The sequence below is a fragment of the Roseobacter sp. MH60115 genome (assembly GCF_015644665.1).
Lineage (GTDB): Bacteria > Pseudomonadota > Alphaproteobacteria > Rhodobacterales > Rhodobacteraceae > Roseobacter.
Genome location: NZ_JADOBQ010000001.1, coordinates 509,952 through 624,387, shown reverse-complemented (window position 1 = coordinate 624,387; position 114,436 = coordinate 509,952). Strand labels below are relative to the sequence as shown.

The 114,436-nt window shown below is 60.4% G+C and carries 109 protein-coding genes and 2 tRNA genes (2 of these 111 only partly in view); 39 read left to right on the top strand and 72 right to left on the bottom strand.

Translation table 11 applies throughout. From position 1 onward, the window contains the following. Together ISX84_RS02945 and ISX84_RS02940 are read right to left on the bottom strand one after the other, a co-directional pair. Positions 1-54, bottom strand: partial view of an alpha/beta hydrolase family protein gene (locus ISX84_RS02945; RefSeq protein ID WP_195818817.1) — the beginning only. Its footprint begins 945 nt before the window's first position; only the first 54 of its 999 coding nucleotides appear in the window; its start codon is at positions 52-54; the stop codon falls past the left edge of the window. A 196-nt stretch (positions 55-250) separates the two neighbouring features. Beyond that, positions 251-1,705, bottom strand: a complete 1,455-nt coding sequence (locus ISX84_RS02940; RefSeq protein ID WP_195818816.1) for an aldehyde dehydrogenase family protein — start codon at positions 1,703-1,705, stop codon at positions 251-253. Positions 1,706-1,849: 144 nt separating this feature from the next. On the opposite strand from ISX84_RS02940, the gene ISX84_RS02935 reads away from it, so the two are divergent. Both ISX84_RS02935 and ISX84_RS02930 read left to right on the top strand, forming a co-directional pair. Beyond that, positions 1,850-2,209, top strand: coding sequence for a hypothetical protein (locus ISX84_RS02935; RefSeq protein WP_195818815.1), 360 nt, complete (start codon positions 1,850-1,852; stop codon positions 2,207-2,209). 58 nt (positions 2,210-2,267) lie between these two features. Continuing rightward, a complete protein-coding gene (locus ISX84_RS02930; RefSeq protein WP_195818814.1) occupies positions 2,268-2,753 on the top strand; it encodes a copper chaperone PCu(A)C in 486 nt (161 codons plus the stop codon). 72 nt (positions 2,754-2,825) lie between these two features. On the opposite strand, the gene ISX84_RS02925 is transcribed toward ISX84_RS02930, so the two are convergent. Both ISX84_RS02925 and ISX84_RS02920 read right to left on the bottom strand, forming a co-directional pair. After that, positions 2,826-6,047 carry a 2Fe-2S iron-sulfur cluster-binding protein gene (locus tag ISX84_RS02925; RefSeq protein ID WP_195818813.1) on the bottom strand — a complete coding sequence of 1,074 codons (3,222 nt, stop codon included), beginning with the start codon at positions 6,045-6,047 and terminating at the stop codon, positions 2,826-2,828. Positions 6,048-6,701: 654 nt separating this feature from the next. Further along, positions 6,702-8,096: a PQQ-dependent sugar dehydrogenase gene (locus ISX84_RS02920; RefSeq protein ID WP_195818812.1), complete on the bottom strand. Its 1,395-nt coding sequence runs from the start codon at positions 8,094-8,096 to the stop codon at positions 6,702-6,704. Positions 8,097-8,706: 610 nt separating this feature from the next. Between ISX84_RS02920 and ISX84_RS02915 the strand changes: the two genes are divergently transcribed. Next, entirely contained in the window at positions 8,707-9,501 is a 795-nt protein-coding gene (locus ISX84_RS02915; RefSeq protein ID WP_326838707.1) for an integrase core domain-containing protein, read from the top strand. A gap of 18 nt (positions 9,502-9,519) precedes the next feature. Further along, on the top strand, positions 9,520-9,942 hold the full coding sequence (locus ISX84_RS02910) for a hypothetical protein (RefSeq protein ID WP_195818810.1): 423 nt from the start codon (positions 9,520-9,522) through the stop codon (positions 9,940-9,942). A 257-nt stretch (positions 9,943-10,199) separates the two neighbouring features. On the opposite strand, the gene ISX84_RS02905 is transcribed toward ISX84_RS02910, so the two are convergent. The 3 genes from ISX84_RS02905 to ISX84_RS02895 all read right to left on the bottom strand — a co-directional run bounded on the left by ISX84_RS02905 (position 10,200) and on the right by ISX84_RS02895 (position 11,870). Beyond that, on the bottom strand, positions 10,200-10,526 hold the full coding sequence (locus ISX84_RS02905) for a hypothetical protein (RefSeq protein ID WP_195818809.1): 327 nt from the start codon (positions 10,524-10,526) through the stop codon (positions 10,200-10,202). A 182-nt stretch (positions 10,527-10,708) separates the two neighbouring features. Beyond that, positions 10,709-11,023 carry a hypothetical protein gene (locus tag ISX84_RS02900; protein ID WP_195818808.1) on the bottom strand — a complete coding sequence of 105 codons (315 nt, stop codon included), beginning with the start codon at positions 11,021-11,023 and terminating at the stop codon, positions 10,709-10,711. Between the two features lies 1 nt (position 11,024). Beyond that, positions 11,025-11,870, bottom strand: coding sequence for a hypothetical protein (locus ISX84_RS02895; protein ID WP_195818807.1), 846 nt, complete (start codon positions 11,868-11,870; stop codon positions 11,025-11,027). Between the two features lie 1,130 nt (positions 11,871-13,000). Between ISX84_RS02895 and ISX84_RS02890 the strand changes: the two genes are divergently transcribed. After that, positions 13,001-13,537, top strand: a complete 537-nt coding sequence (locus ISX84_RS02890) for a hypothetical protein (RefSeq protein ID WP_195818806.1) — start codon at positions 13,001-13,003, stop codon at positions 13,535-13,537. 174 nt (positions 13,538-13,711) lie between these two features. Here ISX84_RS02890 and ISX84_RS02885 read toward each other — a convergent pair whose 3' ends face one another. The 4 genes from ISX84_RS02885 to ISX84_RS02870 all read right to left on the bottom strand — a co-directional run bounded on the left by ISX84_RS02885 (position 13,712) and on the right by ISX84_RS02870 (position 16,620). Next, positions 13,712-14,218 carry a hypothetical protein gene (locus ISX84_RS02885; RefSeq protein WP_195818805.1) on the bottom strand — a complete coding sequence of 169 codons (507 nt, stop codon included), beginning with the start codon at positions 14,216-14,218 and terminating at the stop codon, positions 13,712-13,714. After that, a complete protein-coding gene (locus ISX84_RS02880) occupies positions 14,211-14,669 on the bottom strand; it encodes a hypothetical protein (RefSeq protein WP_195818804.1) in 459 nt (152 codons plus the stop codon). The genes ISX84_RS02885 and ISX84_RS02880 overlap by 8 nt, the downstream gene beginning before the upstream one ends. Further along, on the bottom strand, positions 14,666-15,871 hold the full coding sequence (locus ISX84_RS02875) for a hypothetical protein (RefSeq protein ID WP_195818803.1): 1,206 nt from the start codon (positions 15,869-15,871) through the stop codon (positions 14,666-14,668). The genes ISX84_RS02880 and ISX84_RS02875 overlap by 4 nt, the downstream gene beginning before the upstream one ends. A 455-nt stretch (positions 15,872-16,326) precedes the next feature. After that, positions 16,327-16,620 (bottom strand): hypothetical protein, encoded by a 294-nt coding sequence (locus tag ISX84_RS02870; protein ID WP_195818802.1) that lies wholly within the window; start codon positions 16,618-16,620, stop codon positions 16,327-16,329. Positions 16,621-16,778: 158 nt separating this feature from the next. Between ISX84_RS02870 and ISX84_RS02865 the strand changes: the two genes are divergently transcribed. Both ISX84_RS02865 and ISX84_RS02860 read left to right on the top strand, forming a co-directional pair. Continuing rightward, positions 16,779-16,991, top strand: a complete 213-nt coding sequence (locus ISX84_RS02865) for a hypothetical protein (RefSeq protein WP_195818801.1) — start codon at positions 16,779-16,781, stop codon at positions 16,989-16,991. Beyond that, entirely contained in the window at positions 16,978-17,424 is a 447-nt protein-coding gene (locus ISX84_RS02860) for a hypothetical protein (protein ID WP_195818800.1), read from the top strand. The genes ISX84_RS02865 and ISX84_RS02860 overlap by 14 nt, the downstream gene beginning before the upstream one ends. A gap of 138 nt (positions 17,425-17,562) precedes the next feature. Here ISX84_RS02860 and ISX84_RS02855 read toward each other — a convergent pair. Both ISX84_RS02855 and ISX84_RS02850 read right to left on the bottom strand, forming a co-directional pair. Next, a tRNA-His gene (locus ISX84_RS02855) sits at positions 17,563-17,639 on the bottom strand. 43 nt (positions 17,640-17,682) lie between these two features. After that, positions 17,683-18,165 carry a GNAT family N-acetyltransferase gene (locus ISX84_RS02850; protein ID WP_195818799.1) on the bottom strand — a complete coding sequence of 161 codons (483 nt, stop codon included), beginning with the start codon at positions 18,163-18,165 and terminating at the stop codon, positions 17,683-17,685. An 81-nt stretch (positions 18,166-18,246) separates the two neighbouring features. On the opposite strand from ISX84_RS02850, the gene ISX84_RS02845 reads away from it, so the two are divergent. Continuing rightward, on the top strand, positions 18,247-18,444 hold the full coding sequence (locus tag ISX84_RS02845; protein ID WP_195818798.1) for a DUF6324 family protein: 198 nt from the start codon (positions 18,247-18,249) through the stop codon (positions 18,442-18,444). Here ISX84_RS02845 and ISX84_RS02840 read toward each other — a convergent pair. The 6 genes from ISX84_RS02840 to ISX84_RS02815 form a co-directional block, all read right to left on the bottom strand. After that, positions 18,441-18,899 carry an MmcB family DNA repair protein gene (locus tag ISX84_RS02840; protein ID WP_195818797.1) on the bottom strand — a complete coding sequence of 153 codons (459 nt, stop codon included), beginning with the start codon at positions 18,897-18,899 and terminating at the stop codon, positions 18,441-18,443. The genes ISX84_RS02845 and ISX84_RS02840 overlap by 4 nt on opposite strands. Before the next feature lie 496 nt (positions 18,900-19,395). Beyond that, the gene (locus ISX84_RS02835; protein ID WP_195818796.1) at positions 19,396-19,704 is read right to left on the bottom strand and encodes a hypothetical protein; all 309 of its coding nucleotides are present in this window, start codon (positions 19,702-19,704) and stop codon (positions 19,396-19,398) included. Positions 19,705-19,747: 43 nt separating this feature from the next. Further along, a complete protein-coding gene (gene nusB, locus ISX84_RS02830) occupies positions 19,748-20,230 on the bottom strand; it encodes a transcription antitermination factor NusB (protein ID WP_195818795.1) in 483 nt (160 codons plus the stop codon). Continuing rightward, positions 20,227-20,778 carry a 6,7-dimethyl-8-ribityllumazine synthase gene (locus ISX84_RS02825; RefSeq protein WP_195818794.1) on the bottom strand — a complete coding sequence of 184 codons (552 nt, stop codon included), beginning with the start codon at positions 20,776-20,778 and terminating at the stop codon, positions 20,227-20,229. The genes nusB and ISX84_RS02825 overlap by 4 nt, the downstream gene beginning before the upstream one ends. Positions 20,779-20,781: 3 nt before the next feature. Continuing rightward, a complete protein-coding gene (gene ribB, locus ISX84_RS02820) occupies positions 20,782-21,906 on the bottom strand; it encodes a 3,4-dihydroxy-2-butanone-4-phosphate synthase (RefSeq protein WP_195819352.1) in 1,125 nt (374 codons plus the stop codon). Between the two features lie 74 nt (positions 21,907-21,980). Beyond that, positions 21,981-22,580, bottom strand: coding sequence for a riboflavin synthase (locus tag ISX84_RS02815; RefSeq protein ID WP_195818793.1), 600 nt, complete (start codon positions 22,578-22,580; stop codon positions 21,981-21,983). Between the two features lie 150 nt (positions 22,581-22,730). Between ISX84_RS02815 and ISX84_RS02810 the strand changes: the two genes are divergently transcribed. From ISX84_RS02810 to ISX84_RS02800, 3 genes are all read left to right on the top strand, one after another. Then, positions 22,731-24,026 (top strand): capsule biosynthesis protein, encoded by a 1,296-nt coding sequence (locus tag ISX84_RS02810; protein WP_195818792.1) that lies wholly within the window; start codon positions 22,731-22,733, stop codon positions 24,024-24,026. 116 nt (positions 24,027-24,142) lie between these two features. Then, complete coding sequence (locus ISX84_RS02805) at positions 24,143-25,276, top strand: polysaccharide biosynthesis/export family protein (protein ID WP_195818791.1); 1,134 nt, start codon at positions 24,143-24,145, stop codon at positions 25,274-25,276. An 8-nt stretch (positions 25,277-25,284) separates the two neighbouring features. Next, positions 25,285-27,303, top strand: a complete 2,019-nt coding sequence (locus ISX84_RS02800; RefSeq protein ID WP_229884045.1) for a capsular polysaccharide biosynthesis protein — start codon at positions 25,285-25,287, stop codon at positions 27,301-27,303. A 1-nt stretch (position 27,304) separates the two neighbouring features. On the opposite strand, the gene ribD is transcribed toward ISX84_RS02800, so the two are convergent. The 14 genes from ribD to ISX84_RS02730 form a co-directional block, all read right to left on the bottom strand. Next, entirely contained in the window at positions 27,305-28,381 is a 1,077-nt protein-coding gene (gene ribD, locus ISX84_RS02795; protein ID WP_195819350.1) for a bifunctional diaminohydroxyphosphoribosylaminopyrimidine deaminase/5-amino-6-(5-phosphoribosylamino)uracil reductase RibD, read from the bottom strand. Positions 28,382-28,398: 17 nt separating this feature from the next. Continuing rightward, entirely contained in the window at positions 28,399-28,866 is a 468-nt protein-coding gene (gene nrdR / locus ISX84_RS02790) for a transcriptional regulator NrdR (RefSeq protein ID WP_195818790.1), read from the bottom strand. 134 nt (positions 28,867-29,000) lie between these two features. After that, positions 29,001-29,423, bottom strand: a complete 423-nt coding sequence (locus tag ISX84_RS02785; protein WP_326838691.1) for a secondary thiamine-phosphate synthase enzyme YjbQ — start codon at positions 29,421-29,423, stop codon at positions 29,001-29,003. Beyond that, complete coding sequence (locus ISX84_RS02780; RefSeq protein WP_195818789.1) at positions 29,420-29,698, bottom strand: HlyU family transcriptional regulator; 279 nt, start codon at positions 29,696-29,698, stop codon at positions 29,420-29,422. Before ISX84_RS02780 ends, ISX84_RS02785 begins: the two co-directional genes overlap by 4 nt. A gap of 109 nt (positions 29,699-29,807) precedes the next feature. Beyond that, positions 29,808-30,254: a hypothetical protein gene (locus ISX84_RS02775; protein WP_195818788.1), complete on the bottom strand. Its 447-nt coding sequence runs from the start codon at positions 30,252-30,254 to the stop codon at positions 29,808-29,810. Positions 30,255-30,378: 124 nt separating this feature from the next. Then, the gene (rpoD, locus tag ISX84_RS02770) at positions 30,379-32,361 is read right to left on the bottom strand and encodes an RNA polymerase sigma factor RpoD (RefSeq protein ID WP_195818787.1); all 1,983 of its coding nucleotides are present in this window, start codon (positions 32,359-32,361) and stop codon (positions 30,379-30,381) included. 123 nt (positions 32,362-32,484) lie between these two features. Then, on the bottom strand, positions 32,485-34,443 hold the full coding sequence (gene dnaG, locus ISX84_RS02765; RefSeq protein ID WP_195818786.1) for a DNA primase: 1,959 nt from the start codon (positions 34,441-34,443) through the stop codon (positions 32,485-32,487). 71 nt (positions 34,444-34,514) lie between these two features. Continuing rightward, positions 34,515-34,817: a hypothetical protein gene (locus ISX84_RS02760; protein ID WP_195818785.1), complete on the bottom strand. Its 303-nt coding sequence runs from the start codon at positions 34,815-34,817 to the stop codon at positions 34,515-34,517. A gap of 34 nt (positions 34,818-34,851) precedes the next feature. Continuing rightward, positions 34,852-35,397, bottom strand: coding sequence for a sarcosine oxidase subunit gamma (locus ISX84_RS02755; RefSeq protein WP_195818784.1), 546 nt, complete (start codon positions 35,395-35,397; stop codon positions 34,852-34,854). Beyond that, positions 35,390-38,326, bottom strand: coding sequence for a sarcosine oxidase subunit alpha family protein (locus ISX84_RS02750; protein WP_195818783.1), 2,937 nt, complete (start codon positions 38,324-38,326; stop codon positions 35,390-35,392). Before ISX84_RS02750 ends, ISX84_RS02755 begins: the two co-directional genes overlap by 8 nt. Continuing rightward, a complete protein-coding gene (locus ISX84_RS02745) occupies positions 38,323-38,583 on the bottom strand; it encodes a sarcosine oxidase subunit delta (RefSeq protein WP_195818782.1) in 261 nt (86 codons plus the stop codon). The genes ISX84_RS02750 and ISX84_RS02745 overlap by 4 nt, the downstream gene beginning before the upstream one ends. Positions 38,584-38,648: 65 nt before the next feature. Continuing rightward, entirely contained in the window at positions 38,649-39,902 is a 1,254-nt protein-coding gene (locus ISX84_RS02740) for a sarcosine oxidase subunit beta family protein (protein ID WP_195818781.1), read from the bottom strand. Positions 39,903-39,999: 97 nt separating this feature from the next. After that, complete coding sequence (locus tag ISX84_RS02735) at positions 40,000-40,581, bottom strand: DUF6151 family protein (RefSeq protein ID WP_195818780.1); 582 nt, start codon at positions 40,579-40,581, stop codon at positions 40,000-40,002. A 95-nt stretch (positions 40,582-40,676) separates the two neighbouring features. Further along, complete coding sequence (locus ISX84_RS02730) at positions 40,677-42,095, bottom strand: Glu/Leu/Phe/Val family dehydrogenase (RefSeq protein ID WP_195819348.1); 1,419 nt, start codon at positions 42,093-42,095, stop codon at positions 40,677-40,679. A gap of 346 nt (positions 42,096-42,441) precedes the next feature. Between ISX84_RS02730 and ISX84_RS02725 the strand changes: the two genes are divergently transcribed. From ISX84_RS02725 to ISX84_RS02715, 3 genes are read left to right on the top strand one after another with little or no spacing between them, the layout of a single operon-like run. Further along, positions 42,442-44,016: a TadE/TadG family type IV pilus assembly protein gene (locus tag ISX84_RS02725; protein WP_195818779.1), complete on the top strand. Its 1,575-nt coding sequence runs from the start codon at positions 42,442-42,444 to the stop codon at positions 44,014-44,016. Further along, positions 44,013-44,588, top strand: a complete 576-nt coding sequence (locus ISX84_RS02720; protein WP_195818778.1) for a TadE/TadG family type IV pilus assembly protein — start codon at positions 44,013-44,015, stop codon at positions 44,586-44,588. The genes ISX84_RS02725 and ISX84_RS02720 overlap by 4 nt, the downstream gene beginning before the upstream one ends. Then, complete coding sequence (locus ISX84_RS02715; RefSeq protein ID WP_195818777.1) at positions 44,588-45,166, top strand: TadE/TadG family type IV pilus assembly protein; 579 nt, start codon at positions 44,588-44,590, stop codon at positions 45,164-45,166. The genes ISX84_RS02720 and ISX84_RS02715 overlap by 1 nt, the downstream gene beginning before the upstream one ends. Here ISX84_RS02715 and ISX84_RS02710 read toward each other — a convergent pair whose 3' ends face one another. Both ISX84_RS02710 and ISX84_RS02705 read right to left on the bottom strand, forming a co-directional pair. Continuing rightward, positions 45,167-45,655, bottom strand: coding sequence for a hypothetical protein (locus tag ISX84_RS02710; protein ID WP_195818776.1), 489 nt, complete (start codon positions 45,653-45,655; stop codon positions 45,167-45,169). A gap of 32 nt (positions 45,656-45,687) precedes the next feature. After that, on the bottom strand, positions 45,688-46,836 hold the full coding sequence (locus tag ISX84_RS02705) for a DUF2235 domain-containing protein (protein WP_195818775.1): 1,149 nt from the start codon (positions 46,834-46,836) through the stop codon (positions 45,688-45,690). 101 nt (positions 46,837-46,937) lie between these two features. On the opposite strand from ISX84_RS02705, the gene ISX84_RS02700 reads away from it, so the two are divergent. Further along, complete coding sequence (locus ISX84_RS02700; protein ID WP_195818774.1) at positions 46,938-47,666, top strand: TspO/MBR family protein; 729 nt, start codon at positions 46,938-46,940, stop codon at positions 47,664-47,666. A 22-nt stretch (positions 47,667-47,688) separates the two neighbouring features. On the opposite strand, the gene der is transcribed toward ISX84_RS02700, so the two are convergent. Genes der through ISX84_RS02685 form a run of 3 tightly spaced genes read right to left on the bottom strand, consistent with a single transcriptional unit; the run spans position 47,689 to position 51,298 of the window. Next, positions 47,689-49,167, bottom strand: a complete 1,479-nt coding sequence (gene der, locus ISX84_RS02695) for a ribosome biogenesis GTPase Der (protein ID WP_195818773.1) — start codon at positions 49,165-49,167, stop codon at positions 47,689-47,691. Between the two features lie 50 nt (positions 49,168-49,217). After that, positions 49,218-50,567: a PQQ-like beta-propeller repeat protein gene (locus tag ISX84_RS02690; RefSeq protein ID WP_229884044.1), complete on the bottom strand. Its 1,350-nt coding sequence runs from the start codon at positions 50,565-50,567 to the stop codon at positions 49,218-49,220. Positions 50,568-50,620: 53 nt separating this feature from the next. Beyond that, positions 50,621-51,298 carry a hypothetical protein gene (locus tag ISX84_RS02685; protein WP_195818772.1) on the bottom strand — a complete coding sequence of 226 codons (678 nt, stop codon included), beginning with the start codon at positions 51,296-51,298 and terminating at the stop codon, positions 50,621-50,623. Between the two features lie 217 nt (positions 51,299-51,515). On the opposite strand from ISX84_RS02685, the gene ISX84_RS02680 reads away from it, so the two are divergent. The 3 genes from ISX84_RS02680 (at position 51,516) to ISX84_RS02670 (ending at position 57,125) form a co-directional block, all read left to right on the top strand. After that, on the top strand, positions 51,516-52,784 hold the full coding sequence (locus tag ISX84_RS02680; RefSeq protein ID WP_195818771.1) for an efflux RND transporter periplasmic adaptor subunit: 1,269 nt from the start codon (positions 51,516-51,518) through the stop codon (positions 52,782-52,784). After that, positions 52,781-56,590, top strand: a complete 3,810-nt coding sequence (locus ISX84_RS02675) for an efflux RND transporter permease subunit (protein WP_195818770.1) — start codon at positions 52,781-52,783, stop codon at positions 56,588-56,590. Before ISX84_RS02680 ends, ISX84_RS02675 begins: the two co-directional genes overlap by 4 nt. Before the next feature lie 79 nt (positions 56,591-56,669). After that, on the top strand, positions 56,670-57,125 hold the full coding sequence (locus tag ISX84_RS02670) for a DUF302 domain-containing protein (RefSeq protein WP_195818769.1): 456 nt from the start codon (positions 56,670-56,672) through the stop codon (positions 57,123-57,125). A gap of 94 nt (positions 57,126-57,219) precedes the next feature. On the opposite strand, the gene ISX84_RS02665 is transcribed toward ISX84_RS02670, so the two are convergent. Beyond that, on the bottom strand, positions 57,220-59,061 hold the full coding sequence (locus ISX84_RS02665) for an ABCB family ABC transporter ATP-binding protein/permease (protein WP_195818768.1): 1,842 nt from the start codon (positions 59,059-59,061) through the stop codon (positions 57,220-57,222). Between the two features lie 129 nt (positions 59,062-59,190). Then, complete coding sequence (locus ISX84_RS02660) at positions 59,191-60,711, bottom strand: LysM peptidoglycan-binding domain-containing protein (RefSeq protein ID WP_195818767.1); 1,521 nt, start codon at positions 60,709-60,711, stop codon at positions 59,191-59,193. Positions 60,712-60,847: 136 nt separating this feature from the next. On the opposite strand from ISX84_RS02660, the gene ISX84_RS02655 reads away from it, so the two are divergent. Beyond that, complete coding sequence (locus ISX84_RS02655) at positions 60,848-61,399, top strand: TIGR00730 family Rossman fold protein (RefSeq protein WP_195818766.1); 552 nt, start codon at positions 60,848-60,850, stop codon at positions 61,397-61,399. Here ISX84_RS02655 and rarD read toward each other — a convergent pair. The 8 genes from rarD to ISX84_RS02615 form a co-directional block, all read right to left on the bottom strand. Further along, positions 61,339-62,256, bottom strand: coding sequence for an EamA family transporter RarD (gene rarD, locus ISX84_RS02650; RefSeq protein ID WP_195818765.1), 918 nt, complete (start codon positions 62,254-62,256; stop codon positions 61,339-61,341). The two genes, ISX84_RS02655 and rarD, sit on opposite strands and share 61 nt — an antisense overlap. A gap of 167 nt (positions 62,257-62,423) precedes the next feature. Continuing rightward, complete coding sequence (locus ISX84_RS02645; protein WP_195818764.1) at positions 62,424-63,023, bottom strand: superoxide dismutase; 600 nt, start codon at positions 63,021-63,023, stop codon at positions 62,424-62,426. A gap of 144 nt (positions 63,024-63,167) precedes the next feature. After that, positions 63,168-63,578 carry a hypothetical protein gene (locus ISX84_RS02640; RefSeq protein WP_195818763.1) on the bottom strand — a complete coding sequence of 137 codons (411 nt, stop codon included), beginning with the start codon at positions 63,576-63,578 and terminating at the stop codon, positions 63,168-63,170. A gap of 145 nt (positions 63,579-63,723) precedes the next feature. Next, positions 63,724-64,299, bottom strand: a complete 576-nt coding sequence (locus ISX84_RS02635; protein ID WP_195818762.1) for a sarcosine oxidase subunit gamma — start codon at positions 64,297-64,299, stop codon at positions 63,724-63,726. Beyond that, a complete protein-coding gene (locus ISX84_RS02630) occupies positions 64,292-67,306 on the bottom strand; it encodes a sarcosine oxidase subunit alpha family protein (RefSeq protein ID WP_195818761.1) in 3,015 nt (1,004 codons plus the stop codon). Before ISX84_RS02630 ends, ISX84_RS02635 begins: the two co-directional genes overlap by 8 nt. Positions 67,307-67,367: 61 nt before the next feature. Continuing rightward, the gene (locus ISX84_RS02625) at positions 67,368-67,697 is read right to left on the bottom strand and encodes a sarcosine oxidase subunit delta (protein WP_195818760.1); all 330 of its coding nucleotides are present in this window, start codon (positions 67,695-67,697) and stop codon (positions 67,368-67,370) included. 90 nt (positions 67,698-67,787) lie between these two features. Then, positions 67,788-67,991, bottom strand: coding sequence for a hypothetical protein (locus ISX84_RS02620; protein WP_195818759.1), 204 nt, complete (start codon positions 67,989-67,991; stop codon positions 67,788-67,790). Between the two features lie 207 nt (positions 67,992-68,198). Then, a complete protein-coding gene (locus tag ISX84_RS02615; RefSeq protein WP_195818758.1) occupies positions 68,199-68,375 on the bottom strand; it encodes a hypothetical protein in 177 nt (58 codons plus the stop codon). Positions 68,376-68,518: 143 nt separating this feature from the next. Here ISX84_RS02615 and ISX84_RS02610 point away from each other — a divergent pair, with 143 nt between their 5' ends. After that, positions 68,519-68,707: a hypothetical protein gene (locus tag ISX84_RS02610; RefSeq protein ID WP_195818757.1), complete on the top strand. Its 189-nt coding sequence runs from the start codon at positions 68,519-68,521 to the stop codon at positions 68,705-68,707. 158 nt (positions 68,708-68,865) lie between these two features. Here the strand turns inward: ISX84_RS02610 and ISX84_RS02605 are convergent, their stop codons facing one another. Continuing rightward, positions 68,866-70,110: a sarcosine oxidase subunit beta family protein gene (locus ISX84_RS02605; RefSeq protein WP_195818756.1), complete on the bottom strand. Its 1,245-nt coding sequence runs from the start codon at positions 70,108-70,110 to the stop codon at positions 68,866-68,868. 220 nt (positions 70,111-70,330) lie between these two features. Between ISX84_RS02605 and ccmI the strand changes: the two genes are divergently transcribed. Genes ccmI through bluB form a run of 4 tightly spaced genes read left to right on the top strand, consistent with a single transcriptional unit; the run spans position 70,331 to position 72,920 of the window. After that, positions 70,331-71,563, top strand: coding sequence for a c-type cytochrome biogenesis protein CcmI (ccmI, locus tag ISX84_RS02600; RefSeq protein WP_195818755.1), 1,233 nt, complete (start codon positions 70,331-70,333; stop codon positions 71,561-71,563). Beyond that, positions 71,560-72,048, top strand: a complete 489-nt coding sequence (ruvX, locus tag ISX84_RS02595) for a Holliday junction resolvase RuvX (RefSeq protein WP_195818754.1) — start codon at positions 71,560-71,562, stop codon at positions 72,046-72,048. Before ccmI ends, ruvX begins: the two co-directional genes overlap by 4 nt. A gap of 3 nt (positions 72,049-72,051) precedes the next feature. Then, positions 72,052-72,282, top strand: coding sequence for a DUF1289 domain-containing protein (locus tag ISX84_RS02590; RefSeq protein ID WP_195818753.1), 231 nt, complete (start codon positions 72,052-72,054; stop codon positions 72,280-72,282). A gap of 14 nt (positions 72,283-72,296) precedes the next feature. Next, positions 72,297-72,920 (top strand): 5,6-dimethylbenzimidazole synthase, encoded by a 624-nt coding sequence (bluB, locus tag ISX84_RS02585; protein ID WP_195818752.1) that lies wholly within the window; start codon positions 72,297-72,299, stop codon positions 72,918-72,920. A 3-nt stretch (positions 72,921-72,923) separates the two neighbouring features. Here bluB and ISX84_RS02580 read toward each other — a convergent pair whose 3' ends face one another. Next, positions 72,924-73,829: a LysR family transcriptional regulator gene (locus ISX84_RS02580; RefSeq protein ID WP_195818751.1), complete on the bottom strand. Its 906-nt coding sequence runs from the start codon at positions 73,827-73,829 to the stop codon at positions 72,924-72,926. 88 nt (positions 73,830-73,917) lie between these two features. Between ISX84_RS02580 and metF the strand changes: the two genes are divergently transcribed. The 3 genes from metF to ISX84_RS02565 all read left to right on the top strand — a co-directional run bounded on the left by metF (position 73,918) and on the right by ISX84_RS02565 (position 75,798). Beyond that, entirely contained in the window at positions 73,918-74,787 is an 870-nt protein-coding gene (metF, locus tag ISX84_RS02575; protein ID WP_195818750.1) for a methylenetetrahydrofolate reductase [NAD(P)H], read from the top strand. Between the two features lie 65 nt (positions 74,788-74,852). Continuing rightward, on the top strand, positions 74,853-75,332 hold the full coding sequence (locus ISX84_RS02570; protein WP_195818749.1) for a PaaI family thioesterase: 480 nt from the start codon (positions 74,853-74,855) through the stop codon (positions 75,330-75,332). A 262-nt stretch (positions 75,333-75,594) separates the two neighbouring features. Continuing rightward, entirely contained in the window at positions 75,595-75,798 is a 204-nt protein-coding gene (locus ISX84_RS02565) for a hypothetical protein (RefSeq protein ID WP_195818748.1), read from the top strand. A gap of 105 nt (positions 75,799-75,903) precedes the next feature. On the opposite strand, the gene ISX84_RS02560 is transcribed toward ISX84_RS02565, so the two are convergent. The 3 genes from ISX84_RS02560 to ISX84_RS02550 all read right to left on the bottom strand — a co-directional run bounded on the left by ISX84_RS02560 (position 75,904) and on the right by ISX84_RS02550 (position 80,369). Beyond that, positions 75,904-76,905 (bottom strand): alpha/beta hydrolase family protein, encoded by a 1,002-nt coding sequence (locus tag ISX84_RS02560; RefSeq protein ID WP_195818747.1) that lies wholly within the window; start codon positions 76,903-76,905, stop codon positions 75,904-75,906. Between the two features lie 109 nt (positions 76,906-77,014). Continuing rightward, positions 77,015-78,094, bottom strand: a complete 1,080-nt coding sequence (locus ISX84_RS02555; RefSeq protein WP_442800609.1) for a DUF2235 domain-containing protein — start codon at positions 78,092-78,094, stop codon at positions 77,015-77,017. Then, entirely contained in the window at positions 78,072-80,369 is a 2,298-nt protein-coding gene (locus ISX84_RS02550) for a xanthine dehydrogenase family protein molybdopterin-binding subunit (RefSeq protein WP_195818746.1), read from the bottom strand. The genes ISX84_RS02555 and ISX84_RS02550 overlap by 23 nt, the downstream gene beginning before the upstream one ends. Positions 80,370-80,694: 325 nt before the next feature. Here ISX84_RS02550 and ISX84_RS02545 point away from each other — a divergent pair, with 325 nt between their 5' ends. Both ISX84_RS02545 and ISX84_RS02540 read left to right on the top strand, forming a co-directional pair. Continuing rightward, positions 80,695-83,784: a valine--tRNA ligase gene (locus tag ISX84_RS02545; protein ID WP_195818745.1), complete on the top strand. Its 3,090-nt coding sequence runs from the start codon at positions 80,695-80,697 to the stop codon at positions 83,782-83,784. A 9-nt stretch (positions 83,785-83,793) separates the two neighbouring features. Then, complete coding sequence (locus ISX84_RS02540; RefSeq protein WP_195818744.1) at positions 83,794-84,123, top strand: DnaJ family domain-containing protein; 330 nt, start codon at positions 83,794-83,796, stop codon at positions 84,121-84,123. 9 nt (positions 84,124-84,132) lie between these two features. Here ISX84_RS02540 and ISX84_RS02535 read toward each other — a convergent pair whose 3' ends face one another. Next, positions 84,133-84,921, bottom strand: coding sequence for a crotonase/enoyl-CoA hydratase family protein (locus ISX84_RS02535; protein WP_195818743.1), 789 nt, complete (start codon positions 84,919-84,921; stop codon positions 84,133-84,135). A gap of 112 nt (positions 84,922-85,033) precedes the next feature. Here ISX84_RS02535 and ISX84_RS02530 point away from each other — a divergent pair, with 112 nt between their 5' ends. After that, positions 85,034-86,137 (top strand): pyridoxal phosphate-dependent aminotransferase, encoded by a 1,104-nt coding sequence (locus ISX84_RS02530; RefSeq protein ID WP_195818742.1) that lies wholly within the window; start codon positions 85,034-85,036, stop codon positions 86,135-86,137. 54 nt (positions 86,138-86,191) lie between these two features. Next, positions 86,192-86,407 (top strand): hypothetical protein, encoded by a 216-nt coding sequence (locus ISX84_RS02525; RefSeq protein WP_195818741.1) that lies wholly within the window; start codon positions 86,192-86,194, stop codon positions 86,405-86,407. Here the strand turns inward: ISX84_RS02525 and ISX84_RS02520 are convergent. Together ISX84_RS02520 and ISX84_RS02515 are read right to left on the bottom strand one after the other, a co-directional pair. Continuing rightward, positions 86,404-87,612 (bottom strand): pyridoxal-phosphate-dependent aminotransferase family protein, encoded by a 1,209-nt coding sequence (locus ISX84_RS02520; protein ID WP_195818740.1) that lies wholly within the window; start codon positions 87,610-87,612, stop codon positions 86,404-86,406. The two genes, ISX84_RS02525 and ISX84_RS02520, sit on opposite strands and share 4 nt — an antisense overlap. 107 nt (positions 87,613-87,719) lie before the next feature. Further along, positions 87,720-88,394, bottom strand: coding sequence for a TIGR04283 family arsenosugar biosynthesis glycosyltransferase (locus ISX84_RS02515; RefSeq protein ID WP_195818739.1), 675 nt, complete (start codon positions 88,392-88,394; stop codon positions 87,720-87,722). 68 nt (positions 88,395-88,462) lie between these two features. Between ISX84_RS02515 and ygfZ the strand changes: the two genes are divergently transcribed. Further along, a complete protein-coding gene (gene ygfZ, locus ISX84_RS02510; protein ID WP_195818738.1) occupies positions 88,463-89,203 on the top strand; it encodes a CAF17-like 4Fe-4S cluster assembly/insertion protein YgfZ in 741 nt (246 codons plus the stop codon). 92 nt (positions 89,204-89,295) lie between these two features. Here the strand turns inward: ygfZ and efp are convergent, their stop codons facing one another. Then, on the bottom strand, positions 89,296-89,859 hold the full coding sequence (gene efp, locus ISX84_RS02505) for an elongation factor P (RefSeq protein ID WP_195818737.1): 564 nt from the start codon (positions 89,857-89,859) through the stop codon (positions 89,296-89,298). A 219-nt stretch (positions 89,860-90,078) separates the two neighbouring features. Between efp and ISX84_RS02500 the strand changes: the two genes are divergently transcribed. Beyond that, entirely contained in the window at positions 90,079-90,399 is a 321-nt protein-coding gene (locus ISX84_RS02500; protein ID WP_089420757.1) for a DUF6280 family protein, read from the top strand. Positions 90,400-90,455: 56 nt separating this feature from the next. Here the strand turns inward: ISX84_RS02500 and ISX84_RS02495 are convergent, their stop codons facing one another. After that, positions 90,456-91,034, bottom strand: a complete 579-nt coding sequence (locus ISX84_RS02495) for a cobalamin biosynthesis protein CobQ (protein ID WP_195818736.1) — start codon at positions 91,032-91,034, stop codon at positions 90,456-90,458. Positions 91,035-91,097: 63 nt separating this feature from the next. On the opposite strand from ISX84_RS02495, the gene ISX84_RS02490 reads away from it, so the two are divergent. Further along, complete coding sequence (locus ISX84_RS02490) at positions 91,098-92,567, top strand: cobyric acid synthase (RefSeq protein ID WP_195818735.1); 1,470 nt, start codon at positions 91,098-91,100, stop codon at positions 92,565-92,567. 22 nt (positions 92,568-92,589) lie between these two features. On the opposite strand, the gene ISX84_RS02485 is transcribed toward ISX84_RS02490, so the two are convergent. The 3 genes from ISX84_RS02485 to ISX84_RS02475 form a co-directional block, all read right to left on the bottom strand. Then, the gene (locus ISX84_RS02485; RefSeq protein WP_229884043.1) at positions 92,590-93,297 is read right to left on the bottom strand and encodes a hypothetical protein; all 708 of its coding nucleotides are present in this window, start codon (positions 93,295-93,297) and stop codon (positions 92,590-92,592) included. Between the two features lie 106 nt (positions 93,298-93,403). After that, entirely contained in the window at positions 93,404-94,846 is a 1,443-nt protein-coding gene (locus ISX84_RS02480; RefSeq protein WP_195818733.1) for a TolC family outer membrane protein, read from the bottom strand. A gap of 48 nt (positions 94,847-94,894) precedes the next feature. Beyond that, entirely contained in the window at positions 94,895-95,548 is a 654-nt protein-coding gene (locus ISX84_RS02475) for a protein-L-isoaspartate O-methyltransferase family protein (protein WP_195818732.1), read from the bottom strand. Between the two features lie 146 nt (positions 95,549-95,694). Between ISX84_RS02475 and ISX84_RS02470 the strand changes: the two genes are divergently transcribed. After that, positions 95,695-95,768 (top strand) — tRNA-Cys (locus tag ISX84_RS02470). Positions 95,769-95,842: 74 nt separating this feature from the next. On the opposite strand, the gene ISX84_RS02465 is transcribed toward ISX84_RS02470, so the two are convergent. The 8 genes from ISX84_RS02465 to serS all read right to left on the bottom strand — a co-directional run bounded on the left by ISX84_RS02465 (position 95,843) and on the right by serS (position 105,857). Then, on the bottom strand, positions 95,843-96,895 hold the full coding sequence (locus ISX84_RS02465; protein WP_326838690.1) for a tyrosine-type recombinase/integrase: 1,053 nt from the start codon (positions 96,893-96,895) through the stop codon (positions 95,843-95,845). Positions 96,896-97,087: 192 nt separating this feature from the next. Further along, positions 97,088-97,681: a hypothetical protein gene (locus ISX84_RS02460; protein WP_195818731.1), complete on the bottom strand. Its 594-nt coding sequence runs from the start codon at positions 97,679-97,681 to the stop codon at positions 97,088-97,090. Between the two features lie 236 nt (positions 97,682-97,917). Continuing rightward, a complete protein-coding gene (locus tag ISX84_RS02455; RefSeq protein WP_195818730.1) occupies positions 97,918-98,529 on the bottom strand; it encodes an RloB family protein in 612 nt (203 codons plus the stop codon). Positions 98,530-98,536: 7 nt separating this feature from the next. Continuing rightward, entirely contained in the window at positions 98,537-99,820 is a 1,284-nt protein-coding gene (locus ISX84_RS02450; RefSeq protein WP_195818729.1) for an AAA family ATPase, read from the bottom strand. Between the two features lie 204 nt (positions 99,821-100,024). Next, positions 100,025-101,872 (bottom strand): phage major capsid protein, encoded by a 1,848-nt coding sequence (locus ISX84_RS02445; RefSeq protein WP_195818728.1) that lies wholly within the window; start codon positions 101,870-101,872, stop codon positions 100,025-100,027. After that, positions 101,862-102,269 (bottom strand): hypothetical protein, encoded by a 408-nt coding sequence (locus ISX84_RS02440; protein ID WP_195818727.1) that lies wholly within the window; start codon positions 102,267-102,269, stop codon positions 101,862-101,864. The genes ISX84_RS02445 and ISX84_RS02440 overlap by 11 nt, the downstream gene beginning before the upstream one ends. Before the next feature lie 412 nt (positions 102,270-102,681). Further along, positions 102,682-103,800: an AAA family ATPase gene (locus ISX84_RS02435; RefSeq protein WP_195818726.1), complete on the bottom strand. Its 1,119-nt coding sequence runs from the start codon at positions 103,798-103,800 to the stop codon at positions 102,682-102,684. Positions 103,801-104,639: 839 nt separating this feature from the next. Continuing rightward, positions 104,640-105,857, bottom strand: a complete 1,218-nt coding sequence (gene serS, locus ISX84_RS02430; protein ID WP_195818725.1) for a serine--tRNA ligase — start codon at positions 105,855-105,857, stop codon at positions 104,640-104,642. 251 nt (positions 105,858-106,108) lie between these two features. Between serS and ISX84_RS02425 the strand changes: the two genes are divergently transcribed. Beyond that, entirely contained in the window at positions 106,109-107,071 is a 963-nt protein-coding gene (locus tag ISX84_RS02425) for an FAD/NAD(P)-dependent oxidoreductase (protein WP_195818724.1), read from the top strand. A 270-nt stretch (positions 107,072-107,341) separates the two neighbouring features. Here the strand turns inward: ISX84_RS02425 and ISX84_RS02420 are convergent, their stop codons facing one another. From ISX84_RS02420 to ISX84_RS02410, 3 genes are all read right to left on the bottom strand, one after another. Next, positions 107,342-108,913: a sulfatase family protein gene (locus tag ISX84_RS02420; RefSeq protein ID WP_195818723.1), complete on the bottom strand. Its 1,572-nt coding sequence runs from the start codon at positions 108,911-108,913 to the stop codon at positions 107,342-107,344. After that, entirely contained in the window at positions 108,910-110,838 is a 1,929-nt protein-coding gene (locus tag ISX84_RS02415) for a TRAP transporter permease (RefSeq protein ID WP_195818722.1), read from the bottom strand. Before ISX84_RS02415 ends, ISX84_RS02420 begins: the two co-directional genes overlap by 4 nt. A gap of 67 nt (positions 110,839-110,905) precedes the next feature. Continuing rightward, the gene (locus ISX84_RS02410) at positions 110,906-111,913 is read right to left on the bottom strand and encodes a TAXI family TRAP transporter solute-binding subunit (RefSeq protein WP_195818721.1); all 1,008 of its coding nucleotides are present in this window, start codon (positions 111,911-111,913) and stop codon (positions 110,906-110,908) included. 89 nt (positions 111,914-112,002) lie between these two features. On the opposite strand from ISX84_RS02410, the gene ISX84_RS02405 reads away from it, so the two are divergent. The 3 genes from ISX84_RS02405 to ISX84_RS02395 all read left to right on the top strand — a co-directional run. Next, the gene (locus tag ISX84_RS02405; RefSeq protein WP_195818720.1) at positions 112,003-112,890 is read left to right on the top strand and encodes a LysR family transcriptional regulator; all 888 of its coding nucleotides are present in this window, start codon (positions 112,003-112,005) and stop codon (positions 112,888-112,890) included. Positions 112,891-113,329: 439 nt separating this feature from the next. Continuing rightward, positions 113,330-114,145, top strand: a complete 816-nt coding sequence (locus tag ISX84_RS02400; protein ID WP_195818719.1) for a helix-turn-helix transcriptional regulator — start codon at positions 113,330-113,332, stop codon at positions 114,143-114,145. 97 nt (positions 114,146-114,242) lie between these two features. Beyond that, positions 114,243-114,436: the 5' end (the start) of a M20 metallopeptidase family protein gene (locus ISX84_RS02395; RefSeq protein ID WP_195818718.1), read on the top strand. It continues 985 nt past the right edge of the window; the window shows 194 of its 1,179 coding nt (coding positions 1-194); it begins with the start codon at positions 114,243-114,245; the stop codon falls past the right edge of the window.

The following is a 114,436-nucleotide window of genomic DNA, read 5'->3' as shown; positions in this document are numbered from 1 at the left end:
GTTTGAGCGTGAAGCGTCCCAGATCACGCCGGTTCGATAACCACAGATTGCCATTTTGAGCCTCCACTATTGGCAACGCTCTGGAAATTTTTGAGAATTTTCAATGGTCATTCTGCTCAGCTACCCAGTTCTGTAGAAGCTGACATTCGTGGACACCGCAGCATCGGTCAAAGTGGGCTCGTTGCTGCCATTGGCCCAGCCTCTCCGCGTAGGGGCCGAAGGTATCTGATGTTACATACCCAGGGATGATCTACCCATGGTGCGCAGCGACCGTCTTCAACGTTGAAAACCCGTAAAGCGCCTCGAACCCCTTCTCGCGCCCGTGTCCGGACAACCCGGTACCGCCAAAGGGCAGTTCCACCCCGCCGCCTGCTCCATAATTGTTCAGGAACACCTGCCCTGCCCGCAATGCCTTGGCCAGCCGCATCTGCCGCGCGCCCTCTCGCGTCCAGACCGAGGCCACCAACCCATAGGCTGTGCCATTGGCGATGGAGAGCGCCTCTGCCTCATCGTCAAACGGGATCACCACCTGAACCGGACCAAAGACTTCCTCCTGTGCCAGCCGGTGATCCGGCGCGGCCCCTGCAAACAACGTCGGCTGCACATAGGCCCCGTTTTCCGGCAAGTCATCGGGCAGGGTTGCTGCCCCCGCGACTTCAAGGTCATCACCCTGCGCGAGATATTCTTCAACGATACCTTTCTGCCGGGCTGAGATGAGCGGGCCCACGTCCAGATCCTGCAGCGCAGGCCCGACCTGCAGGTCGCGGTAGCGTCCCGCCATCCGGCGCACCACCTGATCATAAACCCCACGCTGCGCCAGAATACGCGAGGCTGCAGAGCAGGTCTGCCCCGCGTTCTGGATACCCGCGTTGACCAGAAACGGTAGCGCCGCATCGATATCCGCATCTTCGAACACCAGTTGCGGGGACTTCCCGCCCAGCTCCAGCGTCACCGGCACCACGTTATGCCCTGCCGATTGCTGCACCAGCCTGCCGACGCCCACGGACCCAGTGAAAGAGATGTGATGCACCCCCGGATGCGCCGTCAGCGCCGCTCCGGCCTCTGCCCCCAGCCCCGGCACCACATTCAGAGCGCCGTCGGGCAGACCCGCCTGCCGCGCCAGCTCAGCAAAGGCCAAGGCCGTCAGACAGGCCTCCTCCGCCGGTTTCAGTACCGCCGCGTTGCCCATGGCCAAGGCCGCCCCGACCGACCGCCCGATGATCTGCATCGGATAGTTCCAAGGCACGATATGCCCGGTCACCCCGTGGGGCTGGCGCAGCGTGTAGACCGTGAAGCCATCCATGTAAGGAATGGTGCTGCCATGCACCTTGTCGGCGGCACCTGCGTAAAATTCCATATAGCGCGCCAGGGCGATGACATCCGCCCGCGCCTGTTTCAGCGGCTTGCCAACATCGCTCGCCTCGAGCGCTGCCAGCGCCTCGGTATGCTCCAGCACCAATTGCCCCAGGCGCGCCAGCACCCGTCCCCGCTCCACCGCCGTGGAGCGCCCCCACTCTCCGTCCAGCGCCATCTGCGCGGCAGCGACAGCGCGATCAATATCCTCCGCCTGACCTCGTGCGATCTCGCAGAGCGCTTCACCCGTTGACGGATCGCTCAGCGCAAGCATCTCGCCCCTGGCAGTGGCCTGCCATCTGCCAGCGATGAAACACAAGGATGGATCAAGACCCAATGGTTGTAGTGTCATGCTCTCTCTCCCTGTTCGTCCTGTCACACCGATCAGCGCATCGCATGCGTCGCAGGTCAAGTCGCCACCTTGCCTCTTGCGACAGAGCCACGCAGCCGTGCATCCGGTCTGGACCCGCCCCAGCCAAGCCCCTAAGACAGGAGCATGGTCCGCCATCTCCTTTCCCGCGCCGGTTTCGTTGCGCTGCTCCTTGCGAGCCTTGCCATGACGGGCTCTGCCTTTGCGCACCGGGTGGCGAATGCGGACCACTCGCCCGAATTGCTGAGCTATCTCAGCATGGGGGGCCTGCTGGAGGACATCTGCGGTGACACGGACGCCTCCCATGCGCTGAGCGCCTGTGCGGCCTGCATCATCAGCAGCAACGCCCTGACCCCCGCCCCTGCGGATATCGCGGCGCGCCCCTTCCATGCACGACCCGCCGATCTTTGCCCCACAACCGGCGCGCGCATCTCCCACAGCGCCACCGACCGCACCCATCCAACCAGAGCACCACCTGCCGTCTGATCCCTCCGAAACTTTTTCTCTACGCGCCGATGCGGCGCATCTTTCAAAGGATCACACGATGAAACCTCTTATGGTTGCGGCCACCGCCGCATTGCTTTCCCTGTCCACAGCCAGCTTTGCCCATGAATACACGATTGGCGATCTGGTGATCGACCACCCGATGGCTTTCAACACCGCGGCCACCGCCAAATCGGGCGGCGGCTATCTGACCATCACCAACACCGGCGAAAGCGCTGACCGCCTCGTGGGCGTGCGTGCTGACTTTCCAAAGGTCGAACTGCACACCACCGAGGAAAAAGACGGCGTTGCCCGCATGATGCATGTCGAAGGCATCGACGTTCCCCCCGGTGAAACCGTCCTGTTGCAGCCCGGTGGGTTCCACGTGATGTTCATGGGACTGGGCGGCGATCCTTTCGAAGTGGGCGAGAAAATCCCTGCCACGCTGATTTTTGAACAAGCCGGCGAAGTTGAGGTCATGTTCAGCATCGAAGAACGCGGTGCCGCCGACAAGGTCGATCATTCAGACCACAAGATGTCGAACTAAAGCTGGCGCGGGGTCTGCGAACGGACCCCGCCGACCACCCGGTCCCGGTATGATGCACGTCCACAAAGGCGGCTAAAGATCGATCTCAATCACGCCGCCCGGTTTGGCAGCCCGGCTCTGGCACAGGATCACGGCGCCTTCCCGCTGTTTCTTCGACAAGACGAAATCCCGGTGCTCGACGTCTCCGGCAAGCAGCCCGCATTTGCAGACCCCGCAAATCCCGTCCGAACATTTCAAGTCGATGGGAATGCCATTCTCGGCCAGCACATCGGTGGCAGATTTGTCGGCAGGCACCAGCAGTTCTCGTCCGCTGCGCGCCAGCCGGAGCGTGAAATCATGGTTTTCATAGTCAGGCAGTTCGGGGACTGAAAAATACTCCATGTGCCGTGCGTCTTCTGCAATGCCCTGACGTGCTGCGGCCTCCATGACGCTGGTCATGTAGATCTCCGGTCCGCAGGCGTAGACATGTGTGCCCACCCCCTGCCCGGACAGCACCGCGTCCAGATCGGCGCGGCTGCCCGCATCCGAGATATGCAACTTGGCTTTCTCTGCCCAGGACACGTGCTGCAGCGCGTTCATGAAGGCCGCCGAGGCTTGCGTGGATGCGGAATAGTGCAGCTCGAAATCAAGACCCCTTGCATGGCATTCATGGGCGAATGCCATCATCGGGGTTACCCCAATCCCACCGCCCATCAGCATGTGTTTTGTCGCCTCTTCGGCCAGCGGGAAGTGGTTGATCGGCCTTGAGATAAACACCTTGCGGCCTTCGGTGAAAATCTTGTGCATTAGCTTCGAGCCACCACGTCCGGTGTCTTCGCGCAGCACCGCCACCCGGTAGCAGGTCCGATCCGCCGGATCCCCGCAAAGCGAAAACTGGCGGAAGAATTCCGGCGCCACCACGATGTCGATATGCGCCCCGGCGCGCCATTCCGGCAACAGACCACCGTCAAGCGCGCGCAGCTCATATAGAGAGACGTCGTCGCTCAACGGGGTGACCTTCGCGACCTCGACGCGCACCACCGGCGCATCCCCGTCGCCCAGATAGGTATGCGCCAGTCCTTGCGTTTCGCCCCGGTCCAGACGGGCCTGATATTCCTCTGCGGTGATCAGCGCCTGATAGGCTTCGATGCCCTTCTCGCGGTCCATCGGAAAGGGAAAAGGATGCGGTGGCGGCGCGAGATTTGCGGGATAGACCGCCAGGGTCTGATCCTCATAGTCAAGCTTCAGATCGGTCTGAAGTTCGCGGTAGTTCTTGGGCTCTTCCACCGGATCGAAACCGCCCCGGTCATTGACCTTCAAGTCCCACCACCATCGCTTTTGCGGGTTGATCCGGCCGTTCCCGACCAGATCATCCGCCCGGGCCAATACCCCGGCCATCGCGGGCACATTCATCGCGATCCAGCGCAGAGGCTTTTCGTGCTGCAACCCTTCCACGTTCCAGGGGCAGGTCTTCATGCAACGCCCGCACATCGCCCCGCCCTTTTGCGTCAGCCGGTAGGTCAGGCATTTCTGGCTGTCAGATTTCCAGATTTCATAGCCGTTGAACATCAGCTTGGGCCCGGCGGTGATGGCACCTGACGGGCATTCGCGGGCGCATTTGTTACAGGCCTCGCAGAACGCCTGCATGCCGAAATCGATAGGCTTGTCGTGCGTGAGCGGCATGTTGGTGGTGATGCATCCCGACTTCAGGCGAGGCCCGAGGAAGGGGTTCACGATCACCTCACCGATGCGGCTGACTTCTCCCAACCCGGCCAGCAGCAGCAATGGCGGCTGCAGCACCTCGCCGTCGAGGTTGGTATGCACGCGCGCCTCGTAGCCCAGATTGCGGATCTGCTTGCCGATCACCCCGCCGAGCAGCGAGAACCGCAGGTAAGCGCGCATGGATTGCGTGACCGCGATCCAGTCGTCCCCCGAGGAGCCCTCCGTGGTCTCAAAGCCCTGATCGATGATCAGACTGATGGCGTTGTCGTGAGTGGGTGTGATCGGCTCCCCCACGGCGTCATGCGAGTACCACGCCCAGTCCGGACAGCGCGATATGCCCACCGCGTCCGCCCCCATGAAGTAAGCCGCGGCCTTGATCCCCTCTGCATTGCAGGCTGCATCTTTCGCCGCGTCCGAAACCACCTCTGCCACGGGACCTTGTTGCAGCAGCAAAAGCGCACCGGAAGGCCGCCGGATCGCATTGCTGATCGGCGCCTTCTGGGCAAAATAGCCACCGGTCGTCGCCTGCTGATTGGCCTTGCCCATGTCGCCGAACTGGGCACGCGCGAACATATCCGTGCGTTTGGGCACCCGCGCCACCCGCGCTTCATCAATGTAGGTTGTGGGGGTGTCTACCCGCTTGAGCGTCTCGAAAGGATGTGGCCCATCGGCGTAGCGCCGTTTGGCGTAAGGATCCAGCGTGCGGGCGCTTTTCTGCGACCCTTTACCCAGCTTCCAGGCCAGCCCGCGTGTCAGCGACCGGGGTTGTTCCGCCAGAGGCCGCAGGGGTTTGTCGGGCGCCATGGCAAAATCCGTGGTCACCGCCGATACCTGAAAGCGGTCTTTCACAAAGGGGTTCACCAGCTGCCCATTCTCGACGCTCGCGAGGCCCGCGCCAACCACAAGCTTGTTCAGATCGACATCCGTGGACGTGGTTGTATGCGCCTTTGCATCAAACCCAAGAACCCGCAGATACCCCGCGATGATGACAGCCGTCTCCGCCGCCCGCAGGCTGGCGCGCTGCGGATTGGCCTCAGCAATCCAGTCGTATCCGGGCTCCTCCGGGGTGGGATCGCGGCTGTAGTCATAGAGAAAGACAATCGTATGCGTATGGGCGTCGATGGTGCGCGGTGGTGCGGTCATGCTGTCCCGCAGATCGGCCATGATCGTGTCGATCCCGGCAGCCAGCGTCTTGGTCTGTTTGGTCTTGAGGTCTTCGGCAAGCCGGTCGATGCCCGGATTACGCAGAGGGGTCTTCAGAAGCTGCGTGTGATCGAACTGCCCGATGCCCACCATCGGAGCATCCTGAAAATACCCGAACGACTTCACATGACGCGTGCGCTCTGCCGGATCCGTCGGGCAGGTCGATGTCTCGCGGTTGATCAGCCCGTCGCGGATCGCATCCAGCATGGCCTGGTATTCGGCCATCGCATTGACCAGCGCGGCCGGCATGTCGCCACGATCAAATGAAACCGGCTGCGGGGATGGAACATGCGCCAAGTCGGGTGCTGCGTCGATCCGTGCCAGGCGCTCCAGCGGGAAAGGACCCAGATGAAACGGCCGATGTCGGGTCGAGAATATTCGGGCAGTCAAGACGTTTCCCTTTGCGCGCAACGATCACCTGAACCCTGCAATGCCCGGCGCGCAAGGGGATGTCAAAATCATTGGGAGAATTGAGCGCATACGCAGCCAAGACTCAACCTGTGCGGTGCAGGCCTGCCGTGAAGACATCGGCAGGGTTGAGAACAGGTGCTCCGACAGCGGATTTCGCAGTGCATAGTGGATGTGCACATCTGACCTGATGCGATTTCACCGACCTGCGGCTTTGACAGACCAAATTGTCGACGCGCAGGGCGAAATTGAGACCTCTGGTCGATATGCAGCAAAGGACGGGTCGCAGCCCGGGAACCGGGCACGCTTGTATGGTACGCATACCGCCACGTATGGGTACGCAGACCAATGATTCCTGAAAAGCTGGACCGCTGGCACCGTCGATCCAATCGCGCCGCAGGTATCACAACGTCAAGGCCGGATGTCCTGCGTCATGCCCGGCACGGCAACGATCCTGAGACACGCCGTTTGACCCGACGCCTTTCATAGATGGCAGATGCCCCGCGCTGTTCCGCATGGCAACGGTTTGCTCCACGGCTGACGTATGCCACGCCAACAAGGGGTCGGGTCGCAGGCAATGACTGCTTGTTCTCATCACGCGACCATCGTCGCACGGGTTTGATCAGCGAGAGGTATCTATTGCGGAATTTTGGCAAGCGCGTACAGAAAGAGGATCAGGTTGGACAGGAGCTCACCTTGATCCAGCATGGGATCCGGCATGGATGTGCCGGGCGCGAATGCGTCAGGGTCATCGAGAAATGCCGTCAGCGTCTCAAGGTCCCAGACCTGACTGTTGGCACCCAAAGAAGCACTGTGTTTTGTGGCAATGCTCTCGGAGAAGGCGCTGCCAAACACGCCGCCAAGCGCGGGGATCTCTCCACCCGAAGACTGCCCCAGCGCATGGCATTGCGCGCAAGCATTCACCGTCGCCAGAAATTCGGCGTGTGTTGCGGCATCGACATCCAATTGCTCGGCAAAAATCGCCGCGTATTCAAAGGCATGATCGGCCGCGCCCACGGTCAGAAACTCAACGGTCTTTGCGTCCGTGAACAGCGCAATGCGACCGTCTTCGTAGACCTGCACATAGCGGATACGTTGCCCGATGGGAATGCGCTCCGCAAAGAGCACCCGGTCGTTGCGCAACCGAATGCGGTACAAGGCCTGATCCTTCAAACTGCCCATAAGAAGATCGCCATCCCAGAGCGAATCAAACCCCTCGATCAGGGCGAGAGCACCGGGCGCGACAGACGGCAGCCAGGCAAATACAGGCGTTTCAAAAGCCTCTGAATGCCGACCATTTTCAATGACTGACGGTATGGCAAGTTTGTTGTACCGCGTTCCCAGTGACGTCAAAGGCCATCCGTAGTTCTTTCCATCCTCGATGCGGTTCAACTCATCGCCGCCTCGACGTCCATGCTCGACCACCCAGATTTGGCCATCGCGGTCTATCGCGATTCCCTGAGGATTTGAGTGCCCACTGCTGATTTGGCGCGCCGCACCGGTATTGAGGTCAATTTCCATGACTTTACCATAGTCGTACCCGTCCGTCTGGGCAGCGACGGGCTGGGCGTGAAGGCCATCCTTGCCGTAGTCACCACTGGCCAACAGCAGATGTCCGGTTGGCGAGAGCGCGAGGCGCCCACCTGCCATCTGGCCATGCACCGGGCTGCCGAACTCCGAGATGGGAAGGCATGGCGCGGTCTCATAGAGGACCCTCCAGCTGTCGTGGATCGGCCCCGGGCGGTCCCGCGCCGGGACCATAGCGATCGCGTTTGTAACGCATGCCTCTGTTTCGTTCCAACGGGAGTATGAGATGACAAGTTCATTGCGATCCCTGATGTACATCAGGTCGTTGTACCGAAACCAGTAGGCCGCTGGATCCCTGTCGCTGGTCTCGGCCACATGGGCAGCATAGGCTTCGACCCCGTTTTCAGGGGCCGATATCGCGAGCCTCGTTGCCGTTCCATCTTCGATTGCAAAAAACTCCCCGACAGAGGTGAGAACGATCGGCACGCCGCCCCAGTCAGCCATGGCGCCTCCGGACCCGATGGCATCCGAAGGGATCGGAACAATTTCACGCGCAAGAGGCATGAAAATCGTATCAATCGTCGCGGCCTTCGCCAGGTTCTTGTGATCGTGCGACGACTTCGCCCCGAGATCACTGACGAGTTTGAAACCTAGACTTCCCAGAACCGCTGTTACCGCGACAACAGACAGGAACAAAAGTGAGTTACGCCAAGCACTCCTCCTGCTCCTGAGCAAACTGATAGCTTTCACCTGACATACCTCAGCCTGTCACTGCCGCTGTCCAAGCGACTGGTCTCAACGATGGCAGAAGGAAACAGGCTTATGATTAACATCCGCTTATCAGCCTGATACTCATATCCTTGCACTCGTGCGTTCATGTCGCATATCGGCGCACTAACTTACTTTAGAAACGACACGTGCTGATGGAGCAGTGGGCAGCGCACTTAATTGCTCGCAGTGCGAAGGTAAGGTTTTTGAAGAATGCTTGAGCTAGTAGAAGACTGGGGCTGCCCGAACTGGCGTGAACTTGAGGCTACGGTCAAGTTGGATCATAGGACGAAAGCGGATGGAGGTGGGAGTTCATCCGGCTCCGACCGCAATATCTTAACCACATCTGGAGCGTCGGTTTTTTCACGACAAGCTGAGCAGCGGACGGTCCTACAAAATGCTCACGGTGCTCGATGAGAACACCCGCGAGGCTCGATGCGTTGCAGTCAAACCAAAGATGAACAGTGCAGACGTTCTGGACGCACCCTATCCATTGCTGCTGCAGCACGGAAAGCCCGAATACAATCGTTCCGACAATGGCGCGGAGTTCGTCGCGGCGGCGCTGCAAGACTGGCTGAGAAAGGTCGGGATCAGGCCGATCCAAATCTACCCAGCATCGCCGTGGGAGAACGGTTACAACGAGCGTTTCGACGGCACGCTACGCCGCGAAGTCCTGAATGCCGAATGGTTCCACACCACCAAACAGGCGCCGATCGTCATCAATACCTGGGCCAGACAGTACAATCGTGTCCGACCGCATCATGCCCCAAACATGCGCCCGCCACTGCCAGAAACCGTACTCAAGAATCGCCAAAGCGCCACCGGAGCGCCGGTCGCTCGACCCTTTACTCAACCGCGCGAAGCTGGTCGCCCAGTCCGCAACACTGGCGAGGTGATCGGCATGTACAGCCCGAAGACCGTGAAAACGAACAGCGCGCCACCGCGCAAGCTTACCAAAGAAGAGCGCGATCTGGTCGAAACCACCCTGAACATCGCGGCATGGACCTGTGAGAAACGCGGCGCGACCCACGTGCCTGTCGACCGGATAGATAGCCCGCTGATGGTCGCTGCGGTCATCAGCGTCCTGCAGCAGAGCGAACACAAAGTCGACCCCAACGTCGGCTCTCACGCAGCAGCATAGTCACAGAGGAGACATCACATGGCTGAAGAAACCATTTTCGTACAGTTCGACAAGGTCGGGTTCTACTCGCCCGCCACCGGGGCCATCGGCACCGGCAAGAACCGGGGCGACATCTACAGGATGCCCGCGAGCTTCGCCGAGACCGACGCCAAAAAGAAGCGCAGGTTCCTGCCCAGCTCGGCAGAGATCATGGATGAAGACGAGGCGAACGACCTCGTGCATCCGACAACCGGATCGCCATCGTCACCCCGAAGATGGATCGACAATACCTGCCCGACGCGAAGAAACCACAGAAGCGGCGCGCCAAATCAAAGGCCGCCTGACCAGATCGGCTGGGCCTTGCGGGGACACGCTCCTCCCAGTCGTAACGCGGCGCGCCCGGCTATGCTTCGTTGGCTGGGCGCGTCGCAACAAACCCAACAGCCAAGGAGGCGAACATGAGTGAAGCAGGAAACAGCAAAGGCACCAAGGGCGGCGGCTCTAAGACCGGCGGTGGGGGCTCGAAAGCCTAGACAGCGACAGATGCCCGGATTGGGACAGTGTCTCAATGTCGGCGATGCGCAGAAAGCGGACTTTGCAAAGTCTTGTTGTTTGCTATCGAGCGAACAGCAACATACCCAACCACCATCGAGGGATGTTGCAAAAGAGCGGAAGTTGGGTGCCGATAGGTTTCATCTTGTGAATCTTGCTCCACTCAATCATCCTCGATCGGAAAAAGGACGATCAATTGCCGCGCAATACTCCTCAAGAGCGGCACGTCGGAGTCCATTGCGATCAATATTTTTTGAAGGGTCAAGCACATGCTCCGGAGTTTCAATTCCCGAGTCACCCAAGCCGGGGTTTCTAAGACGCTCGTCAAATGACAGTGGGCAATCCGCAGGGTCAAACTTGTTGCTGTGGGGTATCTTTCTTTCAGGTGGATTGACGACGTCAGGATTCGAGTTCTGGTCATCATCTATGACATCGCAACCAAACAGTGAGCCGAACAACAAAAACGAAAAAGTGATCAACACCGATCTATTCATTCAAGTATCTCCTACGCGAGCCTTCATACTTCATCAAAGAAGCACCCATTTCCAATTCTTGGAGCGCTTTATGAGTTGTTTCGCTACTCGATCTCGACCTAGTTTCAGGATTTGAGACCTATAAAATCTGACAAACACGCACAGCTGTTTTCGGCAGAACGCATGAAAGTTGCTTAGTTGGTTTATATCAACGTCAACACTGCACGAATGGAGCCTAAAATCTTGCTTGCCGTAACTAACGCATCAGCCAAATCCTCCCTATCCTCCACAATGTCATTCAGATCGGACTCGGCATCTCCGATGTTGCTGGCGATATCTGAGTAGGTTGCTGTCAAGGAAAGGCCCTCCAAGCGAAATCGCTCATTATTTAGCTGGTCAACTGAATAATCTATCGATGCAATCTGATCGCCGGTCTTAGGGCGATCATTGTGTTTGATCAAAACAAGGTCGCGGAGTGTGTTCATAATTTTATTTTTTGCTTGTTCGTTGGTTGTCATGTCAATTTCCCACTTCAAGCACAGCTTCAATTTCGTCGTACATATTCTGAAGAGTTTTTAGAGTGAGTTCTGGATCAACTGGTTCGGTGATAATCAAAATATGAATCTCAAAAAGTGTCCGAACGGCGGCTGGGGCCTTTTGTGTCAACGCGGTATCTCTTTCAATTTCCGCGCGATCCTTTTGAAATTTATCAAAATACTGGATCGCAACATCTCGATCAGAGCGAACACGATTCAAAACACATTTGGTCGACCGCTCCCAAGCGAAAACAAAACTTCGATTCTCGTTGACTACGGAAGGAGCGTCGGAAACCAATCTGCGTTCGAGTTGAACAAGTGTCAGGTAGACATCGTCCATAATAGCTCGTACCCGAGCCATTCGATTAGCTTCGCCTACACGGAGTATCACATTTATACCCGCCTCGACAGCTGGTGATACACTCGGATCGGCTTCAAATTCCTCTAGCAAACCTGACGCTTCTGCTTTGAAAGAATCCGCAGAACTTGCCAGAATTGCAACTGAACCACCAGCTGCGGCCTCCTTGAGTGCAGCTGCGTAAGCGCCGATAGCTCCGGCTACCTGATTCATTTCGCGAGCCGTCTGTGTAGGTTTGATGCGCGACTTCAACGGTAAGAGTTCCGGTGTCTTACCTGATAGATACCCGCATAGCTGGTTGTACTTTGCCGTCTCTGAAATCATCTTTTGTTGGACACGAAGAGGCGAGCTTAACGCAACAGACACAGCGTCTGTTTGCTTTCCAAGGTCAGTAAGATTGCCTTCTCCTATAGGGGGTGTACAAGCAGCAAGCGTGATGCAAGCCACTACCAACAAAAATTTGAGTTTCAAATCAAATCACTCCAAATAAATCTACCTACTATTACCATAAATGGAGCTAATTCGCAAAGGACCCGACAAAGTTAGTGTGCCGACGCCCTTAAGACATGGGTTCATCCAGGTCAAAAAGACCAAGAAGGTAGTTCGCGGCAAATCATCTCGCAGCAACTCACCAAAGGGTATCGTGGCATGATCTAGAAGTGCGTGATTGCGGGGCGTAGGTCCGATGGAATGTCCGCTTCGGGCTGTCAGCTAAGGCAAGCAGTTTGGTATGTCTGCGGCGACGCGGAAGGAATAGAAGGCCACGACAAACAGTGACGTTTCCGCGAAGAACCCGAGTAAGTACAGAGCAACTTTGAGAGACTTCGCGCTAATGGAGCCTGACGAAGAATCTAGATCCCTAAAATTGCCGAAAGTGTCATCCGAGAGAGCAAGCACCAAGCCAAAAACTAGAAAAGCGAGAAAAAAACTAGGGCTGAAAAGATAACTTGGTGAGTGCCTCACGTGCAAAGGGCGTAGTTGTAGCCGAATGAAGCGATTGCAGCTGACACGGCAACAAGAGCAGAGATTTTTAGGACAACATCGGCTGCCCCGGAAAGCGTCGGTTCAGTTGGCACTCGGCGTTCTCCATTTCTGCCGACTGGCATTTTGCACGGGAGCGGTTTGTGAGCAAGCGTCAGCGCTAGGGAACACGCCGCAGCGTCTGCTTGAGCCGGGAAATGTCCGCTTCGGGCTGGCTACCATCGACCGATCAAAAGCGCCAATCGACGTCCAAGAAACCATTGCTTAGGTTCGCTGCTGTTGCCATTGTGGCTCATCTTCCGCATTTGGAGAGAAACTTCGTTGTTTTATTTGCCACCACAAGAGCTCTGGTATCTCACCGTTGCAAGGTTATCTGTCACTTATGACGATGGAAGAAAGGGGGTTGGAACCGGTTTCTTCATCTATGATAGAACACACTACTTTCTTGTCACGGCACGACATGTTGTTGACCCTCAGTACGTGCCAAAAGCGGCGATCACTCAAGCGATCTGCAAAAAAATAGATGTATCCTTCCAATCCTCGGTGAACTCGGGACGCCCAAGGCCGCAATAGGTTATCAAAGGCTTTGCATAGGTGACCCTGAGTTTGCTCATGACGATATGGAAGTCGATGTAGCTGCAATAAAAATACCAGCGAACGTACTGCCGATCAATTCGGGTGAAAATCTTATCAGACCGTGGTCTTTCGGACTCGACTTCCTCGCAACAGATGAAGACCTTTCGTCGCGACATGCGGGCGAGCCAGTAGTTTTTGTAGGCTTTCCAGATAACTCTCCAGTAAATAGAGTTGGGACGTCAGAGTTTAATTATCCGCTTCTGCGCCAAGGTGTGTTCGCTTACCCACCAATTCATGGAATCGATGTTTATGGGGAGCTTGGTAGCAATTACGGCCTGATAGACAGCTATGCTCAATCTGGCTTCTCAGGAGGGCCGGTAATTTCCTTACAAAAGGGTTGGGGGGACGGGTCGTGGCATCCAAAGCGGGATCACAGACCATCCAAAGTAGTCGGGCTGATTTGTGGTCACTATCGCTCAGCACAGGATCGCGCAGATGGGGGGCACGCTGGTCTTTCATTTTTCGCGAGATCGGGCTCTATCCAGAGCGTGATCCAGCAGTTGAAAGACCGTTCGGACTAGTACGCAGTCATAAGCTCGCTGAGTGCGAGACTATGATAGAATACCCATGTCTGCTTTGGGCTGCGAGCGGTCAACTGACCAAAACTGTCGGATGACCGCAACGAGCCCTTCCTGCCCATTTGTCAGCATGCAGCGAACGGCAGCTACTACCTGCGCACGGTCAGACGAGGACTGTCAGGACCTCTCGCGCAAGCGCGGGTTGCCCTTCAGCTTGGCCAGCCCGATCTCTGCTTCTTGCAGCTTGTCGTGAGCGTCCTGCACAGGTGTCCAGTTCATCTCGGGGTCATCATCGATCTGATCGCGTGCCATCTGCTTGATCGACGCGCGCGCGCGCCTGATGATTTTGCGCAGCTCGCGTTCGCGGGTCACGACTTTCCCGGTCTTGCCGTCGATCACCTCACCGTCTTTCACGTAGAAATCCGGCAGGTACGAGCCCTGCGTGTCCATGTACTCAGCCCTTGCCTTGCGATGCTCATCGGCATCGAGGAAGCAGGCGCGGTGGTCTGTCAGCGCGTCCCAGCGGACTTTGAGGTAGTGATCGTCGCTGGCCTGCGGTGCACCGAAGAGGTCCTCCAGCGGGTCCGGTGGCGGTGGCCCAGGGCGCTTGAACTCTTCAGGGAACAACCTGCGCATAACGCGCTGCAGGTCGGCTTCGATCTGTGTGATCCGGTGTTCATCCATTAGGGCTTAGCTCCTCAATGACTTGGCCGCTGTGGCGTTCTGCTTCGGTGGACGAGCGCACAATGGGCGTGCCGTCATGTGCGACAGAGCTGACGATGTGGTTGGTCATGCTCGGGTAGCTCTTGAGGTTGCGCTCGTCCTGATCGGTGGCGACGCGCCAGCCCTGCTGGCGCAACGCCTCCCACCTCTCGGCGCTGGACATGTCCTTGACTTGCCTTGGGCCGGTGGTTTCGCGGAAGGATTTTTCGCGGCTGACCTTGTCGCGGGTCATGGCCTGTTTCATCTTCGGGTACATGCGTTCTTCCTTCGTCGGGGGTGGTGGTTTCTTTCCCTCGGCCTCGCCTTTTCGGGCTTGAGCAATGGCGATCATGCGACGCTTCTGCTCGCCTGCTGCGAGGGCGTCGGCCTTGTATTGGGGCATGTAGTCGGGACCGGTGTAGGCGCGCTTCAATATCCGTATTCCCTGTGATCGTGGAAGACGCCGGGGGTAAAGTCCCAGTCCTCTTCTTTGTGGTGATCCGGCTGCAGATAGAGCGGCAGGTGCTCGTCGACGGCGCGCCGTGGGTAGACGTCTGCGGCGAAGGTCAGCGCGAAGGCGTCACCGTAGTCCGGCGAGCGTCCGAGCCGGGCCTTGATCTTCTCTTTGCGCTCCAGCTTCATCCTGTTCTGGGCGTCAAATTCGATCTGCGGTGCGCTAAGATCGCTCGGCAGGATCGGTTCTTCCGGAAGATCGCCGCCCTCGATAAGCCAGAGCTTCAGCTTGTCCCACATTTCGACGCGCCTGTTGGCATAACGCTCTGGTTCGATGGCCTTGTGAGCGAAGTTCACAGCGATGACGTCATAGCCCAGCTGGGTCATGCGGTCGGTGACGGCACCGCCGATGCCACCGTCGTCGACGATCACGGCATCCGGCCTGAACTCGCGGATCATGCGACAAAGGTGGCCGACCGTCTGCATGGTGTCGGCCTTTGTAAGGGATTTGGTGGGCAGCAATTTCTTACCCCAACGCCGGGCGAAGACGGTCTTGTCATCGCCGAAGCGGGCAACATCGACGCCGATGATCTTGGGTGCACCCTGCAGCTGCCCCTCCCATGTGTCGCGGTGCATTGCTTCCATAACAAGGAACGCTGGGATCAGCGTCTCCTCGGTCGAAGCGGAAAAATCACATCCGTATTCACGCGCAAACTGGTTCTCGCTCATGGAGCCCTTCGCGCTTTCGATCTCGGACTGGGAGAGTGCGCCGGTCTGGTGCGGCAGGAACATATGGCTGCACCACTCAGGATCGTCTCCGAGGCCGCGCAGGTAGGCGCGGTGGAATTCGTCGCCCTGTCCGCGCACGGTGCCCACAAAGAGCGCCCAACCGTTCTTGTCGCTGAGAGTTGGCCGGATGGAGGTGGGCCATGCCTCGGCGGGGAAACTGGCCACCTCATCGAGGACAGCGCCGTCGAGGCCGTGCCCCCTGATGCTGTCGTGCAGGTCGGCGCTGAACAGCATGACCTCAGCCCCGTTCGGGAACACGATCTTGTTCTCGGCGGGGCGGAAGTCGATGCCGGGGATGCCCAATGTGTATTCGCGGAAGATGGGCCAGCTGATCGACTTGGCCTGTTTGATGGTGGGCGCGCTGTACGCGAACCGGCCATTGGGCAGCGCCATGGCAGCCGCGATCAGTGTGTTTACGGCCAGTACTATCTTGCCGCCCCGGCGATGTACGACGCAACAACAAAATCGGTGCTGGCTCATGGAGCTGTGAACTGTGAGTTGCCAGTCGCGCGGCTGGTATCCAGTTGTGGCCTGAGCGGCTGTTGTCAGTGGGTCTTCTGAGGAGGAGGCTGGGATTTTTTCCGGCGAAGCTCGGTAATTTTGTGCCTGTTCTTTTCTCTCCCCGAAAGTGCGCGAATTTGGGGGTACCCCCTTCGTTTGCGCAGCTTTTCGCGCTGTATGCTCACCCTGTGCTGTTTCCTCCTGCAAAGGTACACCGCCCCCCGGGGGGTGGGTGTATCCCTCTTGCTGCGGCGCGCTTGCTGGTTTGGCCACAGGTGCGACATGAGAGGGCCGCTTCATGCGTCGTACGATGCGCTGCGTTGGCGCTGGTTTGAGGGTCGGGTCGATCATGCGGCATCTACCAACTTGGTTGCGATGTGGCGCACGGCAGGGGACGTGATCCCCGCGATTTTTGCGATCCTCTGCAACTCGCCCGGTGCGAGGTTGCCAGAGGCGGTGCGCTTGGCATTGAGCAGCAAGGTCTCGACCGTGGCTTCCAATTGCTGCCGCTCAGGCGTCTGCGGCATGGGTGTGGCTTGCGGTTGGTAATCGAGTGGTGCGCTTCTGTTGAGCCACGCTCGCACCTGCTCCATGCGCAGGCCGGTGGCCAGCACGATCTTAGCGCGGATGCCGTGCGGCAAGTGTCTTAGCCCCGTAGAACTGTGCCACTATACTGGCCGACCGTTTCGACGACGCCAAAGCAGTCGAGAACCATCGCGACTACCGTCGCCGGGAGTTCGGCGAAACCAAAGAGGCACTGGTCGACGCACACCGCTTTACTGACCCCCGAGCCTACACCTTGAAACTGTCCGACTTGGCGTTTGCCGTACCGGTTCTGATCGATGCGCTGGACGATGATGACGCTTACGACTTGATCGATGAGCTGATCGCTGACGGCACACTGCCTGCAGGCACAGAACTGAAGACTCGGCGCAGAGAACGCGAGAACCAGAAAGTGAACCTGAAGTCGTTGAAGAACCTGAAGAGAGGAGCCGCTCATGGCACAGCGTAAGATCGAAGAGACCCACAATATCCCGGAGGGCTGGGGTGCCATCCCGCCGGACTGGGACCGCGTCCCGCCCGGTGCCCTGCCACGCAAACAGCGCGAGCGGATCGCCTACTGGCGGCAGGGCTGGTTCGTCAGAATGGCGGCCAAGGGCGTAGTGCCTGATCCTGCGGTCGACCAGAAGCTCGGCGCACTGGTGCTGGAGCTGCTGCCCGAACTGGTGACCAACCCGATGCAGCTGAAGCCATACTGGGACCATAAGCCGCTGGACGTCGTACTCCGTGTCTGGGCGCGCCCGCCCGTGCCGATGTTCCTGCAGCTGAAACCGCACAACCCGCGTTATGCTGTGCTGGTTCAAGCGGCCAACCACGAGGCAGGAGAGCGCCTGCTGCGCGGCCTTCTGCCGCATGCTTCGGCTATCGAACCACGCAAGGGCTGATGACTTTCCAACACTCTTTCCAACATGACCCCGGTACCCAGAACCGGGGTTTTCTTGTTCAGATGTTGGGAAAGCGTTGGAAAAAATTCTTTAAACGCCCACCGAGCGCTTCAAAAACCAGCTAAGTAGTTGATTTTATGGTACCACCTCCCCGGCTTGAACGGGGGACCTCCTGATCCACAATCAGGCGCTCTAACCAACTGAGCTAAGGCGGCACTGGGTTGGATTTAACGGCCCAATTTGCAGATTGCAAGAGGGTTAGAAGCGATAGCTCCAGCTCTGCTCCACCAGATCCTGGCCAAAGGAATGCACCGGTTTGGTGCTCTCCAACTGCCAGTCATGGGCCTTGTAGAGCGCGCAGGCCGCCTTGTGGCTTTCATGGGTCCAGAGTTGCATGCCCTGATAGCCACGGTCCTTTGCAAAGCCCATGCAGGTTTCCAACAGCCGTTTGCCCAGGCCCTTCCCCCGCGCTTGCGGGACGAGCAGGAACAGCCGCAGTTTGGCCTTCGTTTCGGACAGTCGTACACAGAAAATCGAGCCCAGGCGCGTGCCGTCTTCCTCCGCAATCCACCCCCGTTCCAACTCCGGATCATGCTCGGCGATGAAGGCATCCAGGATGTCGCCCACCAGGAGGCCAAAGCTGTCGTCAAATCCTTCGGTTTGCGCGTAGAGCCGGCCATGCTGATCCACGAGCCAATCGCGGTCATCGGCGGTGAATTGTCGGATGGTCACATTTTCCATGCCCGCACCAGAACCCAAGCTGCCTTGCCTTTCAACCCCGTGCAGGCTAGCGATGCTTCCACTTCACTCAGGAGAGCAGAGATGGGTATCGACACCGAACGCGACATTGAAGCCAATTTGCAGATCGGGCCCACCGACAAGGGCATGGTCCGGATCTATGTCGAATCGCAGGGCCTTGAAATTCCTATGGATTTTTCACCCGACGATGCCGATGAAATTGCCGATGAGATCACCGCCGCCGCCAATCGGGCGCGGAACATGCGCGGCGGCAAACGCTAACCCCAGTCCAGCCCCATGTCAGGGTCACGCAGGCCTTGCAAACGGCGCGCAGCCGTGGTCGCGAGTTTCTGAACCATCGACTTCCGGCGCGCAGCGGCCAGCTTGTCCTCCGGCCCCATGCGGATGACTTCTGCACCATAGGCATCCGCGATGATCAAGCCGGTTTCCAGCGGCAGCAGTTCCGTCGGGAAGCTGTCATCCACGGCCCAGAAGAACCGATCACACCATTCCAGGTAGCCCTGCCACTTGCTGTCTGACTGATAGTCGGCCCGGCTCGATTTGCATTCGATCACCCAGATCTCGCCCTTCGGTCCCAACCCCATCAGATCGACCCGCAACCCGCGGGCGGGCACAAGCTCTTCAACGCTTGCGAACCCGTAGCTTGCCAGAAGCCGCGCTGCGCCGCGGGCCAGAAGTTGGCCGGGTTGGAAACTCTGCAGATCATCATGCGCCATGCGCCAAATATGAACATATCGGGAACACCGTGCAAGGATATTCCTGCGCTCTGTTGCTATTGCCCCTTGTTCCCCGGGGGATGGCGGCCTAAGTGAGACGGGTGACGGGTGCTGCTCTTCGCGTGACTGGTTACGTTCCAGTGGCCTTAAGCAAATCCGAGGGAGCTGGCTCTGTCCTGGCCCTGGCCAAGTTACCTGGCGCCCACCTGTATATACAGGTCCTCGGGAATAAAAAACCAAACGGCTGCAGCGGGCCCGTCACACAGACCCGCAAGACAATTCATCGCTCAGGCAGAAATCCGATGGCGGGTCAGCGGCGCTTGTGCAGCGCCCGCTTTTCTTCGACACGGACAGGGATCAGCAATTCCTCGCGCTGCGGCTGCGCGAACGCACTGCGGATCAAACGAAGGATGAAATCGAACATTGCCAGTCTCCTTTGTCTTAGAAGATGGCACTTGATGCCGAAATGTCCAGAGGCAAATGACGCGAAATAGCGCTAACAGGACTCTTTACGCACCGTCTCTGCAACCAGCACGGGCACCCCCTGCCGGGGGCCCAAGCCACCGTCATCTCCCGCATCGGGTTTGTCCGCCATCGCGGTGATCGCCCAAGCGAATTGCACGCCGGAAAACACGATGCCGTTGAGCACCCAGAAGACGGCAACAGCCATGACGGCCACGTCCGAGCCGGACACAAGATGCCATAGATTGGCGACGTTCAGCCATAAAACAAGGAAAACAAAGGCACCCGCCGCGGCAAACCCGGTCAATGCGCTCTTCACGTATAATCTGACGACTCGCGGCATGGATTTCTCCTTTGCCCTGAGCATAGCGCCGTCACGCGCGAATTCAAAAGGCTTCCGGTTGCGCTTCGCGGGCCATGTGATCCAGCACCGCATTCACGAATTTCGGTTCCTTGCCGTCGGGGAAAAAGGCGCGCGCCACGTCGACATATTCGGTGATCACAACTTTGGGAGGCGCGTCCTTGCGCTGGAACTCTGCCCCTGCAGCCCGGAACAACGCCCGCAGCGTCGGGTCGATCCGCGCGATGGGCCATTTCGCCACCAGCGCGCGATCCGTCATCTGGTCAATCGGCGCCTGATAGTTCACCGCGTCTTCCAGCACGGCCGCGAAAAGCTCGATGTCGCCATCCTGCATCTCGTCGCCGTCATAGGTCGCGCCAAAACGGTGGTCTAGGAATTCCGCGCGCACCGCTTCGACGGTCTGCGCGGAATGCTCCATCTGGAACAGCGCCTGCACGGCGTAAAGCCGGGCGGCGGATTTCATTTTCCGGCGCTGGTTGCCGGAGAGGTTGCCATGCAGCGATGTCATGCGGTTTTGGATCCGTCACTTGAACCGGCGATCAGCGTGTCCTGCCCTGCTGGCTTGAACCCGATGCCTTTGGATTGGGAGGCCCATTTACGGGCCATCGCCACCAGATGCAAGGCCGCCGCCGCCGCCCCGCCGCCTTTGTTCTGGCCCTGCACGTCAGCCCGCACTTCGGCCTGCGCCCGGGTCTCCACCGTCAGGATGCCGTTGCCGATGCAGAGCCCCTGCAGGCCCAGCAATTGCAAGGCCCGGCTGCTGTCATTGCAGACGGTTTCGTAATGCGTGGTCTCGCCCCGGATCACGCAGCCAAGCGCCACGTATCCGTCGAAATTGCTGCGCCGGTCGGAGATGCCGATGGCCGTGGGCACTTCCAGCGCGCCGGGCATTTCCACCAGTTCCCAGGTGGCACCTGCCGCTTCGATCTCGGCTTTGGCCCCGGCCACCAGATTGTCCGCGATATCCTTGTAGTAGGGCGCCACGACGATCAGGATTTTCACCGGCTTGTCGAAGGTCGGGCGGGGCAGGACATAATGCTCTTCATTCACAGCCATGGATCACTCCTTGGTAATCGGGCGCGTGCCCACGATGGTCAGGTTATAGGCCTCAAGCCCGAGGTATTTTGTCTGTGGGCTGTCGGTCAGCAGGATCAGCTCGCTCAGGCCCAGCGTTGACATGATCTGCGCCCCGACACCGGTGCGTTTGATCGTGCGCGGGCCATCGTCTTCATCCCCGTCCAGGCGCAGCTTGGGGTGCGGCTCGCGGAACAGCAGCACGGCTCCCCGCCCCTCTTCGGCGATGATCTCCATCGCGCGGGGCAATTCATCCGCCGGGCTCGGCCCGAGGCCCAGCACATCCTCCAGCGCATTGAGCGCATGGGTTCTGACCAGCACCGGGGCATCGGAACCGATGTCCCCTTTCGACAGGATGACATGATCGGTGCCGGTGATCTCATCGGAAAAAATGCGCATGTCCCACTCCCCGCCATAGGCGGAGGTGACGGTGCGCGCGTCGCGCTGGCGCAGCAGATTGTCGTGCTTGTGGCGGTAGGCGATCAGATCGCTGATGGTGCCGATTTTCAACCCGTGTTCAGCCGCGAAATCCACCAGATCCTGCAGACGGGCCATGTCGCCATCGGGTTTCATGATCTCGCAAATCACGCCCGAGGGGTGCAGCCCCGCGAGCCGGCTGATGTCCACGGCGGCTTCGGTATGTCCGGCGCGCACCAGCACACCGCCCTGCCGCGCTCGCAGCGGAAAGACGTGACCGGGCGTGGCGATATCCGCCTGCCCCATGTCCTCATTGATGGCCACCGCCACCGTCAACGCCCGATCTGCTGCGGAAATGCCTGTGCTAACGCCCTCGCGCGCCTCGATGGAGACAGTGAAGGCCGTCTCGTGACGGGAGGAGTTGTTCACCGCCATCATCGGCAGACCCAGCGTCTCGACGCGATCTGCCGTGAGTGGCATGCAGATCAGCCCGCGCCCGTGCGTCGCCATGAAGTTGATTGCATCGGCGTCGGCAAATTGCGCCGGGATCACCAGATCACCCTCGTTTTCGCGATCCTCGTGATCCACAAGGACAAACATGCGTCCCTGCCGCGCGTCTTCGATGATCTCTTCGATGGGTGCGATGCTGGCCCGCAGATCTTTCTCAACCGGGCCGGGTGTTTCAAAGCTCATGGCGCGCGTGCCTTTCGTTTCACTTGGCAGGCTCATATCGCAGCGCCCACGCCTTGACCAGATGTGCCCGGCGCTCAGGTGCTGTGCATTTCCGCAAGGCGCGCGACGTAACGGGCAAGAGTGTCGATCTCCAGGTTGACCATATCGCCGACGGCCACATCGCCCCAGGTCGTCGCGGTCTTGGTGTGGGGAATGAAATTGATGCCGAAATCCGCTCCGTTCACGTCGTTGACCGTCAGCGAGGTGCCGTTCAGCGCCACCGACCCTTTGGGCGCGATGAACCGCGCCAGCGCCTCGGGCGCACGCAGCGTCACGCGTGTGCTGTCGCCTTCGTCTTCAACCGCGACAACCTCCGCGACCCCATCCACATGCCCGGACACGATATGCCCGCCCAATTCGTCGCCGACCCTTAGCGCCCGCTCCAGGTTGACACGTTTGCCAACCACCCAGTTATTCCGCCCGATGTTGGTCTTCTCAACGGTTTCGGCGCTGATCTGCACGTCGTACCAATCAGGCCCCAGATCCACCACCGTCAGGCAGACACCATCCGATGCGATGGAGGCACCAATATCGATGCCCTGCGTGTCATACCCCGTCTGGATACGCGCCCGCAGGTCGCCCTCCTGAACCAACGAGGTGATCGTGCCGATATCGGTGATAATGCCTGTGAACATGGCCGCCCCTCTTGCCGTCCTGACCCTGACCTAGCGGCGCGACCGATCCCTGACAAGACCCCCTGCCTTGCCGGATCATGCAGAAAATGCCATACTAAACCCGGGTGAATTCGGTGGAAGTGAAGATAGTCGTTGATCGAGGCTCGTTCTTTGTCCCCAAACGCCGTCGCATCCTCCCGCGTTTTTCTGTTCCTGCAAGGCCCGCATGGTCCGTTCTTTTTTCAGCTGGGGCGTCAGTTGCGAAAGGCCGGCGCACTGGTCTGGCGCGTGGGCTTCAACACCGGTGACAGCGTTTTCTGGCCACAGCGGCGCAGCTATGTCCCCTATCGCGGTGCGCGCGAGGGTTGGGCCGATTTCATCACAGACCTCTTGCAAGAAAAGGGCGTGACCGACCTGGTGCTCTATGGAGATACCCGGTGGATGCATGCGCAGGCCGCGACCCTCGCAAAGGCCCGCAATATCCGGGTGCACGTCTTCGAAGAAGGCTATCTGCGCCCCTATTGGGTCAGCTACGAGATCGGCGGCGCTAACGGCCATTCCCCCCTGATGGACATGCCCCTCAGCGCCATGCGGGAGGCGCAGGCGCGCGGCAGCTTTGACCCGCCGGTCCCGCCGGGTCACTGGGGCGACATGCGCCAGCACGTTTTCTACGGCGCGCTCTACCACTGGTTCGTAATGCTCTGGAACCAGCGCTACCCGCAGTTTCGCCCACATCGTTCCCTGCAGGTGAGCCAGGAGTTCCAACTCTATATCAGACGCTTGCTCCTGATGCCGTTTCAGGCGCTTGAGCGGCGCCTCGCCACCTACCGCCTGAGGCGCGGCAGGTTCCCCTATCACCTGACCCTGCTGCAGCTGGAACACGATTCCGCCTTCCAGATGCATGCGCCATTCGACACGCAGTACACCTTCCTGCGCCTCGTCATCTCGCAATTCGCAGCTGGTGCGCCCGCGCATCATCACCTGGTGTTCAAGGCCCATCCGCTGGAAGACGGGCGCGTGCCCCTGCGGCGCGACATCAGACGGCTGGCCCGTGAATATGATATCTCCAACCGCGTGCATTACCTGCGCGGCGGCAAACTGGCGGGCATTCTCAATGAGGCCCGCAGCGCCGTGACCGTGAATTCGACATCAGGTCAGCAGGCGCTCTGGCGCGGCATCCCGCTCAAGGCCTTTGGCGATGCCGTCTATGACAAGCCGGAGCTTGTTTCGGACCAACCCCTTGCCGAGTTCTTTGCCGACCCCAAACGTCCGGATCTGGGGGCATACCGGGAGTTCAGACAGTTTCTGTTACAAACAAGCCAGTTACCGGGAAGCTTCTATGCAAGCCGCGGGCGGGCGCAACTGCTGCGTAGCGTTGTTGATTTGATGCTCTCGGGGCGTGATCCCTACCAGATTGACGAGCAGCCAACCGAGGCGCCTGAGCAACAGTTGCGCGTGGTGAGATAACGCAACGCCGTCCAAACGCTGGATTTTCAAAAGTAATCGCGATAGATTAATGACCAATACGTCGGGAAAAACCGACGATTTGAGGCAGAATTCGAATTGGTCGAGGAGACCGAGCAGTGACAACTTCCGGTTTTCGGTGGGTGCGCCCCATCGCCCTTGTGACGGCTCTGGCCGTCTTGGCGTCGTGCGGGTTGCCGCATGTCGGTCCCAACAAACGCCAGATCTACAAGGGCTCCGTGAACAAGCAAGGCGACGCCTTTGTCGTGGCCGTGAATGACCGTGTGACCCGCGCCATTGCGGTTGTGCCTGCTCTGGGATTTTCCGACAGCTTCAAGAATGCCGCCCGTATCGGATCGGACACGATCCAGCCCGGCGATGTTCTGGGCCTGACGATCTGGGAAAACGTCGATGATGGGTTGCTGTCCGGAGAGACCGGCAATGCCACCCTGCTGGAAAGCGTTCAGGTCGATGGGGACGGGTTCATCTTTGTGCCCTATGCGGGCCGTATCCGCGCCGCCGGAAACTCGCCCGAATCCATTCGCCGCATCATCACGCGCAAGCTTGAAGAGCAGACACCCGACCCGCAGGTCGAAGTGCGCCGTCAGGCGGGCGATGGCTCTACCGTGTCGTTGACCGGCGCTGTGGGCGGTCAGGGCGTCTATGCCATTGAGCGTCCGACACGCACCCTCTCGACCATGCTGGCCCGCGCTGGCGGTGTCACAATCGAGCCCGAAATCGCACAGGTCACCGTCACCCGGGGCCGCGAGCGCAGCCGGATCTGGTTCCAGGACCTTTTTGACCACCCTGAACTCGATATCGCGCTGCGCGGGGGCGACCGTATTCTGGTGGAGGAAGATACACGCTCCTTCACAGCGCTGGGGGCGACCGGCGCGCAGGCACGTGTGCCGTTCCAATCGCAAAACCTCTCGGCGCTTGAGGCCATTGCGCAGGTGGGCGGGCTGGTATCCGCCACGTCGGATGCCACCGGCGTCTTTATCTTCCGGAACGAGCCGCCTGAGGTGGCCGCAGAGGTGCTGGGGCGGAATGACCTGATCGGGGCGCAGCGCATGATCTACCTGCTTGATCTGACCGAGCCCAACGGGATGTTCGTGGCCCGTGATTTCGTGATCCGCGACGGCGACACCATCTACGTGACCGAAGCGCCGCTGGCGCAGTGGAACAAGGCGGTCTCCGCCGTCTTTGGCTCGCTTGTCGGACCTGCGGCCTCCATCGACCAACTGGCAAACTGACGCCTCTGATGGGCGCGGGGAGTGACCCAAAAGCCGCCGGACAGGAGACTGCCCGGCGGCTTTATGTCTATAACGGCGGCTTTCTGACGCAAAAGCGCATGCGGCGCATTCTAACGCTCAGCGGATACGCGGTGAAGATCGGCAGCCCCGGCCCGGATGATCTGGTTGGCGTCTGGGGCATGCGGCCGACGGCTCGGCGGGGCGAGGCGGTCGCGGATCACAAGGGCGCCGAGTTGGTCCGGGTCGAAGACGCCTGGCTGCGCTCCCTGCATCCTGGTCGTGCGGGGGAGCCCCCGATGGGGTTGCTGATCGACCGGTCGGGCGTGCACTACGATCCGTCGACCGTCTCGGATCTCGAAGACCTGCTGCGCCATCACCCGCTGGACGACACCGCCCTGCTGGACGCCGCACGCGGCGCAATCGCGCGCCTGCAGGAAGCGCATCTGACAAAATTCAGCGCGGTTGATCCCACCTTGCCACCCTTGCCGCCAGGCTATGTTCTTGTCCTCGATCAAACCCGCGGCGATGCTTCAGTGACCGCCAGTGGCGCGGATCGGAACCGGTTTCTGGAAATGCTCTTTGTCGCGCAGGAGGAACATCCCGGCGCGCCCATCGTCATCAAGACACATCCAGACACTGTGGCCGGGTTTCGCCAGGGTTATTTTGAAGATCAGGACCTCTCCGACCGGGTACGCTTTCTCACCGATCCCGTCAGCCCGTGGATATTGTTCGAAGGGGCCATCGGCGTCTACACTGTTTCATCACAACTGGGGTTTGAGGCGATCTTTGCAGGCCACCGACCCCGGCTCTTCGGCCAACCCTTCTATGCAGGCTGGGGGCTGTCACAGGACGAATTTCCCGTGCAGCGCCGTCAGCGCAGCCTGACCCGTGCGCAACTCTTTGCCGCGGCCATGATGCTCTACCCGAAATGGTATGACCCCTACGCGGATCGTCTCTGCGATCTGGGCACGGCAATCGACGCCATGGCTGCGCAGGCGCGTGCGTGGCGCGAGGACCACAAGGGCTGGGTCGCCTCCGGCATGCGCCTGTGGAAACGCGCGCCGCTGCAACGCTTCTTTGGCCAGCACACACCGATGATCTTTGAAGATCAGCCTGCAAAGGCGCGCGCCACGGGGCGGCCCTGGATGGTCTGGGCAGGCAAGGCAGAGGTCGGTCACCGTGACGCTCTGCGCGTCGAGGATGGGTTTTTGCGCTCGCGCGGGCTGGGGGCGGAACTGGTGCCACCGCTCTCGCTGGTCACCGATGATCTGGGCATCTACTACGACCCTACCAAGCCCAGCCGCCTGGAAAACCTGATCGCCCGCCGAGCACAATTACGCCCGGATCAGGAGACGCGGGCGGGGGCGCTGATCAAACAACTGGTGCGCAGGCGCGTTACCAAATACAATCTTGGCGGCGCGACGGAACCCTTGCCGGAAGGGTATCGGATTCTCGTCGTCGGGCAGGTCGAGGACGACGCATCCATCAGGCTTGGTACCACTTCAGTGTCCCGCAATCTTGACCTGCTGACGGCGGCCCGGACAGCGCACCCGGCGGCGCGGATCATCTACAAACCCCACCCGGATGTCGAAGCGGGCCTGCGGGCCGGCACTTGCGAGACCGTCGATCTGGCAGACCATATCGCGGCAAAGGCGGATGTGCTGACGCTGCTGGATCAGGTGCAGGAGGTCTGGACCATGACCTCACTGCTGGGGTTCGAGGCGCTGTTGCGCGATCTGCCCGTCACCACGCTGGGTGTGCCGTTTTACGCGGGATGGGGGTTGACCACGGACCTTGGGGACGTCCCGCCGCGACGCCGCGCGACGCCCTCGCTCTGCGGGCTGGCGCATGCGACATTGATCGACTATCCGCGCTACGTTGATCCCAAGACCGGCCTGCCCTGCCCTGTCGAAGTGGCCGTCGACAGGCTGGCGGAGGGCGATCTCCCCCCGCCCGGCCACGCAAACCGACTCCTGTCAAAGCTTCAGGGGCTTCTGGCCAGCCGCGCGCATCTCTGGCGGAGATGAGTTACCCTGAGGCGCGCTGCCAGATGTGCAGCACGTCCCCTCCGATGGTCTGGTTTTGCTTCAGCACATAGCGCTGCGCCTGCGCCAGATGCCCAAGACCCAAGGCCCCGACGGAGGGCAGCCCCTCCGCCCCGATGGCAAGACCGGCCGTAAAGCTGACCAGCTCATCCACCAGATCCGCTTCGATCAGGCTTGCCGCCAACGCGCTGCCGCCTTCGCAAAACACCCGGGTGAGCCCATGTGAGGCCAGTTGCCGCAACAGGTCCTGCGGGTCCAGCTGCCCGCCCTTTGCCGCGCAGGGCAGAAGCGTGGCACCCAGATCGTGCCAGGTCTGCAGCAGCGTCCCGTCCGCATCATGGCCGTGGCAGAGGATCACCGGTACGTCCTTTGCCGTGCGGGCCAGACCACTCATCAACGGCAAGTCGAGACGGCGGCTGACAACAACCCGCGCCGGTTGCCAATCGACGCCCAGACCCAGCACCGTCAGGCTCGGGTCGTCCTTGCGCGCCGTCCCGCCGCCGACCATCACCGCGTCGTGCCGCGCCCGCATGGCATGCACGGCACGGCGCGCGTCCGGCCCGGTGATCCACTGGCTTTCGCCGGTACCGGTGGCAATGCGTCCATCAAAACTGCTTGCCAGCTTTAGAGTTACAAAAGGCCGATCAGTGTCGAGCCGGGTGAAGAAACCTGCATTCGCCGCCCGCGCTTCACGTTCCAGGAGGCCGGTATGCACCTCGATGTCCGCCGCGCGCAACATCGCGCACCCCTGCCCCGCAACCCTCGGATCGATGTCTTCCACCGCGACAAAAACCCGCGCCACGCCGGCGTCGATGAGAGCCTGCGCGCAGGGTGGCGTCTTGCCGTGATGTGCGCAGGGTTCGAGCGTGACATAGACATCGGACCCCAGTGCGGCAGGACCTGCCTGCGCCAAGGCTTCCGTCTCCGCATGCGGCCTGCCACCGGGCTGCGTCCACCCGCGACCGATCACGCGCCCGCCTTTGACGATAACGCACCCGACCGCCGGGTTCGGCCATGTCCGCCCCAGCCCGCGCCGACCCAGGGACAGCGCAAGCGCCATGAAACGGGCGCGCGCGCTCACTCTTCCGGTGGCACGTCCGGCCGCAATTCGCTGACAAATTTATCGAAATCATCCGCAGCCTGGAAGTTCTTGTATACGCTGGCAAAACGCACATAGGCCACGGTGTCGATCCGTGCCAGCGCCTCCATCACGATCTCCCCGATCTGCTTGGAATTGATGTCCGTCTCGCCCATGCTTTCCAGCCGCCGCACGATGCCGGAGATCATCTGGTCGATCCGATCGGGATCAATCGGGCGTTTCTGCATCGAGATGCGGATGGACCGTTCGAGCTTGTCACGGTCGAAATCCTCGCGCTTGCCGTTGGATTTGATCACCACCAGATCGCGCAGCTGTACCCGTTCGTAGGTCGTGAACCGCCCGCCGCAGGCCGGACAGAACCTGCGGCGCCGGATCGATACGTGATCCTCCGCGGGCCGGCTGTCTTTCACCTGAGTGTCAATGTTTCCGCAAAACGGGCAGCGCATGGGCCGTCCCCCTTCATGTTGTCTATCTGCCTCTTTGTGGGATCGCCGCCCCACTTATCCACACTTATAGGCGAGCGCCTAAGTTTTGGGTAGAGGGGATTTGTGCACCAACATGTGGTAGGCGAAATGCGCTCTCAGCCGTTGCTCAGAAATGACACCGCAACGCGGCGGGTGTGTGGCCGTGTGCGATGTTCAAAGAGGTAGACGCCCTGCCAGGTACCCAGCATCAACTGCCCGTCTGTGACCGGGATCGACAAATATGTGGGCAGCAGCGCGGCCTTGATATGCGCGGGCATGTCGTCTGGACCCTCGTAGGTGTGGGTCAGATAGGACATGGACGGATCAGTGGCGGGCGGCACAAGGCGGGCAAAGAAATTGGCAAGGTCGGTCTGCACCTCCGGGTCAGCGTTTTCCTGAATGAGCAGGCTGGCCGAGGTGTGGCGGACAAAGAGCGTGAGCAGCCCCGACCCTGTCAGGCGCGGGATCTGATCCGTGAACTCGTACAGCCCCTGGCCGCCAGTGGCGATGGTGATCTCCACCGTTTGGTTACTTGTCACCTAAAAATCCGCTCGCCCTGCTCATCGATCACCTGCTTGGCCTTGCGGAAACAAGCCTTTTGCGCTTCTTCCAGACCCTGCACGGTGTCTGCGCGGATCAGCTGATGGCTGAGTGTCTCGCCATCCACGTCTTTCTCGATCAGCGCGGAGACACGGTAAGTGTTGCCTTCTGCAACGGGCGTGGCGGTGATCCGGAACCCCTCATAGGTTTCGGTCGATGCCTCTGATGCGGTGCCCTTGTTCCCGCCGCCGAATAGTTTTTTTAGCAATGACATTGAGCGCCTCTTCGATGTTTCGTGCAGCCTAACGGGGCATAGTTCATTGGGAAAGTCACTAGGATGAAAACCAGCTGAGCACTCAATATGAAACCCAAGAGCAGTCGCCTCAATCGGTAAGAATGCGCAGTGCCTCCGCCGGTGTGTGTACAGCCTTCAAACCATGCAACGCGAGTTTATCCGCGTTCTTCTGGAAATCCTTTGTGTTCGTCGTCACAAAGACATCACGTTCGGCATTGAAGTGCGCCCAAAGCATGTGAACATCGCACCACGCGTTCCGCCATTTATGAAAATTCACGTCGTGGAGTTCCGCCTGTGTCAAACCCGGCGGCAATTCGCGGTCAGTGTTTGGGAACATAGCTGTCCAAAGCGCGCCGATGCGCTCTTCAAACGTGTCATCTACGACAACGGACATGTCCCAACAGGTCAAGTCAAAAACGAGCGGGCCCCTGACACGATCAAGATCGCCCCAGCCAAGCGCATCTATGCGTGTGTTGAACTGAGTCGCCGCAGGTGGAAATTCTTTTGAACCTCTCAGAGCCTCGGACGCGGACACCGTCGTAATCCCCACGGATATCTGACCGGATCTGTGTGCCGCGATTAAAAGGTTGACGTCTTTAGCAGCCTCCTCGCCATTTTCGACGGCGAGGAGGCAATTCCAGTCAAGCGTGTAAGTGGCCTTACTGATCGAGGAAACTTCGCAGTTTCCGCGAGCGGCTCGGATGCTTCAGCTTCCGTAGCGCTTTCGCTTCGATCTGGCGGATACGTTCGCGGGTCACGCTGAACTGCTGGCCCACCTCTTCGAGCGTGTGATCAGTGTTCATCCCGATGCCAAACCGCATGCGCAACACGCGTTCCTCGCGCGGTGTAAGGGACGCCAGCACCCGGGTTGTGGTTTCTTTGAGGTTTTCCTGAATGGCGCTGTCCAGAGGGAGCACGGCATTCTTGTCCTCAATGAAATCGCCCAGCTGGCTGTCTTCCTCGTCGCCAATCGGCGTCTCCAGCGAGATCGGCTCCTTGGCGATCTTCATCACCTTGCGGACTTTCTCAAGCGGCATCTGCAGCTTCTCGGCCAGCTCTTCCGGCGTCGGCTCGCGACCGATCTCGTGCAGCATCTGGCGCCCGGTTCGGACCAGTTTGTTGATCGTCTCGATCATGTGCACGGGGATACGGATCGTGCGCGCCTGATCCGCAATGGACCGGGTGATCGCCTGACGGATCCACCAGGTCGCATAGGTCGAAAATTTATACCCGCGACGGTATTCGAACTTGTCCACAGCCTTCATCAAGCCGATGTTACCTTCCTGAATGAGATCAAGGAATTGCAGCCCGCGGTTCGTGTATTTCTTGGCGATGGAAATCACCAGACGCAGGTTCGCCTCGACCATTTCCTTCTTGGCCTGACGCGCCTCTTTCTCGCCCTTCTGAACCTGCTGCACAATGCGGCGGAATTCAGAGATGTCGAGACCGACGTATTGGCCAACCTGTGCCATATCCGTGCGCAGTTCTTCGACTTTGTCGGTGGAGCGTTCGATGAACATCTGCCAGCCGCGACCGGTCTTCTCGGCCATGCGCTCCATCCAGTTCGGGTCCAGCTCGTAGCCGCGATATTCGTCGATGAATTCGCGGCGGTTGATCCGCGCCTGATCCGCCAGTTTCACCATCGCGCTGTCGATCTGCATGATCCGGCGGTTGATGCCGTAAAGCTGGTCGATCAAGGCTTCGATACGGTTGTTGTGAAGGTGCAGTTCATTCACCAGCAGCACGATTTCCGAGCGCAGTTTCTGGTAGAGGTCCTCGTCGGACTGCGAAAAGGTGCCATCCTCGTTCAGCGTCGCGGAAATCCGGCTGTCCTGCATTTCGCTGAGCTTGACGTAGTCGTCGGCAATGATGTCGAGCGCTTCCAGCACCTGTGGCTTCAGCGCCGCCTCCATCGCGGCCAGCGACATGTTGGCCTGATCGTCATCATCGTCATCGTCGTCCTGGGCAATCGGATTGCCATCGGCATCCAGCTCCGGGCTGGCCTCTTCCTTTTTCTCTGCCGTGCCGTCGGCGGCAACCACGGGCTCGTCAACGGCGCCGTCTTCATCCATCTGGTTGCCGAAGGTCGCCTCAAGGTCGATCACATCGCGCAGCAGGATTTCTTCGGACAGCAATTCATCGCGCCAGATCGTGATCGCCTGGAAGGTCAGCGGGCTCTCGCAGAGACCCGCAATCATGGTGTTGCGGCCAGCCTCGATGCGTTTGGCGATCGCAATCTCGCCCTCGCGGCTCAGCAGTTCGACCGAGCCCATCTCGCGCAGGTACATGCGCACCGGGTCATCGGTGCGGTCCAGCTTTTCGGAGGTGCCGGAGCCCAGCGTGACCTCACGCGTGCCTTCGGTGGTCGTCAGCTCTGTCGACCCCTTGGCTTCTTCTTCCTCGGCGTCTTCGTCTTCGATGATGTTGATGCCCATCTCGGACAGCATCGACATCACGTCTTCGATCTGTTCGGAACTCACCTGGTCAGGCGGCAACACCGTGTTCAGCTGATCGTAGGTGATGTAGCCTTTTTCGCGCGCCTCGCCGATCATCTTCTTGACGGCGGCCTGGCTCATATCAAGCGAATGGCCTGCGTCCTGATCGTCTGGTTTCGCATCGGTGTTGCTGTCTTTGGCGGCCATGCACTGCTCCTCAAGGGTCTCATCGATTCGCTCGCCCGAATCACTAGGGAATCATCTAGTGGTTTTGGGTGATTCGGCCACCCGTTTACCTTCTTTTTCTGCCGGTTTCCCGTTCAAATATGGTTAACCACCCGGTTTCTGGTGCTTAATGGCATCAAGTAATGCATCCAGCGCACCGCGTTCCTCCCGACTGATTCGCGCACCATTGTCTCCCAGATCGTATTCGGCCGTGTCCTCCTGCCCGCTTCTGCGGGCCCGGTCTGCGGCCTGTGCGGCTTCGGACAACCGCCAGGTCAGGCCCTCGTCCGCCACGCCGTTGAGATCTTCAACCGCTTCGGCAATTTCTGCGTCGAGGCCCCGTGCGCTGTGCAATTTGGCCAGTTCTTCGGCCACCGTCATGCGCGCCTTTTCCACATCCCCAGGGGACCGGATGCACGGCACAATGGCGACATGGCGTTGGGCCAGCAGGTTTTCAAGGGTCTCGGCGCCAAGAGCATCGGATATACGGGTGCGTAGGGTGTCCCCATCCAGGTCCATATCCCGCAGCAACAGTTGCCGCAGATCGGCGTGGAGCGGATCGGTGCAACGCATCTGCTCGATGCCGGACTCAAATGGCTCGATCACCTCCGGGCAGGTCACCAGTGCTGCAAGGATAACCGCTTCGCGCAGATGTTCCGCCGTACGGCTGTCGTCCGAAGCGGCAAGCACGGAGGCCTTGGTCGAGGCCAAGGCACTTGCCGGTGCGCCTTTCCAGCGCCCCTGCCCCTTGCCCGACTTACCCCCACCTGACGGCCGCGCGGGCCGAAACAGCTGCCACCGCAAGTCCTTGATTTCCTGACCATAGTGGCCGCGGATCGACGGGTCCTTGATGGTCATGATCCGGTCACGCAGCGCCTTGTCGAGCGCCGCCTTACGCTCCGGGCTGTCGAAAACCTTGCCCTCGGTCTCTCGTTGCCAGAGCAACCGCACCATCGGCAGCGCCTCATCCAACAGCTTTTGCAAGGCGGGCGCGCCCTGCTCGCGCAGCAGATCGTCGGGGTCCTTGCCCGGCGGCATGATCGCGAACCGCAAGGACCGCCCCGCCTCCAGCAGCGGCAGCGCCAGATCGATCAGCCGCATCGCCGCGCGCAGACCCGCCGTATCGCCATCCAGCGCGATGATCGGTTCCGGCGCGATCCGCCAGAGCATCTGCAACTGGTTGTCCGTGATCGCCGTGCCGAGCGGGGCCACAGCGGCTTCAAAACCGGCGGAGGCCAGGGCGATGACATCCATATATCCCTCGGCCACGATCAGCGGCTGGCCTTTCCCGGCAGCCGTGCGCGCGGGGCCCTGATTGTAAAGGCTGCGCCCCTTGTCAAAGAGTTCGGTTTCCGGAGAGTTCAGATATTTGGCGTTGTCATTGGGGTCCATCGCCCGGCCGCCAAAGGCAATCGCACGCCCCCGCGCATCGCGAATGGGGTAGATGATGCGGCCCCTGAAGGTGTCATAGGGCTTGCCCCCCTTGGACGAGGGTTTGGCCAGCCCTGCATCGAGGATCAGCTGATCTTCCACGTTCTTGGCCTTGAGATGGTCCCAGAGGCCCTGCCACTGATCCGGCGCAAAGCCGATCTCCCAACGCTCCAACGTCTCGGCACCGAGCCCCCGCCGCTCCAGATAGGCGCGCGCCTCTGCCGCCGCCCCGGTATTCAACTGCAGGCGGAAAAACCTGACCGCCTGCTCCATGACCTCCGCCAGTTGGGTGCGTTTATCTGCTTTTTGCTGGGCCTGCGGGTCGCGCGCGGGCATCGGCATGCCCGCCTCTCGCGCAAGAATTTCCACGGCTTCCATGAAACCGACATTCTCCGTCTCGCGCACAAAGGAAATCGCATCCCCCTTGGCGTGACAGCCAAAGCAATAGTAGAATCCCTTGCGGTCATCGACGTGAAAACTGGCGGATTTTTCCTGATGAAACGGGCATGGCGCCCACATGTCACCCTTGGCCTGATTGGATTTGCGCTGATCCCACATGACCTTGCGCCCGACAACTGATGTCAGGCTCAAACGGGTGCGCAATTCATCAAGGAATCCGGGCGGCAGGCTCATGGCGCAAGTATCAGCCCAGGCCTTGGCAGAGTCCAGTGGCCGCCCAGGAAATTACCGCAGGACGCGCAGCATTACTGCGCGAGACAAGCCTCTTTCCAGACCTCGGCCAGATCATTGTCGCGCACGTCCTTGCGCGGCATTTCGTAGATCCACGGGGTGACCAGCGGGATCGCATTGTTGAACTTCGCAGGCCAGGCCGGGTCACCGGCCAGAACCGTTTCCTGCACCTTGGCTTCCTTGACGCGGTCCAACCGTGCCTGACGCACGGCCGCCACAACCTCAGCCTGATACCCACAGCTGACTTCCTTCTCGCTCTGGGCAACCGCAGGCAAGGCGGTCAGGGCGATGGCGCCGACCAATACAAAACGCAACATTTATACTCTCCGCATCGATTTCGATGGGCGCACCTTAGCCGCGCGCTGCGACGGCTTCCATAGCCTGTTTCAGATCGTGCACCAATGTGCCGGCCATGGCGCGAAACACGAGGATCAGGAAGCTGTCTGCCCCGACCCGCGTGATCGATCCATTCATATGCATGATCAGTGTGCGCGCCGTATGGCCGCGTTTGAAATGCGCCGCCCGCAGATCAATGGGCACCAGCCGCGCCAGCACCTCCTCGGCACGCTCTCCAGTGACCGTGACACTGGCCCAGGCGTCGCTTTGATCCGTCAGCGCCGCGTTCTGTGCCAGCCGGTCATCGCAGGATGGTCCCGCCAGCAGAACCATATCGCGCCCGAACCAGAGCGCGCGGCTCCCGTCCTTGCCCGTTGCCCGGTTGGCCGCCGGATAGGCAAGGCCATGTGCCGCTTTGAAGTCTTCTGCCGCCTCCGTCGCCCGTCCCTTGTAAGGTGCGATCGAGGTCAGGCGCCCCAAATCGACCTCAGCCACGGAAACACCGCCAATCGTCATCGGCAGAAGACCGGCGCAGGGGCTTTTCGCACTCAGTTCAACCACGGGTCCGCTCTCCTTCCGGGTCGACAAAACCGGGTGAACAAATCTCCACCTCTGTTTCGATCCCGCGCAGATGATCGACCAGCCGCAGGGTTTCGCCCATCCGCTCCGGCCCGCGTTTGACAAAGCCCAATGCGATGAAATGGCCAAGCGTTGGCGAAAAGCCGACGGAGGTCACGTAGCCCTGATCGTTCTCGCGTGTCGCCGCCGCGTCCCGCGCAAAGAGATGCGCGCCCGCCGTCAGCTCCTTGACCGCGCCGACAGGTTTCAGCCCCACCAATCGCTCCCGGTCAGGCTCCACCAGCCCCTCGCGCGCGGCCATCGCCTGACCGATGCAATCCTTCTTGGCGCTGACCATGCGGGCGAACCCGATGTCGAACGCCGTGGTGCGCCCATGGATTTCGGCATGGGTGATGTGCCCTTTTTCGATCCGCAACACGTTCAGGGCCTCCATGCCGTAAGCGCCCCCGCCCAGAGCCTCCGCACGCGCCAGTAACAGCTTGAACAGGCTTTCCCCGTAGCGCGCGGGCACGGCCACTTCATAGGCATGTTCGCCCGAGAAGGAGATGCGGAAAAGTCGCCCCTGCACACCGGCCACACCCACAGGACCACAGGCCATGAAAGGCCAGCTTTCATTGTCGATGCGGTCGTCCAGCAGATCGTTCAGCACCTCGCGCGATTTCGGCCCGGCGACGGCGAACTGCGCCCATTGCTCGGTCACGGAGGTGAACCGCACATCCAGATCGGGCCGCAACACCTGATGCACGAACTCCAGATGCCGCATCACGCTGCCCGCCGCCGCCGTGGTCGTGGTCATCACGTAGTGCTGTTCCCCCAGTCGCGCCGTGGTGCCATCGTCCATCACATAGCCGTCTTCGCGCAGCATCAGGCCATAGCGCACGCGGCCAACCTTCAAGGTGGAGAACGTGTTGGTATAGACCATATCCAGCAGCGCGGCGGCACCCAGCCCCTGAATATCGATCTTGCCCAGCGTCGAGACATCACAGATGCCCACCGCATTACGCACATATCCGACCTCGCGGTCACAGGATTGCCGCCAATGAGTTTCGCCGGGTTTCGGGAAATAGCTGGGGCGATACCACAGCCCCGCCTCGATCATCGGTGCGTCCATGGTGACGCTGGTGGCGTGGGAGGTTGTCAGGCGCCGGGGCGCAAAACCTTCTCCCTGCGCCCCGGCGCCAAAGGCCGCAAGCGCCACGGGCGTGAACGGCGGGCGGAACGTCGTCGTGCCGGTTTCGGGAATTCCCCGCCCGGTGGCATCTGCCAGCAGGGCAAGGGCGGCCACGTTTGAATTCTTGCCCTGATCGGTCGCCATGCCCTGCGTGGTGTAGCGCTTCATGTGCTCGACGGAGCGGAAGTTCTCAGTGGCCGCCTGTTTGATGTCTTTCACGGTGACATCGTTCTGAAAGTCGAGCCACGCCCGTCCCTTCCCCGGCACCGCCCAGAGCGGCGAGAGGCGATAGGGGCTGTCCTCCGCATCGGGGACAGCGCCGCGGGGCACCTTCAGGCCCAGCTCTTTCAGCGCGGATTTCGCAGCCGCCGCACCGGCAGCAAGACAGGCGGCGGTGCTGAAATCGCCCTTGCAGGCACCTGCGACCTCCAGCCCCGGCACGCTGCCCGGAGTAGGTACGAAACTGGCGATATCCTCGCGCCACGTAGGCCGCCCGTTCATATGACAGGTCACATGCACGGTCGGGTTCCAGCCACCCGACATCGCCAGACAATCGACCTCAAGCTCTTCGGTGATGCCGTCGGATTTCACCGCAATGCGCTTAAGGCCCAGACGCCCGGTGCTGCCGGTGACCAGGCCCCCTGAGTAGGTCGGAAACGCGTGCCCCTTCAACTCTGCATCCGGGCGGCTGTCGATCAGGGCCGCGACCTCGACACCGGCCTCGATCAGATCGGTGGCTGTCCGATGCGCATCATCATTGTTGCCAAAAACCGCGACCCGCTGGCCCGGGCTGACCCCCCAGCGGTTCAGATAAGCACGCACGGCCCCCGCCGTCATGATGCCAGGGCGGTCGTTGTTCTCAAATGCAATGGGCCGTTCAAGGGCACCGGCAGCAAGGATCGCGCGCTTTGCCACGATACGCCAGAAGGTTTCCAGCGCGGCCCCCTCCGCCGGGACCCGACGGTGGCTGCTCACCCGCTCCAGAGCCGCATAGGTGCCATGATCATAAGCCCCGACAAGCGTGGTCCGGGTCATCAGCCGGACGTTCTCCATGCTGCGTAACTCGGCCACGGCCTCTGTGGCCCAGTCGCTGCCCGGCATGCCATCCACGATATACGTCTCTGCATTGAGCCGGCCCCCCATGCGGCTGTCCTCATCCAGCAGAAAAACGTCGGCCCCGGCCCGGCCCGCCGTGAGTGCGGCCATCAACCCGGCAGGTCCAGCCCCGATCACCAGCAGATCGCAGAAGGCATAGGCCTTCTCGTACGTATCCGGATTGTGTTCGCCGCTCAGCCCGCCCAGACCGGCAGCGCGGCGAATGACCGGCTCGTAGAGCCTTTCCCAAAACGCGCGCGGCCACATGAAGGTCTTGTAATAGAACCCCGCCCCCAGAAACGGCCAGGCCAGATCATTGACCGCCATCACATCCGTTTTCAGCGAGGGCCAGGCATTTTGAGAGCGAACGCGCAGCCCGTCATAAACCTCCTGCGTGGTGGCCCGCACGTTCGGCTCCTGTGCCGCGCCATGCCCAACGGTCAAAAGTGCATTGGGCTCTTCGCTGCCGGCGGTCAGAACGCCGCGGGGGCGGTGGTACTTGAACGATCGCCCCATCAACCGCTGCCCTGCGGCCAGCAGCGCGGAGGCCACCGTATCCCCCTCAAATGCCGAATACCCGATCTCGTCGAACTGAAAGCGCAGCTTTTTCGACCGGTCGATCAGCCCCTTGCCGTCAATCCTCATGCCGGCGCCTCCACCAGTGCGACGGAATGCACCTCATGAGTGGTGGTGTCACGTTCCACCACCAACCAGCTGCCGCACCCGGCCTCATGATGCCACAACTCCCGACGCACACCCGCTGGGTTGTCGCGAAGATGCAAGTAATCATCCCAGGCCGGGATATCCGCATCCCGCGCGGGCCGAGCGCAGGCAACCGCATCGCCTTGATAGTAAAACTCGCGGCGATCCCGTGCCCCGCACATCGGACAGGTCAAGCGCATGGTCCGACCCACCTTTTCTCTTGGCTATAAATATCCCCGCCGGAGGCTCGCATCCTCTCCTCCTCTCAATGCAGATTGTGCTGAGAGCCGGTGCCCTCTTCATCAAGAATGCCCCGCCCGGTGCGGAAACGGTCCAGCCGGAAGGCGCTGGCCGTCTCGTGATGCTGCCCGGTCGCCATCAGATGCGCAAAGGCGTAGCCCGAGGCAGGCACCGCCTTGAACCCGCCGTAACACCAGCCGCAATCGATGAAAAAACCCTGCGTGTCGGTCTTGTCGATGATCGGCGACCCATCCGGCGTCATGTCCATGATCCCGCCCCAACTGCGTAAAAGCTTTGCCTTGCCGATCATCGGCATCAGCGTCATGCTCGCCTCCATCACATGTTCGGCGGTCGGCAGGTTGCCGCGACTGGCGTAGGAGGCGTAGAAATCCAGATCGCCGCCAAAGACGAGACCGCCCTTGTCAGACTGGCTGATGTAGAAATGCCCCATGCCAAAGGTCACCACATGATCGATGCAGGGCTTCAGCCCCTCGGTCACGAAGGCCTGTAGAATGTGGCTCTCAATCGGCAGGCGCATCCCCGCCATCGCCGCCACCTGACCGGAGCGGCCCGCCACCACGATCCCCACCTTCTTGGCCCGGATCGCCCCGCGTGTGGTCTGCACGCCGCGGACCGCGCCGTTCTCGATGTCGATACCCGTGACTTCACAGTTCTGCAGCAGGTCCACCCCGCGCTGATCCGCCCCGCGCGCATAGCCCCAGGCCACCGCATCATGCCGGGCTGTACCGCCGCGGGGGTGCAGCAGTCCCCCATAGATCGGAAACCGGGTGTTCTCGAAATCGAGATAGGGCAGATGTTTGCGCACGCCCTCCCGGTCCAGCAGGATCGCGTCATCCCCCTGATTAATCATCGCATTGCCGCGGCGGACAAAGGCGTCGCGCTGCCCGTCAGAGTGGAAGAGATTGATCATGCCCCGCTGCGAATGCATGACGTTGTAGTTGAGGTCTTGCTCCAGCCCCTCCCAGAGTTTCAGCGAATGGCTGTAGAACTCCGAATTGCCCGGCAGAAAGTAGTTGGCCCGCACGATGGTGGTGTTACGCCCGATGTTACCGCTGCCGATGTAGCCCTTTTCGAGCACGGCGATATTGGTCATTCCGTGGTTCTTGGCAAGGTAGTAGGCCGTGGACAGCCCATGCCCGCCGCCCCCGATGATCACCGCGTCATACTCGGCCTTGGGCGCGGGGTCGCGCCAATGCGGTGTCCAGCCCTTGTTCCCGGTAAGGCCTTCCTTCAGAACGCGCAGGCCTGAAAATTTCACGTCCGCTCTCCATGCTTTTCAGCAAACCCTAACAGCAGTCCTGCGCGCTGTCCGCGACCAAATCCGACCAATCATGTCGCGGAGAGACCGGCGGTGCTCACTCCGCGTAGGCGACGGCCTTTTCGTCCTTGCTGATGATCCGGGGGGTGGCGACCGGTGCGCCGGCGGCATCGAAAAACGGGCTCTGCCGTGCGGTGCCGTTGAGATAGGCCGCCAGCGCGCGTTTCGCGAGCCCGCCCATCATGCGCCCAAGCCCCTTGTCCTTGCGCGGCCCGCCGGGAAGGGCGGCCTTGGTGAACCCGTAGGTGACCACGGGCCCAAAAGCACGCGTCGTCTCGAACAGCGGGCTCCACATGCCCGCCAGCGGCATGCGCGAGGAACCCACCGTATTGGCCAGCGGCGTGTTACAGCAGGCCGCATACCAGCGGTGCAGCCCCTTGGGCGAGAGCCGCAGACAGGCGATCTGGTCTGCGCCCTGCGTGATCTCTATGCGCGCGGGCAGCACCTGCACCAGCGGGCTGCCGCCGCCGGGCTCCAGCGCCTCCATCTGACCCATATGCCGCGCAAAGGCCCGGCAATCCTTGCAAAAACAGATCAGGTGGCACGCTTTTGCGGGCGACGCGTCATGCACAATTCCCTTCAGCGTGCCACAGGAACAAGAAAAAGCGACGTCCGTCATACCTACACCCACCCAGATCGTTCACGTATCCGGCGGCCTGCCGTGGCGGTCGCCGGAACCATGTCGGGGTGGACATTACGCAGAGTCGATCCGGCTCACAAGCCTTTCGCGCGATAGCTTGCGGCAACCTTGTCGATGGCCACCAGATAGGCTGCCGTGCGCAGGTCGTGCACGTCATCCCGGCCATGCCAGACGTCGGCCATAGACTGATAGGCGATGCGCATCGTGTCATCGAGGCCAGAGCGCACAAGTTCCAACTCACCCGCGCCGCGCAGGTACTTCTCTTTGAAATCCGGGCTCAACTCCCAGTTCAATTCCTTGTCCCGCGACAGGCGCTCCAGCTCGTTGATGATCAGCTGGTGGCGCGATTCCTCCTGCCTGCGGCCCATGCGGCCAAAGCGGATGTGGCTGAGGTTCTTGACCCACTCGAAATAGCTGACAGTCACACCCCCGGCGTTGGCATACATGTCCGGGATCATCACCACGCCGCGTTCCCGCAGAACCTGATCGGCCCCGGCAGTGACCGGACCATTCGCGGCCTCGATGATCAGCGGTGCCTTGATCCGGTCCGCATTCTGCAGGTTGATCACCCCCTCCAGCGCCGCGGGGATCAGAATATCGCAGTCTTCCTCCAACACGGTTGCGCCATCCTTGACGTGGTGCATGTCCGAATAGCCTGCGATGCCGCCGTGTTTGGCGATCCATTCGCGCACCCTGTCAACGTCCAGCCCTTCGGGATTAAACAAGGCGCCGTCCCGTTCGATGATGCCGATGATGGTACTGCCATCCTCATCCCGCAGAAACTTGGCGGCGTGGTAGCCCACGTTGCCAAGGCCCTGAACAATCACTCGCTTGCCATCCAGATCGCCACTCATCCCGGCTTTCTTCACCCCTTCCTCGTCGCGGAAGAACGCCCGCAAAGCGTATTGCACGCCACGCCCCGTGGCTTCGACCCGCCCCGCGATCCCGCCCGCATTGGGCGGCTTGCCGGTGACACAGGCGTTGCCGTTGATGTCGGTGGTATGCATGCGTTTGTACTGATCCGCGATCCAGGCCATCTCGCGTTCGCCGGTACCCATGTCGGGCGCAGGGACGTTCTGCGATGGGTTGATCAGATCGCGCTTGATCAGCTCATAGGCAAAGCGGCGGGTGATCTGTTCCAGCTCATGTTCATCCCACTCCCTCGGGTCGACACAGAGCCCACCCTTGGAGCCTCCAAACGGCGCCTCGACCAGCGCGCATTTATAGGTCATCAGCGCGGCCAGCGCCTCAACCTCGTCCTGATCGACGCCCATGGAGTAGCGGATCCCCCCCTTGACCGGCTCCATATGCTCCGAATGCACCGACCGGTAGCCAGTGAACGTATGTATCTTGCCCCGCAGCCTGACACCGAAACGCACTGTATAGGTGGCGTTACAGACCCTGATCTTTTCCTCCAGCCCGGGCGAGAGATCCATCAGGCCAACGGCCCGGTTGAACATCTGGTCAACGCTGTCTCTGAAGCCCGGTTCCATGCTGTGCTTGTTCAATGTCTTTCTCCTGCTGGTCGCCACTGTTCTGCGTTGGGTGACAATCGCACCCTATGATGGTGAGTCGTTCAACGCCAGTTTTTTGGGCGGTTTATGAAGAACACGTAAATTGTCGTCCCGGGGAACCGCGTCCCGGAATCCGAAACAGTTCGCATGTAGCGGCATCACCGTTTCTCAAAACCCATATAACAAGCTGATTTCAAGATAAAATTTTAGTCTTTTTTGGGGGTGCAACTTGGTTCCGCCCGCTTTTCGCCACAAAAGCCGAGCATATAGGAAGACCAGTTTTGAATGCCCCATGGGCTGTCTGATGCAAAAAGTTGGTACTCGTATGACACGCATTTCGCCGGAGAACCCCGAAGAGCCTGCTCTGCGTCGGCAAAGGATTTCGGACTTTGCCCGCAACGAGGACGGGGTCATCACGATCTTTACCATTTTCATCATGCTGATGATGCTGATGGTCGCGGGGATCGGGGTCGACCTGATGCAGAACGAAATGCGCCGCACGGCACTGCAGAACACCATTGACCGGGCCGTGCTCGCCGCCGCCGACCTCGACCAGACACGCCCGCCCACCGACGTGGTGGAAGACTATTTTGACAAGACCGGTCTGCGTGAATTTCTGACGGATGTGCGTCCCAACCAGGGCTTGAACTACCGCAACGTGACAGCCGAGGCTTTCATGCGCACCAACACCCAGTTCATGGGACTGCTTGGGGTCGACACATTACCGGTGCCTGCGTTCAGCCAGGCTGTTGAGGAAGTGCCGAACGTGGAAATCTCTCTCGTGCTCGACATCTCCGGCTCCATGCGGTTTTCGAACCGCATGAAAAACCTGCGTCCCGCTGCCAAGGATTTCATCGATATCGTTCTGATGGGGCCTGCGGCGAACACGACGTCGATCAACCTGATCCCCTATGCCGGGCAGACCAACCCCGGTCCCTTCATGTTCTCGCGCCTGGGCGGAAACCGCTACGATGTTGTGGCCATGGACGAAAGTGATGGCGGCGTCGACGAACGTGTCAACAACACGCAGCTGCCCGCGAGCGAAACAGCCGGTACCGGCACCGATTCCAGTGCCAGATATGTTTACCCCAACGTGTCTTCCTGCCTTGAAATCGACAACAGCGATTTCCAGGATGCGCGCCTGCCCTCCGATGGGTATTATGAGCAGACAGCGCATTTCATGAATTGGCGGATCGCCTCCGAGATCGTGCGCGATGCAGACGGCAATCCGGTGCTTTTTGACGAAAATGACGAGCCGGTAGAAAGCGGCGGAACGACCCGGCTCGTGATGGACTGGGGCTGGTGCCCGCAGGATAAAACATCCATCATCTACGCGTCCAATAATGCGACGGTTCTGAAAAACCGCATCGACTCCATGCGCATGCATGACGGCACCGGCACCCACTATGCCATGAAGTGGGCGCTTGCCCTGCTGAACCCGGATTCGCAGCCCGATTTTGCCCAGATGGCGCTGCCTGCCAACAACCTTGTGCCGCCACAGTTCAGCAACCGCCCGATGGCCTATGACGATAACGAAACGGTAAAATACATCGTACTGATGACAGACGGGCAGATCACCGAACAGGTGCGTCCGAAGGACACGATGCATGTGTTGAACCCTGAAGTGCATCTCGGGGACCGGTCGTCGGACCGTAAGTCAACCACGTCGCAATCGACAAATGTGTCAAGTTTCAAAAAGCAATGCGACCTGGCCAAGGAGGCTTCCCGCAACGTCGTGATCTACACGATCGCCTTTGAGGCCCCGGGCACGCCAGAAACCCAGATGAAGTATTGTGCGTCCAGCGACAGCCACTTCTTCCGGGCAACCGGGAAAGAAGAGATCGCCGCGGCCTTTTCCACCATTGCCCGCCAGATCAACGAACTGAGGCTGACCCAATGATCCGCCGCATCTCCTCTTGCCTGAAACGGTTTCGCAAGGACGAAGAAGGGCATATGATCATCGAATTCGCGATCATCGTGCCTGCCATCTTCAGCATGTTTCTCGCCTCCGTCGAATTCGGCATCTATTCGATGCGCCAGATGTTTCTGGATCGCGGACTGGACCTGACCGTACGGGCCATCCGGCTCAACACCGGCATCGACCTTGATGGCGATGGTATCGTTGACTTCGATCACGACACCGTCAAACAGATGATCTGTGACAACGCGGGTTTTCTGAACACAGGCCCACAGAACAACTGCGACCGCACTCTGCGTTTGGAAATGCAACCGGTCGACCCGTACAACTACGTCGGTCTATCCGCCACCATCGATTGCGTCGACGTCTCCGAACCCGTCAACCCGCCGCGCGGCTTTACCAACGGTGTGGAACACCAGCTGATGATCATGCGGGCCTGCGTGAAGTTCGACCCGGTCTTTCCAACCACCGGACTTGGGTTCGCCTTTTCCAAGGACGGCGCGGGCAAGGCCATGATGGTTTCCATGTCCGCCTTCGTGCAGGAGCCAATCTGATGCGCCTTCCTGTCCTCGCCCGTGCCCGGCATGCCCTTACTGGATTTTTCAGACGGGAAGACGGCAATATTGCCCTCGAAGCCGTGATCATCACGCCGATCCTCTTCTGGGCCTATATGGCGCTTTTCGTGATCTTTGACGCCTACCGGCAGCACAGCATCAACCAGAAAGCCGCCTATACCATTGGCGATATGGTTTCCCGCGAGGACCGCGCCCTGAGTGGTGCCTATATGACCGGGACACGCAGCCTCTTCGATAGCCTTGCGCGATCAGCTACCCCTTCGACCGTTCGGATCACTTCCGTGTGGTACGATGCTGCAAACAACCGCTACGTCTGTGACTGGTCAGAATCCATCGGTACCGTGGGTGATGCAACCCTGGCGCAGGTGGAGAACTGGAACACGATTCTGCCCATCATGCCGAATTTCGAACGGATCACCGTGGTTGAAACCTGGACGCGATATGTAGCGCCTTTCAACGTAGGCATCGGTGATCACGACATCCACAACTTCATCTTTACCCGGCCCCGGCGGGCGCCCGCGATCACCTGGGAAGACAACAGCGCTGCCTGTACGTGATCAGTCGGCCTCGCGCTCGGCCAGCATGACAGCGATGATTTCAGCCATGTATTTGGTCTGACGTCCGGGTGTCATGCCGCCCACGCCCACACGGCGACCGACGCGCCACCAGAGCCCGGGGCGCCAGTTGCGCGGACCGGTGCTTTTCAGCCTCAGCAGAAACCCGTTGGAGGGTTTGAAGGCAAAGGCGCCGCGGTCGATCCCGGTGATCTCCGCCACGTCGGCGATGACAACGCCGCCGCTGTCGCGCAGCTCGGTCCGGGTGAGTTCCAGCACATGGGCCGTGGATCGGCGCATGGCGTCCGCCACCAAGAGGGCCGTGATGCCGAGGGCCACCAGGAATATCTGCCAGCCAAAGCTCGGCGGTGAGGCGATGGCCACGTAGATCACCAACACCCCGAGGACGCTCAGAAGACCGATGCCGAGGAAACGGCGTCCTGCCGAGGCCTTTACGGTGGCGAGCACATCGGTGTCGGAATCGTCTTGCATGGTCGGCACCTCTTCGGCTGGGGTCCCGCCTCCTACCGTGCCGGGCGGGCTCCGTCCAGACGTGACAGCGCGGGCATCAGACGGCGGAGGCTGCCGGGGCGATAGGTGGGTCTGCTGGCCAGCCGCAGGCGCACACTGTCATCCAGATCACAAACACGCGCAGGTCCGGCACGCCAGCCCAAGAGGCGCGGGAACACTCGGTAGATCCAGCGCATGTCATCCAGCTCATCGCTGGGCGCGGCAGGGTCCGGCCTGACCTGCGGAAGTGCCAGCCCCGGTTTGAGCTGCAGGCCCTGCTGGGCGGCCCCCTCCCAGATCCACGCAAGCGTGATATCGGTCAGTGCCCGCGTCTGTGCGGAGCCGCCGACAATGCTGTGGGTGCCGACGAACCAGACCTGCTGATAGGGCCGCTCGGCGCTCTGATCTTGTGCATTCAGGCCTGGCTCTTCTCCACGCGGTTCAAGATTATCCCAAAGGCTTGGCTCAAAGAGCACGCGTTGTTCGTCCAGCGCCACCGCATGGCGGGCAGATTCCACAAGATGCGACAGGGTGGTGTCATGAAACTTGTAGCGCGCATTCCACCATCCGGCGATGCGCCCAAAGATGCTTTCCGGAATGCCCAGAGCGCCAACCGTGTCCCAGACCCCCAGATAGGCGATCCGCACAAGGCAGCTGTCATCCCCGCGGTCCATCACATCCGCCTGGCTGGTGGCAAACTTCGGCGACAAGCGGCGCCGCGCGGCGCGGATATGCGGCATGTCGGGCGTGTTCCGGGCGCCTCTCTTGCGATAGAGACGGAACGCCCGGCGCAGGTTGGCGGGTGTGGGGTCGGCCAGTATGCCGCATTTGCGGATCATGCCCGCCAGCGAGCGCGCCGTGTAGGCCCCGCGCGAAAACCCGAAAATCAGGATCTTGTCACCCGGACGGTAGCATCTGCAAAGCTCCAGATAGGCCGATTTGATGTTGCGGTTGAGGCCCCAGCCAAAGAGCCCACCGCCCATCTTGCTGATCCAGCGCCCCAGATCGCTGATCATGCCGGTGCCCGTGCCCACGCCTTCGAAATACATCACCTTTTGCCCCGCACTCCGGCGGCAGGCGGTCGAGAGGCGCAGGACATGTGTCGCCGCGCTGTTTTGTGCCGAATTCCACGTACCATCACAGAAGATCGCGATATGTGCCATTTGCCATTCCCCTTTTGCGCCCTAGAGATGACAGAAGGGTCATCGCAGGCGCTTAACCGGGCGTACGCTGCGTTCACCAAGGCGCTGTCAAAGGAACAAACATGGCATCCAAATTCACGGCATATCTGGCTTTTCTCCTGGCGGTTGCCTTTGCGGCATCGCCGTTTCTGGTGTCGGATTTCTCCGGGTTCGATCCCGAGCAGTTCCCGGTGCCGCAGGAGGATCCGCCCGTGCAGCCTGCGGGGTATGCGTTCTCGATCTGGGGGGCGATCTACCTGTGGTTGATCGCGGGGATGGGGTTCGGGGCCCTGCGCCGCGCCGATGCGGCGGATTGGCAGCCCATGCGGGCCCCTTTGTGTGTGTCGCTGGGGTTTGGGGCAATATGGCTGGCGGTTGCGGTGCGCAGCCCGGTCTGGGCCTCGATCCTGATCTGGGCGATGCTGATCAGCGCGCTGGTGGCTCTTTACCGCGCGCCCGCGCGCGACCGTCTCTGGGCGGCCTATCCGTTGGGTCTTTATGCGGGCTGGTTGAGCGGGGCCAGTTGCGTGTCTCTGGGGCTTTTGGCGGCGGGGTATGGCTGGATGGACGGGCCGACGGCAGCCCTGCTCTTTGTCTTTGTGGCGTTGGTCCTGGCCTCTGCCATTCAAACCACGCTGCGCCGGACGCCGACCTATGGTCTGGCGGCGATCTGGGCGCTTGTCGCCATCGTTGTACAGAACATGTCGGGGGATCAGATGGTGGCCGCGATGGCGGGTGGCGGCGCGGGCGCGCTGCTGGTGCCCGTCTTCAAGGCCTGGCGCGCAGAACGCGCCGGAGGCAAGGTGGCCTGAAAGCCCACCCTACCTGCCGGGATCAATCCTTGCGCCGCCCCTCAGTGTGTTTGCGCAGCTTGGACGGTGCGGCTTTCTTGCGTCCCTTGTAGGGGTTGGCTTCGTTTTGCCCGCGCATCCAGAGCCGGATCGGCGTGCCCGGCATGTCGAAATCCAGACGCAACCCATTGACCAGGTAGCGGCTGTAGCTTTCGGGCACCTTATCGGGGTGGCTGCACATCACCACGAAGCCCGGCGGCCGTGTCTTGGCCTGTGTCATGTAGCGCAGCTTGATGCGTTTGCCCTGTGGCGCGGGGGGCGGGTGCGCCTCCACCATACCGGCCAACCAGCGGTTCAGATGTGCCGTGCTGACCCGGCGGTTCCAGACCTCATAGGCGCGCATGATCGCCGCCTGCAGCCGGTCGAGCCCCCGTCCCGTCTTGGCCGAGACCGTGATCAGCGGGGCGCCGCGCAGTTGCGGCAGGAGCCGTTCGAAGCTTTCCTTCAGCTCCTTGAGCTTGGCCTGTCGATTTTCCTCGATGTCCCATTTGTTGACGGCAATGACCACGGCCCGTCCCTCGCGCTCGGCCAGATCGGCGATGCGCAGATCCTGTTGCTCAAAGGGAATTTCCGCATCCAACAGCACCACGACCACCTCGGCGAATTTGACCGCGCGCAACCCGTCGCCGACCGACAGCTTTTCAAGCTTTTCCTGCACCTTGGCTTTCTTGCGCATGCCCGCGGTGTCAAAGATGCGCATCGGCACCGCCTGACCCTCCGGCCCGGCCCAGTCGATGCGCAGCGAGATTGCGTCGCGGGTGATCCCCGCCTCGGGGCCCGTCAACAGGCGGTCCTCGCCCAGGATTTGGTTGATCAGCGTCGATTTCCCGGCATTTGGCCGTCCGACCACCGCCACCTGTAAGGGCTTTTTGGCCGTCGGCATCGGGATCGCCGCCTCCATGTCGCCGTCCTCTTCGTCCAGTGTGACGTCGATGTCGGGGGCGTCTTCCTCGGCGCGCTCGGCAAACTGATCCGCCAGGGGCATGAGATGGGTGTAGAGATCATTAAGCCCTTCGCCATGTTCGGCAGAAAGGCGAATGGGCTCCCCCAAACCCAGCGAATAGGCCTCGATCACACCGGCATCCGCCGCAGACCCTTCCGCCTTATTGGCCGCCAGAATGACATGCGCGGATCTTTTGCGCAGAATATCGGCAAAGACCAGATCGGACGGGGTGATCCCCACGCGCGCGTCCACCATGAAGAGACAGATATCGGCCATGTCCACGGCGCGTTCGGTCAGGCGACGCATGCGGCCCTGCAGGCTGTCGTCAGTGACCTCTTCCAGCCCCGCGGTATCGATCACGGTAAAGCGCAGATCGGCCAGTCGCGCAGCCCCCTCGCGCAAATCACGCGTCACACCCGGCTGGTCATCGACCAGCGCCAGCCGCTTGCCCACCAGCCGGTTGAACAGCGTTGATTTGCCCACGTTGGGCCGCCCCACGATGGCGAGGGTAAAGGACATGACAAAGGCTCCGAGAACCGGGTAAAAAAGCGCTTTACCCTAGATAGACGTCAACGGAAAGCGTGCAGTTGGCCATTTGTGGAGACAACATAGAGCACGCCCCCTGCCACCACCGGCGCAGAGGTTGCCCCGCCAGGAATTTCGACCGTGGTGACGAGCCCGCCGCTTTGAGGATCAAAACTGCGCAGCAGCCCGTCGTTGGAGGCCACGTGGATACGCCCACCCGCCAGCAGGGGGCCGTGATGCGCAAAGATTTCCGCACGCCGTTTGGGGCGATCCTTCACGAAGTGCGGCATCTGCGTGCCCCAGATCCGCGTGCCGTCAGAGGCATCGATGCGCAGAAGCTCTCCCAGTTCCGAGATCGCGAAGATACTGTCGCCCGCCGGCACGACCGGGCCGACGGCCCCTTCGCGCGCCGTCCACTCGCGGGCGCCGGAATCGACGTTCAGGGCGACAATCCGGCCCGATTGGTTACCGATAAAGACCCTGTTGCCGGAAATCACCGGGGCGCCGGTGACATCCCCCACGGCGCCAAGCGCGCGCGCGAACCGCTGCCCCAGCGCAGAGGCGTCCCAGCGGCGTAATCCACCCCGGCGGAAAACAGCCTGAATTTCGCCCGACCCGAAGGCAAAGATCGCCAGATCATCGGACAACGCAGGCGCCGGGGCGCCCAGCACGTTGTTCACATCCGGCGAGGCGTTCAGCTGCCACTCGATGCGGCCGTCCTCGGCGCGCAGGGCCCAGCCGGTGTCATCGCCCGATGTCACATAGACCAAATCACCAAAGGCTGTCGGCTGGCCGGAACCGGTCCCTTCGAGGTTTTGGCGCCAGATTTCATTCCCAGTTATCGCGTCCAGCGCCACCAGCGCGCCATAGCCCAAGGACACGTAAAGACGGCCGTCCTTATAGGCCATGCCCCCCCCGGTCGCCGCGCCGGCATCATCCCGGTAGGGGGTGATGTCCTGCTGCCAGACGGTTTCACCACCGGTCGACGTCGCGGTCACCAGCGCCTTGGCGTCGAGGGTGAAAATCAGCCCCCCCCCCACAACCGGATCCGCCGTGATCCGATGACGGCGGCTGTCACCAGCGCCGATGTTGGCCGTCCAGATGCGTTGCGGTGCGGTGCTGAGCGCCGGATGGGCGACCCGGAAAGACGGGGACCCGATGCCTTGGGTCCATTCCGTGTTGGATTGAACTGTGGGCAGGGAAATCGGGCGCGGCGCGTCCTCGGTCTCTGCGGCGATTGCGACGGTTTCGCCATCCTGCAACACCGAGCGGATGCTTTCGCGCTTCCCGGGCAGAATGACGTCCGGTTCGGAGCAGGCGACCAGAAATGTCGCCGCCGCCAACAGCACAAAGGTCGCGCGCCCTTGCCCAGAGGATTTAAGAAAGTGCATCATACCCTGCTCGCTTCACCCATTACGTCACCCCAAACCCATGCCCTACCTGCGGGTCAATTGCCCGAGATCGGCAGGTTGTCCAGATCCGGAGAGCCTCCCAGAGCCACAATCACCTGTAAGGCGCGCTGTTGCAAGTCCGAGGTCACGGCAGCATCCTGCAGAATGTCCTGATACCGACCGATGGCCGCGTCGGTCTGTCCCTCGGCCACGTCGATCAGCGCCAGCTGTTCAACCGCCAGCAGACGCAGGGGGGACCCCGGGGCGGCAAGCGCCTCAAACTGCTGACGCCGGGTTGCGGCATCCAGCGTATCCGCCTGCAAGGTCAGCGCCTTGAACCCGGCAATCTGGCGGTAGATTTGATCCACATCCGGATTGACGGCCACGGCGTTCAGCTCTGTCACCGCTTTTTCGATATCGCCTGCCTGTTGGGCCGCAGAGGCTGTGAGCATCGCGACAAGCGCCTGTGCGGTCGGATTCTCAGAAGACAGGCCCGTCAGCGCCTCAAGACGCGCATCGGGCGCATCCGTGCTCAGCGCCGCCAGCATGCCATCGCCGAGCGCCTCCGCCTCGGCGCGCGCCGCGGCCTTGCGATACTCCGACCAGGCCGCCCCGCCGACGATCAGCACCACGACAAGCGCGCCGATCCAGCCATAGCGCTTGAGCAGCGCAAACAGACGGTCGCGGCGGACCTCGTCATTGACCTCGTCGATAAAACTATCCGTGTCGCTCATGATCACCTGCTGGCAAGAAATTCCGCCTCTCTTAACGCGGTCCTCAGCCCAAGCCAAGACCCGGCATCAGCGCGCGCCAAACCTCCCATTGCCATAGCTTGCAGAAATTACTAATCTGAACTGGTCAGTTTAGCGTAACTGTCGTATTGAGCACGCGCCACGTGACGGCAATTTCTGGCCGGGCGCGGTTCTGACAGTCCAGTGCGAGGCGATCGACATGCGTATTTTTTCACTTCTTGCAGCCCTTGTGGTTTCAGCGATCCTGGCGTTGTTCATTATTGATCGGCCACGCCTTTTCAACATGCTGGGTATGGGCGACGACGCCGCGGAAACGGCGGAATCGGCGGAAACAGACGCCGCCGCTGACGCAGAAACCAGCCTGGTGAAGGTTGTCGTCCTGCGGTCCACGGCCCGTCAAATCGACACGGCCGTGTCCCTGCGCGGCCAAACCGAGGCTGCCCGCACCGTTAACGTGCGTGCCGAAACCTCCGCAACCGTGGTGTCGGAGCCTCTGCGCAAGGGAACGCGTGTCGAGGCAGGCCAGCCGATGTGCCGTCTGGATGTCGGCACGCGGGGCACGGCGCTGGCGCAGGCAGAGGCCGAACTTGACGAAGCCCGTTCGCGCGTGCCGGAGGCGCAGGCACGCCTGACCCAGTCGAAAGCCCAGCTTGAAGAGGCCAAGATCAACCTCAACGCCTCGGCCAAGCTGAGCCAGGGTGGTTTTGCCTCAACAACCCGTGTAGCCAATACCGAAGCGGCGCTCGCCACGGCTGAAGCCGGTGTCGAGAGCGCACGTGCCGGTCTGCGCGGGGCGCAATCCGGCATTCAGAGCGCGCAGGCCAGCGTTGCCACGGCGGAAAAGGAGATCGAACGGCTGATCATCCGCGCGCCTTTCGCGGGGCTTCTGGAAAGCGACACGGCAGAGCTTGGCTCCCTGCTGCAACCGGGATCGCTTTGCGCCACGATCATCCAGCTTGACCCGATCAAGCTCGTTGCCTTCGTTCCGGAAACCGAAGTGGCGCGGGTCACCCCCGGCGCCATGGCCACGGCCCGTCTGGTCACCGGAAGCGGCGCGATCACCGGCGGCACTGAGGCCCGCAGCAAGGAAGTGCGCGGTCAGGTGACCTTTCTGTCCAGTTCTGCCGATGAAACCACCCGGACCTTCCGCGTCGAGATCGAAGTGCCCAACGCCGACGGCAAAATCCGTGACGGCCAGACGGCGGAAATCCTCGTTTCCGCCGAGGGCGCGGTGGCGCATCTGCTGCCGCAATCGGCCCTGACCCTGAACGATGAGGGCACGTTGGGTGTCCGCACGATTGATGCCGATGCCATCGTGGAATTTCACCCCATCGCCCTGATGCGCGACACGCCGGAAGGCGTTTGGCTGACCGGGCTGGAGGAGACGGCGGATGTGATCGTGCTGGGTCAGGAATTCGTTATCGCGGGCGTGCAGGTGGCGCCAACCTATCGGGAGCTTAGCCAATGACAGGTATCGTCGATTGGGCCGCAGGCCGGGCGCGGATGGTGCTTGCCTTCATCCTGCTCAGCCTTGTGGTGGGCGGCTATTCCTACACGACCCTGCCCAAAGAGGGCGAACCGGACATTGAAATCCCCGCCCTTTTTGTCTCCGTGCCCTTCCCCGGCATTTCCGCAGCCGACAGTGAAACGCTGCTCGTCAAGCCGATGGAAACCGAACTGGCGGATCTTGACGGGTTGAAGTCGATGTCGGCCACGGCGGCGGAAAGCTACGCTGGCGTCGCGCTGGAGTTCGAATTCGGTTGGGACAAGACCAAGATCCTCGCCGATGTCCGCGACGCCATGGGCAAGGCCGAAGCCGATTTCCCCGATGGCGCGGAACAGTACACGATCAACGAGATCAATTTCTCCGAGTTCCCGATCATCATCGTCAATCTGACCGGTCCCGTGCCGGAACGTACCATGATCCGCGTGGCCAAGGACCTGCAGGATGACCTCGAAGCGGTCGATGCGGTTCTCGAAGCCGGGATCGCCGGCAGCCGCGACGAGATGCTCGAAGTGCTGATCGATCCGCTGCGTCTGGAGGCCTACAACGTCACTGCGGGCGAGCTGATCAACACCGTGCGCAACAACAACCAGCTGATTGCCGCTGGCGAAGTCGACAGCGCACAGGGCACGTTTTCGGTGAAAATCCCGTCGTCCTTTGATGAGCCGCGCGATGTCTACAATCTGCCGGTCAAGACCAACGGCGACCGTGTGGTGACGTTGGGCGATCTTGCAGAAATCAATCCGACCTTCGAGGACCGCACCGGCACGGCCCGCTTCAACGGGGAAAACTCCGTGGCGCTGCAGGTGGTCAAACGCAAGGGTTTCAACCTGATCGATACCGCCGAGATCGTGAAAGACATGGTCGAGGAAAAGAGCGCGGGCTGGCCTGAAGGTCTACGGGCGGCAGTCGAGGTAGGCACGTCAAACGACCAGTCGCGGATCGTGAATGCGATGGTGCAACAGCTTCTGGGCTCCGTCTTCACCGCCATTGCGCTGGTGATGATCGTGGTCCTTGCCGCTCTGGGCATCCGCGCGGCGCTGTTGGTGGGTTTTGCGATCCCCACCTCCTTCCTGCTTTGTTTTGCCTTTCTGGCGCTCATGGGCATTTCCATCTCGAACATCGTGATGTTCGGGCTGATTCTCGCCGTGGGCATGCTGGTGGATGGCGCCATCGTGGTGGTTGAATACGCCGACAAGCGCCAGCAGGAAGGCGTGGGCCCGATGCAGGCCTATGTGGACGCCGCCAAGCGCATGTTCTGGCCGATCATCTCCTCCACGGCGACCACCCTTTGCGCCTTCCTGCCGATGCTCTTCTGGCCGGGCGTGCCCGGCGAATTCATGGGCATGCTGCCGGTCACCCTGATCTTCGTGCTCTCGGCCTCGCTGGTCGTGGCGCTGATCTACCTGCCCGTGATGGGCGGGGTTACGGGCCGTCTGGAGCGTTGGATGTCCGACTACATGACGGCGATTGCCGGGCTGCGCTGGTATCTGCACCTGGCGCTTTTCCCGATCGCAATCGGCATGATGGTCGTCGCCAGCTTCATGGGTCCGATCTTCGGGCTGATCGGCACGCAATTCGCGGCAATGAACAGCCTGCAGATCGTCTCCTCGGTGATCCCGACGCTGCTGGTTGTCTTCTTTCTTATTCTCGCAGCGGCAGCCTGTCTCTTTATCGCGCTCGGAGGGTTTCTGCTGGCCCTCGTCTCAGTCTTTGCGCTGCTCACACGTCTGGGCCGGTTCGGCCGCTGGCTGGTCAGCAAGTTTTTCCGCCGGGAGCCTGACCAGATCAATTCAGGTTATCAGCGGTCGTTCTTTGGGTATTTCATCCAAGGCATCGCCGGTAATCCGGTCATGCCTCTGGTCATGGCAGGCATCGTGTTCATCTTTGTCGGCTCCGTCCTGATGTTCTTTACAAACAACAACAAAGGCGTCGAGTTCTTCGTGGAATCCGAGCCCGAACAGGGCATTGTCTATGTGCTCGCCCGCGGCAACCTGTCGCTGGAAGAGAAAGACAGGCTGGTGCGCGAGGCCGAAGACATCGTTCTGGCGCACCCGGGTATCAGCAATGCCTTCTCCTTCGCCGGAGAGGGCGGATTGAACACCGATACCTCCGGCGGCGCGCGCCCCAAGGACCTGATCGGGCAGGTGCAGTTCGAGACCATCCCCTGGGAGGATCGCGCAGGCCGTCCTGATCTGGACGGCAACATCGTCATTGCCGAACTGACAGAGAAACTCTCGGCGCTGCCGGGCATCAAGACCGAAGTGCTGGAAGTGGCAGATGGCCCGGCCTCGGGCAAGCCTGTGCACCTGCGCCTCAAGGCTGATGACTTCGTGACCCTGACCGAAGCTGCTGCCATCGCGCGCACGCAATTCGAACGCACCCCGGGGTTGACCCTGATCGAAGACACCCGCCCCCTGCCCGGCATCGACTGGCAGATCGATGTGGACGTGGAAAAGGCAGGACGCTACGGCGCGGATGTGGCCACGGTGGGCGCGATGGTGCAGCTGGTGACACGCGGGCTGATGCTCGACACCATGCGCGTGGACAGCTCGGACGAAGAGATCGACATCCGGGTACGCCTGCCGGAGAGCGACCGCGTGCTGTCGACCCTCGACACGCTGAAAGTCCGCACGACGGATGGGTTGATCCCGCTGTCGAATTTCATCACACGCACACCGGTGCCGAAGCTGGCCGAGATCAACCGGATCGATCAGAAACGCTATTTCGATGTGAAAGCGGATGTGGGCACGGGTCTCGTCAAGCTGGTGGAAACCCGTCGGGAGAACGGCGTTGATGTGGATGAGACACTGGCTGTCCTGCGCCCTGCCGGTGCGGATGCCGATATCACCGCAGCGGACCAGACGGCCTATAAAATCACGGATCGCATGGCGCCTGCGGATCGCGATCTGCAGGCCGGGATCGATGCCGGAAACCTCCGTTTCATACCGGTGAATGCCAATGAGCGTATTGGCGTGCTGAGCGCATGGCTGGAGAGCAATCCTCTGCCCGAGGGTATCACCTTTGAATGGACCGGAGATCAGGAAGAACAGGCGGAAAGCCAGGCTTTCCTGCAGTCCGCCTTTGCCGCGGCGCTGGGGCTGATGTTCATCATCCTGCTGGCGCAGTTCAACAGCTTTTACAATGCGGTGCTGGTGCTGCTCGCGGTGGTGCTGTCCACCACCGGCGTGCTGATCGGGATGCTGGTGATGGATCAGACCTTTTCGATCATCATGACCGGCACGGGCATCGTGGCGCTGGCCGGCATTGTGGTGAACAACAACATCATCCTGATCGATACCTATCAGGAATATAGCCAGTACATGCCGCGGATCGAGGCGATCATCCGCACCGCGCAGGCGCGCATCCGGCCCGTGCTGCTGACCACAATCACCACCATGGCAGGCCTCGCACCGATGATGATTGGTCTCAGCCTGAACTTTGCAGAGGGTGGCTATACGTTCAACAGCCCCACGGCCCTGTGGTGGAAGCAACTGGCCACGGCCGTGGTGTTCGGGTTGGGGATCGCAACCGTTCTGACGCTGATCGTGACCCCGTCGATGCTGGCCATCCGGGTCTGGGCCACGACCTACGTGCAGTGGCTTGCGACCCTGCTGGCCAAGATGTCCATGGGCCGCGCCAGCCGCGTCGCGCGAGATTGGGCGCTTCAGAAGGATGCCCGCCGCGTGGTGTCTGGAGAGATCCTCTGGGACGAGGAAGCGCTGTCACCGGCACCCGACCCCGCCGCCACGCTGAAAGCCGCTGAATAGCGGCCTTCACGCGGGCGTGACGGGACATCCGGGCGATCCATGCTAGGGTTACATCATCGTATTCAAACAAGGAAGTCCGATGATCCGATCCCTCTTTTTCGCCAGCCTTCTGGGCCTCAACATCACCGCCACAGCAGGAGCCGCCGATATGATCGAAAAGACCAGCCCCCATTCGGTTGCAGAAACCATTGACCGGCTGGAGGCTGCGGTGGAAGCCGCAGGGGCCACTGTCTTTGCGCGGGTCGATCACGCGGCAGGGGCCGCGAAAGTGGAGATGGACCTGCGCCCGACGCAGATGCTGATGTTCGGCAATCCCAAGCTCGGCACACCGGCGATGCTGGATGGGCAGACCGCAGGTCTGGACCTGCCGCTGCGTGTTCTGGCCTATGCCGACAATGAAGGTGTGGTGCGCGTGGTCTATCACGATCCGGCGGATTTCGCGGGTGCCCATGGGCTGCCTGCGGACGCCAAATACGTGCAGATGATGACCGGAGCCCTGGACAAGCTCACCTCAAAAGCGGTCGCGACAGAATGATTGCAAGGGTGGCCTGAAAGCCCACCCTACCTGCAGGCAGCATCGGGTGTGGCCAACAGGTAGGGTGGGCTTCAGGCCACCTTTGGCGGAAGGGTCAGGCCGCCTCGTCAGATTGCTGACGCGCCCAGAGTTGTGCGTAGCGACCGCCCTTTTCAAGCAGGTCCTCATGTCGCCCCTGTTCGACGACCTCACCCTGTTCCAGAACGATGATTTTATCCGCTTCGGCAATGGTCGACAGCCGGTGCGCGATGGTCAGCACAGTGCGCCCCCGCCCCGCCTGCATCAGCGCTTCCTTGATGTCCTGTTCCGTCTCGGAATCAAGCGCCGATGTCGCCTCGTCCAGCAACAGGATCGGGGGATCCTTCAGCAACGTCCGCGCGATCCCCACCCGCTGCTTCTCCCCGCCCGAGAGTTTCAGCCCCCTTTCCCCAACGGTCGTTTCATAACCGTCCGGCAGGCGCTCGATGAAGTCGTGGATCTGTGCCGCTCTCGCCGCCTCTTCTATGTCCGCCTGCGTTGCCCCATCGCGTCCGTACCCGATGTTGTAGCGGATGGTATCGTTGAACAGCACCGTATCCTGCGGCACAACGCCGATGGCCGCGTGCAGGCTTTCCTGCGTGACCTGGCGCACATCCTGACCGTCGATACGCAGAGCACCGCCACCCACATCGTAAAAGCGGAACAGCAGCCGGCCGATGGTTGATTTCCCCGAACCTGTGGACCCGACAATGGCGACCATCTCACCAGGCTCCGCAGTGACGCTGACCCCCTTCAGGATTGCCCGCTCGGCATCGTATCCAAACCGCACGGCGTCAAGCTCCACACGCCCGCCCGTCACTTCCAGCGGCTTGGCATCGGGCGCGTCCGTCACCTCCGCAGGCTGTTCAAGCAAATCGAACATCTCGCCCATATCCACCAGCGCCTGCCGGATCTCGCGGTAGACCGTGCCGAGGAAATTCAGAGGGATGGTGATCTGGACCATATAGGCATTTACCATCACGAAATCACCCACCGTAAGGGAGCCGTTCTGCACCCCGATCGCGGCCATCACCATCACCCCGATCAACCCGCCCGTGATCAAGAAAGACTGGCCGAAGTTCAGGAAGGCCAGACTATAGTTCGTCTTGATCGCCGCCTTTTCGTATTTCTCCATGGCGCTGTCATAGCGCTGCGCCTCTCGGGCCTCGGCGCCGAAATACTTGACGGTTTCGAAGTTCAGCAGACTGTCGATGGCCTTTTGGTTGGCATCGGTGTCCTGATCGTTCATCTCCCGGCGCAGCTTCACCCGCCATTCAGTCACGGCGAAGGTGAACCAGACATAAAGCGCAATCGTACCCGCAACGACCAGCAGGTACCAAAAGTCAAACACCACGGCGAGGATGATCCCCACCAGCACCAGTTCCAGCATCAGCGGACCGATGGAAAAGAGCAGAAAGCGCAGCAGGAAATCGACCCCCTTCACACCGCGCTCGATGATCCGGCTGAGCCCGCCGGTCTTGCGGGTGATGTGATACCGCATGGAGAGCTTGTGGATGTGATTGAAGGTCTCCAGCGCCAGCATCCGCAAGGCGCGTTGGCCCACCCGTGCAAAGACCGCATCGCGCAACTGCTGGAAACCGACAGTCATCAGCCGTGCCACGCCGTAAGCCACCGTCAGACCAACCGCGCCAAGGGCCAGCATGGGCACACCTTCCTCGGCCAGCGCGTCCACAGCGCCCTTGTAGAAAAACGGTGTGGTCACGGAAATCAGCTTGGAAAACAGCAAAAGCGCCATCGCGCCCAGCACCCGGTGCCTTACCCAGGCGGGATCCTCCGGCCAGAGGTAGGGTGCGACCTTGCGAATGGTGCGCAAGCCCGATTGCCGTTCTTCGATTTCGGTCTTTTGTGCATCCGTCGCGGTATCCGCGTCCGGGCTCGTTGTTGTATCGGCTGGCATGAAGTGTCCCGCTTGCGTTCAAAGGCTTAGGTAAGGCACTCACCCGGCCTTTGCCAGTCAAAGAGAGGAATTCATCGACCCGCAGGCCACATTTGCGCAGGTGGCATGATCCGGTGCCGACCGGACCGGTTACGGGACTGGCAGATCGAATACTTGCCCGGGATAGATCAGATCAGGGTCGCGAATGTCCCGGCGGTTGGCCTCAAAGACCCGCACGTAGAGCAGCCCTTCGCCATACCTGTCACGGGCGATGGCCCAGAGCGTATCACCCGTCTGGACGGTCACCGCGCGGACCGGCCCCTCCTGCCCCGCCGATGCCTCCGCCAGAACGGCCGGTGCCTCTCGCTTGAACGGCGTCTCAAGGCGGCTTGTCACGTCACCCGCCTCATTCACCTCATCCACACGCAGCTGGTAGATGCCCGCGTCGACATCCGGAACATCACCCCGCCAGACCCCTTTCTCGTCAACCGGCAAGCCACCAACAAACCGGTTGTTGAGATAGACACGCACCTCGGATGTGCCCGCAGCTGCGCGCCCCGAGAGCTGCACATCACCTGCATCCGAATATCCAATGGTGTCGATGGCGATGGAGGACAGCACCTGGGGCTGGGATTGCAGCAACTCGACCCCCTCCTCGGTGGATTTGAGCACTGTAATGGATTGCGAGGGGGGTGCGGGCGCTGCCTCATCGGTTTCGGCCTTGGCAATCGGCGCTGGCGACGGTTGAGCAGGCGTATCCACCGCCGCAGTTTCAACATCCGGCTGGGGGGGCGCGCGGGCTCCGTCCGAAGAGGCACCCTCGGCTGTTTGAGGTTCTGCAACCGGGGAGGTCTGAGAGGTATCCGGTGACAGCACCGCAGTCTCCTCGCTGCGCGGTGCCTCTGCCGGATCAGCACTCTCTGCAAGGGCGGTGGTCGCTGCGGGTCTGGGGGCCTCTGTGGCCACGTCTGCTGTCACCACGGCGTCTCTCTCTGCAGCACCAGGCGCCGGAAGCGCGTTTGTCGTGGCAGCTTCTGTTGCTGTATTGGTGGACCGGTCTGTTTCTACCGGCGCAGCATCCGCCGTAACCACGTCTTGCTGCGTTGATGAACTGGTTTCCGCTTCAGGGTCGGGCGATGGATCCGCCTGCGCCGTCTGCGTGGGAACCGGCGCTAGGATCACCTCTTCTGCCGACGCCACGGAGGTGCCCTCGCTCTCTGCCTGCAGGGTGAGCACACGGGCCTCATCGCTTGGGTCAACCAAGGCGACGGCGGCAAACGCGCCGCCCGCATCTGCGGTCACCGTTGCCACCTGCCTGCCATCCACCAGCACAGACACCTGCGCGCCGGGCTCCGCGCGCCCTGCGATCACGGTCAGACCATCGCCTTCCAGACGCACCTCATCAATGCTGGGGGCCACCGGCGGTTCAGCCGCAGGGGTCTCCTCCACCGTCCCGTCGGGGGTTGCCACCGCCACGGCGGCGGGCTCGGACCCGTCCGGCTCAGGCACCGACGCATCCTCAGCCACGATGGTCGCCAGGTCTTCTTCGTCGGGCGCTGTATCCGGGCCAAAGCCGAGGTAGGCACCGGCTGCAATCACCGCGACGATCACGATGCCAGCCGCCATCATCCCTGTGCCACCTGCTTTGGTGTCAGCCCCCTCTTCGCGCATAATATTCTCTTCTTCCCGAATGCTCGCCGTCCCGAGCAGTGGGACAGACGTTGAGCCTACATATCAACTGCTCTATCACCGGTCAAAACCCCGGCGATCACATTTGCCATTAATTTCAACGGTAAGGGATACTCTCATGCGCCTGAAATCTGTCTGCGTCTACTGCGGTTCACGCCCGGGCGCCGATCCCGCTTACCTGGCTGACGCAACCGCCCTTGGCAACGTCCTTGCGGCGGAAGGATGGCGATTGGTCTATGGCGCAGGCGATGTGGGGCTGATGGGGGCGGTCGCGCGGGCGGCCCAGCAGGCGGGCGGAGAGACATTCGGCGTGATCCCGCAGCACCTTGTCGCCTGGGAGGTCGGCAAGACCGACCTGACCTCCTACGTGGTGACCGAGACGATGCACGAGCGCAAGAAAGTGATGTTCATGAACTGCGACGCGGTCGTGGTCCTGCCCGGTGGCGCGGGGTCGTTGGATGAGCTGTTCGAAGTCCTGACATGGCGCCAGTTGGGCCTGCATAAAAAACCGGTTTTCCTTGTGAATACAAACGGCTACTGGGACCCTCTGCTGGCGCTGCTACAGCATGTCACCGGTCAGGGATTCGCTGATGAGAGCTTGCACGGCTACTATGAAACCGTGCCGGATGCGGCGGCGGCGCGGGACGCCTTGCGCCGCGCCTTGTCCTGACCGTAGGCCGTGGCGGAATAGAGCGCCAGCGCGCTCCAGATCAACACAAATGCCGCGATGTGCCACGGGCCGAAAGGCTCTGAGAAAACGAAAACCGCGCAGGCGAATTGCAGCGTCGGGTTGATGTACTGCAGCAGGCCGACAGAGGTCATTGTCAGCCTGCGCGCCGCATAGGAAAACAGGATCAGGGGCAGCGCCGTGATCGGCCCTGCAAAAATCAGCAGCGCCATCGTTTGCGGATCGCCCCCAAAAACCGCGCCGCCATTGTGATAGGTTTGCAACAAAACGATCAGCGCAACCGGGCTGAGCAACAGGATTTCCCCGGTGACGGAGACCACAGGCCCGGTGTTCTGCTGCTTTTTGATCAGCCCGTAAAAGCCGAAGGTGATGGCCAGCGTCAGCGCAATCCACGGTATGGTGCCAAGACCAACCGTCAGGATCGAGACCGCCAGGGTCGCCAGGGCGACCGCGCCCCATTGCAGGCTGCTCAGCCTCTCGCCAAACACCAGACGCCCGATCACGACGGCCACCAGCGGGTATATGTAGTATCCCAGCGACGTCTGCGTGGTATTGCCGTTCTGAACCGACCAGATGAAGAGCGACCAGTTCGCCGCGATCATCAGCGAGGCAATGACCACCAGTGTAAAGCTGCGCCCCGTGTTCATCGAGCGGGCAATCTCGCGCAACCGTCTCTGCAAAGCCAGCACTGCGGCAAAGAGAACCAGTGACCAGAGCATCCGGTGCGACAGAACCTCAACCGCCGGGATATGCGACAGGAGCTTGTAGTACATGGGAGAAAGCCCCCAGATACCGCAGGCCCCGATCATCGCCAGCACGCCTTTGGTTTGCTCGTTCATGCGACCCTGCCCTTTCGCCTCCGGTTGTGATCTCAATTTCACGGATCAACAAGCAAAAAGGCCCCGCCGGATGGCAGGGCCTCTGAATTCGGCAGCGGGTTTAAGCGGCAGGGGCGGCGCGACGGTGTTCCCGTCGGCGCTCCGCGCAGGTCAGCCCGGTACGGCGGTCACATCCGGGAGGCGACATTCTCCCAGTTCACCAGATTGTCGAGGAAGTTCGACAGGTAGTCGGGCCGCTTGTTGCGGAAATCGATGTAGTAGGAATGCTCCCACACATCGCAGCCCAGCAGGGCCGTCTGACCAAAACAGACCGGGTTCACGCCGTTCTCGGTCTTGGTGACCTTCAGGCTGCCGTCAGTGTCTTTCACCAGCCACGCCCAGCCGGAGCCAAACTGGCCCGCGCCCGCGGCCTTGAAGTCATCCTTGAACTTGTCGACCGAGCCAAAGCTGTCGGTGATCGCCTTTTCCAGCTCACCCGGCATCGCGCTGTCGCCCGGGCCCATCATCTCCCAGAACTGGTTGTGGTTCCACAGCTGGCTGATGTTGTTGAAAATGCCGTTCTGCGCGACGGCAGAGGCGTTATAGGTGCCCTTGATGATCTCTTCGAGCGATTTGCCTTCCCACTCGGTGCCCTCGATCGCCTTGTTGCCATTGGTCACATAGGCGTTGTGGTGCAGATCGTGGTGATACTCCAATGTCTCCGCGGACATGCCTTTGCCAGCCAGAGCGTCGTGGGCATAAGGAAGATCAGGAAGTGAAAAAGCCATTGCGGGCCCCCTTTGTCATTTCAGTTGGGTGTACTGCACATGAAGCGCAGCCGCTCCGGAGTTCAAGTGTTAACGGGCGCAAAAAGTGTTCCGGTTGCAGATTTTGGCGGCGAAAACCCCACCCGCAGGGTCAGGAGCAGGCAATCAGCTTGTGCGCTTGGTGCAGGTCCCTGTGCCTGAAAACTGGTTGTGATAGAGATCCGGGCGTGCGTAGACCGAGATCTTTCCACTCTTCCGGATCGTGGCTTCGAAGTCGAAGTAGGGCGTGCGCTGATTGCTGTCGTTGGTATAGTCTTTGATGGTCCATTTGACCGTCAGCCGGTTGGCGGTTTGACGCACGCTGTTTGCCGCAACGGGGGCTGCGTAGACGGCAAGGACAAAGGCATCACTGACCGTCGCGGTTCCGTTGTCCCGCACCACAATCGCGATCTTTTCGGAAATCCAGCCCTTGCCGCGTTTCAGATTGGTCATGTCGCAGTCGTAGAGCACGCCCTGCGCCGCGAGGGCCGGTACCGGCAGAAACAAAAAGAGCAGAAATGATAAACGCCGTAGCATACAATATCCAGAAATTGTGGGCGCACGCATCGCATCGAGTGTGAGGCGAAATCACACGGATTTCACGCCCATCGCCATCGGAACCACCCGCGCACCGGATTGGTTTCCGCGCAATGCTGGCAGTGACGCCAAGCGGCGTCAACCGTTACTCTTGGTAAACACCCACCGATGACCCGGGCTGTGCCGCAACAGTCAGCACATCAAAGACATATTGTGCTTGGGACCGGAAACAAATGATGTGAAACGCCTCCTCCTCCGGCATCCAGAAGGCGGCGGGGACCTGTGCCAGCCGTGTGCGGCGGAACATGCCGGGGGTGAACTGGTCGGGGGCCAGATCCACGGGGCTCAGCTTGGCCATCACCTCGCGCGCGCGCGCCCCGCTGACCCGGAACATCGCCCGGGCATCGGAGACGTTGACGGCAAGCGCATGCGATTTCGCCAGCGCCTTATGCATCCTATCCAGGGTTTCGCCCACGGCATCGTAGGGGCAAAGGAGCAGGAGTTCATCCGGGCTCATCCAGCACAGGGCGCGATCCCCCTCGGCCGTGACCCTGCCCTGTTCCGGCATGGCGGCACCGGAGGCCGAGGTGACGGCTTTTTTGACCGCGCTGGCAGTCAGATCGCCGCGCAGGCTGATCATCCCCTGAAGGGAAGCTTCCGCAAGTGTCGCGATCCCGTTGTCGGCAGATGCGCCGCCCAAAGCAGTGACCGGCTCAGACATTGGCTTTCTCCCCGTCCTTGTCATAGAAAACCGGGTCCACGATGCGCGCCTTGTAGGTCGCACCCTCGGTGCCGGGGAATTCCAGCACCTCACCCATGCGGTCGGGGCCGTGCAGCACCAGGCCCATGGCGATCCCCTTGCCGAGATTGGGCGAGTGGTAGCTGGAGGTCACGCGCCCGATCATGGTCTTCTGACCATTGGCATTTTCGCCTTCGCCCACCGCATAGGCGCCGTCGGGCAGCACCGCGCCCGAGAGCGTTTCCAGACCCACCAGTTTCCAGCGCTCGGGGTCGGTCATATGGCTCCGCTCCTGCGCGCGTTTGCCGAGGAAATCGTCCTTTTTCTTAGAAATCGCCCAATGCAGCCCCAGATCCTGCGGGATCACCGTGCCGTCGGTCTCGTCCCCGATCATGATGAACCCCTTTTCCGCCCGCAGGATGTGCAGCGCCTCGGTTCCGTATGGCATGACGCCCAGATCGTGGCCCACGACCATCAGCGCATCCCAGAAGGCCTGCCCCTGCCCCGCATCGACCGCGATTTCATAGCTCAATTCGCCCGAGAAGGAGATGCGGTAGACGCGAACCTTGAAGCCGCCGAGGTGGCCATCGGCCCATTCCATGAATCCGAGCGCGTCCTTGGAGACATCCATGCCGCCGAGCTTTTCCAAGGCCTTACGCGCGTTCGGGCCGACGACAGCCACCTGCGCATATTGCTCGGTCACATTGGCCACATAGACCTGCCAGTCCCACCATTCGGTCTGCAGCCATTCTTCCATATGCTGGTGAATACGCTCGGCCCCGCCGGTGGTGGTGTGGCAGAGGAAGGTGTCCTCGTCGATCCGCGCCACCACGCCGTCGTCGATCAGGAAGCCGTTCTCCGAACACATCAGCCCATAGCGGCATTTGCCCGGTTTCAGCGTGCTCATCATATTTGTGTAGAGCATGTCGAGAAACTTGCCTGCATCCGGGCCCTTCACCACCAGCTTGCCCAGGGTTGAGGCATCCAGCAGCCCGAGGTTTTCCCGTGCATTGCGGGTCTCGCGCATCACCGCATCATGGGTGTTCTCACCGTCGCGGACATAGGCATAGGGCCGACGCCAGTGGCCGACCGGCTCCCATTCCGCCCCATGGGCATCATGCCAGTTGTGCATCGGTGTGCGGCGAATGGGCTGGAAGACCTCGCCGCGTGCTTCACCGGCAATCGACCCCATGGAAATCGGCGTATAGGGCGGGCGGAAGGTGGTGGTGCCCACCTGCGGGATCGTGCTGTTCAGCGCACCGGCCAGCGTGGCCAGGCCGTTGATGTTGCTGAGCTTCCCCTGATCCGTCGCCATGCCGAGGGTGGTATAGCGCTTGGCATGTTCGACGCTCTCAAACCCTTCCTGCGCGGCCAGTTGCACGTCCGAGACCTTCACATCGTTCTGATAATCCAACCATGCCTTGCTGCGCAGTTTTACACCTGCGCCCTGCGGCATCAGCCAGACCGGCATCATCGGCGCTTCTTCCGGGCTGTCGCCGACAGGACAGCTGGTCTGCCGGACCTTGAAGCCTGTGGCTGCGGCGGCAAGCTTGCCCGCCTGGTCGCCATCGCCCAGTGCATCGGCCAATCGCAGAGCGCCGTTCGCGGCCCCGGCGGCGGTCACAAATGCCTCGCCCTGTGCGCCCATCGGCGCTTTGTCCACATCGGGGCGGAAATGCGCCTGCGTCTCGTCCCAGATCAGTTTGCCGCCGCAATGCGACCACAGGTGCACCACGGGAGACCAGCCGCCGGACATGGCCACGGCGTCGCAGGCGATCTCTTCGAGCACAGCCCCTTCGCCCGCCTGGCTGCAGACACAAACGCCGGTGACGCGCTTGGTGCCTTTCACCGATGCGACGGCATGTCCCATCATCACCCGGATGCCCAGGGCCTTTGCCTGTTCCATCGCCGGGCTGTCCCGTGCCAGCACCCGCGCATCGAGGATCACGGGCACGCTGAGGCCTGCGTTTTTAAGGTCAAATGCCGTAAGGTAAGCATCATCGTTGTTGGTCACGACCACCGTGCGATCCCCGGTGGAGACACCGTAATTGACCAGATAGTCGCGCATGGCAGAGGCCAGCATGACGCCGGGAATGTCGTTTCCTGCGAAGGGCAGCGGGCGTTCGATTGCGCCGGTGGCGGTCACGATATGACCCGCCCGGATGCGCCACAAGCGGTGACGGGGACCGGGATTTTCCGGCGCATGATCACGCAGTTGCTCGTAGCCCAGGACGTAGCCGTGATCATAGACGCCAGCGCCCATCAGCCGCTTGCGCAGCGTGACGTTGGGCATTGTCTCCAGCTCGGAGATGATTTGATCCACGTAGTTTTCCACAGGCACGCCATCCACTGTGCCGCCATCGACGGGGCCGCGCCCGCCCCAATGGGCCGACTGTTCGACCAGCAGTACCTTGGCGCCTGTCGCGGCGGCGGTCTTGGCGGCCTGCAGCCCCGCCACGCCGCCGCCGATGACCATCACATCGCAGAAAAAGTGAAAATGCTCGTAGGTATCTGCATCCCGCGCCTTGGGGGCACAGCCCAGGCCCGCGGACTGGCGAATGAACGGCTCATAGACATGTTTCCACAAGGGCCGCGGGTGCATGAACATCTTGTAGTAGAACCCGGCGGGCAGAAAGCGGCTCAGATGCGTGTTGATCGCGCCGACATCGAAGTCCAGGCTGGGCCAGTGGTTCTGGCTCTGCGCGGTCAGCCCGTCGAAAAGCTCGGTGGTGGTGACGCGCTGGTTGGGCTCAAATGTGCCTTCGGCGCCCATATTGACCAAGCCGTTGGGTTCTTCGGCACCGGAGGCCACGAGCCCGCGTGGGCGGTGGTATTTGAACGACCGTCCGACCAGCATCTGATCATTGGCCAGCAGCGCGGAGGCCAATGTGTCGCCGTCAAAGCCGCGCAGTTGCTTGCCGTTGAAGGTGAATGTCAGGGCCTTTTGCTTGTTCAGCAGGCGGCCGCCCGTCGCAAGGCGCGTGCTCATAACTCTGTGTCCGGCTTAGAAGGCGAGGAAGGGAATTGCATATTTTTGGAACAATGAAAGGTCATTTGAACTCTCTCCACGTCCAGTTGGGGCGTTTTTCGGAGATCTTGTCGCGCAAGTCCTTTGGCGGTTCCGTGGTCTGGGCGGCGTAGGTTCCGAACACTTCGAGCGTGGTGGTGCAGCGCGCGGCGTGGAACCACTTGCCACAGCCATAGGCGTGCCGCCAGCGTTCGAAATGCACTTCGCGCGGGTTTTCCCGCATGAACAGGTAGCTTTCGAAATCATCCTCTGATGCGCCCGGACCAAAGCGTTTCAGGTGCGCTTCACCGCCTCCCTGAAATTCGGTTTCCTCGGCGGTAACGCCGCAAACGGGACAGGACAGGATCAGCATGGGTAGGCTCCGACCATCGGGAGGCGGCACGCGAAAAAGGCGGGCGTCCTAAGACGCCCGCCTCTGGCGGTCCGCGAAAATGAGAGGGTGTTATTCGACGACAGCGGGTGCTGTGTCAGCGGGTGCCGCCGGTGCGGTTTCGATGGCGGCAGGATCTGCAGCGCCATCGGGATCTGTGGGCACGGTGCTTGTGCCAAGAACGGCCAGCAGGAAGACGAAAGCGCCGATAACCACCAGCGCGATGAAAATGCCTTTGCCACTGACGCCATCGTTGTGGGTCGTATAGTCAGCCATTGTTTTGTCTCCTTGTTACGGGAGGCCAGTGTGAAGGCTGACGGCCCTGTCGCAACCACAGCAGGCGACGTGGTCTGATTTCGGCGAGCACAAGCCAGATATGTGCGCATCGGGGAGCCGAAAAGTGCCGATTTAGGGGTAAAACGATAAAAACCGCCCGGGCGACGGGACGCCCGGACGGCTTTATTGCACATTGTTTTTTCGGGTTTAGTTGTCCGAAACAGCCTCTGCTGCGTCTTCAAGGACTGTATCCGGGCCTTCGACCGAGACAGCGTCGCCGCCAGCCAGCATGAAGTATGCCAAAATGGCAACGACAACCACGAGTGCGCCAACGATGAAGGCGATGCCGGTGTTGCCGCCACTGGAATTTGATTGATCGGACATGTTGTCTCTCCTTTTCGCGTTGCGATTGAACAGACAACACGCGGCCCAAGGAAAAAGTTCCTTGAAACGTGCAGTTTACGACTGTCGCCAAGTGTGGCGGGCTGCGCTATACTCTGTGTAGCCCGGGTGAGGAGGATCCGATCATGAGCCATGAGATGACAGCGGTTCTGGTGTTTGGCGTCTTGGTCGTGCTGGCGTTGGTCATGCTGGTGCGCGAAAGGCGTGGCATTGCGGCACGAAAGGCCGCGCGCGGCGGACGTGAGGTGAACGTCAGCAACCTGATCGCCTTTGGTTCTGCCGCCGGTGAGGGCGAGAAAACGCACACCGATTGACGCCTTGGATGTGATCTGAGCCATCTTGTGGCCCTTGGCGAACTGCTTTTGCTGGTCGTTCTGACCGTTCAGCGCGAAACCGCGCGCAAACCTGATCACGGCAGAACCTGTGATGTGATCGGCAGTGGGCCAGGAGATGGTAGGGGCGGCAACTGACATCAGTGCGCCACCCCGGCGGCGACGCTTTCATCAATGAACCGGCCTTCGCGGAAGCGCTCCAGCCCGAAGGCGTCGGTCAGCGGCCCGTGTCCTTTTGCCATCAGCTCCGCCATGGCCCAGCCCGAGCCCGGGGTGGCCTTGAACCCGCCGGTGCCCCAGCCGCAGTTGATGAACACATTCTCCACCGGGGTTTTCGACAGGATGGGGGAGCGGTCGCCTGTGATGTCCACGATCCCGCCCCATTGGCGCAGCATCTTCAGGCGGCTGACCATCGGGAATGTCTCGACCAGGGCACGCACGGTTTCCTCGATGTGGTGGAAGGATCCGCGCTGCGTGTAGTTGTTGTAGCCGTCGGTGCCGCCACCGATGACCATCTCGCCCTTGTCGGACTGGCTCATGTAGCCGTGCACCGTGTTGGCCATGACCACCACATCCATGCAGGGCTTGATCGGCTCGCTCACCAGCGCCTGAAGCGCCACGGATTCAATCGGCAGCCGGAAACCTGCGAGCCCCGCCACATGTCCCGAATTGCCCGCCACCACGATGCCGAGCTTGTCGCAGTCAATCGCGCCCTTCGTCGTGTCGACGCCCACGACGCGGCCACCCTCGCGGCGCACAGCCGTCACTTCGCATTGCTGGATCACATCCATGCCCATGTCGGAACAGGCCCGCGCATAGCCCCAGGCCACCGCGTCGTGCCGCGCGGTGCCGCCGCGTGCCTGCCAGAGCCCGCCCAGCACCGGATAGCGCGGCCCGTCGATGTTGATGATCGGCACCAGCTCCTTCACCCGGCGCGGGCCGATGAACTCGGTCTGCACCCCCTGCAACGCATTGGCATGGGCGGTGCGCTGATAGCCACGCACCTCATGATGGGTCTGCGCCAGCATGATCACCCCGCGCGGGGAGAACATTATGTTGTAGTTCAGATCCTGGCTCATCGTCTCATAGAGCGACCGGGATTTCTCATAGAGCGCCGCCGAGGGATCCTGCAGGTAGTTGGAGCGGATAATCGTGGTGTTGCGCCCGGTATTGCCACCACCCAGCCAACCCTTTTCAAGGATGGCCACGTTCTTGATCCCGAAGCGCTTGCCCAGATAGTACGCCGTGGCCAGACCATGCCCCCCGGCCCCGATGATGATCACGTCGTATTTCTTCTTGGGCTCCGCCGCACGCCACGCCCGCTCCCACCCGGAGTGATACCGCGCAGCCTCGCGCGCCACGGCAAAGACGGAATAACGTTTCATGGCAAGATCACCCCAAGACGAATAGGCCGGATTCGGATCGGCATTCAGATTGCTATTGTTCTGCGTTACTGACCGGAAAAGAGGATACTAGGCGCGGCGCTTTCTAACAAGTTTGCGACACAAGCCGCAATTGAGGCAATTGCGCGCGCAGGCGTGATGATTTGTCCCTTTTGCCCGCGCGCATTGATCGCTAAGTCAGGGGCGCAAGGAGCATGACTGAATGGCGTTATTCTGGATCTTGGCGGGCGGGCTCGCCCTGGGCGTCGCGATTTTGCTGGCGTTGGGTCTGCGGGCGCCGCGCACAGGCGCGGCGGTGCCGGCGGCGGCCTACGATTTGCGGGTCTATCGCGACCAGCTGCGCGAGGTTGAAAAGGACCTCGCGCGCGGCGTGGTCAGCAAGGAGGACGCGGAGCGTGTGCGTGCCGAGGTGTCGCGCCGTATTCTTGCCGCCGATGCCGCCCTGCAAAAGGACGACGTCACCGCAGACGCGAGCAAAGGCGCGCCGGGGATCGTCGCGGGCGCGATTACCCTTGTGCTGATCGCGGGCAGTGTCGGACTTTACCTGCAACTCGGGGCACCGGGATACGGCGATCTGACACTGGCCGACCGCATCGCCTTTGCCGAGGAAGCGCTGGCCGAACGCCCCAGTCAGGCCGAAGCAGAGGCCAGCCTGACTGAGCGCGGGGCCCCACCGGAGGCGAGCCCGGATTACGTCGCATTGGTCGAACAGCTGCGCGACACGGTGGCCCGGCGGCCTGATGACCTGCAGGGGCATATTCTGCTGGCCCAAAACGAGGCAAATCTGGGGAATTTCCGCGCTGCTGCTGAGGCCCAGGGCGAGGTGCTGCGCCTGAAAGGTCCCGACGCAGAGGTCGCCGATTACGTCGACTACGCCGATATGCTGGTGCTCGCGGCGGGCGGTTATGTGTCGCCGGAGGCGGAAACCGCGCTGCGCACCGCGCTCAGCGTCGATCAGGCCAACGGCACTGCGCGCTACTACATTGGCCTGATGATGGCCCAGACCGGACGACCGGACACCGCCTTCCGCATGTGGGATGCCCTGCTGCGCGAAGGGCCGGAGGACGCACCGTGGATACAGCCCATCCTCGCACAGATCGAAGACATGGCGTTCCGTGCAGGCGTCAACTATCAGCTGCCCGAGATCGGCACCGGGCGCGGCCCCTCTGCGGCCGATATCGAGGCAGCGGGCGATCTTTCCCCGGCAGAACGGCTGGAGATGATCCAGGGCATGGTTTCGGGCTTGTCCGAACGGCTGGCAACCGAAGGCGGCCCGGTGCAGGATTGGGCACAGCTGATCAGCGCGCTTGGTGTGCTGGGCCAGACCGGACAGGCGCGCGCGGTCTATGACAATGCCGTCGAGGTCTTTGCCGAAGACACCCGCGCATTGGACCTGCTGCTGCGCGCGGGCCAGCGCGCCCGTGTCGTCGAATGATACACGAAGAGATCGGCGATTTCGCCGCCGCCCTGCCCCCGATGCACAGCATTGCCGGTCTTGATCTGGGCACGGTCACCATTGGCGTTGCGGTCTCCGACACCTTCCTGTCCATCGCCACGCCGCTGGAAACCATCAAGCGGCGCAAATTCACGCAGGATGTCGCCCGGTTGACGGAAATCCTCGCCGCGCGCCGGATCGGTGGGCTGGTGCTGGGCCTGCCGCGCAATATGGATGGCTCTGAAGGGCCGCGCTGCCAGTCCACGCGGGCCTTTGCGCGCAATCTTGACCGCACTGACGGCTTCGACCTGCCGGTCACCTTCTGGGATGAGCGTTTGTCCACCGTTGCCGCCGAACGCGCCTTGCTGGAGGCGGATACATCGCGAAAACGTCGCGCAGAGGTTATTGATCACGTGGCCGCGGGGTTTATCTTGCAGGGAGCGCTGGACCGGTTGCGGGCCATCCGCACGGCCAATGAAGGGTAGCACATGACAGACGACATCTGGCGCCGCGATGAGGCGGAAAGCCCCTGCATCAAGGTCTGCGTGATCCACCCCGAGGCACGGCTCTGCACCGGCTGCCTGCGCTCCATCGACGAGATCAGCGCTTGGTCGCGCATGACGCCCGAGGCGCGCCGCGCCGTGATGGCGGAACTGCCCCTGCGCGGCGGGCAGTTGAAAAAACGCAAAGGCGGGCGCGCCGCGCGACTGGCGCGTTAGCAGGCACGACAGCCATGGAACTATCCGACGCACATCGATCCGCCCTCGATGACATCCTGACCTGGCGGCGCGATGTCCGGCATTTCCTGCAAGACCCGGTGGCGGCGGATGTGCTGACCCGGCTGCAGCGCAGCATGGACCACGCCCCGTCGGTCGGCAATTCCCGGCCCTGGCGTGTGATGCAGGTGGACAGCCAGGACAGGCGCGCGCGAATCATCGACAGCTTCGAAACCTGCAACGATGCGGCCGCCAAGGCCTATGCGCCCGACGCACAACGCGACTACCGGGCCTTGAAGCTTGCCGGGCTGCGCGAGGCCCCCATACACCTTGCCGTCTTCACCGATCTCGCCGTCGAAGAGGGACGCGGGCTGGGGCGGCAAACCATGCCCGAGGCGCTCTCCTACTCAACAGTCATGGCGATCCACACGCTCTGGCTGGCCGCACGGGCGGAGAACATTGGCGTGGGCTGGGTCTCTATCCTTGATCCGGTCGCCGTTGCCGCGATCCTTGACGCACCACCCAGCTGGTCCCTGACGGGCTACCTCTGCCTGGGCCACGCCGCGCGTATCTCCGACACGCCGCTGCTGCACGAGGCGGGATGGCAGGCAGACACCACCCAACCCTGGATCATCAAGTAGCGCTCAAACAGCCTGCAGTTTGCGCGCTTCTTCCCCCGCCAATTCCAGCAGTTGCTGCATGAAGGGCTTGCCCAGATCGTCTTCGCGCACCGCGGCGTAAAGCCTGCGGGTGATCCCCTTTTCGGTCAGGGGACGCGTGATGTAGTCGGAGGAATATTTGACCTCCCGCACCACCCAATCCGGCAGCACCGACACCCCCCGGTTGGACGCAACCAGCAACAGGATCACCGCCGTCAGCTCCACCTGCCGGATCGCGGCGGGCTCCACCTTGGCGGGGATCAGAAGTTGGCTGAAGACATCAAGCCGAGTGCGCTCCACCGGATAGGTGATCAACGTCTCCCCCCGGAAATCCGCCGCCTCGACATAGGGTTTCCGCGCCAGGGGATGCGTGCTTGCGGCCACAAAAACCGGCGCGTAATCAAAGAGTTCGACAAACTTCACACCCGGCAACTCCTCGGGGTCGGAAGAGACCACCAGATCAACCTCTTCCTTCAACAGCGCAGGCAGCGCGTCAAAGGCCAGCCCGGGGCGGATATCCACATCGACATCCCCCCAGCTTTTGCGGAACTTCTCCAGCACCGGGAAAAGCCATTCGAAACAGGCGTGGCATTCGATGGCAATATGCATCCGGCCCGTGCTGCCCGCCCGAAGCCCGGTGAATTCCTCTTGAAGCGCCTGCACCTGCGGCAGGACCTGTTGCGCCAGTTTCAACAAACGAATACCCGCCGGCGACAGCTTCAGCGGCTTGGACCGGCGCACAAAAAGCTCGACCCCGGCCTGATCCTCCAACCCCTTGATCTGATGGCTCAAAGCGGACTGCGTGATATGCAACTGATCGGCTGCACGGGCCAGCCCCCCCGCCTCGTGAATGGCCTGGATCGTGCGCAGGTGGCGAAACTCGATATGCATGCGTGCCTCATGTTAAAGATGAGAGTTATGAGTTTGTCTCACGAAGTGAGGTATGGCACAAGGTGCCAACTCATAAGGACGCCGCCCGATGCCCACCCCATCCGTTTCATTTGAAGTCTTCCCGCCCCGCTCCATCGATGCCTCGTTCAAACTATGGGAAACCGCGCAGGCACTGGCCCCACTGGAGCCGCGATTTTTCTCAGTCACCTATGGTGCGGGCGGCAGCACGCGCGACCTGACCCATGACGCGGCCTACACGCTGCACAAGTCATCCGGCCTGCCGGTTGCCGCGCATCTGACCTGCGTCGGCGCGTCAAAGGCCGAAACCCTCGCCGTGGCCCAACGCTTTGCCAAGGCGGGCATCACCGACATCGTCGCCCTGCGTGGCGATGCGCCAGAAGGTCAGGACAGCTTCACAGCCCATCCTGACGGCTTTGCCAATGCGGTCGAATTGATCGAGGCACTGGCGCAGTCCGGCCAATTCACCCTGCGCGTGGGCGCCTACCCTGAAAAACACCCCGAGGCCGCCAGTCAGCAGGCCAATGTCGACTGGCTGAAAGCAAAAATCGACGCGGGCGCGGATGAAGCGATCACCCAATTCTTTTTTGAGGCTGACACCTTCCTACGGTTCCGCGATGACTGTGCCAAGGCGGGAATCACGGCGCCGATTACGCCGGGCATCCTGCCCATCATCAACTGGACCAGCGCGCGCAAGTTCGCCCTGCGCTGCGGTGCGACCGTTCCGGCCTGGCTGGATCAAGCCTTCGAGGCGGCAATCCGTGACGACCGGCACGATCTGCTGGCCACGGCCATCTGCACAGAACTCTGCTCCGACCTGGTCGACGAGGGCGTCGAGGATCTGCATTTCTACACGCTGAACCGCCCTGATATGACGCGCGAGATCTGCCACGCACTTGGCGTCACGCTGGCCACCTCGGGCGTGCGCGACGTTGCGTAATCCTTGTTCCCAAATCCGATAACCGCTTAGCTCCAGACATGAATTCCACCGTGCCGGAGCTCGCTATGGCAATTGCTAAATCCCCCGCCGATCTGCTCACCCAGGCCGATGTCCTGTCCATGTCCGGGCTTGAATTCATGCAGGGCATCTTGGCCGGTCGCCACCCCGGCCCGCCCATCGGCGAGACTATGGGCTACACCCTGCATGCCGTGTCCAACGGGCGGGCCGTCTTTCGGGGCACGCCGGAGTTCAACGTGACCAACCCGATGGGGACGGTGCATGGCGGCTGGTACGGGACCCTGCTCGATTCCGCCATGGCCTGCGCCGTGATGACAAAAGTGCCGCGCGGCTCGGTCTACACAACGCTGGAATTCAAGATCAACATCACCCGCAACATCCCCCTTGGCACGACCATCGATTGTATCGGCGAGATTGATCACGCCGGTCGGTCCACCGGTGTCGCGCATGGTGAAATTCGCGGGGTCGAGGACGGCAAACTCTACGCCACCGGGTCCACGACCTGCATCATCATGAAGATGACCTGATCCATCACCGGCAAAATTGTACCAATTCTGCACCCGGGAGTTGAACGAATCTCTCGGCCCTGCTACCCGTGCCGAACGGAAACCCTGACAGCAGAAAGGTCAGACATGAAATATCGTCAACCACATATGCTTTGCACAGCGGGCGTGATTGCCAGCTAAAGCGGTCTGACAGGTTTCTATTCCGAAGGCCGCCTCATGAAGCGGCCTTTTCTTTTTTTATCCTCCTCATGCGGCGGCTTTCCATCATTCATGGAGAGCACAAATGCCAAACTTATCACTCTACATTCCCCTCAGCCGGTCGCGCGGTGTTCTGTTGCGGTTGGTGGCGGTTTTAATCCGGTCGCCAAGACGGCTGCGGCGCGACCCTTATGCGCGCGCGCATCTGCCCGCATACCTGCGGGAGGACGTGGGTCTCGAACCGGAGGTTGAACACCCTCCGCCTCTCTCACACCGGTTCCCGTTCTGACCGGTCCCGACCCGAGCCATTCGTGGCTCGGGTCATTTGCCCCGGTTTGCAATTCTGTTGGCAGAGACGTGGCCAAGGGCCGGTCCGCTGTTTCCGGGCCGCGTGTTACTGCGCGCACGTGACAACCCACCGGGAAATCTCATCCAGCACGCCGGGCGCATAGGCGTGGCTTCCGCTGAGCAGAAAGCGCAGCCCCGCCAGAACGGTCCAATCTGCAGGGGTCTGGAAATTGAAATGCTGCGCCCGCAGTAAACTGTGCGTTGCTTGCGGCACGATCCGCACATCGTGCTGCGGATTTTTCGCAAATAACTCCGCCGTTTCGGACGGGTCCACGTTCAGATCATCCGCGCCCATCAGAACCAGGGTCGGTGTCGTCATTGCCAGCACGTCTTCGGTCGCATCGACCCCATAGTTGCGCCGGACGAAGGCGCAGCGCGACGTGCTTATGTCATCGCGGCCTGCGCACGTGAACCCATCCTGGAACATTCGATCATTCTCAGCGAGGTTGTCAGCGACAGCCTGCTCGATTTCCCCAGCAGTGTGTCCCTCTCTCTCTAGGCGCCTTGACGTGTAATAGGCGCCCTGGCGACGCCAGTTCACGGCAGGCCCGATCAGCACGGCGTATCCGGCACCGGTGTCCTTTGCAGCCTTGGGCACCACCCAACCTGCCTGCGAAAAGCCCAAAAATCCCAAGGTGTTATGGGTAAATCCTCGCTGATCTCTCAGATACTCGAAGGCGGTCACGGCCTCTTTGGTCCGGTCTGCCATCGACTGCGCCAACCAGTCACCATCGCTTTGCCCGGTACCCGGTTTGTCCCACGAAAAAACGCCGACACCCCCGGCGACCAAGGCGTTGACCAGCGGCAGATAAGTGCTGTCAGACCACCTGTCCTGCGGCCCGTCCCCATGCACGATCAGGACAATGGGAGGCGCATCCACCTTCGGAGGCAAGACGAGCGTCCCGGCGAGGCGTTGACCCTGCACTGTAAACACATGTTCAGAAATGCCAGCGTTGGCGGGGACCTCAAACGCACGCATGACGCCCAACCCGGCAAAGACCAGCGCCCCAAGAAGGGCCAAAACGCCCCAGACAGCGTGTTGTTTCAACAGATCCCTCGTGCATACCTACAGCGCTGCACGTCTTCACACCGATTGAAATGCTGTGCAATGGCCAATGGGGAATTTCACAACGCTCCGTCGCAGCAAGCCGCGGGTCTCAGACCGTCTTTCCAAACCCCATCCAGCCGCGTGGCGCGGGGGCCACGGATTGACGCAAGGCGACACTGTCATGGATCTGCTCGGAAGGGTCCTGCAAGGGTCTGCGCGCGCGCCGGGTGATGAACCATTTGCCATTGCCACGAAAGGTTCCCAACATGGGGGCCGTGGCATCCTGCGCAAAACGGGTGGTCCAGCCATCGGGCAGCGGCAGACCGCTCATCTGCGCCCGCTCCATCATCCAGACCAGCGGAATGTTCGACAGAGGTCTCGCCTCCTCAAACCCGCCAAGTTGTCCACCGACATCACCGTGGGTGCCGGCAAACCAGACCTGCTCCACCCGCCCTTGAAACCCCTCGGGCGAGGACCAGAGGACCGGCGCATAAGCCGCCCGCGTCTCGTCCAGCGCCAGCGCCTGAAACCCGGATTTCACGTTGTGGCTGAGGTGCGGGCTGTGAAAAGCATGCCTTTTTTCGCTGAAACGCCAAAGGATCGGCGCGTTGAAGCCCAGCGATTTCACCGTGTCCCAGACGCCGATCATCTCGATCTCGACCCCCTTGAGGCAATGCGCAGCAGCAAACTGGTGCGCGCAGTCGCTGGAGGGGTCACCTTCATAGTGACGATAGACGTCCCGGATGTTCCGTTCCGTTGCATCCTCCGCCTTGAGAAGGCCCATCAGGTCGATCATTCCGGCAAGGCTGCGCACCGCATAGGCGCCCCGCGAATACCCAAACAGGAATATTTTGTCCCCCGGGCGATAGCGTGATGCCAGATAGCCATAGGCGCGACGGATCTGCCGGTTGATGCCACGCCCCATCATCACATCCATGGCCGAGCGCCAGCTGTCCCACTGCAGCCCCGGCTCGTAATAGATCGAGAGGGGGCTGCCCACTTCACGACACAGGTGATAGGCGCGCCCGGCGTTGGTCTCGCAGCCCGGCTCCAGCGAGGACATCGTGCCATCGAGAATGACAATATGGGTAACAGGGCCGCGGCGCGGGCCAAAATCGCTGTCAGGCCGGCGCCAGAACCTGCTGCGCAGCCAGCCGAGCCATCTGTTATTCCGCCGCGAGGACCTCACCGTTCAACAACTCCCAAACCTTATGCGGGGTGAAAGGCATATCCGCCTGACGCACCCCCCGCTCCCAAAGCGCGTCCTGCACCGCATTTGCCACGGCCGCCAGCGCGCCCACGGTGCCCGCCTCGCCACAGCCCTTCATGCCCATGATATTCGCGGTGGAGGGCACCGGTTCCGATGTAAATGAAATATTGGGCATGTCATCGGCCCGCGGCAAGGCGTAGTCCATGAACGATGCCGTGAGCAATTGGCCGTCTTCATCGAAGACCACATGCTCTGTCAGCGCCTGACCGATGCCCTGCGCCACCCCACCATGTACCTGACCTTCGGCCAGCATCGGATTGATAAGATTGCCGAAATCGTCAACGACCGTATAGCGATCCACAGTTACGACCCCGGTGTCCGGATCCACCACAACCTCTGAAACATGGCAGCCGTTTGGAAAGCTTCGCGCCTCCAGCGTGGCGCGTGCTTCATGCACCAGCAGATCGTCGCGCCCCTGCGCGCGCGCCATCTCTGCCACCTCCAGCATCGTGGGGGTGAGGTTGGAGCCCTCCGCGCGAAAACGCTCGTCATCAAAGGTGATCTCGGACGCGGGCACGCCCATTTCATCGGCCAGAAACGCGATAAATTTCTCTGTCATCTCGGCAACGGTCGCCAGCGTCACATTGTTCTGCACGGTGACAGAGCGCGACCCGCCGGTGCCGCCGCCTTCCGCGATCAGATCGCTGTCGCCCTGTACCACTGAAATCAGATCTGCAGGAATACCTGTCTGGTCCGCCAGAAAATATGCGTAAACCGTCTCGTGCCCCTGCCCTGTGGATTGCGTGCCCACGTAGATCGTCACCGTACCATCCTCGTTAAAAGCAACCTTCGCGCCTTCCGAAGGATCGCCCAAAATACTTTCGATATAGTAACACAAACCGACGCCGCGCATAAGGCCCTGATCCTTATCGGCTTTTTTCCGCGCGGCGAAACCCTCCAGATCCGCCTCGGAAATGGCGCGGGTCAGCAGCCGGTCAAAGTCGCCCACGTCATAGGTTTCGCCCACTGTGGTTTCATAGGGAAACTGGTCCGCCTTGATGAAATTCCGCCGCCGCAATTCGATCGAGTCCACCCCCAATTCACGCGCTGCCCGGTCCATCAGGCGCTCCAGCACATAGATGGCCTCGGGCCGCCCGGCCCCCCGGTAGGCATCCACATATGTGGTGTTCGTATAGATGCCTTCGACCCGCAGCCACGTGTTCTGCACATCATAGACGCCCATCAGCACGCGGCTGAAAAGCTGGCTCTGGATGAATTGCCCGAAATGGCTGTTATACGCGCCGAGATTGCAGCGCGAGTGAACCCGGTAGGCGGTGATCCGGTTGGTCTCGTCAAAGGCAAACTCCGCCGTGGAGGTCAGATCGCGCCCTGCATTGTCGCTCAGCATGGCTTCTGTCCGCTCGGACATCCAGCGCACCGGGCGCCCCGTGACCCGCGCGGCCTCGGCCGCCAGCGCGTATTCCGGATAGGGAAACCCCTTCATGCCAAAACCACCGCCCACATCCGGCGTGGTCACGCGCACCAGATCGGGCTCCAACCCAAATGCCTTGGCCAGCGCGTCCTTTTGCCCCCAGACACCCTGCCCGCCCAGCGAGACATGCAGCCGGTCGCCATCCCATTCGGCGAAACAGCCGCGCGGCTCCAGCGAATTCACGATGATCCGGTTGTCGCCCACCTCCAGGCTCACCGTGCGGGCCGCCTTGGCAAATGCCGCCTCGGTTGCCGCCTCATCACCAATCCCCCAATCGAACCCCCGATTGTCCGGCACATCGTCATGCACCGCCGGACCGCCCGCCGCGATGTCCATCTTGGCAGGCAGATCATCATAGTCGAGCATGATGAGCTCCGCGGCGTCCCGCGCCTGATCCAGCGTGTCCGCGACGATGAAAGCCACCGGCTCGCCCACGAACCGCAGCTTGTCCTTGGCCAACAAGGGACGCTTGGGTGCCGCCCCCTGCGACCCATCGCGGTTCTTGATAGTGGCCCCGAACATGTTGATATTCATGCCCGCCGCCTCCAGATCATCGACCGTCAGCACCGCCTGAACACCCTCTGCGTCCCGCGCCTCCGAGACATCCAGCCCGGTGATTGTGGCATGGGCAACCGGGGCGCGGAACACAAAGGCCCGCAGTGCACCCTCAGGCGCGATATCGTCCACATAGCGCCCGTGCCCGGTCAGAAAGCGGACGTCTTCCACCCGTTTGATCGATTGTGACTTGCCGAACTTTTCCATCGGGGAACTCCTTTTCGCGCGCTGCGTTCAGGCGGACACTAGCGGCACCCGCACGCTTGTCCAGTCGTCCCTGCGATAACGGTAGAAACAGCGCTTTAGTCCGCATTTTTCGAAGATATTCCAGAAGCCCCGCCCGGAGCAGATGCGACGGCCCCGCTGCCAAGGGTGGCCTGAAGCCCACCCTACCTGTTCACCACACCCGTCGCCCCCTGCAGGTAAGGTGGGCTTCAGGCCACCTTGGCCGGTCAAGTTTTCCCACCCGCCGCCTTCCCCTTGCCCGCATCCTCCGGTAGACCCCCGCCAAGACCAGACAGAGGATGCGATCATGGCGCTCGACAAGACTTTTGACGCTCAGCAAGCCGAGGCCCGCCTGTACGCGGCATGGGAAAAATCAGGCGCTTTCAAGGCCGGGGCAAATGCCACCCGGGACGAGACGTTTTCCATCATGATCCCGCCCCCCAATGTGACGGGGTCGCTGCACATGGGGCATGCTTTCAACAACACGCTGCAGGACATCCTGATCCGCTGGCACCGGATGCGCGGCTTCGACACGCTGTGGCAGCCCGGCACCGATCACGCCGGCATCGCCACGCAGATGGTGACCGAGCGCGAAATGATGCTCAATCAGGAGCCGAACCGCCGCACGATGGGGCGCAAGAAATTTGTCGAACGGGTCTGGCAGCAAAAGGTCAAATCGCGCGGCACCATCATCGGGCAGCTCAAACGCCTTGGAGCCTCCTGCGACTGGTCGCGCGAGGCGTTTACCATGGGCGGCGCGCCCGGTGACCCGGATGCGGGGCAAGGCCCCAATTTCCACGACGCGGTCATCAAGGTCTTCGTGGATATGTACAACAAGGGCCTCATCTACCGCGGCAAGCGGCTGGTGAACTGGGACCCGCACTTTGAGACCGCCATCTCCGATCTGGAAGTCGAAAACATCGAAGTCGACGGCCACATGTGGCACTTCAAATACCCGCTCGCAGGCGGGGCCACCTATGAATATGTGGAGAAGGACGAAGACGGCAACGAGACCCTGCGCGAGACCCGCGACTATATCTCCATCGCCACCACGCGGCCTGAAACCATGCTGGGGGATGGTGCGGTGGCTGTTCACCCATCAGATGAACGCTACGCGCCAATTATTGGAAAACTATGTGAAATTCCCGTAGGCCCTAAAGAGCATCGCCGCCTGATCCCGATCATAACGGATGAGTATCCCGACCCGGACTTCGGCTCCGGCGCGGTGAAGATCACCGGCGCGCATGACTTCAACGACTACGCGGTTGCCAAGCGCGGCGGCATTCCTCTCTACCGGCTGATGGACACCAAAGGTGCGCTCCGCGAGGACGGCGCGGCCTACGCGGAAGCTGCCGCAATTGCCATGGCCGTGGCGCAGGGGGAGCAGACCCTCAGCGAGGCCGAAGCCGATGCGGTCAACCTCGTGCCGGACGATCTGCGCGGGCTCGACCGTTTCGAGGCGCGCAAACGGGTCGTCGCTCAGATCACCGAAGAAGGTCTCGCGGTGATGACCACAGCGATGGTCAAGGACGATGACGGCGAAGAGAATGAGACGACCCTACCGCTTGTCGAGAACAAGAAGATCATGCAGCCCTTCGGGGATCGCTCGAAGGTGGTCATCGAGCCGATGCTGACCGACCAGTGGTTTGTTGAGACGTCGAAGATCGTGCAGCCCGCGATTGATGCGGTACGCAATGGTGAAGTCGCCATCCACCCCGAGCAGGACAAGAAGGTCTATTTCAACTGGCTGGAAAACATCGAACCCTGGTGCATTTCGCGCCAGCTCTGGTGGGGGCATCAGATTCCGGTTTGGTACGGGCCGAAACACAGCTGCACGACCTTTACGGCAGATGAAAAAGAAGCACGCCGGTTAACGAAAAAACACAATCAAGGCGAATACGCAGTGTTTTGTGCTCCTACTGTCGAAAAAGCACTTGCTCAAGCGCGCGACTACTATGGCCAGTGGGGTCAGGATGCTGTCGAAGCAGAAGACTTCAATGAGGCAAAAGAGATATCGTTGAATTCCGCTCGAAATGAAGCCGTTCAAAGAATGGCGATATTCCGAGACCCCGATGTGCTCGACACATGGTTCTCCTCCGGACTCTGGCCCATTGGCACACTGGGCTGGACAGGCGAGGCGGAGCAGGATGCGCAGAACGACGCGCTGCAGAAATACTTCCCGACTTCGATCCTGATCACCGGCTTCGACATCATCTTCTTCTGGGTCGCGCGGATGATGATGATGCAATACGCCGTGGTTGACCAAAAGCCCTTCGACACCGTCTACGTGCACGCGCTGGTGCGCGACGAGAAGGGCAAGAAGATGTCCAAGTCGCTGGGCAATGTGATCGACCCGCTGGAGCTGATCGACGAATACGGCGCCGATGCCGTGCGTTTCACGTTGACCGCCATGGCCGCCATGGGGCGCGACCTGAAGCTCAGCACGCAGCGGGTGGCGGGATATCGCAATTTTGGTACGAAACTCTGGAACGCCTGCCGCTTTGCGGAAATGAACGGCGTCTACGCGCAGGCAAACACCGGTGCCCGCCCGGCGCCCTCGGCCGCAGTGAACAAATGGATCATTGGCGAGACAGCGAAGGTCCGCGAAGAAATCGACGCCAGCCTGCAGAATTACCGGTTCAACGACGCGGCCAATGCCGCCTACAGCTTTGTCTGGGGCAAGGTCTGCGACTGGTATCTGGAGCTCAGCAAACCGCTGCTGCAGGATGACGCCAATGCGGCACTGGCCCCGGAAACCCGCGCCACCATGGCCTGGGTGCTGGACCAATGCATGATCCTGCTGCACCCCATCATGCCCTTCATCACCGAAGAGCTTTGGGCGGCCACGGGCCGACGCGACAAGATGCTGGTGCATGCCGACTGGCCCGACTACACGGCTGCTGATCTGGTGGACCCGGCGGCGGATCAGGAGCTCAACTGGGTTGTTGCGCTGATCGAGGCCATCCGTTCTGCCCGGGCGCAGATGCACGTACCTGCGGGCCTCTACGTGCCCTTGCTGGTGACCGATCTGGACGCAGCGGGGCAATCGGCCTGGGACCGTAATGAGGTGATGATCAAACGGTTGGCGCGTGTGGAGGCCTTGTCGCAGGCCGACAGTTTCCCAAAGGGCACGGTGACGCTCGCCGTCACTGGTGGCAGTTTTGGCCTGCCGCTGGCCGATATCATTGATATCGCGGAGGAAAAGGCGCGGTTGCAGAAAACGCTCGACAAGCTCATGAAGGAGTTGGGCGGGTTGCGCGGTCGGTTGAACAACCCGAAATTCGCAGCCTCCGCACCGGAAGAGGTGGTTGCGGAAACCCGCGCCAACCTTGCCCTGCGCGAAGAGGAAGAGGCGAAATTGCAAGAGGCGCTCGCGCGGCTGGCCGAATTGGGGTAAAATCGCCCCATGCGCAGCTTTCGTTCCCTGATCGAACGGCAGATCGCCAAGGCGCGGGCCTCGGGCGGTCTGACCGGATTGAAAGGTGAAGGTGCACCCCTGCCCGACCGTCCCGTCGAAACCGGTGAGCAGGCTGCGGTTTCGACGGCCATGCGGATCATGGCCGAAGCCGGTGTGGTGCCCGAGGAATTCACGTTGAAAACCCAGCTGGACGCTGCGCGCAAAGCCTATGCCGACGCCCCGGACGCAGACACGCGCAAGGCGGCGATGGCCCGGCTGGCCGATCTGGAAATGCGCTATGAAATCGCCCGCGAGGCGCGGCGCAGGTTCCTGTCCTGAGAGACGGGGTTACTTGAACACCGGCGCGCGTTTGGCGAAGTGCGCCGCGATGACCTCCATCTGTTCGGGCTGTCCCAAGAGGCTGGCCTGCGTGCGTGCTTCGGCCAGCAGAACCTCCTCCGCCGTCTCGCGTTCCGCGCAAGCGATCAGCGCTTTGGCCGCCCGTATGGCCTTGGGGCTTTTGCCCGCAAGCTCCCGCGCCAGATCGAAGGCCGCTGCCAGCGGATCCTCGGCAATCTCGGTGACAAGCCCCCAGCGCTCCGCCTGATCTGCCGGAATGGGCGTGGCGGTATAGATCAACCGGCGCATGACATCGGAGCGCACAAGCCGGGGTAGCAGAACCATCCCGCCCATGTCAGGAATAATACCCCATTTCATTTCCATGACCGCCAGTTGGGTATCCGGCGCGGCAATGCGGATATCCGCGCCCAGGGCGATCTGCATGCCCGCCCCAAAGACCGTCCCGTGCAGCGCCGCGATCACCGGGATCTCCAACCGGTGCCAGATCATCGCCACCTCCTGCCACTGGTTGGTGGTGCCCTCCCCATGGGTGCGCGGCAGGATCATCGCCTCGATATCCTTGCCAATCATGCCGCCCAGCGACCCGATGTCGATGCCCGCACAGAACCCTTCGCCCGCCCCGGACAAGACCGCAACACGTGCGTCGGAGGCGGCCACCTGCTGGCCCGCGTCGATCAGCGCTTCGAACATCTCGGGGTCGACGGCATTGCGCTTGTCAGCGCGGTTCAGCTGCACATGGGCGATGTGATCGGTGAGGGTGACGAGGACGCGCGACATCGGATTCTCCTTTTACTCCGCCTAACAGAGCGCAGCGGCGGCATATTGACCAGACAAACGTTGGGGAAATCTCGCTCTTGCCCATGGCGGCCAAGCCGTTTTAAGAGACGCCATGACCAACTACCGCCTGACCCCGCTTGCCCAATCCCTGCCCGACACCGTGCCCTTTGTTGGCCCCGAGGCCCAGGAACGCGCGCGCGCCTGCCTTTTTGATGCACGCCTCGGCGCCAATGAGAACGTCTTTGGCCCCTCGCCCATGGCCACCCGCGCCATGGCCGAAACGCCACAGTGGATGTACGGCGACCCCGAAAGCTATGAGCTGCGCGAGGCGCTGGCCGACCATCACGGCATCCGGCCCGATATGATTGTCGTGGGTGAAGGGATCGATGGGCTGCTGGGGTATCTGGTGCGGATGATGGTGGCACCGGGCGATGCGGTTGTGACCTCGGACGGCGCCTACCCGACCTTCAACTACCACGTTGCGGGCTACGGCGGTGTTCTGCACAAGGTGCCCTACAAAAACGATCACGAAGACCCTGACGCCTTGTTTGCAAAGGCGGCCGAGGTGGATGCCAAGCTGGTCTATCTTGCAAATCCCGACAATCCGATGGGCACGGCGCATGACGGGGCCGATCTGGTCGCAGCCATGGACAAGCTGCCCGCGGGCACCCTGCTGGTGCTCGATGAGGCCTATCTGGAATGCGCACCGGGCGGCACCGCCCTGCCCCTGCCTATGGATGATCCGCGGGTCATCCGGATGCGCACCTTTTCCAAGGCTTACGGGCTTGCAGGCGCACGTGTGGGCTATGCCATGGGGGCGTCAGATCTGATTGCCGCCTTTGAGAAGGTGCGCAATCACTTTGGCATGAACCGCGCGGCACAGGCTGGCGCGGTGGCGGCCCTGGAAGACCAGACCTGGTTGCGGTCGGTGCAGGCCCGCATCGTCGCGTCGCGCCATCGCATCAAGGAGATCGCCCGCAAGAACGGGCTCAAACCGCTGAACTCCGCCGCCAATTTCGTGTCCATCGACTGTGGCGGCGGGTCGACATATGCGGCGAATGTGCTGCATGAGATGGTTGCACGGGGGGTGTTTATCCGCATGCCATCGGTTGCGCCGCAAAACCGCTGTATCCGGGTCAGCTGCGGCACCCCTGCGAACCTCGACATCTTTGCGGAGGTTCTGCCCGTTGCCCTGCGGGCCGCAGAAATGAGATGACGAAAACCGCCCAATCTCTATAATTTGCGCATCAGTCACCAGACGAGACGCGCCATGGACAAACACAGACTGGGTCGCGCACCCAATTACACCAGCGCCTGCATCGTGATGTTCGGGGTCAACCTGAGTTGGGTCTTGCTGTTTCTCTTCGCGATCTGGGGATTGGTCGCAGCGGTTTTCCTTGGGCTCGCCGTGAACCGCTGGCTTGACTGGCTCGACCACCGACGTCGCATGGAAGACGCGCGATGGTCGCTCCCGCCCCGGCGCTAGTGTTCTGCGATCACGGCTGCGGCGGCTGAAAGTGCCCCGGCACCATGCGGGATCTCCAGGGCTTTCATGCCGGCTTCCATCCCGCCCAGCAGCCCCATGATCATATGACCATTCACATGGCCCATATGTCCCAGCCGGAAATGCCCGTGCCAGGCCGGATCATCGCGGTCCACCATGCCCAGCCCGATCCCCAGCGTCAGGCCAAGCCGCTGTTCCGTCCAGTCCCGCAGGCGCGTCGCCAGCGGCGCGTCCAGGTGCAGCGCGGTGACCGCCCGGCTGCGGTGCGCTGCATTGGCGATGTTCAGACGCAGGGGCCCTTCTGACACCCAGGTCTCGCAGGCGGCCCAGATGGCGCGGGCCAGGAGGTCGTGCCGCGCCCAGACCGCCTCCATCCCTTCGGCGTGGATCATGTCGAGCGCGGCGCGCAACCCGTAGATATGCTGCGTGGGGGCCGTTCCGTTCCAATATTGGTAGAAATCTTCCGGATGGGCGCGTGTGGTCCAATCCCAATAGCTGCTCACCCGTGGCAGCGCAGCGCGCACCTGCGCGGCCTTTTCGTTGAAGAAGACAAACCCCATGCCCGGCGGCACCATCAGCCCCTTCTGGCTTCCGGTGACCATGACGTCGACGCCCCAGGCGTCCATCTCGAACCGGTCACAGCCCAGCGAGGCAATGCAATCCGCCATCAGCAGCGCGGGATGGCCAGTCGCATCCATTGCGCTGCGCAAGGCGGCAATATCGTTGCGGACGGACGTGGAGGTGTCCACATGCACGGCCAGCACGGCCTTGATCTGGTGCTCCTTGTCGGAAGACAGCGCCTCGGCAACCCGGGCCGCATCCATCGGGGCGGATTTGCCGAAATCCAGCACCGCAACCTCTGCGCCCAAGGCAGCGGCCATGCCGCCCCAACCGGTGCCAAAATGGCCGGTTGCGGGCACCAGCACCCTGTCGCCGGGCGCAAGGACATTGGCCAATGCCGCCTCCCAGACCCCATGTCCGTTCGCGATGTAGAGCGCGACCTCTCCCTTGGTCCGCGCCACCCGTTTCAGATCCGCCACCAGATCAGGCATCATATCGGGCAGTTCCCCGGCATAGATATTCGGGGCGGGCCGGTGCATCGCATTCAACACCGCCTCCGGCATCACGGAGGGGCCGGGAATGGCAAGATAACCGCGTCCGGCGGGGTGTCCGGGTGATTGGGGCATAAAGGCTGTCCTTTTTACGTGACGCAACCTTAGCCGTCTATTTCGCCCGGTCAATCAGCGAAGCGCCCGGCGTCGAAATTGACAAATTCAATGCGATTGGATCGGTCTCAGCGGCGGTAGCTTTCGGCCAACCGCTGTGGGGAAACGCCGCTGAAATAGCGCAGCAGGGTCCAGAGGTTGCGCGCGCCCCGCCGCAGCCACCCTTGCGCGCGATATCGGGCGGCGCTGGTCTCTGCCACCGCATCAATCGGCACCAGCTTGCCTTTGAGCGCGCGGGCCAGTGCGACATCTTCCATCAGCGGCTGGTCCGGATAACCGCCCGCATCGGCGTACATTGCCCGCGGCAGCAATAACCCCTGATCGCCGTACGGCAGCCCGAGATGGCTGCGCAGGTTGGCCCAGCCCGCCACCACGCGGCCAGCCACACCCCCATTGGCAAAGGCCAGCCGGAACCAGCCCGCCTTGCGCGTGTCCAGATGCAGGATCGCCGGGCCAACCCATCCGGGGCGCAGTTGCGTATCTGCATGCAGCACAAGAAGCCATGCACCCTGCGCCCGCGCACATCCCCGCGCCAACTGTCCACCGCGCGACGCCGCGCCGGTCACAACCTCCGCACCCCAGGCTTTGGCCACCGCAACGGTGGCATCGTCAGAGCCACCGTCGCTGACGATCAACTCGCGGATGATACCCGCCTCCAGCCCCGGCATGAGTGCTGCCAGACAGTCGCCGAGATGGGCCTCCGCGTTCAGTGTGGGGATGATCACCGAAATCGGTGCACGCATAGGTTATGCCTCTTCTTCTTTTCGGCGACACGTCTATATGTCATTGAAGGCGAAAAGAGGACCCCCCCATGACCAAACGTCGCATTCTTCAGATTTCCGGCGCTGACGCACGGGAGTTCCTGCAGGGATTGATTACCAACGATATCGAGCGGCTGCGTGACGGGCTGGTCTATGCCGCCCTGCTCACCCCGCAGGGGAAATACATCGCCGATTTCTTCCTGGCCGAGGGACCTGGCGGCATTCTGCTGGATGTGGCCGACAGCCTTGGCGACGCGCTGACACAGCGTTTGACGATGTATAAACTGCGCGCCGATGTGACGATCACGCAAGCCCCGCTGCATCTGCACCGTGGCCTTGGAGAGCCGCCCGAGGATGGGTTTGCCGATCCGCGTCACACCGCTTTGGGTTGGCGCGCCTATCGGGATGCGCCCCAAACGGACGATGATGTGGATTGGACGGCGCTGCGGGTGGCGCATCTGATCCCGGAAACCGGGGTCGAACTGACACCGGACACCTTCATTCTCGAAGTGGGGTTTGAGCGTCTCTCCGGCGTGGATTTCCGCAAGGGATGTTACGTCGGGCAGGAAGTCACCGCGCGTATGAAACACAAGACCGAGCTGCGCAAGGGTCTGGCACAGGTACGTATCTCCGGCGCGGCAGAGACGGGCACGGAAATTACGGCAAACGGGAAGCCGGCGGGCACCTTGCTCAGCCGCACGGAGGATGCGGGTATCGCCTACCTGAGGTTTGATCGTGCCAAAGGTGAGATGTCAGCGGGCGAAGCGACCATCACGCGCAACGACGCCTGAGGCTGCGCGGGTGCCGCGCCTATCCGTGCATCCCGGGCGCGTTTGACCTATTCCATCGCGCCTCAGGCGCGTTTCGCATATTCCGTCGCGCCTTAGGCGCGCTCTGCATATTCCATCGTTTCGGTGTTGACCACGATGTCTTCATCCTGCCCGACAAAGGGCGGCACCATGACCTTGACCCCGTTGTCCAGCACCGCGGGCTTAAAGGAATTTGCCGCCGTCTGACCTTTGACCACCGGCTCGGTCTCGACAATCTTGCAGGTCACCTTCTGCGGCAAAGTCGCGTTCAGCGCCTCTTCCTCATAGAATTCGACGACGATGGTCATGCCGTCCTGCAGAAACGGACGCCGCTCGCCCAGCAGCTCGGCGGGCAGCTGCACCTGTTCGTAGGTTTCGGTATCCATGACGACCAGCATGCCCGCGTCTTCGTAAAGGAACTGCTGGTCCTTCTGCTCCAACCGGACGCGCTCAACCTTGTCGGCACTGCGAAAGCGTTCATTCAATTTGGAACCATTTCGGAGATTGCGCAGTTCTACCTGTGCAAACGCACCGCCCTTCCCGGGCTTCACATGGTCCACTTTGACCGCAGCCCAAAGGCCACCATTATGCTCCAGAACATTCCCGGGGCGGATCTCGTTTCCGTTGATTTTAGGCATATGACCGAACCGTGGCAAAAGGTTGATGAATTGTTGACGCACCCTATATCTGGCAGGTTGGGTGGTGACAAGACAACGATATCTCGTGCTGCATCTGCAGAGAGCTATGCGCACGATGCATGGAAGTCATGCAATTACGGGGTATCCGAATCGTCTGAACTCCGCCATAAGGAGCGTCATGCCGAAAGACAAGAGCAAGAATAATGGAAAGGACGACGAATGAAGGATTTCGTTGACGGCACAGCCTTCAATAACGAGCAAGGCAATCGTGCACGTAAACTTTTTGCAGCTGTGGTACTGGCTGCATTGGACGACGCCATCGCGGACGACAAGAAGTATGGCAATGGTCCAGAGCAAATCGCACGCTGGGCGCGGTCGCGCGACGGCCGTGAAGTGCTGAGCTGCGCCGGTATCGACCCCAATGAGCGGGTTGTGTCCGGACTGATGGAATTCGTGGGCAAAGGTGTCCGGACGTCTGTTGCGCTGTCGCGTGAAGAATCCGAACGTCGCAATGCTGCACAACAGGCCGAAGCTGCCTGATCACAATTCGATCTTATGAACAAAAGCGCGCCCCGGTCGGGCGCGCTTTTGTGTTTTCAGCTGTCTGTAAAGAAGAACAGCCACTGCCGCACGATCCAGATCTCGGCGAGCAGTAACAGCGTGATCAGCACCAGCAATCCCCATCCGAACCGGCGCTGCCAGAGCGTGATCGCGGCCAGACTTGCTGCAACGGCCTCAACGGGTGCCAGCCACATCGCCCCGTGATCGCGATCCCAATAGCTGAGCGGGCTTTCGAATACCCAGCCCGTCAGGGGCCAGAAATGCGCCCGCCCGTCATCATGATGCAGCGGAAAATCAAAGCATAGATGGAGCAGTCCCGCCCCCGTCAGGGCAATCGCCCAGGGCGCGCCGCGCCAGAGCGCCAGGGCAAACAGCCCGCCCCAGATCAGAAACGAGTTGTCGATCGCAAAAATCATCTGCCAGTTGCTGGAGAAGTAGAGCTCGTCAAACACGACCTGCGGGGCAATACCAAAGATGTAGAGCGCACTGCCTGCCAATAGGTACAGCGACAGATCCGGCAGCAAAGCACCTGCAATTGCGGCCCAGACAACGGGGCGGGTGCTCTTGCGGCCCATCACAGCGGCCCCGATCAGCAAATGTGCGGGCGTGTTCATGAATGGTCCTTTTCCTTTGCGCGATCATGCGTCAGGTTGCGCCAAACATCAAAGAGGAACGCCATGGCGCGCGCCATCATGATCCAGGGCACCGGCAGCAATGTCGGCAAATCGATGATCGTCGCCGGGCTCGCGCGCGCCTATACACGCCGGGGCCTTGCCGTGCGCCCGTTCAAGCCGCAGAACATGTCGAACAACGCCGCCGTGACCGTCGATGGCGGTGAAATCGGGCGGGCGCAGGCGTTGCAGGCAAAGGCAGCCGGGATCGCGCCGCACACGGATATGAACCCAGTGCTGCTGAAACCGCAATCGAGCACCGGCGCGCAGATCATCGTGCAGGGTCAGGTCTATGGCCAACAGGACGCGCGAGACTTCGGGGCGGCCAAGGATCGGCTGATGCCCTTTGTGCTGGAGAGCTTCCACCGGCTGGCGGAGGGCTGCGACCTGATTCTTGTCGAAGGCGCTGGCAGTCCGGCGGAAACCAATCTGCGCGCCCGCGACATCGCCAATATGGGGTTTGCCCGCGCGGCTGACGTGCCCGTGGTGCTGATGGGGGATATTGATCGCGGCGGCGTCATCGCGCAGATCGTGGGCACGCAGGCCGTCCTTGACGACGCGGATCGTGATCTCATTAAAGCCTTTACAATCAACAAATTCCGGGGCGACGCTCGCCTTTTTGATGAAGGTCGTGACGATACTTGCGCCCGCACCGGGTGGCCTTGTCTGGGCGTTGTCCCCTGGTTCGACGGCGCGGGCCGTTTGCCAGCCGAAGATGTCGCCGATCTGCCCGCACGGGCCAGATCAGGCGGTACCGGCCTCACTGTCGTGGTGCCCCAGCTGCCGCGCATCTCCAACTTTGACGATCTGGACCCGCTGGCCGCCGAGCCGAATGTCAACGTCATCATCGCGTCGCAGGGTGCGCCCCTGCCGGTTGAAGCCGATGTCATCCTTCTCGGCGGCAGCAAATCGACGCTGTCAGATCTCGCCGCCCTGCGCGCCGAAGGCTGGGATATCGACATTGCCGCCCACGTCCGTCGCGGCGGGCACGTGCTGGGCCTGTGTGGCGGCTACCAGATACTGGGCAATTCGATTGCGGACCCCGAAGGGATCGAAGGGCCGCCGGGGGCCGCTGCCGGTCTTGGGCATCTGGACGTGGAGACCGTGCTGCACCCGCGCAAGACGCTGGCGCTGAGCCATGGAACCCATCTGGAGAGCGGCACTGCGCTCAGCGGTTACGAGATACACATGGGGGATACGCAGGGGCCGGATTGCGCATATCCTTGGCTCGACATTGGCGGAACACCGACGGGGGCAACTGCCAAGAACGGCCAGATCCAAGGCTGTTACCTGCATGGGATTTTCAGCTCGGACGCGTTTCGCGCCGCCTGGCTTGCGCAGTTCGGACAGACTTCACAGACGACCTATGACATCCAAGTCGAGGCGACGCTGGATGATCTGGCGGACCATCTGGAAACCCACCTCGATCTGGACGCGCTGCTTGCGTTGGCGCAGCCGCCGGTCCTCCGCGCCTAGCCAGACGTATCAACGGACCAGATCAGTCGAGGTCGCGCGCCGCCAACGCCCGGTGGATTTCGCGGCGAACCAGCTTGCGCACGTTGCGGGTGATCCGCTCTCCCAAGGGCCCCTGCAACTCGGAGCGCACGATATCTGCGACCAGCTCCCGCAGGGCCTCTTCGTCCAGAACCTGATCATCCCCCGGACCCTTTTCATCCTGGATCTCGGCGGGCGCTGCATCGGCAGCATCAGTCTCATGCTCATCACGCACCGGCGCACCGGTCGCATCCAGATCGGCAGTCTCCGGCCAGGCCATGCCGGCGGATTCCGTGCCTGCATAGTCGTCTTTGCTGATCCCGTCCGGTTCCCATTGATCGGACGTCTTCGCAATGGCGGTCTCAAGCTCTGCGATTTTTGCCGTGAGCGCGTCAACAGCGCGCTGCGGCGTCTCGGGGTGACCAGCTGTGTCCGGCCCGCTTGCTTTGTCCCCAGAAACTGCTTCTTCGGGAAAAGATGGGGCGACCCGCTGGCCCTCCGGACTCGAGGCGCCATCACCCACCACCTCGTCATCTGACGGGCTCCCAGGGTCGTCAGGCAGTTGCACGGCGTCAGTCGGTTCCAGCCGGAGCACGCCACTTTCTGAGACCCGAAGCTGCGGCGACAGCATCAAACGCCCCGATCTTTCGGACGCTGCAGAAGACGCGCCCTGCACCTTATTGTCGCCCACGAGGCGACGGATTGAAGACAATACGTCCTCTACATCAGAATTGGACACCGACTTTGACATATTGCACCACGCTTGGTCACCACAACCCTACCCCTCAGGCGCATGCCGCACAATGGGGCGTTGGTTCTCAGTCTTTCTGCAACGCCCGCAAAACGCGATTGAGACGCTGGCCCTGCGCAGAAGACGGCACCGGCGCATCCTTCACCAGATCATAGTAGGCGCTGGGGTCGTATTGCTGCACGCCGAGCGACAAGTCTCTGGCCGTCAGCCGTCCGGTGGCCTGCAGGACCGCGTAAGCCGCAACATAAAGGTTGGCCTGCGCGGAGATACGGGAGGTTTCCGCATCCAGCAGTTCCTGTTCCGCATCCAGCACATCCAGCGTGGTCCGCGCGCCCAGCGTGGCCTCTTCCCGCACACCTTCAAAGGCAATGCGTGCGGCACGAATACGCTCTTCGCTGGCCTGCAGGCTGGCGCGCTGTGCCGCCAGGGACGCATAGGCGTTCCCCACATCCTGAGACACCTGCTTGCGCACCTCAATGAGGTTGCCGCGCTGACTATCACGCGACGCCATAGCGGAGCGAATACCGGAAGAGAGGGCACCACCGCGGTAAATCGGACCGCTCAGCTCGATGCCAACGCTGCCGGACCGCGTGTAGTCACTGTTTCCGAAGTCCTCGGAAACACCGAGCGATCCCACAGCTGACACAGTCGGATTGAGAGCGGCCTTCGCCCGCAGGATATTGAGCTCTGCCACAGCCACAAAATGCTGGGCCGCGCGCAAATCCGGATGGCTTTGGATGGCCCGGGCCCGCGCGTTTTCCACATTGCTTTCAAGCCTTGGAAGCGACGGCGGAGGCGACAGTTGGCCAGGGGTGTTGCCCACCACGTTGCGATACTCTTCGACCGCCTGCAAAAGATCGCCCTGCGCGGTTGCCAGACCGCTGCGCGCTTCGGCCAGGCTCGCTTCGGCTTGCGCCACGTCGGTGCGGGTCACCTCACCCACTTCGAACCGGTCCTGTGCGGCGCGCAGTTCCTGTGTTAGCAGCCTCAGGTTGTTCTGGCGCAGCGAGACGAATTCACGGGCGGCGACCACATTCAGGTAGGCCGAGACCGCGCGCAACAGAACGCTTTGCTCCAGGCTTATGAGCTGCTGACGCGTGCCAAGAACGGTTTCCTTGGCCGCATCCACACCCAGCGATGTGGCACCGCCGTCATAAAGCAAAAGGGATGCCGCCAGCCCGATGGTCCCGGTGGTGGATTCCAGTTCACTCAAGGTGGAGCTGCCTGTTGTCGTCAAAGACCGGCGATCGCCGAAATCGCGGGTCAGATCGGCGCTATAGCTCAGAATGGGCCTCAAGGCGGCAACAGCGGCGGCAACATCCTCGTCAGCCGCGCGCAGAAGGGCCCGGTTCTGCTCCAGAAGCCCGCTGGTTTTATACGCCCCCACCAGCGCATCCGCCAATGTTTCCGCCTTCATCTGCTGTCCCGCCAGAACGACCAAAAGGCCCGCTGACCAGGCGATCCCTCGACAGAGGGATGTCAACCGTTTCGATTTCTTCGCTTGGGCCATTTTGATACGCCTCTTCCTGCCATTGCCCTGCCCGGGCCTCTGATTATTCTAGAATTCGAATGCTTTTTCCTTGGCGAAACCTGCCAATACCGGTGCGCCTGCGTTGAAGGACATGCGCCAGGAAATCGTGCCACCCTGCTTGTGTCCAATGCGGACCTCACCGAGCGCGCCCTGCATGAAGAGGCAGGCGACGCGACCGCCCTCCTTGAGCTGATCCTGCAACGCCAAGGGCAGTTCGGCAACCCCGCCCTGCACCAGCATCACGTCATAGGGCCCGTGCTGTGCCGCCCCTTCGGCAAGCGGTCCCACATGTAAAATCACATTATCGATGCCTGCATCCGCCAAAGCTTCCTGCGCTTCGGATGCCATGGCCTCATCCTCCTCGAGGGCAACGACGGCCTCAGCCATATGCGCGATCACGGCAGAGGAATATCCCATGGCCGCGCCCACATCGAGCACCAGTTCGTCATTGGAAACATCCAATGCATCCAGCATCTTGGCGAGCGTCCTTGGTTCAAGAATTACACGGCCCGACCCCAGTTCGAGGTTTTCGCCCATATAGGCCGCTTCCCGCTGCGCCGCCGGCACAAAGTTTTCGCGTGCGATGGTCAGCATCGCGTCGATGATGGGAAACTTGGTCACGTCTGACGGCCTAACCTGCGTATCTACCATCATCGTGCGGCGGGCGGCGAAATCGGTCATGTGGCTAAACTCGTCCGTTCAGTTGTGTATTTGTCAGATGTGCCACATCCATCCGCCTGCGGCAACGCTCATACGCCGTATTTTGCCGCATTGTGGCACTTGCAGCACCATAGCTAATCGGATAGCACTGCGCGCACACCATGCAAGGCGAGTTGGCGGAGTGGTGACGCAGCGGATTGCAAATCCGTGTACACCGGTTCGATTCCGGTACTCGCCTCCATCTGTTTTCAAGCACTTGGCAGAATACTGCGAATGCGCGGGCTGCGTCGTTTACAGGGGCGTTTACAGTTTTGTTCATGCTACACCCCCTTTGGCGCGCGCCAGTTTCACTAGAACCGCGTCAGTTTCGTCCGGCGAAACCCTCGCATAGTGCTCGATCACGTTCGCCGCATAGCGAATTGACCAGCCCATGTGATTGGCGATCTCGGCAAGGGAAAGCCCGGCGTTGAGCAGCCGCGTTGCAGCCGTTCCGCGCGCGTCATAGAGGCGGAGTTCGTCTGATAGGTTGGCTTTGTCGCGCCACTGGCGAACACCCTCTGACGCCCGGTGCGGCGTCAGCCGGTTGCCGTTAGCGTTGGTGAGTATGAGAAGGCGGTCCGAGGGCGTCGCGTCGATAATCTCAGCTAAAGCGGGCGTAATCGGAATGTGGGCGAGTCGCTTGCGCTTGTTCGTCCTGACCCGCAGACGACGGCCGCCCGGCGTGTCTTCGATATGCGCCGATGTCAGTTTGATTAGATCGGCAGGCCGCAGGCCTGTCTCACAAGCAGCGCAGAGAATCCGGCGCGCCCATTCCGGCGCGATTGCATTGAAAGCCTCGCGATCAGCGGGGGTCCAGACGATTTCCGAGCGGTCAACTTCATAGAGGCGGTGCAGTTTGTGGCAATGGTGTTCGGCTAGCTTGCCCTCATCCACCGCCCAATTAAGGATTCTGACGGCGTGAGTACCGGCCATGTCGTGCTGCTTCGGCGAGTGCTTCCAGAGCGCCCGCCATGCGTTCAACTCGCCTCGTGCCCCGCGTTCCTCGAATATCACAGCGGGCGCATCCTTGAAATGCTCTGCAAATCTTAGGCCCCACTTCCGAATATCAGCCTGAGACCGCTCACCTTTGGGCATTGCGGTACTCGAAAGGAAGTCATCCACCATCTGCGGAGTCATGTAGTCAGCGGGCTTCGGCCGGGCCGCAGCTTCGGCATAAGCCTGATAAAAGCCCGGATCTCGCGGTTTGCGGTTATCGTCTTCCCAAAATTTTGGGCCGCCCCTCCAAGCATAAAAGTGAAAGCGGCTCCTGCCGCTTGCCAGCTTGCGCCTGACACGATGAACGCCCTTTGGTAAATCAGCTTGCGGCACGGCTCGCCTTCCACTTTTCGAGGGGTGTTACATCTACGTCGGCTAGATCGCCGCCCGAACCCGCGGTTATCAGAAATCGACTGCCGTCAGCCGCCTCCACCGCGACTGTGACACGTTCATATCCGGCCATCTTGGCGGCCTCGAACGCGGGGGCAAGATCGGCCTTACGAATTGCAGAGCGACGACTTGCCATCAATTCAACCCCTCTCGGATCGCGTTGGGCGACAAGTCCAGGACTTTCGCGATTTCATCCCAAATTCCGTTGAGGCTCATCATAATAAATGGTGAACCGTCGAAAACGTCAGGAAGCAAGGCTTCCATTATTTGAAATGGCGACAACGTTTGACTGTCGAACATTGGGTCCGCATCTGACACAACGATGAAATCGGGAACGTCAAAGGGTGACGATGCGTGTTGCGAAATCGCAATCCAAGTCTGCCCTTTTCTAAAGGCTGGACCCGGTAGACGTTGGCCCCATTCACTGTCAGTATTTTGAAGTCCCGTCAGCGCTGACCAGACAACCTTTGAACCAATATTGTAAGCACGTTCAACCTCGATGCCACAGTCGATCGCTCTAAGTGCAATAGCACCCTGTAAGACTGCATGAACCGACAGATGTACTTGCGCGCCGCGGCCCCATCCTTGGGGCTTGGCATGTTCCCTTTTGTCGGCGTCCGATAGAGCCAAAATCTGGCCTTTGGCGCGATGCTGCTTGTAGCGGCTAGCATTTGGACCCATCGCTTTGAGTGCCAGATTGATGGGGAAGGTATACATATTGAAACTCATAGCGGCCCCTAAAGTCATATACTGATGTATATGTTATGACTCAAGCTGTAGCATACATTTGAAGGTGTTGCGTAATTCGGCTGTTTCCGTGCTAACCGTGCGCTCGCGTTAATCTTGCGCGTACGCTCTCTTGACGTGCCGCGCTATGTACATCCGCAATGACGCGATTGAACCATCTAGCTATTTTGATGAGAAACAAATTTGGAGCCAAGCGCCACAGTATGATAGACGCTCCTCTATTTTACTCGCATCGCTTTGGTCAGGTTGTGAACCGTTGTCAGGGGGGCATGGCCACCGTCGGCATCGCGCCGGTTCTTCAAAGTTTCAGCTCTCTGCTCAGCTGCTTGTACGTGAACAAGAAGCTCTTTGAAGTCGGGCACTTTTCGAGATGCTCTTGTGTATCCAGCACATAGATTTTCACACTCTTTTTGCGTCAAATGTCGATGTTCGTCGCGGTCGTAGTCAGCGAAGTGAAGAATTAACCAAACCTCAAAACAAGGGTTCGAATATCCGGTCTGAATGCCCAAAGATTCCGCACGGGCCAGCGTCTCATCAACGTCGGGGTGCTCATCGCGATCAAAAACGATCCAAACCTCATCGCGATTTCCATTTTCTCTTTGATAACGACGGCGTGAAATCTCGAATTTTTTTTCTTCAGCCAAGGATAGTAGCGTTTTGGGGACGCCATTTTGAGTATCGCAGATTACTTCGACAATCGAAGAGCAAGCAAACCTTTGATATGCTCGGATGTACTGTGGCTCAGTGTTTTGACCCTCGGCAAAAACATAGATCTTGCGCCTAACTGGTCTTGTGCCAACTTTTCTTTTTAGTCGCTTAGATGCTCGCATCATTTACTCAATTGGATTTCATTTGAAGATCACTAAAATCGGGCATAACAGGGAGAGCGCCATACCTTCCAGCGAGATACGATTTTTCAAAAATCTCTCCTTTTCGAGCAACTATCTCAGCTAATGAAAAATACTCTGATTCCCCACTTACTTCCTTCTCAACAAACCAAATTTCGTCACGGCGCAAAAACTCAGGGTCAAGCAAGTTTGTGTCGTGAGTAGTGGCGATTATCTGTGCATTGTGCTTATTGACGTTTGGGTCAAAAAACAGAGCCAACATAGCCTTTACTGCAACACTATGGAGGCTGGCGTCCAACTCGTCGATTATAGCGACCTGTCCCTTGTCCAGAGTTTCGAAAATTCTGTTCATTATGATAAGAAGACGTCTGGTTCCTGCGCTTTCTAAACTACCCTCAAAAAACCTCTTTTCGCCGCTTTTCGTCATGTGACCAAGTTCAATTTTGAAGTCCTTTTCCGCTTCTTCATCCCAGTTAGAAGGGGCTGGTGAGTCTGTGTGTTTTTCCATCAACGCTTTAATATCTGTAAGCATCGCCTTAAACTCTTCTGGTCTGCTTACTTCTGTTTGCTGATACCCAACGACGCCAGTTCCAATAGCTTCGAGAAAACTTATAGTGCGCTCATCTATTTCGTTCTCCCGGAAAGCCACATCAATCACGTGGCCACCTACCGAAATACGATTTGAAAAATACATGTCCTCAAAGAAAGAGAAGATGGCACTCAACTCCTCATGCTTGTTCTGCGTTGCTACTGAGAGGAAAAGCGCATTTTCCCGCAAAAATCTTTGCAGTGTGCGTTTTTCACCTTTCATCCCAGATCCGAAGCTGATGGACCCATCTTTGCGCTCAAAGAGCTTCCTCCGCCGTCCCTCAGGATAAGAGTACAACGATTCTTCGAAAAACTGACGTTCGTCAAAAGAAAAGCCATAGTCATATCGAACGCTGTTGACCATGAAAGATACTTCAAAAGCAGTTGGTTCGCCCTCGAAATCGTCATCCAACAAAAACGGCCGAGCAGGCAGCGAGGCTTCCCGCGCCGCATCTCTATGCGAGTCAAGCACCAGACGTCTCATGATGCTAATGGCATTGACAAGGTTTGATTTTCCCGCGGCATTTGCTCCGTAGATAATCGCGCAAGGCAAAACCCCATTGCCTCCTCCTGGAACCGACAATTCGAGCGGATCTCTAGGACCCTTGAGTTTAGAACCAACAAGCGACAGTGTTTGAGTATCGCTTATCGACTTGTAATTTGTTGCGCTAAAACTCAGCAGCATCTTGCTTCTCTCATTTGAACGGCCTCGTTCGCCGTATTAAACGCGGAAATTTGTAAATTTTCCGCAAATATTGCGTCCAAACGGATACACGCTGTATAGCGGGCTGTCAAACTCGTAGGAGTTGTCCTACCGACATCGGTCTCCGTTCGTTTCCAGTAAGGACCGGCAGTGAAGGCGCGGCCCCGAAGGGCCGCGCCATAATGGTTAGGTCTGGATGTCGGTGACAGCGGCGAAGGACTGGGCATTTCTCAGAACAATGTCCCACTCGCTATGCGCCGTGATCCGCACGTTGCCGCGGTCGCTTTCAGTCTTGTCGTCCACGATCACATCGATCCCGCCCCATTGGCCAATCAGAAGTTCGGACCAAGCGCCGAAGATCAACGCCGACAAGTCAGCACCTGCGCCCAGCGTGAAATTCGACGGCACAAGCGACGTGAAGGCGGCTGTGTGCCCTGCGATCGACAGCGTCGAACCAGAGATTGTCAGGATCGCGGTGTCACCGCCGGGAAACTTCGGAGTGGCCAGAAGCTGGGCTTTGACTTTCGGGTTCGACAGGAACGCGAGGCTCTGCATCGGCGCGCCTGCGTCCTCGACCTGTGCCATCAAGTCCGTGACGTGCGCCCAGTTGATCGTCCGGCCGTCTGCGCCATCGGCGGGCAGTGTGCCGATCCCGGTGGTGTTGAGAATGCCTTCCGGCTCCAGTGCGGATCCGACCCCGGCGATTGCCGCGCGATCGACCGCAATCGCGATTTCGCGACGCAGATCGTTTTGCAGCACGGCGTCGAGGGCCGGGAGCGATTGCTTGATCTGACGACGGCTCATGCGGGTCCGGGCGCTCAACTGCTTGAGCGTCAGGCTCACGCTGTCAAAGTTCGGGGTGCTTTCGGTTGCGACCGCGTCTTCCGCAATCCACTCCGCAGAGGTGCCCGCGGGCATCCGCGGGACAGACACGTTCTCGCGAAGACCGGGCAGAACGCGCGCACCTAGTTGCATCACCTGCACTTCGGGACGAAGCGCGTCAATGAACTGGCTGGCCATATGTTCAGTGCCGATCAAGGCCCCGGCGTTGCCGGTTGTCAGCAGATCGCGCCCAGCAAGCGCCACGGCCGGAACATAGATACCAGTCGGGGATCGCCCAGCCGAACGCGCCAATTCTTCGGCGCATTCACGCTCGAAGCCCGCTTCCTTCCAGTTACCTGTCAGTTCCGCGGCGATTGCGCGCGTCAATGAGTACGGGCGATCTTGAGAGCGACGCAGAACGCCCATTGTCGAGCCGCTACGCGTGGGTTCGGCGCTGGAATTGTCCAAGTGGTCCATGACCTGCGAGCGGAATTTGTCGATCGAGGTGCCATCGGCGATAGCGACCGAGACAGTCTCAGGAGCCAATTCGAAGCGCTGGCCGATTGCGGTAATCTCCGCGGCGCGGCTGCGCTCTTGGGCGATTACAGCGTGGGCTTGGTCGCCCGAGTTTTCAGCAGTGATGGGAGACGTCATGTCTCTTTCCTTTCGTTGATTTTGGGTTGAGATCGCAGGCGACATCGACCTGCCAACGCCGACCAGGGCGTCCGCGGGAACGGCAACAAGCGAGATTTCGTAAGGCATCCAGCGGACCCGAACGAGAGGCATTCCGTCCAGTTCGTCAACGCGGGTGTGTTCAAGCACCTTGTAGCCAACAGAAACCGACTGAACTTCACCGGCCCGGACGCGGGCCAGCATTTCGGACCCGGCGGCGGTTTGAGCAAAGCGGACCAACGCCTGCCCCTTGCCGCCTTCGATCCAAGCGCGTTCCACAGTGCCGACCATCGCATCGAGGTCGCGTCTGTGATCCTTGAGAAGTGGGGCACTTCCCGCCGCCAAGCGGGTCATGTCCACTTCACCCGGGGCGTGGCCGAGAACTTCCCAGCCCGCCCCAAATTCGAAGGCCCGAAGCACGGGTTCCTCCGATGAAAACGACAGCTTCACCAGCCGGTCGTCCTTAATCTCTGCCGAAAGATCGACCACCACTGCGCGTGTCAGTTCCGCGCCGTTCTCGACGGTGTCATCAGGCGTCATAGCGAACGCCCTCCGATGTGGCCTCGATCAGGAAATCGATTTTCGGCTCGACCATTGATGCCAGTGCGGCAATCAAGGATGGGTTGAAGCACAGAACGGTTGCGCCGTCGGCGTGGGCCGATCTGGCGAAGCGTTCCAGCCGGTCTTCCTGATCGGAGACGATGCCCCGCGCTTTGTCTTGCTCGATCCGGTAGAACACCAACGCCTTAGGTCCCCGCGACAACGCCGCGTCGATCTTGTCGGGCGCTTCGCGAAGAACCTTGAACGCAATTGCGTCCAGCGTGTTTGCGTACTTCATTTCCCGAACCAGAAGCGCGAGCGAGGCCGCAATCACATGGGTCCGGTTTTGTTTGATCGCCTGCCCGATCTGGGCAGGACGAGAATGAAAATCCTTCATTCGGTTAATCCTTTTGATTGGGGGGACCGCTGGAGTCGCAGGCTTGCAGCGGAGAACGTGTGGTCAGTGTCATTCATGGCGGCGGCTAGCCCGCGCACCTGCGACGACCACCGCAGACGACAACAACTGCAACCCAAACCCGAAGTCCGGGGATAAATCGAAGTTGTCTGCGAAGCGGGGCGCGAATTACCCGTGTGGGAAAGACGCGAGGAAGGACCCAAAGACAGGCACGCTTGATGTACCAAACTACTGGACGTGCCACCGCCCGAAAGGCGGGGTGCAACGTCAGGGGTATAAGGGGAGAGTTGCACCCCCCCGTTGCCCGGGCGTTGCCCCAAGGTTGCACCCTGCGTTGTACCTGCCGTTGAACCAGCGTTGCCCACGCGTTGCACCATGGTATTGCCGGAGAAGATCATTGCACTCCCCCGCTCACAGTCGCGATATGAGACCGGGCCTTTGCGCCCGATCCATGCTTGTCGTTGACGATCTTGCCATTTGAGAACAGCGACTCCATGGCCGTCTTGAACGCACGCTTGGTTGTGCCCTCGGCGTCGGGATGCTCACTGAAAACCTTCGGGGCGTAGGTGTTGCTTGGCGACGCCGAGACATACCGCCCCTGCGCCTCAAACATGCCCAGCAGCTTGAGAAAGACCCTTTCTGCCTGTGCCCCTGCCGCGAGACGATCGAGGCCCATCACGGGCCGGTCAGCGACGAACGCGCCGTCTTTCCATGTCAGCAGGATTTCGTCGCCGGTGCGGGCGTAATTCGCCTTTTTGGTAGACAGACGACGTGCGTCCGGGTCCGGTTCGTATCCATCTTCGGAAATCCGTTCGAGATAGAGCCTCGATCGCACCGAAGCATTCCACGCGGTCGAGCCAGACAAACCCGACCCGCTCGAAATCCCGGTCAGCGACGGGTGCGCCAGCAGTAGGACCGCCGCGTCGTGCGTGATCGCCAAATGCCGGAGCATCCCGATAAACTGCCGGGCATGGGCGCGGTTGTTTTCCTCCCCCGCCGTGAGGTCCGCGAGCGTGTCCAAGACGACCAGAGACGGCCGCTCGATCGCCATCCACTGATCAAGCGCGGTGTAGAGCGGTGTCGGCGCAAGCGTATTGGTAGCGCGGTTCAGGACCGCCAAGAGCGCATCTTCCCCAGCAAGCGAACGATAGCTGAGATCGTGCAGTGCCTCGATCTCGACGCCTTTGGCTTTACAGATCGCATCAAGCCGCCGGTGCAATTCATCCTTATCGTCTTCGGCCGAGAGAAACGCGGCAGGCCCGCAATCCTCAACCGACCGCCCGACCCACGGCACACCCGCGACGGTCGCGACAGCCAGGCCGAGCGCAAGTGTGCTTTTCCCCGTGCCGCCGTCGCCGCCAAGCATGGTCACGGTCCCACCCGGCACGAGTCCAGGCACGAGCCATTCCCGAGGTGGGATCGGATCACCAGCAAGACCCGACGCCCGCGCGAAAAGCGATCGAGGGTCGATCGGCGCGGCTTCCGGCGATCCGGGGCGAATGAAGGCATTCATTCTGCCCCCGATCCGCGAGACACGGCAGTGAAGGGCGAAACAAGCCAGCGGTCTTCACCGTCCGCGAATACCGCGTCGATCTTGCGACGCCGGGACCTCGCGAGCTCTGTTGCCGCCGGGAGCAAAGACGGCTCAATCCGACGGAGCGCCGCGCAAGCCGACAACACGCGACCGCGCCATGACCGCGTCACACGGTTATCGGCGCACTCAAGACAAACAACAGCCGCGAGGATGTCGATCTCATCGAGCGTTAGAAGCGACAGATATTCTGCGGCGCGTTCAACCTCTTTGCGATCACGTTCTGCAAACCTGACCGATCTCGGCCGCCTGTTCTTGAAAGAAACAGACAACCGCGATGGGCGCTTCATTGAAAAGGTTCGAAAGATGGATTTTTGGGGTGCCATTTCGGTTTACACCCCCGCCGCAACGCATTGATCCAAAACGGCCTGAAACAGGCACCGTTTACAGAACAACGCAACTTTTTCAGTCAGGTATGGAGGATTGCAAATCCGTGTACACCGGTTCGATTCCGGTACTCGCCTCCATTTAATTTCAATAACTTATATCATTTTTTTGCGGCGCAAAGCAGCGTCTTAGGCTCAATTTAGGCTCAAAAAAGAGAGAGTTCACTTGCTTCAGGGCCAAGAAGCGTGATCAAGACAGACCAAGTGATTGTCTCATCAGGAGGCAGCAGCATGAGATCGACAGTCTCAACGCCAGTCAAATCATAGTTAGATGGCTCGCAAATCAGAAAAGAGAGCTAGTATTCGCTTGCCCTGCGCAGAGCCCGCTCGCATGCACAAAATCTGAAGGCGGTGTCGCTTAGCAATGCCCCTAAACTAGGCGCTCAAAGAGTCCTTGCCGAAATAACTCCTCAAAACAGCCGGAATCTCGACGCTACCGTCACTGCGTTGATAGTTTTCTAGAATAGCCAGCATCACTCTTGTTACAGCAATAGCAGTGCCATTCAGCGTGTAAGCGTACTCTGGTTTCTTGCTATTTTGGTCGCGAAAGCGAATATTCAGTCGCCGCGACTGGAAATCAGTGCAATTCGAAACAGACGTTACCTCGCCATACTGCCCACCATCGCCCAATCCCGGCATCCACGCCTCAATGTCATATTTTTTATATGCTGGAGCACCTAAGTCACCGGCACAAACTGATACAACACGAAAGGGCAACCCTAAGGATTCGTATAACTCTTCTTCATGCGATCGGATTTCCTCGATCACCCTGTCGCTCTGCTCCGGGGTTGTGACTTGGTACATCTCTACTTTGGAGAACTGATGAACGCGATAAAGCCCTTTACTGGTCCTACCTGCCGCCCCCGCTTCGCGCCGGTAACAGTGGCTGAAACCAGCTAATCTCAACGGCAGTTCTTCGCTGTCGAAGATTTTGCCCGACAAATAACCACCGATGGTAATCTCAGAAGTGCCTATAAGGCTTAAGTCTGTACCTGCAACAGAGTAAATATTTTCCTCGTCCCCTCTAGGATTGAACCCCGACCCTTTTTGGATCGACTCCCTCGCTAAATCTGGAGTTTGAAGTGGTAAGTATCCTTTTGAAACCAAGAAATCTAAGGCAAAATTCTCAAGAGCCCGAGCTAACAACACGCCCTGACCTTTAAGAAAATAGAACTTTGAACCCGTTGACCGGGCACCAGCTTCAAAGTCAACCAAATCAAGTTTCTCACATATCTCCAGATGATCCAGAGCTGGAAATTCAAACTCTGTAGGCTCTCTAAATCGACGGATTTCTATGTTGTCATCGTCGTCTTTTCCGAGTGGGGTATCTGGCGAGAAGTAATTTGGTAGGTCCGCTGCCGCCAAATTGAACTTGCTTTCAAGTTCAGCTAACTTGTCGCCAATTTCCTGAGCTTCCTTCTTTAGTCTCTTACCAAGCGAAGCGTCATCTTCAACAACAGCGCTACCATCCTTGCGCCTGCGAGCGATTTCGTTTCTTTGTGAATTGACGTCCTGCAGCTTTGTTCGGAACGCCTTCACTTCGGAATACAGTTCCAAGACGCGATCTGTCTTAGCCCCGTAGAACTGTGCCACTATTTTGGTGTCACAGGAGGGATGATGGATGGCGCGGAAGCGGTATTCGGATGAAGATGCGTTGAAGCTTTTGCGCGAAACTGATCGATGCCTTTTTCGAGGCGGTGTCAGCTGGGAAGGTCATCTATCACCCAAGCACCAGGCTTTGGCGGCTCGATCCGGATGGCGGGTATGCCTACGACGGCCCAGCGGGCTCGCACGCTGGACAGGCGAAATCTGTCATTCTGGCAGCAGGCGCACAGGAGCGACCAATGCCGCTACCCGGCTGGACGCTCCCTGGTGTGATGGGTGTAGGTGCCGCGCAGATCCTCTTGAAGTCCGGCGGAGACCTTCCTGCCGGCGACATCGTTATTGTCGGGTCTGGGCCGCTTCCTCTTCTTCTGACCGAGCAACTCTCTGCGGTAGGGAGGCCCGTGAAAGCTGTTGTGGAACCTGACGGTGCCTCGGCACTCTTGGCTTCAACACCGCTGGCCTACCATGCATGTGCTGCCCCGAAGACGGCTTTCAAAGGCATCATGTTGCTCGCCAAGCGTGCTCTCAGGCGCACGCCCGTTTGGCGCAGGACGACGGCGATTGCCATCGATGGCGACGAGCGCGCAACGGGTATCAGGTTTACGTCAGGCAAGGAAATTCGAATCGACGCGTCAAATTTGCTACTTCACGATGGCATTGTCCCCAACCTTAACCCCATACGGGCCGCGAACCTTTTGACCCACTACTCGGAGCAGCAGAAGACCTGGCATGCTAAGCCGAATAACGTCATCCGCCTGGCAGGAGATGGGGCGGGCATTCTTGGCGCTGATGCGGCCGTAGTGTCAGGTCGATTGGCTGCCAGGGAGGTCTGTGGTGCCGATGGCTCGGATGCTGATCTGAGCGTGTTGGCGAAGCAGAGGTCATTCAGACGGTTTATTGATCGCAACTATCCACCAGTTTGTACGGCAACACATGCGGAACCGGACACGGTCTTGTGCCGGTGCGAGATGATAAGGGCTCATCAGGTTGAACAGAGTATCGCCTCCCATGGCACGGATCCGAACGCGATCAAGCGCGCATTACGGATCGGCATGGGACCTTGTCAGGGACGGATGTGCGGGCACTCGCTGGCAGACTTCGCTGGCAGCAAGACACAAACAACCTCAGAAACTGTCGGTCTCGCGAAAGCGAGAAACCCGATCCTGCCGGTCAGTTTTCAGAAGTTGGCCAAGCTTGAGTAGTACCGTGGGTATCTTTTGACGATTCAGTTTGGTCGCCAATTACGATGCAGTGTTCCGAATGTAGTTCAAACTTGTGGCTACCACTCGCCGCGACCTGTTCAGAGTCGTTAGTGCCCCCAAGTTTCCGTCGCGGGTATCGCTTGATTTCGCGATCGCGGCGAATGTCAGCAATGAGGGCTGCGACCGCAGCATCGCCACTAGAGGCTCAACGGCGGGTTTGGGCCGGGTTTTGAAGTTCAGCGCGAACCGGTCTTTCTGGGTGTCCCGCGATCATGCACGATATGCAGGCAATGGGGATCGGTCTTGTAGCGATATCATTCTGCGTAGCATTACTTCCGATAGAGACTGCCGCGCTGACTGCCCTGAAGGTCGATTATACAGGTTCACCGTTTCCCACGGATCAGACGACATGTCGTAAAGTTCGTTCCAGTCTTCGCCTTCCCGCAGAGACATACGGTACCGATCTGTGACGATTGTGCGAACACGCTGGGGTCTGTCAAATCCAGTCATCAGACGTTGGCTATCTTCTTCCACGATCACCGCTTCGGGTGGAGGGGTTGAATGCAGGTCACGACCCTGGATGCCGTTGTAAGGCTGGATACCGGCTCGCGCGAGAATGGTGGGGGCAATGTCGATTGATGATGCTAGACCGGGATCGTTCTTCCCCCCAGCAGGTGTTTTGGGGTCGTGCCAGATGAACGGGACCCGGATGATGCCCTGATAGTGGAGCAGAAGCTTTAGCATCAGGCCATGGTCGCCCATGTAATCACCGTGATCAGACGTAAAGATGACGACCGTGTCTTCAGCAAGACCTAGATCGTCAAGCCGCTTCAGAACTCTTCCGATGGCATCGTCGATCATTGTGATCATACCGTATGTCAAAGCGATGATGGATCGGGCTTCGTCCTCATTGACGGCAAACGGGTTCTGATTGTCGCGGGGATCAGTACCGTTTTCCATCGCTTCTTTCATAGCCCGAATGGGGGGTAGATCACCTTTGCCGAAAGTTGGGGGCAGTTCGATGTTTGCGGGGTCGTACATATTCCAGTAGCGGCCCGGCGGAGTGAAAGGATGATGCGGATCGGGGAAAGACATTTGCAAGAAGAAGGGAGCGTCGTCTTTTGCACGTTCGGTCAACCAAGCCGCACTACGATCGGCGATCCAAGAAGTCGAATAAAGCTCCTCCGGGACGGCAGTTCGCCACGCCTGTGGGGCGTTAGTCCGATTGTCCGGCAGAGCATTCTCCGGGCCGACCAACCGATCAAAGTCTTCACGCTGTTCCCGAGCCCACAAAAGGTAGTCGCCGGACGCCTGATCAGCGTGGTCTGCTGCGACCTCGACGTGTTCGAAACCGTAAAAGTCCCCGTCGATACGGTCTGCCAGAGGCCTGTCCCAATCGGGTACGACTTCCAGGTCGTATTCCGGCGTATGTCGATTGTTCTTGATGGCATCGCGCAGGTGTGGGCTGGGTGTGTGAAGGCTCTCGGATGGTGCGAACTGATTGGTAGCGGGCAGGCCGGTGAAGCTTTGGAGGTGAGATTTTCCGATCAGTCCTGTTCGGTATCCCGCGTCACGCAGCAATTCCACGAAAGTCGTGTGGTCCTTCGATAGCGGGATGCCGTTGTGTCGGGCTCCGTGAGCGGAACACATCCGGCCGGTCATGATCGACGCGCGGTTCGGCATACAGATCGGGTTGGCGACATAGAAACGATCCCACATCTTTCCCTTGGCCGCGATACCGTCGATGTTCGGCGTGCGAACCACCTTGTTGCCGCCGCAACCCAGGTGATCGGCTCGGTGTTGATCTGTGATGATGAAAAGGAAGTTTGGGCGTTTGGTCATGAGCCCTCTCCGACATGTTGCGGTGCTGTCCGTGCCGCTCGCATGTCCCAGGCGATCAGCGCGACACCGATTAGAATGGCTGGCAAATGGATGGCAGGTGCGGGCACAAGCATCGTGAACGCCACAATGAACCGCACGATGATCTCAGGGATAGTCAGCTTTCGGCGGTCATAGCCGGACAGAGCCGAAGAGAAGAGCCAGATGCAGAAACACGTCCGGGCAACGATCCAGAGGAATGGCAACAGGCTGAATTCCTCGATGATGAGGATCGTGGGATAGAAGGCAAAGACAAACGGAATGATGAACTTGGCCATACCAAGACGGAATGACATGAAGGCCGTCATCAACGGGTTGGCCCCGGCAATCGGGGCCGCCGCGTAGGCCGCGATGGCGACGGGCGGTGTCAGCGATGAGGCGACGCCGTAGTAGAAGACGAACATGTGGGCGGTCAGCATTGAGACGCCCAATTGCTGAATGGCCGGACCCATCACCAGAATAATAATGAGATACGCGGGCAGGGTTGGCATCCCCATGCCGAGAACCAGCGCGCCGATCATGGCGACCAGGAGTGCGGAGAAAAGACTCTCACCACGAATGGTCGCAATCACGTTAGCGAGTTTCAAACCGAGACCAGTAGAGTCGAGCGATCCGACCAATATCCCAATCGCCGCGATGGCAATAAGAAGGGTTGCCCCTGATTGCGAACCCTTGAGGAACGAGCGCCAGATACGCATAGGGTCAGACCGAACGTCCGGATTGATCACCGACAGTGCCAGCAAAATGACTACGGCATAGAAGCCTGCGGCGGAAGTTGAGAAACCGGCAACCAGACAGCCGATGATCGTTGCTATTGGCCCCAAGAAGAGAACCGAGTTCGTAAGATCGACTCTCGTGATTCGATCATCGACAGACATCGGCTGAACTTCGATCCCCTGGCGACGTGCCTCGACCGTGACAGCCGCAAACAGGCTAAAGTAATAGAAGAGCGCAGGGAACAGGGCCGCCACGATGATGTTGAGATATCCAACGCCTGTGAGATCAGCCATGACAAGCGCCGCTGCCCCCATGATAGGTGGCATGATCTGACCGCCCGAAGATGCCGTGGCCTCAATCCCAGCGGCGAATGTCGGAGAGAAGCCGCGCTTTTTGATCATCGGGATGGTAAACGTCCCGGTGCCCACAATGTTGGCGACAGTCGAGCCGGACATTGTGCCGAACATCGAAGACGCCAGAATGGCCGCATGGGCCGGTCCACCCCGTGTGCGGCGTGTGGCGAGGAAGGCGAACTTCAACAGCGTATCACCGGCCCCGGTGCCTTCCAGTAGCACCCCGAAAACGATGAAGATAAAAACGGTAGAAAGGACGATATTGGTGATCGATCCGAAGACGCCCTTGTTGGTGTTGTACCAAAGTGCCTCGGCGACCTCTTTCAGGGAAAAACCCGTATGGGCCATGATCCCCGGCAGGTCTTGGCCATAGAGCAGGTACAACACTCCAAAGGCCCCGACTCCGAACAGTCCCCAACCCCAAAGCCTACGGCAAAGCTCCAGAAAGACGACAAGGCCAGCCAATGCGGGCCAGGCATCGGCCTGGGTCACGTCGTACAGCGCCTTTTCCATCTGGGTCTGAACAAAGAAGAACGACCAGATAGCCCAGAGACCAGCGGCAAGCATCAAGGCGTCCAGAACCAAGTGCATTTTGGCCCTTGCCCCTGTGACCGGCCCATTGGCTTCGCGGCGGGCGCGCGACGCCGTGATGCCGACAACCAACGCCAAGGCAAAGCCCGCAGCGCGGTGGAACTTTGGCTCCACGAGTCCAATGCCGGAACTGTAAAAAGCGATGGCACCCAGCAATAGACACGCAAGCGCTGAAAGCAGCAGATACAGCTTACCAATTCCGCTGGACGGATTTGCCTCTGTAGTCATCACATTAGCCTTGGTTGAGTGTCAAAGGGTTAGAGGACCGCTGATGCGATCCTCCTACTTATCCGGTTTATGGGCGAAGAGCGTCCGGAATCGCGATTCCGGCTTCGTCATAGTACCGAGCCGCACCGGGATGCAGAGGCACGTTCACCGACGTGAATGCGGTCTCTGGCGTGACCTCCTTCAGGAAGAATGCGGTCGCTTGAACTTCGTCGAGGTTCTCCCAAAACGCCTTGGTCGCGTTGTAGACGACTTCTTCATCCACGCCAGAATGAGTGCCAATGAATTGGGTGAAGCCAAGCGCAGTGATCTCCCCACCGGTCAACTGACCTTTGTAGACACCGCCGTCAAACTGAAGCATTCCGCGACCCGGGCGTCCAAACAGCGCTTGCATCGCTTCGGAGCCTACGACATCCTCGGGGATGGAAAGAACCCGGAATTCGCCAGACAAGCCGAACTGCTCGATCTTGGACGAGCCAATTTCCGCCGGGCGGACCATCATATCGATCTTCTTGTCCGCAAGGGCAGCATATCCTTCACCCCAGCTTAGGCGGACGGCTTCATAATCTGTGCCTGCTTCGTAACCGGTAATGATTTTGATGAGTGCCTCGGATGTGGCTGAAGCCGATCCCGCAGGTGGGCCCGTGAAGATGGTTTTGCCCTTCAAGTCTTCCCAGGTCTCGACCCCGGATCCGGCTAGCGTCACCGGATGATATGCGCCTGCCTTGAATCCAAGGATTGACCGAAGCTGACCGGCGGCCTCAGGGGCGTCGCCAACACTTTCGTACATCCGCGCCTGGTTCTTCATCAGGTTGACCAGCGATGGCACCGTCGAGAAGAAGTCGATCTCTTGTCGCCCGCCTTTCAGCATTGACTTTGTGAGCGTCTGTCCGGCGTTGACTTGAATTTCAACATCCGCCTTGCCCGCTTGATTGGCGAAGGTCACGAACATGGTGTGAACCGGATCGCCTACGCCTGCCGTTTCGCCTTTAAATATTTGTGCTGTAGTCGCCGTAGGTGCGAATGCGGTTGTTGCCACTGTCGCAGCGGCAGCAACGATTTTCCTGAAGTTGTTCACGGAGTCCTCCCTTGATTTTGCCGAGAACACTAGCAGCGCATTCACATTTAATATAATCAAACAATCGATGACTTGTTTAAAGAATTGATATGAAACTTGACCCAAAGCATCTTTCTCAACTCTCGGTCATCGTCGAGGCTGGATCGTTTCAAGCGGCAGCAGATCGCCTCGGTCTGACACAGCCTGCTCTGAGCCGAAATATGAAAGCCCTGGAGGCAAGATTGGGCGTGAGCCTCTTCAACCGGGACGGACGTAGGTCTGTGCCGAATGCACTCGGCCACCGATTATCCCGAAACGGCCAAGCTATCCGTCTCGCGGAAGAGCAGGCCAGCGTCCTCGCGGATCAATCCTCTCAAGGGGCTGTTGGAGAACTCAGGATTGGGGCACCGCCCATCGTTGCTGGCAGGTTCCTCAGCACTGCCATGGCTCGGTTCATTCGAGAGAATCCAAATTGCGTGGTCGAGATGCGGACCGGGCTGGTACATGAACTCCGCGCAATGCTCGAACGTGGTCAGGTGGATGTCGTCTTGGGTCCCCAAAGCCTGGCTGATCCATCCGACAGCTTGGAGTTTAAACTGCTTATTGATGACCGTGTGGGCATATTGTGCCGAACAGGACACCCGCTGACCACTCGCCATCAATTGATGCCTTCCGATCTGGAGTCCCAGGTTTGGTTGGCACATTCCAGAGGTAGTCTACTTCGCCAACAAACAGAGGCTGCGATGACGGCATCCGGAGTGAACTCTATGCACATTGTCTGCGAGACAGACTCGATCCGATCGGTTCTTGAGATCGTATCTGCTACGGATCTCATCACCACCATGCCCATGGCGACAACTGCTTCGTACCTTGAAGACAAACTTGTCTTTCTGAAATTCGATCACCCGCAGTTTCATAGACCACTAGGCGCAATCAGACGTGCAAATTCGCCGGAAAGCTTGATTGAGCAAAGACTTCTTTCGGCTCTTGCTGATTGAGATGGCTTCTTCGAAATATGGGTATTGGTCTTTCAGTCTAAAAGCGCGCAATTTGCTTAGTGTGCACACGTAGCGAATTTCGGCAATGCGGGCTGCGACCGCAGCATTGAGGTAGCGGGTCGGATGTCGGCTAAGGGCCGACACCCCACTGGCAACTCATCAAAAGGAATTAAGAAGTTTATGTTTCACTATAAGCTATGTGATCGGAGCGAGAACGCTGTATAAACTTGGATTGCGTCAACTACCCCGCGTTCGCCACTCGGGCGATCAGAGGGTGATAATCCCATGTATCAAAGTAGGTTTGGTGCTGGGATGCCCCGGTCGACTAGGTATCTCGACGGAGCCAGAGTTGACCAATTCGGCAGTCCGACAGACTATTGCGCCACTGTCGAAATTGCATATATCACCACCGACTGGCGGACTGTCTTAGGAAAACACCGTGGAGCAGAGCCACCCGAACAACCGTTTCTGGACTGATCGGAAACTTTCCGATCTGGAGTTTTTCTCGGCCAAATTCAAGAAGCATAAATATCGACGCCATAGCCATTTTGGCTATGTCGTTGGTGTGGTTGTTGATGGGGCCGAAGCGTTCTTCTGCAGAGGAGAAATCCACACCGCTGGGCCAGGTGATATCATCCTTGTGAATCCTCAATCCCAACATGACGGAGAAGCAGCCACAGAGCTTGGGTGGGCTTATCGTGTGATCTACCCGCGCGAGGATCATTTCCTGGCCTTGGCAAATACGACAAGCCCTCCACGTTTCCTGGAATCTGTTGTGCATGACCCCGAACTGTCGGCCCGGATTGTGGGTTTGCATCAGGCAGCTGAAACGAAATCGGATCTGATCGATGCACAGTTCGCCTGGGCGGACATTCTGTTTCAGCTTGTAGCCCGTCATTCAGAGACCAAACCAACTGAATGCATTGATCGTCGGGACGCCAAGCGCATTGCAATGATCGAAGAGATTTTGCGCGCACAAGCTGTCATCGGTGTTTCACTGGAGGCAGTGGCTGCGCAGGTTGGATGCTCTCAATGGCACCTCGTGCGCTCATTCACGCGTGCCAAAGGCATCTCGCCCCATGCTTTCCTGCTGGACTGCCGCTTGCGACACGCCAAAAGCCTAATCGACGCCGGTGAGCCGCTCGCGATGGCATCTGTGGCTGCCGGGTTTGTCGATCAAAGCCATTTCACGCGCCATTTTGTGCGTGCTTACGGGTTCACACCAGGTCGCTATCAGGCGATCCGCGCACCGTAGCGCAATTTCGTACAAGACTAGGACCTCTGCCCTTATTACCTCGCCTTTGCACATGGAACGGCATCTCGCGTCTGTTCCACTAAGGAGAGAGGAACAAATGGCCCTAAACGATTTCGTGGATGCAACGCTGCCGGATGTCATCGAATGGCATCACCATCTTCATCGCAACCCAGAACTTGGCTTTCAGGAAACCAAAACATCGGATTTTGTCGCGAACAAACTTCACAGTTTTGGCCTCGAAACCCATCGCGACGTTTCCGAAACCGCCGTGGTCGGCGTCCTGAAAGCAGG

Bases quoted from the DNA above. Each gene is read 5' to 3' on its own strand.
- ISX84_RS02860 (WP_195818800.1), top strand. From the start codon at position 16,978: ATGGCACAGCGTAAGATCGAAGAGACCCACAATATCCCGGAGGGCTGG.
- ISX84_RS02840 (WP_195818797.1), bottom strand. From the start codon at position 18,899: ATGGCGCATGATGATCTGCAGAGTTTCCAACCCGGCCAACTTCTGGCC.
- ISX84_RS02550 (WP_195818746.1), bottom strand. From the start codon at position 80,369: ATGGAAAAGTTCGGCAAGTCACAATCGATCAAACGGGTGGAAGACGTC.
- ISX84_RS02625 (WP_195818760.1), bottom strand. From the start codon at position 67,697: ATGCTGATCCTGTCCTGTCCCGTTTGCGGCGTTACCGCCGAGGAAACC.
- nrdR (WP_195818790.1), bottom strand. From the start codon at position 28,866: ATGCGCTGCCCGTTTTGCGGAAACATTGACACTCAGGTGAAAGACAGC.
- ruvX (WP_195818754.1), top strand. From the start codon at position 71,560: ATGATACACGAAGAGATCGGCGATTTCGCCGCCGCCCTGCCCCCGATG.
- ISX84_RS02725 (WP_195818779.1), top strand. From the start codon at position 42,442: ATGACACGCATTTCGCCGGAGAACCCCGAAGAGCCTGCTCTGCGTCGG.
- dnaG (WP_195818786.1), bottom strand. From the start codon at position 34,443: ATGAGCCTGCCGCCCGGATTCCTTGATGAATTGCGCACCCGTTTGAGC.
- ISX84_RS02675 (WP_195818770.1), top strand. From the start codon at position 52,781: ATGACAGGTATCGTCGATTGGGCCGCAGGCCGGGCGCGGATGGTGCTT.
- ribD (WP_195819350.1), bottom strand. From the start codon at position 28,381: ATGGCGCTTGCGCTGTCCCTGGGTCGGCGCGGGCTGGGGCGGACATGG.
- ISX84_RS02720 (WP_195818778.1), top strand. From the start codon at position 44,013: ATGATCCGCCGCATCTCCTCTTGCCTGAAACGGTTTCGCAAGGACGAA.
- nusB (WP_195818795.1), bottom strand. From the start codon at position 20,230: ATGACATCGCTGCATGGCAACCTCTCCGGCAACCAGCGCCGGAAAATG.
- ISX84_RS02615 (WP_195818758.1), bottom strand. From the start codon at position 68,375: ATGTCCGATCAATCAAATTCCAGTGGCGGCAACACCGGCATCGCCTTC.
- ISX84_RS02745 (WP_195818782.1), bottom strand. From the start codon at position 38,583: ATGCGCTTGACCTGTCCGATGTGCGGGGCACGGGATCGCCGCGAGTTT.
- ISX84_RS02900 (WP_195818808.1), bottom strand. From the start codon at position 11,023: ATGACAACCAACGAACAAGCAAAAAATAAAATTATGAACACACTCCGC.
- efp (WP_195818737.1), bottom strand. From the start codon at position 89,859: ATGCCTAAAATCAACGGAAACGAGATCCGCCCCGGGAATGTTCTGGAG.
- ISX84_RS02565 (WP_195818748.1), top strand. From the start codon at position 75,595: ATGCCAAACTTATCACTCTACATTCCCCTCAGCCGGTCGCGCGGTGTT.
- ISX84_RS02440 (WP_195818727.1), bottom strand. From the start codon at position 102,269: ATGAAGGATTTTCATTCTCGTCCTGCCCAGATCGGGCAGGCGATCAAA.
- ISX84_RS02540 (WP_195818744.1), top strand. From the start codon at position 83,794: ATGCGCAGCTTTCGTTCCCTGATCGAACGGCAGATCGCCAAGGCGCGG.
- ISX84_RS02760 (WP_195818785.1), bottom strand. From the start codon at position 34,817: ATGTTGCGTTTTGTATTGGTCGGCGCCATCGCCCTGACCGCCTTGCCT.
- der (WP_195818773.1), bottom strand. From the start codon at position 49,167: ATGTCCTTTACCCTCGCCATCGTGGGGCGGCCCAACGTGGGCAAATCA.
- ISX84_RS02655 (WP_195818766.1), top strand. From the start codon at position 60,848: ATGCGCCTGAAATCTGTCTGCGTCTACTGCGGTTCACGCCCGGGCGCC.
- ISX84_RS02845 (WP_195818798.1), top strand. From the start codon at position 18,247: ATGGGTATCGACACCGAACGCGACATTGAAGCCAATTTGCAGATCGGG.
- ISX84_RS02445 (WP_195818728.1), bottom strand. From the start codon at position 101,872: ATGACGCCTGATGACACCGTCGAGAACGGCGCGGAACTGACACGCGCA.
- ISX84_RS02500 (WP_089420757.1), top strand. From the start codon at position 90,079: ATGAAGGATTTCGTTGACGGCACAGCCTTCAATAACGAGCAAGGCAAT.
- ISX84_RS02630 (WP_195818761.1), bottom strand. From the start codon at position 67,306: ATGAGCACGCGCCTTGCGACGGGCGGCCGCCTGCTGAACAAGCAAAAG.
- ISX84_RS02685 (WP_195818772.1), bottom strand. From the start codon at position 51,298: ATGAGCGACACGGATAGTTTTATCGACGAGGTCAATGACGAGGTCCGC.
- ISX84_RS02530 (WP_195818742.1), top strand. From the start codon at position 85,034: ATGACCAACTACCGCCTGACCCCGCTTGCCCAATCCCTGCCCGACACC.
- ISX84_RS02435 (WP_195818726.1), bottom strand. From the start codon at position 103,800: ATGAATGCCTTCATTCGCCCCGGATCGCCGGAAGCCGCGCCGATCGAC.
- ISX84_RS02420 (WP_195818723.1), bottom strand. From the start codon at position 108,913: ATGACCAAACGCCCAAACTTCCTTTTCATCATCACAGATCAACACCGA.
- ISX84_RS02590 (WP_195818753.1), top strand. From the start codon at position 72,052: ATGACAGACGACATCTGGCGCCGCGATGAGGCGGAAAGCCCCTGCATC.
- ISX84_RS02910 (WP_195818810.1), top strand. From the start codon at position 9,520: ATGGCTGAAGAAACCATTTTCGTACAGTTCGACAAGGTCGGGTTCTAC.
- ISX84_RS02730 (WP_195819348.1), bottom strand. From the start codon at position 42,095: ATGGAACCGGGCTTCAGAGACAGCGTTGACCAGATGTTCAACCGGGCC.
- ISX84_RS02515 (WP_195818739.1), bottom strand. From the start codon at position 88,394: ATGCGTGCACCGATTTCGGTGATCATCCCCACACTGAACGCGGAGGCC.
- ISX84_RS02405 (WP_195818720.1), top strand. From the start codon at position 112,003: ATGAAACTTGACCCAAAGCATCTTTCTCAACTCTCGGTCATCGTCGAG.
- ISX84_RS02495 (WP_195818736.1), bottom strand. From the start codon at position 91,034: ATGAACACGCCCGCACATTTGCTGATCGGGGCCGCTGTGATGGGCCGC.
- ISX84_RS02890 (WP_195818806.1), top strand. From the start codon at position 13,001: ATGGAAGTCGATGTAGCTGCAATAAAAATACCAGCGAACGTACTGCCG.
- ISX84_RS02480 (WP_195818733.1), bottom strand. From the start codon at position 94,846: ATGGCCCAAGCGAAGAAATCGAAACGGTTGACATCCCTCTGTCGAGGG.
- ISX84_RS02940 (WP_195818816.1), bottom strand. From the start codon at position 1,705: ATGACACTACAACCATTGGGTCTTGATCCATCCTTGTGTTTCATCGCT.
- ISX84_RS02735 (WP_195818780.1), bottom strand. From the start codon at position 40,581: ATGACGGACGTCGCTTTTTCTTGTTCCTGTGGCACGCTGAAGGGAATT.
- ISX84_RS02780 (WP_195818789.1), bottom strand. From the start codon at position 29,698: ATGTCATTGCTAAAAAAACTATTCGGCGGCGGGAACAAGGGCACCGCA.
- ISX84_RS02635 (WP_195818762.1), bottom strand. From the start codon at position 64,299: ATGTCTGAGCCGGTCACTGCTTTGGGCGGCGCATCTGCCGACAACGGG.
- ISX84_RS02525 (WP_195818741.1), top strand. From the start codon at position 86,192: ATGGACAAACACAGACTGGGTCGCGCACCCAATTACACCAGCGCCTGC.
- ISX84_RS02475 (WP_195818732.1), bottom strand. From the start codon at position 95,548: ATGACCGATTTCGCCGCCCGCCGCACGATGATGGTAGATACGCAGGTT.
- metF (WP_195818750.1), top strand. From the start codon at position 73,918: ATGCCCACCCCATCCGTTTCATTTGAAGTCTTCCCGCCCCGCTCCATC.
- ISX84_RS02750 (WP_195818783.1), bottom strand. From the start codon at position 38,326: ATGAGGATTGACGGCAAGGGGCTGATCGACCGGTCGAAAAAGCTGCGC.
- ISX84_RS02815 (WP_195818793.1), bottom strand. From the start codon at position 22,580: ATGTTCACAGGCATTATCACCGATATCGGCACGATCACCTCGTTGGTT.
- ISX84_RS02930 (WP_195818814.1), top strand. From the start codon at position 2,268: ATGAAACCTCTTATGGTTGCGGCCACCGCCGCATTGCTTTCCCTGTCC.
- ISX84_RS02825 (WP_195818794.1), bottom strand. From the start codon at position 20,778: ATGGCTGTGAATGAAGAGCATTATGTCCTGCCCCGCCCGACCTTCGAC.
- ISX84_RS02610 (WP_195818757.1), top strand. From the start codon at position 68,519: ATGAGCCATGAGATGACAGCGGTTCTGGTGTTTGGCGTCTTGGTCGTG.
- ISX84_RS02920 (WP_195818812.1), bottom strand. From the start codon at position 8,096: ATGGCTGACTGGGGCGGCGTGCCGATCGTTCTCACCTCTGTCGGGGAG.
- ISX84_RS02570 (WP_195818749.1), top strand. From the start codon at position 74,853: ATGGCAATTGCTAAATCCCCCGCCGATCTGCTCACCCAGGCCGATGTC.
- ISX84_RS02605 (WP_195818756.1), bottom strand. From the start codon at position 70,110: ATGAAACGTTATTCCGTCTTTGCCGTGGCGCGCGAGGCTGCGCGGTAT.
- ISX84_RS02535 (WP_195818743.1), bottom strand. From the start codon at position 84,921: ATGTCGCGCGTCCTCGTCACCCTCACCGATCACATCGCCCATGTGCAG.
- ISX84_RS02850 (WP_195818799.1), bottom strand. From the start codon at position 18,165: ATGGAAAATGTGACCATCCGACAATTCACCGCCGATGACCGCGATTGG.
- ISX84_RS02885 (WP_195818805.1), bottom strand. From the start codon at position 14,218: ATGGATGAACACCGGATCACACAGATCGAAGCCGACCTGCAGCGCGTT.
- ISX84_RS02690 (WP_229884044.1), bottom strand. From the start codon at position 50,567: ATGATGCACTTTCTTAAATCCTCTGGGCAAGGGCGCGCGACCTTTGTG.
- ribB (WP_195819352.1), bottom strand. From the start codon at position 21,906: ATGAGCTTTGAAACACCCGGCCCGGTTGAGAAAGATCTGCGGGCCAGC.
- ISX84_RS02520 (WP_195818740.1), bottom strand. From the start codon at position 87,612: ATGCCCCAATCACCCGGACACCCCGCCGGACGCGGTTATCTTGCCATT.
- rpoD (WP_195818787.1), bottom strand. From the start codon at position 32,361: ATGGCCGCCAAAGACAGCAACACCGATGCGAAACCAGACGATCAGGAC.
- ISX84_RS02660 (WP_195818767.1), bottom strand. From the start codon at position 60,711: ATGCGCGAAGAGGGGGCTGACACCAAAGCAGGTGGCACAGGGATGATG.
- ISX84_RS02645 (WP_195818764.1), bottom strand. From the start codon at position 63,023: ATGGCTTTTTCACTTCCTGATCTTCCTTATGCCCACGACGCTCTGGCT.
- ISX84_RS02835 (WP_195818796.1), bottom strand. From the start codon at position 19,704: ATGCCGCGAGTCGTCAGATTATACGTGAAGAGCGCATTGACCGGGTTT.
- ISX84_RS02450 (WP_195818729.1), bottom strand. From the start codon at position 99,820: ATGCTGCTGAGTTTTAGCGCAACAAATTACAAGTCGATAAGCGATACT.
- ygfZ (WP_195818738.1), top strand. From the start codon at position 88,463: ATGACCAAACGTCGCATTCTTCAGATTTCCGGCGCTGACGCACGGGAG.
- ISX84_RS02460 (WP_195818731.1), bottom strand. From the start codon at position 97,681: ATGAGTTTCAATATGTATACCTTCCCCATCAATCTGGCACTCAAAGCG.
- ISX84_RS02700 (WP_195818774.1), top strand. From the start codon at position 46,938: ATGGCATCCAAATTCACGGCATATCTGGCTTTTCTCCTGGCGGTTGCC.
- ISX84_RS02710 (WP_195818776.1), bottom strand. From the start codon at position 45,655: ATGCAAGACGATTCCGACACCGATGTGCTCGCCACCGTAAAGGCCTCG.
- ISX84_RS02670 (WP_195818769.1), top strand. From the start codon at position 56,670: ATGATCCGATCCCTCTTTTTCGCCAGCCTTCTGGGCCTCAACATCACC.
- ccmI (WP_195818755.1), top strand. From the start codon at position 70,331: ATGGCGTTATTCTGGATCTTGGCGGGCGGGCTCGCCCTGGGCGTCGCG.
- ISX84_RS02875 (WP_195818803.1), bottom strand. From the start codon at position 15,871: ATGGCGCTGCCCAATGGCCGGTTCGCGTACAGCGCGCCCACCATCAAA.
- ISX84_RS02665 (WP_195818768.1), bottom strand. From the start codon at position 59,061: ATGCCAGCCGATACAACAACGAGCCCGGACGCGGATACCGCGACGGAT.
- ISX84_RS02580 (WP_195818751.1), bottom strand. From the start codon at position 73,829: ATGCATATCGAGTTTCGCCACCTGCGCACGATCCAGGCCATTCACGAG.
- ISX84_RS02545 (WP_195818745.1), top strand. From the start codon at position 80,695: ATGGCGCTCGACAAGACTTTTGACGCTCAGCAAGCCGAGGCCCGCCTG.
- ISX84_RS02715 (WP_195818777.1), top strand. From the start codon at position 44,588: ATGCGCCTTCCTGTCCTCGCCCGTGCCCGGCATGCCCTTACTGGATTT.
- ISX84_RS02415 (WP_195818722.1), bottom strand. From the start codon at position 110,838: ATGACTACAGAGGCAAATCCGTCCAGCGGAATTGGTAAGCTGTATCTG.
- bluB (WP_195818752.1), top strand. From the start codon at position 72,297: ATGGAACTATCCGACGCACATCGATCCGCCCTCGATGACATCCTGACC.
- ISX84_RS02455 (WP_195818730.1), bottom strand. From the start codon at position 98,529: ATGCGAGCATCTAAGCGACTAAAAAGAAAAGTTGGCACAAGACCAGTT.
- ISX84_RS02680 (WP_195818771.1), top strand. From the start codon at position 51,516: ATGCGTATTTTTTCACTTCTTGCAGCCCTTGTGGTTTCAGCGATCCTG.
- ISX84_RS02705 (WP_195818775.1), bottom strand. From the start codon at position 46,836: ATGGCACATATCGCGATCTTCTGTGATGGTACGTGGAATTCGGCACAA.
- ISX84_RS02425 (WP_195818724.1), top strand. From the start codon at position 106,109: ATGCCGCTACCCGGCTGGACGCTCCCTGGTGTGATGGGTGTAGGTGCC.
- ISX84_RS02935 (WP_195818815.1), top strand. From the start codon at position 1,850: ATGGTCCGCCATCTCCTTTCCCGCGCCGGTTTCGTTGCGCTGCTCCTT.
- rarD (WP_195818765.1), bottom strand. From the start codon at position 62,256: ATGAACGAGCAAACCAAAGGCGTGCTGGCGATGATCGGGGCCTGCGGT.
- ISX84_RS02905 (WP_195818809.1), bottom strand. From the start codon at position 10,526: ATGAATAGATCGGTGTTGATCACTTTTTCGTTTTTGTTGTTCGGCTCA.
- ISX84_RS02490 (WP_195818735.1), top strand. From the start codon at position 91,098: ATGGCGCGCGCCATCATGATCCAGGGCACCGGCAGCAATGTCGGCAAA.
- ISX84_RS02800 (WP_229884045.1), top strand. From the start codon at position 25,285: ATGGGCGCGGGGAGTGACCCAAAAGCCGCCGGACAGGAGACTGCCCGG.
- ISX84_RS02620 (WP_195818759.1), bottom strand. From the start codon at position 67,991: ATGGCTGACTATACGACCCACAACGATGGCGTCAGTGGCAAAGGCATT.
- ISX84_RS02640 (WP_195818763.1), bottom strand. From the start codon at position 63,578: ATGCTACGGCGTTTATCATTTCTGCTCTTTTTGTTTCTGCCGGTACCG.